Below are 113815 nucleotides of genomic sequence, written 5' to 3'. Positions count from 1 at the left end.
CCGTGGAGGAGAAGCTCGACGGCATCAGGGTGCAGGTGCACCGCGACGGGCCGGACGTACGCGTCTACACCCGCACCCTGGACGACGTCACCGACCGGCTGCCCGAGGTCACCGCGCTCGCCCGGGACCTGCCGCACGCCCGCTTCGTCCTGGACGGCGAGGTGATCGCCCTGGACGCCGGCGGCCGGCCGGTGCCCTTCCAGCGCGTCGCCGGCCGCTTCGGCTCGCGGGTGGACGTCACCGCCGCCCGGGCCGCCCTGCCGCTGTCCCCGGTCTTCTTCGATGTGCTGTCCCTCGACGACCGCGAGCTGCTCGACCTGCCCGGCGAAGAGCGGCACGCGGAGCTGGCCAAGCTGGTGCCCGAGCCGGTGCGGGTGCGCCGCTTCGTGGTCCGCGACCCGGCCGCCGCCGATGCCCGCGCCGCCGCCGAGGACTTCTGGACCGCCACCCTGCGCCGGGGCCACGAAGGTGTCGTGGTCAAGGCCCTGGACGCGCCGTACAGCGCGGGCCGCCGGGGCGCTTCCTGGCTGAAGGTGAAGCCGGTGCACACCCTCGACCTGGTGGTGCTGGCCGCGGAGTGGGGTCACGGCCGGCGCACCGGAAAGCTGTCCAACCTCCACCTCGGAGCGCGCGCGCCGGACGGCGGCTTCGTCATGCTGGGCAAGACCTTCAAGGGCATGACCGACGCCATGCTCACCTGGCAGACCGAGCGCCTGCGGGAGCTGGCCGTGGACGAGAGCGGCCATGTGGTGACCGTACGCCCGAACTCGTCGTCGAGATCGCCTACGACGGCCTCCAGACCTCCTCGCGCTACCCGGCCGGGGTGACCCTGCGCTTCGCCCGGGTGGTGCGCTACCGGGAGGACAAGACGGCGGCCGAGGCAGACACCGTGGAGACCGTGCTGGCCGCCCATGCCGACGCGGCGGGCCCGACGCCGCCTTGACGGCCTCCGGGGCGCGCCCCGGGCAGACTGGTGCCATGGCGGGAAAACGAAGCGCCGGGCTGCTGCTCTTCCGCCGCCGGGACGCCGGCGTCGAGGTGTTGCTGGCACACATGGGCGGGCCGTTGTGGGCACGGCGGGACGCGGGCGCGTGGTCCGTGCCCAAGGGGGAGTACCTCCCACCCGAAGAGCCGTGGTCGGCGGCGCGCCGGGAGTTCGAGGAGGAGCTCGGCCTGCCGCCCCCGGACGGGCGGTACGTCCCGCTGGGCGAGACCCGGCAGTCGGGCGGCAAGGTCGTCACGGTCTGGGCCGTCGAGAGCGATCTCGACCCGGAAACGGTCACCCCCGGCGTATTCGAGACGGAATGGCCGCGCGGATCCGGCGAGATCCGCACCTTCCCGGAAGTGGACCGGGTCGCCTGGTTCACCCCGGATGAGGCACGCGCCCGCATGGTGAGCGGCCAGCGCGTCTTCCTGGAGCGGCTGGCCACCGAACTGGAGGAGTGAGGACGCGACCCGCGTACGCCGGCGGTCCGACGCGCCGGTGTGGTGGAAAATGGCGCTTAGTCTGGACGGCATGAGCTCGGAGATGCGGTCGTTGGCGGTCACTGCCCTCGTGCAGGAGGAGGAGTGCGCCGTCCTGCGTGTCAGCGGCGAGCTGGACCTCCGCACCGAGCAGGCGTTTCTCGCCGAGGCCCGGGCGGTCGTCTCCGCCGGGCACCGCTTCCTCGTGCTGGACCTGACGGCCCTGCGCTTCTGCGACTCGCGGGGCCTGAGCTGCCTGCTCGCCCTGGAATGGCTGTGCCGCCGCCTGGAGGGCCGGCTGTTTCTCGCGTCGCTCGGCGTACGCATGCTGCGGCTGCTGATCGGCACTCAGTCGCTCGGTGTCTTCTCCTGCTACCCGACGGTCGGCCACGCCCTGGCCGCCGTCCCCGACGGCAGCCGGCCCGCCTGGCCGCCCGCGGCGGAGGACCCGCCCGTCTGACGGCACGGCAGGGCATGCCAGGGGTCACCGGGCGCGGCCCAGATCGCGGACGAGGGTGGGGGAGGGCCGCGGGATCTCGCCGAAGTCCTCGTCGTCGCTGTCCACCACCAGGCGGTTGATGACGCTCTCCAGGGCGGTCGGCAAGGTCGGCGCGAGCCCGCTGTGCCACTGCACGAGCAGATTGTGCCGGGCGGCGTCCGGCAGGAGCCGCTTGTCGTCGAACGCGGCCGGCGCCGGCCGTTCCTCGTCGGGCGCGTGCGCGGCCTGTTCGCGCCAGTACGCCGCGTCGCGGTATTCGCCGTTGCGGCGGTGCGAGAGGTACAGGCAGTAGGCGGCGGTCCGGCTGCCGGCGCCGGCGCCGAAGTGCCACCAGAAATGCGCCGCGTCACCACGTCCGGTGATGTGCAGCAGGCAGGCGAAGACCAGCGCGCCCTCGGGATCGATGCGGTGGTCGTCGACCAGCCGCTCCAAACTGGCCGCGGCCGCCGCGGCGTTGACAACCAGCGCGCAGGCCAGCTCCAGTTCGTGGGTGGCCTCGTCGCGGGCGGTGGGATAGGAGGTCGGGGCGCCCCGGTCGCCGGGCGCGGTCCGGTCGCCGGGCACGCTCCGGGCCGTGGGCGCGCCGGGGCCATCGAGACCGCCGAAGCCGGCGAGCCCCTCGAAACCGGCCAGACCGTCCAGGCCGGCGAGACCGTCGATCCCCGCCACCTCGGCCGCGGCGCCGAGCAAGGTCTCCACGGTCTCCCGGCGGCCGGCGCGATCGGTGTACGACATGGTCAGTTCCCCCTCGTGGTTCCCTGCTCGATCCCCAGCGCGGCCGCCAGCTTGCGTTTGCCGCGGCTCGCGTAGGACCGGACGGTGACTTCGTCGACGCCGAGCAACGCCGCGATCTGGTCGTCGGCGTACCCGATGACATGCCGCAGCACGATCACGTCGCACTGCCGCTCCGGCAGCCGCGCGATGGCCGCGTACAGCCCTAACTGGCTCTCCAGCAGGGCGAACTGCTGCTGGCACTCACGCAGCAGAGCCTGGGTGACGACCGCGAAGGCGGCTGTTTCGGTGAGCGCGGTGGGCTGTTGGTGGTCGTAGAGCCATTCCACGACGCGTTCCTTGAGCACCGACCAGGCGAACGCCTCCACCGACGCCTGGCGCAGCGCGTGCGACCACAGCCCGGCCAACTGCCGGTAGGCGGCCCGGGTCACCTCGCGGGCCGCCACCTCGTTGCCGGTGTGCAGATAGGCGTAGGTCAGCCATTTGCGGGCATGCGTGGCGTGGAACGCCTCGAAGGTGATCGACAGGTCGTGGCGCGAGGGGCCGGACCGCACCGGTGCCGCGGAGCCGGGCCGCCGGGGTGGCGCACCGGCCGCGCGGGACGCGCGGTAGGGGCTCATGTGCGCCCCTCGCCACCGCGCGGACCACGGACGCGGAGCGCGCGGCCGGCGGCGGGGCACCGGATGGCTATCGCGCGGCGCGCACGGGCGACCGGCTGTGGACGGCGGGGCGGTGCCATCTCCGCGGTGGGGGCGTGCGCCTGCGCACACACCGGCAGAAGTCGGTCCCGGTCTGTCCTCACGAGCCGTCCTCGATCCGTTCGCCGTGCACCGCCACCGAGGCACCCGGGGGGACCCGCGGCAGCGGGAGGACGGTTGCCCTCACCCTCCAATGAACCCGAAAGTACGCCCGTTTGTGGCACCCCTGGCAAAGAAATCTTCCCCTGCGTATTCATATGACTACGCGTGACGCGGGCATGGTCGCGCGTCATACCCGGACATCCCGTGCCGCCCCGGGTGCGCGAGCAGGAGATATGCGCCCCGTATGCGCCGGGACACGCCGTACCGGGCGTGTGAACGCCTCGGGCACCAGCCGGCTTGCGCCGGGGCGCACACTGTGCGCCCCGCATGATCCAGGGCGCGGTGGGCAATGCTCCAGCAGCCGGGGTGAGCGGCGGTGTCCGGAACGCCGCGGCACCCGGCGGCAGCAGCGTCACCGGCCGCGAGGCGCGCCGGGCAGCGGGGAGGCGACCGAACGATGAGCGACCACGACGAGCCCGTGGTGGATCTCCGACTGGACCGGGCCCATTCCTCCCGTGTCTACGACTACTTCCTGGGCGGCAAGACCAACTTCCTGGCCGACCGGATGGCCGCCGGCCAGGTCCTCGGCGTCTTCCCCGCCGCCCTCGTCGCCGCCCGCGTCAACCGCGAGTTCATGCACCGCGCCACGCGCTTCCTCGCCGCCTCCGGCATGCGGCAGTTCCTCGACATCGGCACCGGCATCCCCACCCCGCCCAACCTCCACGACATCGCCCAGGGCCTGGCACCCGAGGCGCGTGTGGTCTACACCGACAACGATCCGATCGTCCTCGCGCACGCCGCCGCGCTCCTGCTCAGCACCCCCGAGGGCCGCACCGCCTACGTACAGGCCGATGTCACCGACCCCGCCGGCATCCTCACCGCACCACGGCTCCTGGAGACGCTCGACCTGAACCGGCCCGTCGCGCTCAGCCTGAACGCCCTGATGCACTTCGTCACCGACGACGGCCGGGACCGCGCCCACACCATCGTCGAAACCCTCAAGGACGCCCTGCCCAGCGGCAGCACCCTGGCCATGACCCACGCCACGGCCGACCTGGCCCCCGAGGCCATGCGGAAGATCGCCAAGATCTACGGTGACGCGGGCACCGCCCTGCAGTTCCGCTCCCGCGAACGGTTCCGCCGCTTCTTCGACGGCTGGGACCTGCTGGAGCCCGGCGTCACCCTCTCCCACCAGTGGCGCCCCGACCACCCCGAGGACGCCACCCACGTCACGGACGCCGAGGCGGCCTGCTACGCCGCGATCGCCCGCAAGCCGTGACCGGTCCCCGGCCACCGCGCGAGCACGGCACGGCCCCGGCGGAGACCTCGCGCCGGGGCCGTGGCCGCCTCACTGCTTGCGGTAGCCGTACGCCTCCTCGGCCGCCGCCGCGACGGCCGCCAGGTCCGCGCCCGTCGAGGCCGTGACGACCGCGGCCACCGCGCCCTCCACGAACGGCGCGTCCACCAGCCGCGCGCCCTCGGGCAGTTCGTCCCCCTCGGCGATCAGCGCCTTGACGGTCAGGACGGCGCTCCCGAGGTCGACCAGGAGGGCCACGCCCGCGCCCCGGTCCACCTCCCGCGCGGCCGCGGCGATCAGCTCCGCGCTCGTCCCGAGCCCGCCGTCCGGAGTGCCGCCCGCCGCCGCGACCGGCGCCTGCGTACCCCCGCCGGCAAGCCCGACGGCCAGCGCCGCCACGGACTCGGCCACCGACGCGCTGTGCGACACCAGGACGATCCCGACCGGCGCATCCGCCGCACCGGCCCCACTGTGCTCCGCGCCACCCGTCGTCGCGTCGCTCACTTCGCCACCTCCGCGAGCGTCGCGAACAGCAGCGCCGAGGAGGTCGCGCCCGGATCCTGGTGCCCGATGCTGCGCTCGCCCAGGTAGCTCGCCCGGCCCTTCCTGGCCTGCAGCGGTACGGTCGCCAGCGCGCCCTCCTCGGCGGCGCCGGCCGCCGCGTCGAAGGAGGTCGCCAGCGCCTCGACGCCCGGCAGCAGGGCGTCCAGCATCGTCTTGTCGCCCGCGGCGGCGCCGCCCAGTTGGGCCACCGCCTCCACCCCGGCGCCGAGGCCGGCCCGCAACTCCTGGGCGCTCACCCGACCGGCGTCGCCGAGGGCCTTGCCGGCGCGGCGCAGCAGCGTGCCGTACAGCGGACCGGACGCGCCGCCCACGGACGAGATCAACTGCCGTCCCGCGGCCATCAGTACCGCCCCGGGCGTCGCCGGCGGCTCCGCCTCCAGAGCCGTGACGACGGCGGCGAAACCGCGCTGGAGATTACTGCCGTGGTCGGCGTCCCCGATCGCCGAGTCCAGCTCGGTGAGCCGGCCGGCCTCCTGGTCGACTCGGGCGGCGGCCGCGGTCATCCAGCGGATGAAGAACGCGGCGTCCAAGGCGGTTTCTGACACGGACTGCTCCTAAGGATTCGTGCGGGGGTGGGACGGGCGGTGCGGCGCGGTTGGTGCGTGGTCGCGGGTGGGGTGGGTGTGGTGGGTGTGGCGTGTTTCGAGGCCGGGACCGGGGCCGGGACCTGGGGCCGGGGTCAGGGGAGAGGGCCGGTGCGCGGGGTGCGCATCCGGCGGCAAGCGGGGCCTACCGGTCCGGCGCGGGATCACCGCCCCCAGCGCAGCCCCGGCGTCTGGACCGGCGCGTCCCACCACCGCAGCAGCTCCCCGTCGACCTGACACAGCGTCACCGAGCAGCCGGCCATGTCCAGCGACGTCACGTAGTTGCCCACCAGCGTCCGGGCCACCGTCACCTCCCGCTCGGCGAGCACCCGCTGCACCTCCGCGTTGAAGCCGTACAGCTCCAGCAGCGGCGTCGCACCCATCCCGTTGACCAGTACCAGTACCGGCAGCCTCGGCCGGAGGTCCTCCAAAATGGCGTGCACCGCGAAATCCGCGATCTCCCCGGAGGTCATCATCGGACGGCGCTCGCGCCCCGGCTCGCCATGGATGCCGACGCCCAACTCCAGCTCGCCCGGCGGCAGATCGAAGGTGGGGCTGCCCTTCGCCGGCGTCGTGCAGGGGGCGAGCGCGACACCGAAACTGCGGGAGCCCTGCACGACCTGCCGGGCCACCGCCTCCACCCGCTCCAGCGGCGCTCCCTCCTCGGCGGCGGCGCCCGCGATCTTCTCGACGAAGAGGGTGGCGCCGGTGCCGCGCCGACCGGCCGTGAAGGTCGAGTCGGTCACCGCCACATCGTCGTCGACGAGCACGCTGGCGACCTGCACCCCCTCGTCCTCGGCGAGCTCGGCCGCCATCTGGAAGTTGAGGACGTCGCCGGTGTAGTTCTTGACGAGGAACAGCACGCCGCTGCCGCTGTCCACGGCCGCCGCCGCCCGCACCATCTGATCGGGCACGGGCGAGGTGAAGACCTCGCCGGGACAGGCGGCGTCCAGCATGCCCGGCCCGACGAATCCGCCGTGCAGCGGCTCGTGCCCGCTGCCGCCGCCGGAGATCAGCGCCACCTTGCCGGCGACCGGCGCGTCCCGCCGCACGATCACCCGGTTCGGCACGTCCACCACCAGCTCGGGGTGCGCGGCCGCCATGCCCCGCAGCGCGTCCGCCACGACCGTCTCGGCGACATTGATCAACATCTTCATCCGCATCTCCTGGTGGGGTGGGCGGCTGGGCCGCACGACGTTGCTGATGGGCTGTCAGTCATCTGGTGGGGTGCGATGTGCGACCCCGACTCAGTATCAAGCCCATGAGGCCCCCGGTCACGTACTGCGCGCGGACACCGCCCGGGCGACCGCCCGCACCCCGCCCCTGGCACGCGGACGGCGTAAAACGGCCCGCCGGCGGGGGCCGACGGGCCGTGGGCGTGGAACTGGCAAGCAGAGCGAGGGCGAGGGAGCCGGCCCGGCAGGGCCTAGTAGCGGTTGTCCTCGACGTCGACGACGGGAGCGCCGGGAGCGGGGGGCTGGGTGCGCCGCCGCTTGAGGATGCTCACGTAGGCGGCGAGTCCGATGATGCCGACGATCATCATGATGACGCCCACCAGGTCGACGTTGACTCCGGCCATGTGCCAGTCCACCGCGAAGGTGAGAATGGCGCCCACCGCGATCAGACCGATACACCCGCCGATTCCCATGGCGTCCGCCTCCATAACTGTCTGGACAAAGAAGCCTGTTGGACTTCGCGTACCCGAAGGCAGCGGCCTCATGTCCTGAGGTACGGCACGCGGTACGGCGCGCGGCGGGCCCTAACCCGCGCGGCGCCCCTTGCCGGCGGACTTCTTCGCGGCGGCCGTCTGCTTGCCCGTCGCCTTCTTGGCCGTGGTCTTCTTCGCGGTGCTGGTGGACTTCTTGCCGCCGGCCGCCTTCGGCGTGCGGCCCGCGGCCTTCTTCGCCGTTGAACCGGTGGCCGCCTTGCCACCCCCGGCTCCCGCACCGGCCTCGTCCTCCTCGCCACGCGACCGCTTGGCGGCCCGGACGCTGTCCTGAAGGGCGGCCATCAGGTCCATCACCTCCGGGGCGGGCCGTTCCTCACCCTCCTCGAAGGACGGCTCCCGGTTGGCCAGCTTCGCCGCCACGATCTCCTCCAGCGCCTCGCGGTAGTGATCGTGCACGTCTTCCTCCGACAGCTCGCCGAAGGTGTCCATGAGCGTTTCGGCCGCCTCCACCTCGTCCTCGGCGACATCCACCTCCCGCTCGGGCAGCACGCCCTCCATCGGGCGGATCTGGTGCGGCCACAGCAGGACCTGCATCACGAGCGTGCCCTCGACCGGGCGGATCACCGCCAGCGTCTCGCGGCCGTGCAGCGCGATCTTGCCGAGCCCGACCCGCTGGTGGCGTTCCATCGCGTCGCGCAGGAGCACGTACGGCTTGGCCGCGGCCGCGCCGTCGGCGCCCAGGTAGTAGCCCTTGCCCATCTGAAGGGGATCGATGTCGCCGCCGGGCACGAACGCCAGGATCGTCAGCGTCTTCGCGGTCGGCAGCGGCAGCGCCTCCAGATCCTCGTCGCTCAGCGGGACGACCGTGTCGCCGTCGGGCTTGTAGCCGCGGCCGATCTCGTCCGGCGAGATCTCGACGCCTTCGAGCGAGCAGACCGGCTGGTTGCGCACCCGGCCGCCGTCCTCGGTGTGGATGCGGACGAACGAGACCGAGGCCGAGTCGTCCGTGGCGTTGTAGGCCGCCACGGGGATCGTGACCAGGCCGAAGCTGATGGAGAACTTCGCCGTGGGGCGCATGCGGTCCATGCTAGGCGGGACGGCCCCCGCGCACATCCCGGACCTCCTCCCCCGCGCCCGCGCGTTCCGCGGCCGGCAGGCACTTGCCGTTGCCGCGTGCGGGGATCACAGTGGAGGAGGGTGTTTTGAGGTGTTTCATTCGAGATCGGAGCACACCGTGATCGTTCTCGGGATCATTCTCCTCATCATCGGATTCGTCGCGGACGTCGCCGTCCTGTGGACCATCGGAATCATCCTGGTAGCCGTCGGGGCCATCCTGTGGCTGCTCGGCTCGCTGGGACACGCGGTCTTCGGGCGACGGCACTACTGGTGAAACGGCCGGTCCCAGGCCGGCAGGGGTTTTACGAAGTCTCGGCTGTGGAGTGGTGCGTGGCCGAGGTCTCCGCAGCGTGCGGAGACCTCGGCCATCGCCGTTCCCGCGCCGGAGCGCCTCAGGTGGTCGGGGGCGCGTCGGTGTGTGGCGGGGGGACCGGATCGGGTGCGGGGCCGGGTTCGGGCCCCGGAGTGGGGGGCGTCGGACGCGGCGGGACCGGGTCCGGTTCGGGCCGGGGCGGCGGGGGCGGCACCGGGTCGGGCCCGGGAGCGGGCACCGGGCCGGGGCCCGGCCCCGGTGTCGGTCCGGGCGGGCCGGGCCCCGGGCCCGGAGTGGGCGGAACGGGGTCCGGACGGGTGGGCCCGGGCGGGCCGGGGGGCTGTGGCACGGTCATGTCGTTCTCCTCTCGCCGGTACGGACAGGGAGGCGGAAACGCGTCCGTGGCGCGGTCACCCGGTTGCCGGGCGTTCCCCGCCCCTCGACCCCTTCGGATTCCCGTGCGGCACGTCTCCATGCCTCCAGGCGGACGAGCCCGAGGCGGACGGACCTGAGGCGTCCGGGCCCGGTGGGCGCGGCGGGGCGGCGCACGGGCCGGGGTGTCCCGCGTACTCCTTCACTCACTCTGCGACGGCCCGGGCCACCGCGCGACGCGGGCGGCCGTCCCGGACGTGTCGGCGGCCGGCCGCGGAGAGTACGGCCCCGGCGAGCGGGTACCCCCGACCGCATGAGGGACACCGAAACAGACCGGGAGGCGGACACGAGGACCGGCCGGGAGGCGGACGCGAGGACCGGCCGGGAGGCGGACACGAGGACCGGCCGGGAGGCGGACACCGAAAGGGTGCGCGCGGGCCGCCGCACCCTGGAAATCCACCGGCCCGGCAAGGTGCTCTTCCCCGACGACGAGCTGACCAAGGCCGATCTCGTGGACTACTACCGGCAGGTGGCCGGCGCCGCGCTCCCGCACCTGCGCGGGCGGCCCCTGATGCTGGAGCGGCTGCCCGGGGGCCTGGACGGGCCGCACTTCATGCAGAAGGACACGCCCGAGCACTACCCCGACTGGATCCGCCGCGCGTCCCTCGCCAAGGAGGGCGGCACCGTCACCCACACCGTCTGCGACGACACGGCGACCCTGCTCTTCCTCGCCGACCAGGCGTGTGTGACCCTCCACCGCTGGCTCTCGCGCGCCGACCGGCCCGACCACCCCGACCGCCTGGTGTTCGACCTGGACCCGCCGGGCCGCGACTTCGACGCGGTACGTCGAGCCGCCCGGTGGCTGTGCGAGCTGCTCGACGCGCTCCGGCTGCCCGCGATGCTGATGACCACCGGGTCGAAGGGCCTGCACGTCACCGTGCCGCTGGACGGCAAGAGCGATTTCGACGCCTCCCGCGCCTTCGCCCGGGAGGTGGCGGAGCTGCTCGCCGAGCGGCACCCGGACCGTCTCACGACGGCCGTACGCAAGGACGCCCGCGCCGGCCGGCTCTACCTCGACGTACAGCGCAACGCCTACGCGCAGACGGCCGTCGTCCCCTGGTCGGTCCGCGCCGCGCCGGGCGCTTCCGTCGCCGCGCCGATCAGCCGGCGGCAGTTGGACGACCCCGAACTCACCGCTCGGAGCTGGTCGTTGCACGACGTCGCGGGCATCCTGCGCCAGGCCCGGTCGGACCCCTGGGCCGAGGTGCCCGGCCGCGGCCGTTCCCTGAACGCCGCGCGCCGACGGCTCGATCGACTGCGGTGACACTCGATCAACCGCGGGAAGAGCCGTCGGCGGGCGTGCCTTCCGCGGACGCGTCTTCTGCCGTCGTGTCTTCGGTGGCGGCCGCCACCGTCCGGTCGAGCCGCAGCCGCTCCCGCCGGGCCCGCGCCCGGTCCCCGTCCGAGGCGTCCGTGATGTCGAGGAAGATCTGATCGGCGACCGGCCACCGCTCCCGGAGCTGCTTCTTCACCCGCACCAGGACGTCCTCGACCTCCTCGCTGTCGAGCCCGCCGACGAGATCGATCCGGGCCGCGACCAGCGTCGAGTCGGTGCCCAGCCGCATCGACAGCAGCACGGTCACGGTGTCGATCTCGGGCTGCTCGTCGAGGAACTCCCGCATCGCCTTGCGCAGCGCGGGGTCGGCGGCCTCCCCGATGAGCTGCCCGCGCGACTCCTTGGCCAGTTGGTACGCCACGTACACCAGCAGGGCGCCGATGAGCAGCGAGGCCCACGCCTCGTACCGCACCTCGCCGGTGGCCATGTGCAGTGCCATTCCGGCCATGGCGACCAGCACCCCGAAACAGGCGGTGGAATCCTCGGCCAGCACCGTTCGCAGCGCCGGGTCCTCGCCCGCCCGGATCGCGGTGAGCAGGGAGCGGCCGCTCCGCCGCGCCTGGCCGCGGACCTGCACCAGCGCCCGGACGAGCGAGGATCCCTCGGCGACCAGGGCGACGCCGAGCACGAGGAGGCCCGCGAGGTAGCCGGCGGGCGTTTCGGAGCGGCCCGAGCGCAGCGCCTCGAAGCCCTGGAAGAAGGAGAAGCAGCCGCCCATGACGAAGATGCCGACGGCGGCCAGCAGGGACCAGAAGTAGCGCTCCTTGCCGTAGCCGAACGGATGCCGGGTATCGGCGGCGCGGCCGCTCCGTTTGAGCGAGGCGAGCAGGAAGACCTCGTTGAGGGAGTCGGCGACGGAGTGAGCGGCTTCGGAGAGCAGCGCCGGGGACCCGGCGAGGACACCGCCGACCGCCTTGGCGAGCGCGATGACGAGATTGGCGCCGAGCGCGACGACCACGGTGACCGCGGTCCTGGCGTCCTCGCCCCCGGCGTCCCGCGCCGGTCGTTCACCCTGGCGCCGCGCGGCCTCGACCTGCCGTGACAAGAGTCGTCCCTCCCGTGATCGGTTCTCATGTCCGGTCCACGAGCGGCCGGACAGCCGACGCGAACGTATTCCCCCGGACCGGCCGCACACACCCGCACCGCACACACCCGCATCGCACACGCCCCGAGGCGCCCGCGCCGAGAAGGCGACGTCTGTTTCCGTCTCCCCGGACCGGGGACCCTGGGGAAGGGGCGGAGAACGGAGAACGGCGGACGGGCGAGCCGGAAGGGAAGGTTCACCATGGTCGGAACGTCTACCGGCAGGCAGTCCGGCAGGCAGAAGGACGTCGCCCGGGCGCTGCTGGACAAGCACGGCCGGACGTATTGCGCCGAAGCCGGTATCCGGCTGCGGGACACTCCGCAGCCGCTGTACCAGGCGTTGCTCCTGTCCGTGCTGCTCAGTGCCCGCATTCGCGCCTCGGTCGCGGTCGCGGCGGCCCGGGCCCTGTTCGACGTGGGCCTGCGCACCCCGCGCCGGATGGCGGACGCGACCTGGCAGCAGCGCGTCGACGCCCTGGGCGAGGGCGGCTACCGGCGCTACGACGAGCGCACCGCGACCCAGCTCGGCGACGGCGCCGAACTGATCCAGGACAAGTACGGCGGTGACCTGCGGCGCCTGCGGGACGCGGCGGGCGGGGACGTGGGGGCGCTGCGCGAGGCCCTCCAGGAGGTGCCCGGCCTCGGTCCCGCCGGCGCGGACATCTTCCTCAGGGAGGTGCAGGAGGTCTGGCCCGGCCTCGCCCCCCGCATCGACGCCAAGGCCCTCCAGGGCGCGCAGCGGCTGGGCCTGCCGGACGACAGCGGCAAGCTGGCCCGGCTGGTCGGGAAGGGCGAGGCGGCGGCCTTCGCCTCGGCGCTCGTCCGGGCGGCCCTGGACAAGTCGGTCGTCGAGGACGTGCTGGCGGACAAGTAACTCCGTCCGCCGTCCGGAGGGCCGGACAGCCGGTCGGCCGGTCGGCCGATCCCGCCCGGCGTGGCAGGCCCGTGGACGGCCCGCCGTGCCGCCCCGCCTCACCCGACCAGGGCCGCCAGCAGGGTGATGCCCGCCAGGAACCAGGCGATGTAGTCGCCCACATGGCCGGAGTGCAGGCGGCGCAGCGGAACGGTCCACCGGGCGGGCTCGTGGCGTGGCGGGCGGTGCACGGCCAGCAGGGCCACGCCCGCGGCCAGGGCGGTGGCCAGCAGACCCCACAGGACGCCGGCCGCCGACCAGTGCGGCGGGGGAGTGGGCGGCGGCGGTGCGGTGGCGCCGCGCAGTACGGCGGTGGCGTATCCGGTGTGGTCGGCGAAGGCGTCGGCGGCCTCGCCGACGGCACGCCGCAGACCGGGCACCAGCCCCACCGCGAGCGCCCCGGCGAGCAGCACCGCCGGCACGGTGAGCATGGTGTCCGGGATGCGGGAGAGCAGCCCGCCGCGGGTCTCCGGCTCCTCCCGCCGGCCGGTCGTCTCCCCGGGCGCGCCGGCCGGACGGGGGCCCAGCCCCAGGAACACCCGCGCCGCGACGCGCAGGACCGCGCCGCCGGTGGCCGCCGACACTAGGACGAACAGCGCCACCGTCCAGCCGCCGGCCGCCTCTTCGGTGACGGCCTTGCCCAGCGCGGTGCCGAACGGCGGCAGCCCGGCGAGGGCCAGCCCGCCGAGGGTGAACAGCGCGCCCACCGCCGTCAGTCCGCGCCCCCGGCCGTGGAGCTGATGCTCGTCCACGCTGCCGAACCGGTCCAGGAGGATGCCCACGCAGGCGAACAGCGCCGCCTTCACGCCCGCGTGGGCCAGGACGTAGAGGAGGACGCCACCCACGCCCTGCGGCGTGAGCGCCGCGAGCCCCACGAGGAACAGTCCGGTGTGCGCGACGGTGGAATAGGCCAGCAGCCGTTTGAGGTGACGCTGCAACAGGCACATCACCGCGCCCAGCACGGCGGTCAGCGCGCCCAGTGCCAGCAGCGCGCGGTGCGCGTCGGGCGCCGGGACGCCGCCGGAACCGGCGAACACCGTCCAGTAGACCCGGGCCGCGCCGTACAGGCCCAGCTCCACCATCACCCCCGACATCAGCATGCACACCGGCGTCGGGGCCACCGCGTGCGCGTCGGCGAGCCAGAAATGGAAGGGCACCGCCGCGGCCTTGACCAGCAGGCCGGTCAGCACGAGGACGAAGGCGGCGGTCACCAGGGCGTCCGGGCCGCCCGGGCGGGCATCGAGGCGTACGCCGATCTGGGCGAGGCCGAGTTCGCCGGTCCGGGCGTACAGCAGGCCGACGCCCAGCAGCATGGCGTACCCGCCGACCGAGTTGACCAGACCGAAGACCAGGCCGCCCTGCACCGCGCGGGCCGCCTCGACGCGGTAGCCGGTCAGCGCGTACGCGACGACGCTCATCAGCTCGAAGAAGACGAACGCGTTGAACAGGTCGCCGGTCAGCGCGAATCCGCACATGCCGCCCTGGAAGAGCAGCACCAGCGCCGGGAAGGAACCCGCGTGACCGGCCGGTGGCTCGTCGAAATACCGCCAGGCGTAGGCGAGGGCGGCCAGCACCAGCAGGGAGGCCAGCGCGGCGGTACCCAGCCCGACGCGGTCGCCGACGAGCACGATGCCCACGCCCGCCCCGCCGTGCGGCCGCCAGCCGCCCAGCCACTCGGCGGGCCGCCCGCCGCCCGCCGGCGACCCGGCGAGCGCGAGCAGGGCCGCCGCCGCACCGGCTCCGGAGAACAGGCACCCCAGCACCTCGGCCGCGTACCGCGGCAGCCGCCGGCCCGCGCCGACCAGCACCGCCGCCCCCAGCAGCGGCCCGGCCACGATGAGCGGCAGCGTCCGTTCGACGTTCACCCCCGCAGCTCCGACAGCTCGTCGGGGTCCACGGTCCGGTGCCGTTTGGCGATCTGGATGACCAGCGAGAGCAGCAGCGCGGTGACGGTCGCCCCGATCACGACATCGGTGAGGACCAGGGCCTGCACGACCGGGTCGACGACGGCCCGGGTGCCGGGCCGGAGGTCGGAGAAGACGGGGGCGGTGGCGCCCGCGCGGTAGCCGACCGCGAGCAGCAGCACGTACGTCGAGGACTGGCACACCGCCAGACAGCCCACGGCGTGGATGAGGTTGCGGCTGGTGGCCAGGCCGTAGCAGCCGGCCAGGAACAGCCAGCCCGCCACCAGGAACGGCAGCACGCTCACGGCACGGCCCCCTCTTCCGCGTCCGCCTCGTCGTCGCCGCTCACGATCTCGACGGCCTGGTCCAGGAAGCGGGCCAGCAGCACGACGACCCCGGACGCCACCTCGACACCGATGGCGGCGTTGAGCAGCGGCACGGTGCCGCCGGAGGAGAGGGTGTCGAAGGTGCCGTGAGGCAGCCGGTTGGCGAGGAAGGCGGAGCCGGCCACCAGCGCGCCGGCGCCCACCAGGAGGTAGGCCGCCTCGCCGGCCGCGTCGGCGACCTCGTAGGCGCCGATCGGCCGGATCCGTTCCAGGGCGCGGTAGTCCACGGCGATGTAGAGCAGATGCAGCGCCGTCGCGACCACCACCCCGCCCTGGAAGCCGCCGCCGGGGCTGAGCTGGCCGTGCGCGACGATGTACAGGCCGATCAGCAGCGTGACGGGCAGGGCGAGCAGCGCGTAGCGGCGCACCGGCCGGGCGACCCGGGCGGGCCGGGGCGGCAGCCGGTCCTCGTCGCGGGTCTGCCGCAGCAGGACGACGGTGCCCAGCACGGCGCCGAACAGGATCGTCTCCTCGCCGAGCGTGTCGAACGCCCGCTGGTCGAAGTTGACGGAGGCGACGGCGTTGGCGGTCCGCCGGTCCAGCGCGGCCCGTACGGCCCGGTCGCCGTAGGGGTGCCAGGACCCGCCGAAGCGGGGCAGGGCGAAGCAGGCGGTGGCGAACAGAACGGCCGTCCCCAGCCCGCCGAGGGCCAGCACCCAGCGCCGCAGCGTCATGTTCACCGGTCCTCCCCGCGGCGCCTCTCGCGTGCCCTGCGGCGCACCTTGCGCACGGACAGCAGCATCATCAGCGGGGTCAGCGCGGAGCCGACCGCCAGTTGGGACAGCGCCACATCGGGCGCCTGGAGCAGCAGGAACAACAGGGCGAGGGACAGGCCGAGGAGGGACAGCGTGAAGGACTGGCGCACCGGATCGCGCACCAGCACCGCCGTGGTCCCCGCCACGGCCACCAGGACGAGGGCGGCGAGCAGCGGCGGGTCAGTCATCGCGTGTCCCGTCCGCGGCCGCGTCCGGGGCGTGCTCCGCGGCGCCCGCGGCGGTGACACCCCGCGCGGCGACCCGGCTGCCCAGCACCAGCAGCACCCCGATGACGAGCAGCTTCATCGACGCGCGGCCGGCGCCGGTGACCACGCACAGGGGCAGCACGACCAGCGGCACCGCGGCGTAGCACACCAGCGTCAGCGCGCGTACGAGGCGGGCCCGCGGCGGGGCGGCGGCCAACTCGTCGGCGAGCAGCCGCACATAGAGCAACGTGCCGGCGGGTCCGAGCACCGCGAGCATCAGGGCCGCGTCGGCGTAGGAGGGCCGGTCGAAGCCCTGGGCCAGCAGCAGGAAGACCAGGGCGAGCAGCGTCGTCACGGCGTTCTGCGCGGGGATCCGGCGCCACACCGGGCCGCCGGCCGCACCCCACCCGGCGGGGGCGGCACCGCACACCAGCAGCGCCGTGCCCGCCGCGGTCCAGCCGTTCACCGGTCGCCGACCGCGCGCCTCGCCCCGCGGGCCGCGCAGGCGGCGAGGAGAGCGCAGGCGACGCCGACCGGCCACTCCAGTGTGCCGACGTCGCTGATCAGTACGAGCCACAGGCCCGTCAACACCGCCCACCAGCCGACGAGTTCGGCGCCCGCCGCGATCCACTGACGCATCTGGCCACCTCCTGACCGCCCGGGTACCCCGGCCTCAGGCTCACATGCGGGGCCGGGGCGGCCCGGTCACCGCGCCGCGCGTTACTCCGACGGGCGGCAGCGGCGGCCCCTACCGCCCCGCCGGCGACGTCATCCGGTCCACGTCCAGTCGGCGACCTCGGGCAGGTCGGTGCCGTGCTCGCGGATCCAGGCGTGGTGGCGGGTACGGACGTCCGCCATCGCCTGGCGCAGCGCCACGGCGCGCACCCCGAGGCCCGGAACCCGGTCGATGACGTCCATCACCAGGCGGTACCGGTCGAGATCGTTGCGGACGACCATGTCGAAGGGCGTGGTGGTGGTGCCCTCCTCCTTGTAGCCGCGCACATGCAGATGGGGGTGCCCGGCGCGGCGGTAGCCGAGCCGGTGGATCAGCCAGGGATAGCCGTGGTAGGCGAAGACGACCGGCTTGTCCCGGGTGAACAGCGCGTCGTACTCCGCGTCCGGCATGCCGTGCGGATGCTCCCCCGACGGCAGCAGCCGCGCCATGTCGACGACGTTGACCACCCGCACCGCCAGCTCCGGCAGATGACGGCGCAGCAGGTCCGCGGCGGCCATCGTCTCCAGGGTGGGCACGTCCCCGGCGCAGGCCAGCACCACATCGGGGTCGCGGCTGCCGTCCTCGGTGCCCGCCCACTCCCAGACGCCGGCCCCGCGCGCGCAGTGGGCGCGGGCCTGGTCGAGCGTCAGCCAGTCGAAGCCCGGCTGCTTGCCGGCCACGATCACATTGACGTAGTCGCGGCTGCGCAGCGCGTGATCGGCCACCGACAGCAGGGTGTTGGCGTCCGGCGGGAGGTAGACCCGCACCACCTCGGGGCTCTTGTTGAGGACGTGGTCGACGAAGCCGGGGTCCTGGTGGGAGAAGCCGTTGTGGTCCTGGCGCCAGACGTGCGAGGTGAGCAGGTAGTTCAGCGAGGCGATGGGCCGCCGCCAGGGCAACCGCCGGGAGGTCCGCAGCCATTTGATGTGCTGGTTGACCATCGAGTCGACGATATGGGCGAACGCCTCGTAACTGGAGAACAGCCCGTGGCGCCCGGTGAGCAGATAGCCCTCCAGCCAGCCCTGGCACAGATGCTCGGAGAGCACCTCCATCACCCGGCCGTCCCGCGCGAGGTGCTCGTCGGTGCCGAGGGTTTCCGCCTGCCACGCCTTGCCGGTCGCCTCGTAGAGGTCCTGGAGGCGGTTGGAGGCGGTCTCGTCGGGGCCGACGACGCGGAAGTCGCGGCGCTCGGCGGTGGCTTCCATGACGGCTTCCAGCAGGCCGCCGAGGACCCGGGTCGGTTCGTGCGTCAGGGTGCCGGGCTTGTCGACCTCCACCGCGTGCCGCTCCAGCGGCGGCATCGGCAGATCCCGCAGCAGCAGACCGCCGTTGGCGTGCGGCGAGGCGCCCAGCCGCCGCGCCCCCTCGGGCACCCGGGCCAGCACCTGGGGGCGCGGCCGGCCCGCCGCGTCGAACAGCTCCTCCGGCCGGTAGGAGCGCAGCCACGCCTCCAGTTGCCGAAGGTGAGCGGGATTCTCGCGCACCTCGGACAACGGGACCTGGTGCGCGCGCCAGGTGCCCTCCACGGGCTGCCCGTCGACCTCGTGCGGACCGGTCCACCCCTTGGGCGTACGCAGCACGATCATCGGCCAGCGCGGCCGCTCGGTGGAGCCCCGCTCGCGGGCCCGGGACCGGAGGTCGGCGATCCGGTCCAGGCAGGTGTCCATGGCGGCGGCCAGGGCCTGGTGGACGGCCGCCGGGTCGTCGCCGCCGACGAAGACCGGGTCGTGGCCGTAGCCGCGCAGCAGCGCGGCCAGCTCCTCCTCGGGGATACGGGCCAGCACGGTCGGGTTGGCGATCTTGTAGCCGTTGAGATGCAGGATCGGCAGGACGGCGCCGTCGTGCACCGGATCCAGGAACTTGGTGGCGTGCCAGGAGGCGGCGAGCGGGCCCGTCTCCGCCTCGCCGTCACCGACGACGCAGGCGACGAGCAGGTCCGGATTGTCGAACGCCGCCCCGTAGGCGTGGGTGAGGGAGTAGCCCAGCTCGCCGCCCTCGTGGATCGAGCCGGGCGTCTCCGGTGCGACGTGGCTGGGAATGCCGCCGGGGAAGGAGAACTGCCGGAACAGCCGCTCCATGCCCGCCCGGTCCCGGCTGACGTCCGGATACGTCTCGGAGTAGGTGCCCTCCAGCCAGGAGTTGGCGACGACGGCGGGACCGCCGTGGCCGGGACCCCAGACGCACAGGGCGTCCAGGTCGCGGGCCGCGATGACGCGGTTGAGGTGGGTGTGGACGAGGTTGAGGCCGGGCGAGGTGCCCCAGTGGCCCAGCAGACGCGGCTTGATGTGCTCGGGGCGCAGCGGCTCTGCCAGCAGCGGGTTGGCCATCAGATAGATCTGGCCGACCGAGAGGTAGTTGGCGGCGCGCCAGTGGGCGTCGAGCTCCTCCAGCTCCGCCGCGTCCAGGGGGTTCGCCGCCGCTGTTCCGGCGTCGCGCATGCTCATCTCCTCACAGATCGCGCAGCGTGGGCAGCAGTTTGTTCTCCGCCCAGTCCAGGAACGGCTGCTGGTGGCCGCCGCCGACCTGGACAAGGGCGATCTCGGTGAACCCCGCGTCGACGTAGGGGCGTACCGCCTCGACGAAACGGCCGACATCGTCGCCGCAGGGGATGGCCTCGGCGACGTCCTCCCGCCGCACGGTCTCGGTGGCCTGGGCGAACCCGGCCGGCCCCGGCAGCTCCGCGTTGACCCGCCAGCCGCCGAGTGCCCAGCGGAACTGGTCGTGGGCCCGCTCGACGGCGGCCTCGCGGTCGGGGTCGTAGCAGACGGGAAGCTGGCCGATACGCGGCTTGCCCGCGCCGCCGTGCCGGTCGAAGGAGGCCAGCAGTCCGCTCTTGGGCTCGGTGGCGATCACCGCGTCCGCGAGCCGGCCGGCGATCTCGCAGGACCGCTCACCCGAGACGGCCACGCCGATCGGCGGCGGATCGTCGGGCAGGTCCCACAGCTTGGCGTGCTCCACGTCGAAGTGGGTGCCGCGAAAGCTCACCGAGTCCCCGCCGAACAGGGCACGGATGATCTCCAGGGCCTCTTCCAGCATCTCCAGCCGCACCGGCGCGGCGGGCCAGCCGCGGCCCACCACATGCTCGTTGAGGTTCTCGCCCGAGCCGAGGCCGAGCCGGAAGCGCCCTTCGGAGAGCGACTGCATGGTCGCGGCCTTCTGGGCGACCACCGCGGGGTGGTACCGCGTCGTCGGGCACGTCACGTACGTCATCAAGGGGATGCGGGACGTCGCTTGCGCGGCGGCGCCCAGCACGCTCCAGGCGTAGGGGGAATGGCCCTGGGAGGCGAGCCAGGGAAAGTAGTGGTCGGAGGTGACCGAGAAGTCGAAGCCGGCGCGCTCGGCGCCGACCACGTGGCTCACCAGCTCACGGGGGCCGGCCTGCTCGGTCATCATCGTGTAGCCGAATTGCACCATTGAATACCCCTAGCCGTTCGTCCTCCTGCGAAACCCGCGGACCGAGAAGCGCGGACCGCGAAACGCCGCCCCGCGAAACCCGCGGCGCGGCGGTCCGGGCACCACGGCGCGCGGGAGCCGGCGGGACGGGTGGCCGCTGCGCGGTCAGCGTTCGGTCTTCCGGGCGGCCATGTCGCGGGGCCGCGAGACGTTCCGGGACGAGCCGAGGTAGCTCTCCGCCGCGATGATCGCCTCACGGGCGGTGCGGCGGCCCATCAGCACGCACAGGGTGTACGCGACGTCCTCCAGCCGGCGCCGCCGCTCGGCGTCGTGCGGCTTGGCCAGCACCAGGCGTTCCCAGGCGCGGTAGCGGCGTAGCAGCGAGGCGAGCACCCTCTTGTCCGGCAGCAGCATGCGGTCCTCTCCCGACGTCAGCCCGGATGACCGGGACGGCAGTACCGGCGTGCGGTGGGCGCGGCCGAACCGGGGCGCTTGCGGCGGACGTGGCGGGACGAGGCGACCGGCAAGCCGATCGCGCGCCGTCCGCGGCGCCGTCATCACTCACCCCGCAGGCCGGGCGGCACGGGCGCGCCGTCCGGCGGGCCCTGCCCGCACTGTTAGGCCGGGCGGCATACCCACCTTGCGCCGGGCACGCCCCGCGTGCAACCGGACGCGGGCCGCGCCGCGCGGCCGTCAGCCGTGCAGGTCAGTCCGGCGGTTCGGGGGCGGGATGGTCGCCCGGTACGGCGCCGGGCGGCTCCTGGGGAGCCTGGTCGGGCTCCTCCCGTTCCGGCTCGGGCTGGTGCGGGTCGCGCGGTAGGGGCTTCGGCTCGTTCGGTTCGGGTTCGGGTGCGTCGGGTCCGGGTCGCGTCGTCATGTGCTGCCGCCTTTCGGTCCTCGTGTTCGTGCCGGCTTCGGTCCTCGTGTCCGTGCCGGCCGCATGTGTGCCGTGTCCGACCGGTGCGTCCGGTACGCGACGTCCGGCCTCCTGGCCGCCTGCCCCGGGCTCGCCCCCGTAAAAGAGGCAAGATCACATTCCTGCCCGCCCGCGTCACGCGGCCGGGCCGGCGCCCTCCTCGACCTCGGTCAGCGGCACCGCCGGATCGGCCAGTCGGTCCGGGTCGACCCGGCGCCCGCCCGTCACCAGGTCCCGGATCGGGTCGGTGACATCCCAGACGTTGACGTTCATCCCGGCCAGCACCCGGCCGTCGGAGAGCCAGAAGGCGATGAACTCGCGGGCGCCGGTGTCACCGCGGAAGACCACCCGGTCGTAGCCGCCCGGTGCGGCGTACCCGGTGTACTCCATGCCCAGGTCGTACTGGTCGGTGAAGAAGTACGGCAGCCGGTCGTAGCGCACGTCCTGGCCCAGCATCGCCTTGGCCGCGGTCCGCGGCTGGTGGAGGGCGTTGGCCCAGTGCTCGACGCGCACGTGCGTCTCCAGCAGCGGATGGTAGGCGTTGGCCACGTCGCCGGCGGCGTGGATGTCGGGATGCGAGGAACACAGCCGCGCGTCGACACGGACGCCGTTGTCCACCTCCAGACCCGCCGCGGCCGCCGGTCCGACGCGGGGTGCGACGCCCACGCCGACGATCACGGCGTCCGCCCCGACGCGCTCCCCGCCGGCCAGGAGCACCCCGTCCGCCCGCCCGGCGGCGCCGGTGATCCGCGCGATCCGGGCGCCGCAGCGGACATCGACACCGTGGGCGGTGTGCAGGTCGGCGAAGACCTGCGCGGCCTCCCGGCCGAGCACGGCCAGCAGCGGCAGCTCGGCCGCCTCCAGCAGCGTCACCTCGACGCCCGCGGCGCGCGCCGCGGCCGTGGTCTCCAGCCCGATCCAGCCGCCGCCGACCACCACGACGCGGGTGGCGGACCGGAACGTCTCCTTCAGGACGTCGCTGTCCGCCAGATCCCGCAGATAGTGGACGCCCTCCAGCTCCGCGCCCGGCACCTGGAGCGGGCGCGGGGCGGCGCCGGTGGCCAGCAGCAGCTTGGCGTAGGGCAGCTCGCCGCCGTCGGCGAGGGTCAGCCGGTGCGCGGCGGGGTCGATCGCGGTGACCTCGCTGTTCCGGCGCAGCTCGACGTCGTGCTCGTCGTACCAGTGGGGCGGGTGGACGTAGACCTTCTCCAGCTCGGTCGTGCCCATCAGATAGCCCTTGGACAGGGGCGGGCGCTCGTAGGGACGCTCGCGCTCGGCGCCCAGCAGGACGACCGGCCCGTCGAAGCCCTCCGCGCGCAGCGTCTCCGCCGCCTTCGCGCCGGCCAGGCCCGCCCCGGCGATGACGAATGGTGCGTTCCGTTCCATGTCCCGCTCAGCTCCTTCGTTCCCCCGCGTCGAGGCCCCCGGCCGCGCGGTCGCACCGGACCCGCGCGCGTGCAGACCATCAAGTACCCGCTGGGCGGCCGGGCGGGTACCGCCAATGGGGTTGCCGCCCCCCCGGCCCGCGCCTGTCCGGCCACCGGACACTTCGGCGGGGCGCCGCACCGCGGACGCTACGATGCGAACGGACTGCGCGGCCTGTACCTGGGCGGATGCGTACGGTCGGACCTCCGTCGACCACGGGGGTGTGCTTGTGGATGTCGTCCGCAGAGCTTGGACCTCTCCACCTGAAGCCCACCTTCGCCGGCCGCGCGCCGGCACCGTCCGGAAGTACCCATGAGCACCGACCACGCCCCCTCGCAGACCACCGCCCGCAGGCCCCGGACGTCCGCCCGCCGCCTGCCCGCGCCCCGGCCGCTCGCCGGGCGCGCGCCCGCGCCGCCCTCGCCGGCGGCGGCGCTGCACATCTTCAGCGCGGCGACGGCGGTGCTGCTCGGCCTGGTCGCGATCGGCGCGCTGATCCACGAGGCGGTGCTGATACCGCCGCTGGCCGCGAGCGCCGCGCTGGTGCACAGCGCCCCGGCGCTGCCCCTGTCCCAGCCGCGCAGCGTGATCGGCGGGCATCTGCTCTGCGCCCTGATCGGCTACGGCGTCCTGGCCGCCTTCGGACACTCCCCGTGGGCCGCCGCCGTCGCCGGCAGCCTCGCGCTGGCCACCACGATGCTCGCCCGCACCCCGCATTCCCCCGCCTGCGCCACCGCCGTCATCGTCGTCCTCCAGGGACCCGAGCCGCTGCGCTTCCTCAGCACGCTGCTCGGCGCGTCCTTCCTGCTGGTGATGGCCGGCTACGCCGCCTCCCGGGCCCGGCGCGCCGCCGTGCCCTACCCCTCGTACTGGTGGTGAGCGCGCCCCGCAGCCGAGCCGGCGGGGCGGGCATGGTCAGGCGTCGTCCCCGGGCGCGCCGAGGAAGTGGAAGCCCGGGCGCGGGTGCATCAGGAAGTCGTGGTGCGAGATGTTCCAGGCGTACGCCCCGGCCATCGAGAACACCACCCGGTCGCCGGCCCGCAGCCCGTGGGCCGGCACACCGCGCGCCAGGACGTCCTTGGGGGTGCAGAGCTGGCCGGTGACGGTGACCCGCTCGCCCCGCGCCTCCGGGCGCGGCCAGGCGTGCGGCCACGGCTCGTCCGAGCGCAGCAGCTCGCAGGGCTGGTCGTGGCCCTTGGTCGCGGGGGTGCGCAGATGGTGGGTACCGCCGCGGACCACGGCGAACTCCTCGCCGTGACTGTGCTTCACATCCAGCACCTCGGTGGCGTACCAGCCGCAGTACGCGGTCAGCGCCCGGCCCGGCTCGATGCGCAGCGTGAGCGAGGGATGCGCCGCGGTGAGCCGCTCCAGACCGGCGCCGAACGCCGCCCAGTCGAAGCGGGCGTGCGGATCGGCGTAGTCGACGGCCATGCCGCCGCCGACGGTCACCTCCGGCAGGGCGACGCGGTGCCGCTCGGCGAGCCGCACCGCCCAGGCCACGATGGAGGCGGACACCGCGAGCTGCTCGGGCGCCGCCAGGCCGCTCGCCAGGTGCGCGTGGACGCCCCGCAGTTCGAGGTGGGGGTAGCGGCCGTCGGTGAGCAGCGCCACGACCTCACCGGCCTGGTCGGGGTCCAGCCCGAAGGGTGTGGGACGGCCGCCCATCGCCAGCGCGCTGCCGTCCAGCGCACCGCCGTCGACGGGCAGGTTGAAGCGGGCCAGCACCGCGATCCGGCGCCCGGGGGCGAGCCGGTCGGCCAGGCTCGCGAGCAGGTGGATGTCCTGCACGCTCTCGACGTGGAAGCGCTCCACGCCGCACTCCAGCGCCTGGGCGATCTCCGCGGGGGTCTTGCCCGGCCCGCCGAACGCCAGCGGCGAGCCCGGTACGGCCTTGCCGACGTGGGCCAGTTCGCCGCCCGAGGAGACCTCGTAGCCGTCGACGTACGGGCGCAGCGCGGTGAGGATCTCCGGCTCCGGATTGGCCTTCGCCGCGTAGTACAGCTCCACGCGGGCCGGCAGCGCGGCCCGCACCGCGGCCAGGTGCTCGCCGAGCGCGGTCAGGTCGTAGAGGTACGCCGGGAGTTCCTCGGGGCCCAGCGCGAGGGCGCGGGTGCGGACCGCGGGGGTCAGGGTGGTCATCGTGCGCTCCAGGGGGTGGTGTCGTCGGTGCGCCCGGCGCCCGACAGGACGGCCTCGGCCAGCGGCGAGGGCAGCAGGACGTAGCCCGCCTCACGGTCGGCCTTGCGCTCCCAGCGGGTGAGCAGATTGGCCTTGGCGGGCAGCGGGACGCCGGCCAGCAGGGCGGCCAGCCGCGGCGGGCGGCCGTAGCGGTCGGCGTGCGCTTCGAGGGTGCGCCGCACCTGCGCCCACAAAGCGGCCTCGGTGCCCGGATGCAGGTCGGCGAGCGCCGCGAGCAGCTCGGCGACGTGGTTGACCAGCAGGCAGTACACGACCCGGTCCCAGCCGCGCCGCGCGTCGTACGTCATCGGCGCCGCGACCGCCTCGGGCAGCGAGGCCAGCAGGGCGGCATGGTGCTCGGGGACGAGCTTGGTGCCCTCCAGGTCGCGGAAGAGGACCTGGGCGGGCATGCCGTCACCGTCCACGCAGACCAGGACGTTCTGCAGGTGCGGCTCCAGGACGACGCCGTGGTCGAAGTAGGCGGCGAGCACCGGCGGAAGCAGCAGGTCGAGGTAGGCCGCCCACCACGCCAGGGCGTCGCCGGGCCCCGCGCCGTCCAGGAGCCGGGAGATGTGGGCGTCGCTGTTGGGGTACTCGTCGGCGACGGCCGCCGCCAGCAGCGGGGTGGTGCCGGGCAGCAGCCGCTGCGCCAGCCCCTCGCGGACGATGACGCCGAACCCTTCGAGCAGCTCGGTGTCCGGCTCCCCGCCCGGCCCGGGCAGGGCGAGGCTGCGGTAGGCCGGCTCGCGCAGCACCGCGCTGCCGGGGAAGCGGGCCGCGAGGTCGGCGAGCACCGGCTCCAGCAGCCGGGTCAGCGCCACGGCGCCCGACAGCTCGTAACTGGAGTTCTTGCGCAGGCAGTTGGTGATCCGCACGTTCAGGCTGAACTTGAGGAACGCCTCGCCGTCGTAGAGCGTGCGCACCGACGCGGTCGCCGCGAACGGGCGCCGGCTGGTGCCCAGGACACGGATGTCGTCGCGGTCCAGCGCCGCCCGCAGGCCCGGGTGGTCGCTCAGCAGCTCGTACTGCCAGGGGTGGACGGGCAGCAGCCGGTAGCCGTCCGGGACGTCGGCCTCCAGCGCGTCCAGTGGGTCCGTGGCGCCGGGGGCGGCCGACTCCTCGGCGATCAGCTCCTCGCGCACCGCGAGCAGCAGCAGCGGGAAGGAGGCGCCGGTCTCGGGAGCGTAGGACTGCCAGGACGCGGGGTCGCCGGTACGGGCCTTGGGGGTCGGGTGGAAGCGGTGGCCGAGGATCAGGGACTGCTCGGACGCCAGGTAGGCGGCGAGCTGGTCGGTGTTGGTGTTGGCGTCGGCGTCGGCGGAACCGGCCGGGCCCGCCGCGTCACGGGCGACGAGCGCGGCGGCGACGGCCTGGTGGCTGGAGGCGATCTGCTCCAGGAACTCCTCGTTGCGCACACCGGTGCGCAGGGACAGTTCGGCGTGCGCGTACTCGGCCAGCCGGCGCCAGCCGACCTCGGCCCAGCCGCCGTCCGCGCACTCCTCGGTCACCGGGCCGGTGAAGCGGTGCGCGCCCAGCAGGGACGTGCGGCGCAGCGGGACGCGCAGCAGCACGCCCCGGCGCGGCAGCCTGATCAGCAGATGGCCCAGGTCCACGGCGGTCTGGTGCTCGGGTCCGGAGACCTCGCGCAGCAGGCAGTTGAGCAGGGTGTGCGCCACGGCCTGGTCGGCGGTGGGCGGGCCGGCGGGGGCGGTAGGGGCCGGGACGGTGCCGGGGGAATTGGTCAGCGGGGGCATCGAGGGCTCCTGCGGGTGCGGGGGAGACGGGGGAGCAGAGCGGGGGCGGTGGTCGCGAGCACGGCGGCCACGGCTATCGCGGTGCCGGTCAGGACGGGTGCGGCCGGGCCGAACCAGTCGTTGCCGGCCGCGGCGGCCACGCCGGCGGCGACCGCGCCGGCCTTGGAGAAGAACTCGATCGAGCCGAACAGCCCGCCGGGGGCGCGGCCCTTGGCGCAGTCGGCGGCCAGCACGGACAGGCAGACCAGTCCGAGGGTGAGCCCGGCGCCGAGCACCAGGCGTACGGCGATGAAGGCGGTCAGCGAGTCGGCCACGCCGTGACCGGCCAGGCCGAGCGCGATCCCGGCGAAGCCGAGCGCGATCCCGAGCCGGGGGCGGGTGTGGAAGACGGCGTGCACCGCTATCGCGGCGACCAGGTAGCACATGTGCGGCAGGGCGAACAGGACACCGGACACCATCGGGCCGGTCCCCGGTATCCGCTCCTTGATCAGGGAGATCAGGTACGGGAAGGAGATGACGGTGGAGAAGACGAACGCGAACTCCAGCGCGTACAGGGCCCGCAGGGAGGCGGCCGGGGCGCGCTCCGCGCCTCCGGCGGACTCCGCCGTCGCGGCCCTGGCCACCTCCGAGGTTTCCGCGGCCTCGAACTCCGCGGCGGCCGGGTTCCGGCGCCCCGCGGCCTTCGGCGGCTCGGGCAGCGCCGCGAGCATCACGGCGGCGGTCAGCGGCAGCACGGCCAGCAGGGCGTACTGGCGGTGCGGCGACAGCCACGGCGTCAGTGCCCCCACGACGATCGGCGCGAAGACCAGCGCCGCCCGCGCGCTGCCCTGCATCAGCGTCAGCGCCCGCGACAGGGCCTGGCCTTCCAGGGCCGCGCCGAGGTAGCCGTTGGAGGCGGCGAAGGTGCCCCCGAGGATGCCCTGGAGCACCAGGGCGGTGGCGAACATGCCGAGCGAGTCGGCCCAGCCGGCCAGCAGGAACGCGAAGGCCAGGCCCAACTGGGCCCGCAGCAGCAGCCGTTTGCGGCCGAAGCGGTCGGCGAGCCGCCCCCACAGCGGGGCTCCGACGGCGCCGAAGATGGTGGGCACGATGTACATCAGACCGGCCCAGCGGGCGGCGCCGTCACCCAGCTCGGGCAGGATCTCCGTGAGATACGGCGGCAGCCCGAGGGCGGCGAACGACGCGACGAAGTAGCAGCCGGCCACGGCGTGCACCTGGCGGCGGGCGAGGCCGGGGCGGACCTTGGTCTCGACGGTGGCCGGCGCGACCGGGTGTGACGTGGCGGTTTTCATCGGATTACCTCGGCAGAAGGTAGTTGGGGCCGGTGGTGTAGTGCTTGTTGATGTCGGCCGCGCCCGAACGCTCCTTGGACAGCAGCGTGCCGGCGCTGACCATCGCCTTGACCGGCAGTCGCGAAGCGTCCAGGACATAGGCGCGCAGCACGGTCCCCGGGTCGCCCGGTCCGGTGCCCAGCCGGTCGAAGGACTCGGCGAGACGGTCGCGGACCAGGCCCAGGAGCCGGGCGAGCGGCGCGCGGCCGTGCCGGGCGAGCCCGAAGGCGTACGCGCCGGCGCACAGGTGGACGGTGATGGTGGTGAACAGGTCCAGGACCGGCCGGTCGCTGTCACCGAAGATCCGCGGGTCGGCGAAGGCCGCGGGGTCCGGAGCGTCGTCCCCCAGGCGGTCCCGCAGCCGGGCGGCGTTGATCCGCGGCCCGTCGTTGTCCTTGAACAGCAGTCGCAGCCGCGTGCCGTCCGCCGTCCGGTCCAGCACCAGCGAGATGTTCTGCTGGTGGGACTCCAGGGCGATGCCGTAGCCGAAGAGCGTGCTCTGCCAGTCGAAGAGCAGGGTCAGAGCGGCGTCCAGCAGGGCGAGCGGATCGCCGGCGTAGAAGCGGTCGGCGAGGTGGTCGATCACCAGCCGCCCACCGGGCGCCCGGCTCAGCAGGGCGGCCATCGGCACCACGGCGCTGCCGTCCAGACCGGCCGGGTAGCGGCGGCACAGCACGGCCAGCAGCTCGTGTCCGGCGTGCGCGTAAGCGGTCTCGTCGGCGAGCAGGACCGATGCGCCGAAGCGCGGCTCGCGGGCGATCACGGTCTGGAGCAGCCGCTGGCCCTCGGCGCCGTCGACGAGCGTCGGGGGCTTGATGGTGCGCCGGTTGCGCAGGCCCAGCGTCGCGGTGGCCAGCGGCAGCTTCAGGTGCAGGCGCGGGTCGGCGTCGAGCGCGACGGTACGCATCGACAGCGTCGGCACCGCGGCGAGCAGGGGCCGCTCGGACAGCACCGCCTCGCCCTCCAGGCCGCTCTCGCGCAGGGCGCGCCGCAGCGGGTCGCCGAGGGTCAACGGATGGACCGGCAGCGCGAGATGGCCACCGTCGAGGTGGGGCAGGCCCAGATCGGCCGGCGTCGGCCAGCAGGCGGGCAGCGCCGCCTCACCGCCGGCCACGGTGACCGCCGCGCGCGGCACGGCGAGCCAGCGCAGCGCGAAGTCCGGGTGGAACTCGGGTGCGTAGGAGCGCAGTTGCGCTTCGCTCAGGCCGGAGCGGCCGCGGGCCGTCGGGTAGACGGGGTGGTCGAGCCGGGCGGCGAGCGTGTCGAACCCCAGACCGCCGTCCAGGCCCGACCAGGTGCTCGGGTCCGGGCCGTGTCGGTCGGTCAGTACGGATTCGGCCTCGTCCCGCGTCCGGGCGTGCAGCCGCATCGTGGCGAGGGTCTGCCGGCACTCCTCGGCGAAGGCGTCGAAGCCCTCCTGGTCGGCGGGGTCGGCGAGCGCGCGCAGCGCCGCGAGGACCTCGTCGGCCGTGGTCAGACGGGCGCCGTCGGACTCCCGGACCAGCAGCGGCGACCGGGCCGTGTACTCGCTCTGGTAGCCGTCCTCGCCGAGCGGCAGCAGCAGCGCTCCGGCGGCCTCGTCGGCGGGCAGCCGCAGCCAGGGGCCGTCCGGCCGCTCCAGCAGCGTGCTCCGGGTGCGCAGCCCGACGACGTCCTCGCGCAGCAGTGCGCCCAGGACGCGCAGCAGCAGTTCCGACTCCTCGGCCGCCCCGGCGAGATCACCGGCGGCCCGCTCCCGTGTGGTGCCGAGCGCGACGGTCACGACGATATCTCCCAGCGCTCGTCGGCGAGGAAGCCGTCGCACACCCGGTCCACGGCGCTCCGGTCGGTGCCGATGGCCCGCAGGACGCCGAGGTAGTCGCGGTTGGTGCCGTAGTGCGGGTGCTCGGTGCCGACCTCGCGCAGCGGCCGGTAGGTCAGCCGTACGCCGTCCACCGTCCGGTCCGTGGCGGCGGGCGCCGCGGTGAGCGTCCCGGCCCGGTCCGCGCAGGGATAGTCCACCCGGGCCGCGCCGTCGCGCCGCGCGCCGAGGTCCGCGGGCAGCGGCTCGCCCAGATGGACCCGCAGGATGTGCTCGAACAGCGGGATGTCGAGGACCTGCGCCAGCATCAGGTCGCACTGGTCGCCGATGACGCGGTAGTTCACCTCGATGAGCCGTGCGCGGCCCTCGTTCACGACGAACTCGGTGTGGCAGGCGCCGAAGCCGACGCCCAGGGCGTCGAGTTGGGCCAGCACCTGCGCGACGATGGGCTCGGGGTGGGCGTCGAGGAGGTCGAGCCGCTCCTCGACGAAGGCCGGCGGCGGGGAGACGGTGGTGTGGAAGCCGCCCAGGACATGCCGTACGCGGCCGTCGCCGAGGGTCTCCAGGGTGTACAGCTCGCCGGCCAGGAACTCCTCGGCGAGCAGCGCCGCTCCCGGGCGCCGCGCCTGGATCTCCTTGGCGCGCGTCACCAGCTCCTCGGCGTCCGCGGCCAGGATCACGTCCTCGCTCGCCACGCCCTCACGGGGCTTGATGACGCACGGGTAGGGCAGGCCGGCGGCGGCGAGCGCGGACGGGTCCTGGCCGGCGGCGAGCTCCGCGGAGCGGACGGTGTCCAGACCCGTCGCGGCGAGGTGGCGGCGCGTCTCGGCCTTGTTCTTGGCGCGCAGCGCGGCCCGCCAGTCCTTGCCCGGCAGCCCGAAGTACTCGGCGGCCAGGGCCGCCTGGGTCTGGAGGTGGTCGCTGTTGGTGAAGACCGCGTCGGCCGGATGGTGGGTGGCTATCCGGGAGATGACGGCGCGGAAGTCGTGGACGTCGCACTCCAGGACTTCGGCCTGCGGGGCGGCGTGCCGGTGCGCCGCGGGCTGGTCGGTCAGGATCGTGACCGTCAGGCCCAGGCGGGCGGCGGCGGGCAGGAAGCCGTCGGTGACCGAGTCGGTGGGGTTGAGGGCGAGCAGGTACATCCGCATGAGCGGGGCCCCTTCAGGTTCGAGGGAGTGCGGGGGTGGTGCTGGGTGGTGCGGGTGGTGCGGGAGCGGGCCGTGGGGACGACGGCCCGCTCCCGGTGGATCAGCTCTTCGGGAGCTGAACGCCGGTGGCCTTGGCCACGTCGGCGAGCATGTGCTCGGCGGCCTGGAGGCCGATGCCGGACATCCACGTCTCGTCCGGCACGTCGAAGACCTTGTCCTTCTTGACGGCGGGCAGCGACTTCCAGACCGGGTTGGACGTGACGTCCTTCTGCTCGGTCTTGTCCGGGCTGTCGGCGAGGGTCACGAACACCAGGTCGGCGTCGGCCTTGTCGATCTCCTCCGCGCTGACGTCGAGCATCGTCATGGCCGGGTCGGTGGAGCTCTGCGACTTCGGGCGGGCCAGGCCGATGTCGTTCAGCACGACGCCGCTGTAGGAGGACTTCTGGTACAGGCGGGTCGGGCCGGCGACGAAGCGGACGACCGAGGCGGACGGCATCTTGCCGTCGTACTTCTTGCCGATGGCCGCGCCCAGGGCCTTGGCGCGCGTCTCGTATTCCTTCAGCTTCCGCGCGGCCTGCTTCTCCAGACCCAGCGCCTGGGCGTGGACCTTGAGGTTGGCCTTCCAGGGGCCGCCGGTGGTCTCGGTGAAGACGGTCGGGGCGATGGCCTTGAGCTTGTCGTAGATCTTCTCGTGCCGGACCTTGGAGGACAGGATCAGGTCGGGCTTGAGTGAGGCGATCTTCTCCAGGTTCGGCTCCAGGAGCGGGCCGACGTCCGTGACGCCCTGGACCTTGTCCTTGAGGTAGGCCGGGAAGCCGCCCTCGGTCTTCATGTGCGGGGAGACCGCGCCGACCGGCTTGATGCCGAGCATGGTGACGTCATCGAGCTCGCCGGTGTCCAGGACGACGACCCGCTGGGGCTTGGCCGGGATCTTCGCGCCGCCCATGGCGTCCTTGACGGTGCGGGGGAAGGCACCGGCGTCGGCGCCGCCCTTCTTCTTGTCGTCGCCGCCGTCGGACGTGCCGCCACCGCAGGCGGCGAGGGCCGCGGTGCCCAGGACGACGGCGAGCAGCGCGGCGAGGAGCCGGCTGATGCCGCGGAAGGTGAGTCTGCTGAACATGAGGGTTCGACTTCCTTAAAGTGAGCGGGGACTGACGCTCCTGTGGAGCGCGTAGCGGTGTGCTCCTGGGGGAGAGCGGCGGATCAGGCGGAGACGGCGCCTTGCCGTACCGCCCGGCCCTTGGGGATGACCAGCGGCGTGCCGGTCTCCGGGTCCGGGATCACCCGGCAGTCCACCTCGAACACGGACCTGACCAGCTCCGCGTCGAGGATGTCGGCCGGGGCCCCGGCCGCGGCCAGCCGCCCGTCCTTGAGGACCACCAGGTGGTCCGCGTAACGGGCGGCCTGCCCGAGGTCGTGCAGCACCATCACCACGGTGCGGCCCGCCTCGGCGTGCAGGGCGGCGACCAGATCGAGTACGTCGAGCTGGTGCCGCAGGTCCAGGAAGGTGGTGGGCTCGTCGAGCAGCAGCAGGTCGGTGTCCTGGGCCAGCGCGAGCGCGATCCAGGCGCGCTGCCGCTGGCCGCCGGAGAGCCGGTCCACCGGCTGGTCGCGCAGCGCGCTGGTGCCGGTGCGCGCCAGCGCCTCGTCCACCGCCCGCTGGTCGGCCGCCGACCAGGGGCTCAGCAGCCGCTGGTGGGGATAGCGGCCGAGCCGCACGAGCGCCTCGACGGTGATCGCCTCGGGGGTGACGGGCTGCTGGGGCAGCAGGCCCATCCGCAGCGCGAGCGCGCGGGCCGGCATCCGGTGGATGTCCGCGCCGTCCAGGGCGACGGTTCCGGCGGACGGAGCCAGCAGCCGCGTCAGACCGCGCAGCAGGGTGGACTTGCCGCAGGCGTTGGGCCCGACGACGGCGGTGACGGCACCGCCGGGCAGCACCAGGTCGAGTCCGCCGACGATGAGTTTGTCGCCGTAGCGAAGGTCGAGTCCCTGGGTGGAGAGCTGGTTGGCGGTCATCGGACACTCCTGTTGACGGAACTGCTCTGACGGATCATCAGCACCAGCAGCCAGGGCGCGCCCAGGGTGGCGGTGACCACCCCGACCGGCAGCCCGCCGACCGGCAGCAGATACTGCGCCACCAGGTCGGAGGTGAGCAGCAGCACGGCACCGGCGAGGCCGCAGAGCGCCAGCGTTCCGGCGGTCGGCGGGCCGGCGAGGAAGCGCACCATGTGCGGGACGGCGAGCGCGACGAAGGCGACCGGGCCGGTCAGCGCGGCGGCGAGGGACGCCAGGACGACGGCGGTCACCAGCACCTGGAGGCGGGCGGAGTGGGTGTGCAGCCCCAGCGCGCCGGCCGAGTCGTCGCCCAGGTCCAGCACGGCCAGCCGGCGGTGCAGGAGGAACGCGACGGCGAGCGCCACGGCCACCGCCCCGGCGGCGGCCCCCACCTCGGTCCAGGTCCGCCCGTAGACCGAACCGGTCGTCCACTGAAGGGCCGAGCCGGCCAGCTCGGTGGGGAAGCGCACCACCATGAAGTTCACGGCGGCGGCCAGCCCCGCCTGCACGGCGAGCCCCACCAGCACCAACCGGGTGACGTTGACGCCCGAGCGCCAGGCGAACGCGCCGAGCAGGACCGCGGCGAGCAGCCCGCCGCCGAGCGCGGCCAGCGGAATCAGGGCCTGCGCGGCGCCGGCGGCCAGCATCACCACCGCGCCGAACGACGCGCCGCCGGTCACGCCCATGACGTCGGGCGAGGCGAGCGGATTGCGGAACAGCCGCTGGAGCAGCGCACCGGCCACGGCCAGACCCGCACCCGCGATGACCGCGGCGGCCATGCGCGGGGCGCGGAACTCCTGGACGACGAGCACCGTGCCCGGATCGCCCAGCCCCAGCAGGCCCTTGAGCGCGTCGGCCGGGGCGAGCGGGATCTCGCCGTTGGCCACGGACACCGTGACGAGGACCAGCAGCACCGCGGTGGCGCCCAGTGTGAGCAGGGGAGTTCGCCGCCCCGCGGCGCGGTGCCCGGCCCGCCCGGTGACGGGACCGGCCGGTGTGCCGGACGTGAGGATGTCGCTCATCGGGCCACCTTCCGGGCCAGCAGCGCCAGCAGCGGCGCGCCGAGGAACGCGCTGATGATGCCGACCTGGAGCTCGGACGGCCGGATGACGAGCCGTCCGAGGATGTCGGCGGTGAGCAGCAGCAGCGGTCCGGCGATCAGGCAGCCGGGCACCACGATCCGGTGGTCGGAGGTGCGCAGCAACTGCCGTACGAGGTGGGGTGCGGCCAGGCCGATGAAGGCCAGCGGACCGGCCACGGCCACCGCGGAGCCGGCGAGCAGGATCACGGCGAGCCCGCCGGCCGCCCGGATGCGGGACACCGGCACGCCCAGCGCCTGCGCGGAATCGTCGCCGAGCGCCAGCGTGTTGAGCGCGGGGGTGAGGACCAGGGCGATGCCCAGACCGATCACCAGCGTGGGCAGCACCGGGTAGAGCACCGACAGGGGACGCTCGGACAGCGAGCCGGCCAGCCAGAACCGGGCCTCGTCCAGCGACCGCTTGCTGGCCAGCATCACCGTCGACGTCCAGGACAGCAGGACGAGTTGGAGGACCGTGCCGCCCAGTGCCAGGCGCACCGGGTCGAGGTCGCCGGCCCGCCGGGCCATCGCCTGGGCGAACAGCGCCGCGCCCGCGGCACCGGCGAACGCGAACCAGAGGTATTCGGCCGGGCGGGTCAGATGGAGGGCGTAGATCGCGGTGACCACCGCGAAGCCGGCGCCGGCGTTGATGCCGAGCGTCGTGGGTGAGGCGAGCGGGTTGCGGGTGATGCCCTGGACGACGGCTCCGGCGACGCCGAGCGCGGCGCCGACCGCGAGGGCGACGGCGGTGCGCGGCAGCCGAAGCCCCGTCACCACCAGTGCGTCGCGCCCGTGGGCGGTTCCTGACAGGGCGTCGAGTACGGTCGACAGCGGTACGGATCGCGCGCCCAGAGCGAGGCTGAGGGCCGCACAGACCGCCAGCGCACCGAGCCCGACGGCGAACAGCGGTACCCGCCGCAGGCCCGTCGCGGCAGGCCGCGCGCCGGGCACGGGGGGTGCGGTGGCAGATGGTTTGGTCGTGGACACGCCTCGTTACATTAGGTTAGGCATACCTAAACCTGCAAGTGAGTCGGCGCTGAAGCGCTCAACTATCCGGTTTGTCCGCCGCGATGGGACGTCTCCCTCGACGCCGTGGGCGAATCACCCGGAAAGGAGGTGATTGCACCTTCTGGGCGGCTGTGCTCTTCTGGGGGAAGGCCGAGGTCACCCGCCGTACGCCGGCCGCGTCGCCCGCCTCCCGCCCGCGCCGGTGCCCGCCCTTCCCGCCCGCCGAGGAGCGCCATGCCCCCCACTCCGCCGCGCATCGCGGTCATCGGCGCCGGCCCCGGTGGACTGGTCTGCGCCCGGGTCCTCCAGCGGCACGGCACGGACGTCACCGTCTTCGAACGGGACGCCGCCGACGCCGCCCGCCGGCGGGGCGGCACCCTGGACCTGCGGCCCCGCTCCGGCCAGGCGGCCCTGCACGCGGCGGGCCTGTACGACGAGTTCACCGCTCTCGCCCGCCCGGAGGGCCAGGAGGAGCGGGTGCTGGACCACACCGCGGCCCTCCTGCGCCACCGCACCCCCGCCGCCGGCGAAGAGGCCGCACCCGGGATCGACCGCGGACAACTGCGCCGCCTGCTGCTCGACTCCCTCGCGCCCGGCACCGTGCGCTGGGGCAGCTATCTGCGCACCCTTCACCCGGGCGGCCACGGCGCCCACACAGCGGAGTTCGACGACGGCCGCACCGAGACCTTCGACCTGGTCATCGGCGCCGACGGCGCCTGGTCCCGGGTCCGCCCGATGCTCTCGGACGCGGTGCCCCACTACGCGGGCGCCACCTTCGTCGAGACCGGCTTCACGGACGCCGACACCCGGCACCCGGAGATCTCCCGCCTGGTCGGCGGCGGCAGGATGCGGGCGCTGTCCGGCGGCCGGGGCCTGTTCGCCCAGCGCGACAGCACCGGCCACATCCGCCTCTTCATCGCCTTCCGCGGCTCCCAGGACTGGGCATGGGAGCAGGGCGTGGACCTCCAGGACGCCGAGGCCGTCCGCGCCGCGCTGCTCGGCAGGTTCGCCGACTGGGACGACGAACTCCTGGCCCTGCTGCGGGAATGCGACGAGGGATTCGCCAACCGGCCGCTGTTCGCCCTGCCGGTGCCGCACACCTGGCCGCACACCCCCGGCCTCACGCTCCTGGGGGACGCGGCCCACCTGATGACGCCCTTCGCCGGCGAGGGCGCGAACCTCGCCATGCTCGACGGCTGCGAACTCGCCCGGTCCCTGACCCGCCACACCGACCGGGACGAAGCGCTGCGCGCCTACGAGGCGGCCATGCTGCCCCGCTCCGCCGAAGCGGCCCGAGCCGCCGCCCGCGCTCTGGACGAAGCGCTGCCCCCCGACGCCCCGCGGACCGGGCCCGCGCACCGCCCGCGCCGCCCTCACTGACGCCGCCCCGGCGCTCCGGCCCGGGTCGGGGGTCCGCCGCGAGCGGCGATCGCCCGCCGTCCGGGCGCACTTGCGCCGTCACACGATCGGTTCGTCACACGATCGGCTCCCTCGCCGTCGTTTCATCACTCCGCCGAGGCGAGGTGGGCGTAATGTCCACTCCGCGCCAATGGGTGGCATTTGCGCGTCAAGAACAGGAGACCCCTATGTCCACGACCGACATCCTCGTGGCCCGAGGCAGACGGCTCGCACCCGGTGCGGGCGCTCTGACCACCGCCGTCGCTCTCGGTGCGACACTGCTCGCCGCGGCGCCGGCCCAGGCCGCTCCGCCCACCAAGCCGTACGGCGTCGTCACGGCGACCATCGGCTTGAACGAGCGTCAGTTCCCCAGCACCGACTCCTCCGTGCGCGGCTTCCTCCGTCACGGCACCCAGGTCGGGCTGGTGTGCAAGGCCCGCGTCCAGAGCATCGGGGGCAACGCCGTCTGGTACCTGGTCCGCGACCGCCGTACGTGGGTGTCGGCGAAGTACGTGGTCAGCACCGGCGCCGTCAAATACTGCAAGGACGCCATGCCGGTCGCCGTCCTGCCCGGCGCCCCGTCGAAGCACGCCAAGGGCTGAGCCGCCGCCAGGCGCTTTCCCGGGAGATCCGGCCCTCCGGGTGCCGTCCGCACCCTTCCGTATTACTGGAACACGTTCTACTGTGCCCTTCGATCCGGCATCCGACGGCCCGTCAGAAATGGCGCCCTCGGGCCGGACGAAGGGACCGGATGAACTGGAGGGGCCGTGCACCTCGAATACACCCCCGAACAGCAGCGCCTGCGCGCCGAACTGCGGACGTACTTCGCCGGGCTGGTGCCGGACGACGCCTACGCCCGCAGCCGCGGTGCCGAAGGCACCGGCGCCGCCGCGAAGCGGTTCTACCGCGAGACCGTGCGCCGGCTCGGCGCCGACGGCTGGCTGGGCGTCGGCTGGCCCAAGGAGTTCGGCGGGCGCGGCCTGAGCCCGATGGAACAGTTCATCTTCTTCGACGAGGCCGCGCAGGCGGGCGTGCCGCTCCCCCTCATGGCGCTGAACACCGTCGGTCCCACGATCATGCGCTACGGCACGGACGAGCAGAAGTCCTACTTCCTGCCCCGCATCCTCTCCGGCGAGATCGACTTCGCCATCGGCTACAGCGAACCGGACGCCGGCACGGACCTGGCCGCCCTCAAGACCCGCGCCGTCCGCGAGGGCGACGAGGAGAGCGGCCACTACGTCGTCAACGGCCAGAAGATCTGGACGACCAACGGCGACACCGCCGACTGGGTATGGCTGGCGGTACGCACCGATCCCGGCGCCCCGCCCCACAAGGGCATCACCATGCTGCTGGTGCCGACCTCCGACCCCGGCTACTCCTGCACCCTGATCAACACCCTCGCCTCGCACGACACCACCGCCAGCTACTACGAGAACATCACCGTGCCCGCCTCCCGCCGCGTCGGCGAGGAGAACAAGGGCTGGCGCATCATCACCAACCAGCTCAACCACGAGCGGGTCACCCTCGCCGCACACGGCACCATGGCCATCCGCGCGCTGCACAACGTCCAGCGCTGGGCCGCCGACACCAAGCTCGCCGACGGCCGCCGGGTCATCGACCTGGGCTGGGTACGCGGCCGGCTGGCCCGTACCCACACCCGGCTCGACGCCATGAAACTGCTCAACTGGCAGATGGTCGCCGCCCTCCAGCACGGCACGCTCACCCCCCAGGACGCCTCCGCGGTCAAGGTCTACGGCTCCGAGGCCCGCCGGGACGCGTACGCCTGGCTGATGGAGATCGTCGGCAACGCCGCCCCGCTCAAGGACGGCTCGGCCGGCGCGGTCCTGCACGGCGAACTCGAACGCGGCTACCGCTCGGCCGTCATCTTCACCTTCGGCGGCGGCAACAACGAGATCCAGCGCGAGATCATCTCCTGGATCGGCCTGGGGATGCCCCGCGTGCGCCGGTGAAAGGGGCGCGAGGGGGGCGCGACGGGTCCCTCTTCGGGCCCGGGTGCCCGAGGCGCCACCGCGTTCCGAGGAGCTTTCCCGAAGGGTCTTCCAGCTAGCCGGGCCAAAGCTCCTGACCCGGTCGCAGGGACTGGAAGTGGTGATACCCGCTTGGCGCACCGTGGAGTGACTCCGACCGACACCCGCCCCGGCACCCTGCGAGCCGGGACGTTCCGCCGCCATACTGGGCAGGACTGGCAGGGGGAGCCGCGCGACGGGACGCGGGGACGGGGGCGGCGCTGCGCGATGGCGGAAGAGAGACTGATCCAAGGCCGGTACCAGTTGCTCGACACGATCGGGCGCGGCGCCATGGGGGAGGTGTGGCGCGCCCGCGACGAATCGCTGGGCCGCCAGGTCGCCGTCAAGTGCCTCAAACCGCTGGGGCCCGGCCACCAGCCCGCCTTCCTGCGGGTGTTGCGCGAACGGTTCCGCCGCGAGGCCCGGGTTGCGGCCGCGCTCCAGCACCGCGGCATCACCGTCGTCCACGACTTCGGCGAGGACGACGGCACCCTCTTCCTCGTCATGGAACTGCTCACCGGTCGCAATCTCAGCCAACTGCTGGACGACAACCGGCGCGCCCCGCTGCCCGTCGCGGACGTCATCGAGATCGCCGAACAGCTCACCGCCGCCCTCGCCTACACCCACGAACAAGCCATTGTGCACCGCGATCTGAAGCCGGCGAACATCGTGCGGATCACCGACGGCACGGTCAAGATCTGCGACTTCGGCATCGCCCGCCTCGGCCACGACATCGGCTTCACCGCCCGCCTGACCGGCACCGGCATCGCCATGGGCACCCCGCACTACATGTCACCCGAGCAGATCGCCGGCGGCACCGTCGACCACCGCAGCGACCTGTACTCCCTCGGCTGCGTCCTGTACGAGATCGCCACCGGCGCCCCGCCGTTCGACCTCGGTGACGCCTGGGCGGTGCTCGTCGGGCACCGCGACACCGCCCCCGAACCGCCGCGCACGCTGCGGCCCGACCTGCCCGCCGCCTACGAGCGGATCGTGCTCGACCTGCTGGCCAAGGACCCGGACGACCGGCCCGCGGACGCCGACGAGCTGGGCAAACGCCTCGCCGACGCCCGGCATCCGCACAGCGGCCCGCGTCCGGGACCGTCGCTCGGGCACCCGCCGGCGCCCGACGGGTCCCTGCCCTCGTGGGCCCACGGAATGACCACCGGCCCACCGGCGGGCGGGACCCGGCCCGGCCCGCCCGGCCGGGTCGGCGCCTTCGGCGAGGCGTGGACCGGTGGCTCCGGCCCGTGGCGCGTCGAGGCGTCCCCGTCCGGCCGCCCGCCCGGCCCGTTGCCGTCCGTCGGTGAACTCGCCGCCCTCACCGACCGGCTCGCGACGGTGGACCCGCTCGACGGGCTCGGCCGTCATGTCGAGGCCCACCAGGTGTGCGCCGAGGTGCTGGCCGGACGGGAACGAACGCTGGGCACCGACCACCCCGACACCCTCGGCTGCCGCCACCGCCTGGCGTTCCTCCTGGCGCGGCTCGGCCGTCTGGAGGACTGCTACGCCCTCGCCGTGGACGTCGCCCGGGCGCGGACCCGGGTACTCGGCGCCCGGCATCCCGACACCCTCCGCACCCGCTTCGAAACGGCCCTGGTGATGGGCCGGCTGGGCGCCTGGGCCGAGGCGCTGGAGACCTTCCGGGAGGTGGCGGCGGCGCGCGCCGAGACGCTCGGCCCCGGGCACCCCGACACCCTCGCGGCCCGTTACGAGACGGCCATCGGCCTCGGCAAGCTGGGTCGCGGCGCCGAGGCCCTGGCGCTCTACCGCGACCTGGTCGCGGCCCGTACCGACGCGCAGGGGAACCACCACCCCGAGACGCTGCGCGCCCGGCACGGCCTGGGCGTCAGCCTCGGCCGGCTGGGCCGCTGGGAGGAGGCGCTGGCCGAGGCCCGCGAGGTGGCGGCGGCGCGCGAGCGGGCGCTCGGCGCCGACCACCCCGACACCCTGGTCAGCCGTCGGGAGGCCGCCGTGGCGCTCGGCTGGCTCGGCCGGTGGGAGGAGGCGCTGAGCGTCAACCGCGAGGTCGCCGACGCCCGCGAACGGGTCCTGGGCGCCGCCCACCCCGACGCGCTGGCCAGCCGCACCGAGGAGGCGCAGGTCCTGACGCGCCTCGGCCGGCCCGCCGAGGCGGTCACCCTCCACCGCCGGGTCGCGGCGCTGCGCGCCCAGCGCGGGTGAGCGCCGGGCCCGGGTCCGTCAGCGGGCGGTGACCCGGTAGAGAACCGTGCCGTGCGCCGGCACGTCCTCGGCGACGACGTCCCCGTGGCTGTTCGAGGTGCGTCCGCTGACCAGGTCCCGCAGCCGGTAGGAGGCGGCGTCCGGCAGCCCGGCCTCGGCGGCGGTGGTGGACAGCGTGCGCGGCGTGTCGCCGGAGTTGAACAGGGCGATGGCCCGGTCGCCGTTGTGCAGCGGCTTGGACAGCACCACCGCGTCGCCCTCCTGCCGTACGATCCGCCCCTGGACGCCGAGCGGATCCTGGTCGACGGCGATGACGGCTTCGTTGCCGAGCACTTCCAGCGCCGCCGGGGGCAGCGCGGCCAGATTCGTACTGGAGATCAGCGGCGCGGCCATCATCGCCCACAGCGACATCTGGCTCTGCGTCTCGGCACGGGTCAGCCCCGGGTCGCCGGCGAGCAGGAAGTCGGGGTCGTTCCAGCGGCCGGGCCGCTGGAGGTGGGCCAGCTTCGCGTTGTAGCGGAAGTTGTAGAGGATCGAGTTCCATTTGGCGGACGCCGTGTGCTTGCGCAGCGCCACGTCCCGCCCGCCCCGCCACAGGTTGCCGACCTCGGCGGACCAGCCGATGACCCGGTGCCAGACGCTGTCCCCGTCGTACTGGAAGTAGGCGGGCGCGGACACCGAGAAGGTCATGGGGCGGCCGGTGGCCCGCAGCGCGCGGCTCAACTGCTCGTACACGTCGCGGTAGGTCTGCTCCTTGGTCCTACCCGGGGTCGTGGGCACATTGCAGCCGTCGGCCTTGACGTAGTCGACCTTCCAGCGCGCGAAGAGGTCGGCGTCCTTCTGGAAGTGGCCCAGACTGCCGGGGTACTTCTCGCAGGTGAGCGTGCCGACGTCCGCGTAGATGCCGAATTTCAGACCCATCTCGTGCAGTTGCCGTCCGAGCTGGGCCATCCCGTGCGGGAACTTCCGCCGGTCCGCGCGCAGCTCGCCGCCGGCGGTGCGCTGCCGGTCCATCCAGCAGTCGTCGACGGTCACGGTGTTGTAGCCCTTGCGCGCCAGCCCCGAGGAGACCAGCGCCCGGGCGTTGTCCAGGACGACCTTCTCGTCGATGTCGCACATGTAGTACGACCAGTTGTTCCAGCCCATCGGCGGCGTGGGGGCCAGATTCGGGTACGGCGCCGTGGTGCGCGGGGCGCCGGGCCCCCGGCCGGGGCCGGGGGCGGCCGAGGCCGGGCCGGTGGCCGCGAGCAGCCCCGCCGAGCAGGCGGCGACCGCGGTCAGCGCGGCGAGTGTGCGGCCGGGTCTGAATGCCGATGGGTGGGACACGGGACACCTCACGGGTGGGCGGGACGGCGTGCGGGGCGGGGCGCTCGGGGGCGCGCGGGGGGCGCCCCCGGGGGAGCGGGAGCACGGCCGGACGCTAGGAGGCGCCCGTGGCCCGGTCAAGAAGCCCCACCGACCGGGCCGGAGGTTTCCCTCTCCTGCGCCTGGCCACCGCCCTCGGCGCGTGCTACGAAGGGGCATGCCGGAACGGACTTCGTACGACGTGGTCATCGTCGGCGGCGGGCACAACGGTCTGGTCGCCGCCGCCTACCTCGCACGCGCCGGGCGCAGTGTGCTCGTGGTGGAACGGCTGGACCACACCGGTGGCGCCGCCGTGTCGGCCCGGGCGTTCCCCGGCGTCGACGCCCGGCTCTCCCGCTACTCCTACCTCGTCAGCCTGCTGCCGGCCAAGATCGTGCGGGACCTCGGCCTGCGCTTCGCGGTCCGCAAACGCGCCATCTCCTCCTACACCCCCGCCGTGCGCGACGGCCGGCCCACCGGCCTCCTGGTGGGCGGCGGGGAGCGGCGCACCCGTGAGGCGTTCGCCGAACTCACCGGGTCGGAGCGGGAGTTCGGCGCCTGGCAGGACTTCTACGGCGGCCTGCGAAGGCTCGCCGAGCGGGTCTTTCCCACCCTCACCGAGCCGCTGCCCAGCCGCGCCGCGCTGCGCGCCAGGATCGATGACGACGCCCTGTGGCAGGCGCTGTTCGAGCGTCCCCTGGGCGAGGCGGTGGAGGCCGCCTTGCGCGACGACCTGGTGCGCGGAGTGGTGCTCACCGACGCGCTGATCGGCACCTTCACCACCGCGCACGACCCCTCGCTGCGGCAGAACCGCTGCTTCCTCTACCACGTCATCGGCGGCGGCACCGGCGACTGGGACGTACCGCTCGGCGGCATGGGCGCGCTCACCGACGCGCTGGCCGGCGCCGCCCGGCGGGCCGGGGTGGAGATCGTCACCGGCTGCGCGGTGAGCGCGGTCGCCACGGACGGCCGGACGGCGGAGGTGACCTGCGAACGGGGCACGGTCGGGGCCCGCCGGGTGCTGGTCAACGCCGCGCCCCGGGAGCTGGCCCGCCTGCTCGGCGCGCCGGCGCCGCCACCCGCGGAGGGCGCCCAGCTCAAGGTCAACATGCTGCTCACCCGGCTGCCGCGGCTCAGGGACACCCGGACCGATCCCCGCGAGGCGTTCTCCGGAACCTTCCATGTCGCCGAGGGCTACGCGCAGTTGGAGACCGCCTACCGGCAGGCCGCGGCCGGCGCGCCGCCCGCCGCGCCGCCCTCGGAGCTGTACTGCCACTCCCTGACCGACCCCTCCATCCTCAGCCCCGAACTGGTCCGCCAGGGCTACCAGACGCTCACCCTCTTCGGCCTGCACGCCCCCGCCCGGCTGTTCACCGCCGACCACGACGCCACCCGCGAGCGGCTGCTCGCCGCCACCCTCGCCGAGCTGGACGCCCATCTCGCCGAGCCGCTCGCCGACTGCCTGGCCCGGGACGCCGACGGCCGGCCGTGCCTGGAAGCCCGCAGCCCGCTGGATCTGGAACGCGAGCTGGGGCTGCCCGGCGGCAACATCTTCCACCGCGAGCTGGCGTTTCCCTTCGCGGAAGACACCGCGGAGACGGGCGCGACCGCCGCGGCCCGCTGGGGCGTGGCGACCGGGCACGCCAATGTGCTGCTCTGCGGGGCCGGAGCGGTACGCGGCGGGGGAGTGAGCGGCATTCCCGGACACAACGCGGCGATGGCGGTGCTGGAGGAGGGCTGAGGAGACCGGCCCGGACCGCTCGCCGGGCGGTCCGGCACCCGCAATTATCTGACGCCGCATCAGAAAATCTCTTCCCTCGTACGGCCCGCTGCGGCATCCTGCGCCCATGCAGACGGAGTTGAGCAACGCACTGGGAGTCGAGCACGCCGTCTTCGGGTTCACCCCCTTCCCCGCGGTCGCCGCGGCCATCACCCGCGCCGGCGGATTCGGGGTGCTCGGCGCGGTCCGCTACACCGCGCCCGGCGACCTCGCCCGCGACCTGGACTGGATGCAGGACCACACCGAAGGGCTGCCCTACGGACTCGACGTGGTGATGCCCGCCAAGAAGGTCGAGGGCGTCACCGAGGCCGAGGTCGAGGCGATGATCCCCGAGGGCCACCGCCGGTTCGTCGCGGACCTCCTCGACCGGCACCAGGTCCCGCACCTCGCCGACGGCGAGGCGTCCGGCTGGCGCATCACCGGCTGGATGGAACAGGTCGCCCGCGACCAGCTCGACGTGGCCTTCGGCTACCCCGTCAAACTGCTCGCCAACGCCCTCGGCTCGCCGCCCCCCGACGTCATCCGGCGCGCCCACGACCACGGCATCCTCGTCGCCGCACTGGCCGGCAGCCCCCGCCACGCGCTCCACCACAAGGACGCCGGCATCGACATCGTCGTCGCCCAGGGCTACGAGGCGGGCGGGCACACCGGCGAGATCGCGACGATGGTCCTCACCCCGGAAGTCGTCGCGGCCGTCGACCCGCTGCCGGTACTCGCCGCGGGCGGCATCGGCACCGGCGAACAGATCGCCGCCGGACTCGCCCTCGGCGCCCAGGGCGTCTGGCTCGGGTCGGTCTGGCTGACCACCCGGGAGGCGGACCTGCACTCGCCGCGGCTGACCGCCAAACTGCTCGCCGCCGGGCCCGGCGACACCGTCCGCTCCCGCGCCCTGACCGGCAAACCCGCCCGCCAGCTACGCACCGAATGGACCGACGCCTGGGACGACCCGAGCGGCCCCGGCGCCCTGCCCATGCCGTTGCAGGGACTGCTGGTCGCCGAGGCCAACTCCCGTATCCAAAAACACGAGGTCGAGCCGCTGCTGGGCACCCCGGTCGGTCAGATCGTCGGCCGGATGAACAGCGAACGCAGCGTCCAGGCCGTCTTCGGCGACCTCACCCGCGGCTTCGAGCGGGCCATCGACCGCGTCAACCGCATCGCCGGACGCGCCTGATCCCGAGGAGGCAAGCGCAATGACCCACGACCCCGCACCGCCCAACGGCTTCTGGGCGCAAGCCACCGCCGACCCCGACCGTACGGTCCTGATCGCGCCGGACGGCGCGGAGTGGACCGCGGGCCGGCTGCACGCGGCGAGCAATCGGCTGGTCCACGGGCTGCGCGCGGCGGGCCTGGAGCGCGGCGACGCCTTCGCCGTCGTCCTCCCCAACGGCGCCGAGTTCCTCACCGCCTACCTCGCCGCCGCCCAGGCCGGCCTCTACCTCGTCCCCGTCAACCACCACCTCACCGGCCCGGAGATCGCCTGGATCACCGCCGACTCCGGCGCGAAGGTCCTGATCGCCCACGAGCGGTTCGCCGACGCCGCCCGGCACGCCGCCGACGAGGCGCGACTGCCCGCCGGCCACCGCTACGCCGTCGGCGCCGTGCCCGGCTTCCGCCCGTACGCCGAACTCCTCGACGGCCACAGCCCCTCCGCGCCCGAGGACCGCACCCTGGGCTGGGTCATGAACTACACCTCCGGCACCACCGGCCGCCCGCGCGGCATCCGCCGCCCGCTGCCCGGCAAGCCCCCGGAGGAGACCCACCTCGGCGGCTTCCTCGGCATCTTCGGCATCCGGCCGTTCGACGGCAACATCCACCTGGTCTGCTCGCCGCTCTACCACACCGCCGTCCTGCAGTTCGCCGGCGCCTCCCTGCACATCGGGCACCCTCTCGTCGTGATGGACAAGTGGACGCCGCAGCACATGCTGGAGCTGATCGACCGGCACCGCTGCACCCACACCCACATGGTGCCGACCCAGTTCCACCGGCTCCTCGCCCTCCCGGAGGAGACGCGGGCGGCGTACGACGTGTCCTCCATGCGGCACGCCCTGCACGGCGCCGCGCCCTGCCCCGACCACGTCAAGCGCGCGATGATCGACTGGTGGGGGAGGTGTGTCGAGGAGTACTACGCGGCGAGCGAGGGCGGCGGCGCGTTCGCCACCGCCGAGGACTGGCTCAAGAAGCCCGGGACCGTCGGACGGGCCTGGCCGATCAGCGAGCTGGCCGTCTTCGACGACGACGGCAACCGGCTGCCGCCGGGCGAACTCGGCACCGTCTACATGAAGATGACCACCGGCGGCTTCCGCTACCACAAGGACGAGGGAAAGACCCGCAAGAACCGGATCGGTGACTTCTTCACCGTCGGCGACCTCGGCTTTCTCGACGAGGACGGCTATCTCTTCCTCCGCGACCGCAAGATCGACATGATCATCTCCGGCGGCGTCAACATCTATCCCGCCGAGATCGAATCCGCGCTGCTCAGCCACCCCGCCGTCGCCGACGCGGCCGCCTTCGGCATCCCGCACGACGACTGGGGCGAGGAGGTCAAGGCGGTCGTGCAACCCGCCGACGGCCACCGTGCCGGCCCCGAACTCGCCGCCGCCGTCCTCGCGCACTGCGCCGACCGCCTCGCCGGCTACAAACGCCCAAGGACCGTCGACTTCCTGCCGTCCCTGCCCCGCGACCCCAACGGCAAGCTCTACAAGCGGCGGCTGCGCGACCCGTACTGGGAGGGCCGCGAGCGCGCCGTCTAGAGGAGTGAGTCCGAAGTCCCTCCCCCAGCCTTCGGCCGGGAGGTGCCCCCAGCCCCGCGGGGCTGCCGCGCACCTACGCCTCGGCGGTCGGCCGGTAGGTGCAGACGTGCACGCCCGTGCCACTGGTGACGCTGGAGACCAGCTCCAGCGGGCGCATCGAACCGTCGTGCGGGAAGAGTGATTTGCCGCCGCCGAGGAGCACCGGCTCGATCATGAGCCGGAGTTCGTCGACCATGCCCTCGCGCAGCAGGGTGCGCACGAGCGAGGCGCTCCCCATCACCAACAGGTCGCCGCCCGCCTTCCCCCGCAGCTCCCGGATCCGGGCGACGGCCCGCTCGCCCGGGATGCGCGTGGTGTTCTCCCACGTCAGCTCGGTGTCGCCCAGGGTCCGGGACACGACGTACTTGGGGATGGCGTTCATCCGGTCGGCGAACGGGTCGCCGGCCCGCCCGGGCCACGCCGCGGCCATCGTCTGCCACGTCCGGCGCCCGAACAGCAGCGCCTCGGCCTTGTCCATCGCGTCGGCGTAGGCCCCGCCCATCGCCTCCGGGTCGAAGTACCGGTGCGACCAGCCGCCGTGGGCGAAACCGCCGTCGGTGTCCTCATCGGGACCGCCCGGCGCCTGCGCGACACCGTCCAGGCTCATGAACTCGATGATGACGATGCGCATGGGACCCACTCCTCTTCTTCGCCCGGTTGCTCCGGTCGGCTCCGGGTGTACGCGACGAGACTGTCGCGCCGCCGGGAAATCACCGGTTCACCCCGGGGCGTGTCTCGCGGATCGACACCTGTGCGGGATGCCGTACGTGCCAGGGGGCCGGTTGGGCGGCCGTTCGGCGTGCGACGGAGGGCGGCTGTCAGTGCCCCCTGCCATGCTGACGAGGTGGGGGGAGAAGGCCCATGACCCCGCGCACGCCCGGCCCGGCGCCGGACGGCCGGACGACCGGAACAACGGAGGACCGCCCATGCTGACGACCGATTACGTCCCCGGCACGCCGAACTGGCTCGACCTCGGCACCCCGGATGTCGACGCCGCCGTCGCTTTCTACTCCGCCGTGTTCGGCTGGAGCTTCACGTCCGCCGGCGCGGAAGCCGGCGGCTACGGCTTCTTCCAGCTCGACGGCAAGACCGTCTCGGCCGTCGGCCCGCTGACGGAGCCGGGCGCCCGTTCGGCCTGGAACGTCTACTTCCAGGCGGCCGACGCGGACGCCTGCGCCAAGGCCGTCGAGCAGGCCGGCGGCGCGGTCCGCGTCCCGCCGATGGACATCTTCACCGCCGGGCGGATGGCCGCCTTCACCGATCCCACGGGCGCGGAGTTCGCCGTCTGGCAATCGGGTGACAACAAAGGGCTGGAGAGGGTCATGGAGGCGGACACGCTCTGCTGGACGGAGCTGTACACCACCGACGCGGCCCGCGCGAAGGACTTCTACCGCTCCGTCTTCTCCTGGGAATACCAGGACATGCCGATGGGCGACGACCTCGTCTACTCCGTCGTCTCCTCGCCCGGCGGCGGCAAGGGCGGCGACTCCGGGCAGGGCGGCGTGATGCAGCTTCCCAAGGCCAACCTGGAGGCCGGCTCCACCTCGGAGTGGCATCCGTACTTCGGCGTGACCGACTGCGACGCCACCTTCGCCGCGGCCACCGGGCACGGCGCCTCGGTCCTGATCCCGCCGAGTGACGCGCCGGGCGTCGGCCGGCTGGCCATGCTCAAGGACCCCGCGGGCGCCCCGTTCGCGCTGATCAAGGGCGACCCGACGACGAGCTGACGCCGGCCGGGGCCGGGACCGGCGCGGCGCTCCCCGTCATCCCCGGTCCCGCGGCCGGGTGTCCACAATCCGCTTGATCTTGCCGACCGACCGCTCCAGCGTCTCCGGCGCCACGATCTCCACCTCGACCGACACCCCGATGCCCTCCTTCACGTCCCGCGCGATCCGTCCGACGGCCGCCGCCCGCTGGTCGGGCGTCGCCCCCCGCCGCGCTTCGGCGCGCACGGTCAACTGGTCCAGTCGGCCCTCGCGGCTCAGCCGTAGCTGGAAATGCGGGGCCACACCGGGCGTACGCAGCACGATCTCCTCGACCTGCGCGGGGAAGAGGTTGACCCCGCGCAGGATGATCATGTCGTCGCTGCGCCCGGTGATCTTCTCCATACGGCGGAAGGCGGGCCGCGCCGTGCCGGGCAACAGCCGGGTCAGATCGCGGGTGCGGTAGCGGATGACGGGCATCGCCTCCTTGGTGAGGGAGGTGAACACCAGCTCGCCGTGCTCCCCGTTCGGCAGCACCTCGCCGGTGATCGGGTCGACCACCTCCGGATAGAAGTGGTCCTCCCAGATGTGCGGGCCGTCCTTCGTCTCCAGGCACTCCTGCGCGACACCCGGCCCCATCACCTCCGACAGGCCGTAGATGTCCACCGCGTCGATCGCGAACCGCTCCTCGATCTCCCGGCGCATCTCGCCCGTCCACGGCTCGGCGCCGAAGATGCCCACCTTGAGGGAGGTCGCACGCGGATCGATCCCCTGCCGCTCGAACTCGTCCAGGAGGGTGAGCATGTACGACGGCGTCACCATGATGACCTCGGGGCGGAAGTCCTGGATGATCCGCACCTGACGGCCGGTCATGCCGCCGGAGGCCGGCACGACGGTGCAGCCGAGCCGCTCCGCGCCGTAGTGCGCGCCCAGTCCGCCGGTGAACAGGCCGTAGCCGTACGCGATGTGCACGGTGTGGCCGGGGCGCCCGCCGGCCGCGTGGATCGAGCGCGCCACCACGTCCGCCCAGGTCGTCAGGTCCCGCTCGGTGTAGCCGACGACGGTGGGGCTGCCCGTCGTGCCGCTGGAGGCGTGCAGGCGGCGCACCTGGCCACGGGGGACGGCGAACATGCCGAAGGGGTAGTGGGCGCGCAGATCGTCCTTGACGGTGAACGGGAACCGGGCGAGGTCGCCGAGCGAGCGGCAGTCCTCCGGCCGCACTCCGGCCTTGTCGAAGGACTCGCGGTAGAAGGGGACGCGGTCGTAGGCGTGCCGCAACGAGGCGCGCAGCCGCGTCAGTTGCCGCGCGCGCAAGGCGTCCGGGGAGAGCCGCTCCGCCTCGTCGTACGTCTCGCCGCCGATAGCCGCCTCCGCCATGCAGTGTCACCCGCTTCGTCGCCCTACCGATCATTCGGTAGCTGAATGCGGCTCCAAGTAATCAGCGCGCGGCGAACACGTCAAGGGGCGTGGCGCGACCGGCCCGCGGGTAGCGTCCCGCGCATGAGTGAGGTCCAGAAAATCCGGGTCGGTGAGGTCGAGCTGGCATATCGGGTGTGGGGTGAGGAGTCCGCGCCCCCGGCCGTGCTGCTGCACTGTCTGGGGGAGGACGGTGAGGACTGGCGCGGAGTGGTCGGCCGGCTCACCGCCACCCACCGCGTCTACGCGTTGGATCTGCGCGGCCACGGCCGCAGCGACTGGCCGGGTGAGTACGGCGTCGAACGGTGGCGCGACGACGCCCTGGGCTTCCTGCGGGCGCTGGGCCTGGAACGGGTGACCCTGATCGGGCACTCGCTCGGCGCGGAGGCCGCGCTGCGGGTGGCCGCGGCCCGGCCGGAGGCCGTGGACCGGCTGATCATCGAGGAAGCCGCGCCGCCGCTGGCCGCCGATCCACCGCAGGAGGTGCCCCAGGCGCCCGGCGGTCCGCAGGCGTTCGACCGGCGCGCCGTGGAAGCGGTGGCCGCCGAGCGCGACGCGCCCGACCCGCTGTGGTGGGACGAGCTGGCGAAGATCACCGCCCCCACCCTCGTCATCGGCGGCGGCGCGACCAGCCACGTCCCGCAGGAGCGGCTCACCGCCATGGTCGAACGGATCCCCGACGCCCGCCTGGTGACGATCGAGGGCGCCGGCCACCTCGTCCACGAGGAGCGCCCGGGTGAATTCCTCGCCGAGGTCAACGCGTTCCTGGGCGGGCGGGGATAGCGCACCTGGGCGGGCGGGGACGGCGCCCAAGCCCTAGGCTCACGGCCATACGACTCCCTCGCCCCCCAGGTTGACCGACCGCGCGAGAAAGGCCGACTGTGCAGCTCACCACCCCGATGCGCCGCGTGCTGATTGCCGGCGCCGCAGCCACCGTCCTGTTCACCGGTGCGGAGGGAGCCGTCGCGGTCCCGGCCCGCGCACCGTCCGAGGCCGCCGCACCCTCCCCGTACCACCGGCTCCGGCCGCTCGCCGAGCTGTCCGCCGAGCGGCTGGCCCTCGCCGACCTGGTGGCCGCCGCCAAGTGGGGGACCGGCCGCCCGGTCGACGACCCGGCCCGCGAGCGGGCGGTCCTGGACGCGGTCGGGGCGCAGGCCCGTCGGATGGGCGGCGACGTGGAGGCGACCGTACGGATCTTCCGCGACCAGATCGAGGCGGGCAAGGTCGTCCAGCACGGGCTGCACCGCCGGTGGACGGCGGACGCGACGAAGGCGCCGACCGGGCGCCGCCCCGACCTCGCCGAGGTCCGCGAGCGGATCGACCGCGTCAACGGCGCGCTGGTGCGCGCCATCGTGGCCTCCCCGACCGCCCGCTCCGCCCACTACTGCACCCCGCTGCTGACCGCCGCCGCCCGGCGGGAAGTGGCCGGGCGGCGGCTGGACGTGCTGCACACGCTGGGGCTCGGCCGCTCCCTGCGGTCGGTCTGCGGCCCCGTCTGAACCGGGAGGGAGCGGGCCTGAGGGGACGGCTCACCCCGCCCCGCCGCCCGCGGCCACCGCCTTCGCCCAGCGGTAGTCCGCCTTGCCGCTGGGCGACCGCCGGATGCGGTCGGTGAGGACGACCGCGCGCGGGATCTTGTAGCCGGCCAGCCGGGAGCGGCAGTGGGCCTGCACGCCTTCCAGGTCCAGCGGCGGCGCCCCCTCCCGCAGTTGCACCACGGCCGCGACCCGGTGGCCCCACCGGTCGTCCGGCACGCCGGCCACCAGCGCGTCGTACACGTCCGGATGGGACTTCAGCGCCTGCTCGACCTCCTCCGGATACACCTTCTCGCCACCGGAGTTGATGCACTGGGAGCCGCGTCCCAGGACGGTGACGATGCCGTCGGCGTCCACGGTCGCCATGTCGCCCAGCAGCACCCACCGCTCCCCGCCCGCCTCGAAGAACGTCTCGGCGGTCTTCGCCGGGTCGTTGTGGTAGCCCAGCGGGACGTGGCCGCGCAGTGCGATCCGGCCCACCTCGCCGTCCGCCACCGGCTCGCGCGTCGCCGGATCGACCACCGCCGTACGGGAGTTGACGCGCAGCCGGAACCCCCTGCCGGGCCCCGAGTCGTCGGTGGCGGTGCCGTTGAAACCCGATTCGGAGGAGCCGAAGTTGTTCAGCAGCAGGGCGTTCGGCACCAGCGCGCCGAACTGGGCGCGCACCGTCTCCGACAGGATCGCGCCGGAGCTGCTGACGCTGAACAGCGACGAGCAGTCGGTGCCCGCCAGCGGCCCGTCCAGCGCGTCGACGAGCGGGCGCAGCATCGCGTCGCCGACGAGGGAGACGCTGGTGACCCGCTCGCGCGCGATGGTCCGCAGCACCTCCTCGGGCACGTACTTGCGGTGCAGGACCACCTTCTGGCCGAAGTGGAAGGCGATGAACGCGGTCAGGGTGGAGGTGCCGTGCATCAGCGGGGGCGTGGGGAAGAAGACGAGACCGGCGCCTCCCGCACCGCCGGCCGCGACCCGTTCGGCCAGCTCCTCCGGCCGCTTCACGGGCTCGCCGGTCGGCGCCCCGCCGCCCATCCCGGAGAAGAAGAGGTCCTCGTGGCGCCACACCACTCCCTTGGGCATGCCCGTGGTGCCGCCGGTGTAGATGACGATCCGGTCGTCGGCGGAGCGCGGGCCGAAGCCGCGCCCGGGTGATCCCTCGGCCTCGGCGTCCGCGAACGCGACGGGGGCGAGGCGCGGCTCGGGGGCGCCCGCGGGCGGGGTGCCGACGCGCAGGAGGTGCCGCAGCGTGGGCGCGTGCGGCAGCGCCGCGGCCACCCGCTCGGTGAACTCCGCGTCGAAGACCAGGGCCACCAGGTCGGCGTCCCGGTAGAGGTAGGCCAACTCCTCCTCGACGTAGCGGTAGTTGACGTTGACCGGGACGGCCCGGATCTTCAGGCACGCGTAGGCGGCCTGGAGGTACTCCACGCCGTTGTAGAGGTGCAGACCGACGTGATCGCCCAGCCCCACGCCGTGATCGGCGAGGTGGTGGGCGAGGCGGTTGGCGGCGCGGTCGAGCTGCGCGTAGGTCAGCCGGCGCTCGGCTCCCGAGCCGGGATGGTCGACGTACACCAGTGCCTCGCGGTCGGGAACGGTGTCCACGATCGACTCGAACAGGTCGGCAAGGTTGTACTCCACGTCTCCTCCAGACCCGGGCGGGTGCGCTTGGCGGTCATTAGAGCGTCGCGGGGAGGAGCAGGGAAGGGCCCCGGCGAAGAAATCTGACTGTCTGTCAGAAAACTCTTGAAGTCGGTGTGCGGCTACTGCAACCTGTTCTACGTCGTGAGACCAGGAGGACGGAAATGGGCGGAACAGAACATCTCACCATGGAGCGCGTCGGCGCCACACTGGTGCTCACCCTCAACCGGCCGGAGGCGAAGAACGCCCTGTCACTGCCGATGCTGGTGGGCCTGTACGACGGCTGGCTGGCCGCCGACGAGGACGACGAGGTCCGCTCGATCGTCCTCACCGGCGCCGGGGGCTGCTTCTGCGCCGGCATGGACCTCAAGGCGCTCGCGGGTGGCGCGATGGCCGGCGAGAGGTACCGCGACCGGCTGCGCGAGGACCCCGACCTGCACTGGAAGGCGATGCTGCGGCACCACCGCCCGCGCAAACCGGTGATCGCCGCCGTCGAGGGCCACTGCGTCGCCGGCGGCACGGAGATCCTCCAGGGCACCGACATCCGCGTCGCCGGCGAGAGCGCCACCTTCGGACTCTTCGAGGTCCGGCGCGGCCTGTTCCCCATCGGCGGCTCCACCGTCCGCCTGCCCCGCCAGATCCCCCGCACCCACGCCCTAGAAATGCTGCTCACCGGACGGCCCTACCCCGCCCGCGAAGCCGCCCGGATCGGCCTGATCGGCCACGTCGTCCCCGACGGCACCGCCCGCGACAAGGCCCTGGAGATCGCCGAACAGATCAACGCCTGCGGCCCGCTCGCCGTCGAAGCCGTCAAGGCGTCCGTCCACGAGACCGCCGAGATGACCGAGACCGACGGCCTGGCGGCCGAACTCGCCCGTGGCTGGCCGGTCTTCGACACCGCCGACGCCAAGGAGGGCTCCCGGGCCTTCGCGGAGAAGCGACCGCCCGTCTACCGGCGCGCCTGACCCAAGGAGGCTCCAGTGCCGTCCCCTACGCCGCCCCCCGTGCCCACCGCTCCGCCCGCCCGCCCCCCGGAGATCCTCAGCGCGCCCCTCGTCGTGGAATTCCCCTTCACCCGCTCGCTCGGCCCCGTCCAGAGCGCCTTCCTCACCGGACTGCGCGAACGCGTCGTCCTCGGCGTCCGGGCGGGCGACGGCCGGGTGGTCGTCCCGCCCACCGAATACGACCCGGTCACCGCCGAGGAGGTCCGCGACCTGGTCGAGGTCGCCCCGACCGGCACGGTCACCACCTGGGCCTGGAACCCCGCCCCGCGCCGCGGCCAGCCGCTGACCACCCCCTTCGCCTGGGTCCTGGTCCGCCTCGACGGCGCCGACACCGCGCTGCTGCACGCCCTCGACGCACCCGGCCCCGAGGCCGTACGCACCGGACTGCGGGTCCGCGTCCGCTGGGCCCCGCGACGCACCGGCGCGATCACCGACATCGCCTGCTTCGAGGCATGCGACGCGGCGCCGGAAGGCCGCGAACCCTCCGCCCACAGCGGAGAGTTCGCCGACCCCGTCACCGGCATCACCACCCCCGCCCGGCTCGACTACACCTACGCACCCGGCCGAGCCCAGTCCCGCTACATCCAGTCGCTCGCCGCACGCAAGACCATCGGCGAACGGTGCCCCTCCTGCCGCAAGGTCTACGTCCCGCCCCGCGGCGCCTGCCCCACCTGCGGGATCGCCACCGACACCCAGGTCGAGGTCGGTCCCCGCGGCACCGTGACCACCTACTGCATCGTCAACATCACGTCCCGCCATGCGGCGAACCCCGACATCCAGGTGCCGTACGTCTACGCCCACATCGCCCTCGACGGCGCCGACCTGGCCCTGCACGCCCGCATCGGCGGCATCCCCTACGACCAGGTCAGGATGGGCCTGCGCGTCGAACCCGTATGGACCGACGACGGCCGCTACCCCGACCACTACCGCCCCACCGGCGAGCCGGACGCCGACTACGACAGCTACAAGGAGCTGATCTGATGCCCCGTCCGACGCGCGAGGTCGCCATCGTCGCCTTCGGGCAGAGCACCCACGTCCGCGACAGCGCCGACACCTCCGAAGTCGAGATGCTGATGCCGGTCCTGCACGACGTACGGGAACAGACCGGCCTGAAAGCCCGGGACATCGACTTCACCTGCTCCGGCTCCTCCGACTACCTCGCCGGCCGCGCCTTCTCCTTCACCATGGCCCTCGACGGCGTCGGCGCCTGGCCGCCGATCTCCGAATCGCATGTCGAGATGGACGGGGCGTGGGCGCTGTACGAAGCCTGGGTCAAGATCCTCACCGGAGAGGCCGAGACCGCGCTGGTCTACGCGTACGGCAAATCCTCGCCCGGCGACGTCCGCGAGGTCCTCACCCGCCAGCTCGACCCCTACTACCTCGCCCCCCTGTGGCCCGACTCCGTCGCACTCGCCGCCCTCCAGGCGCAGGCGCTGATCGACGCGGGAGCCACCGACGCACGCGAGCTGGCCGGCATCGCCGCCCGCAGTCGGGCCGCCGCCGCGGACAACCCCCACGCCCAGCTCCGCGGCGACCTGCCCCTGGGCGAACACGTCGTCGCGCCGCTGCGCACCGGCGACTGCCCGCCCGTCGGGGACGGCGCGGCCGCCGTCATCCTCGCCGCCGGCGACACCGCCCGCCGGCTGACCGACCGCCCCGCCTGGATCCGCGGCCTGGACCACCGCATCGAGGCACACGCACTCGGCGTCCGCGACCTCACCGACTCCCCGTCCACCCGGCTCGCCGCCCAACACGCCGGAGCCTTCGAACGGCCCGTCGACACCGCCGAACTGCACGCCCCCTTCACCTCGCAAGAGGTCGTCCTGCGCCGCGCCCTGTCGCTCGACGACACCGTGCGCGTGAACCCCTCGGGCGGCGCGCTCGCCGCCAACCCCGTCATGGCCACCGGCCTGATCCGCCTCGGCGAGGCCGCCGCCCGCATCCACCGCGGCGCGTCCGACCGCGCCCTCGCGCACGCCACGTCGGGGCCCTGCCTGCAACAGAACCTGGTCGCCGTACTGGAGGGGGAGCGATGAGCAAGGAGCCCGTGGCCGTGGTCGGTATCGGCCAGACCGTCCATGTCGCCGCCCGCCGCGACGTCTCCCTCGCCGGACTCGTCCGCGAGGCCGCCCAACGCGCCTTGGAAGACGCCCAGTTGTCCTGGGCGGACATCGACGCCGTGGTGATCGGCAAGGCCCCCGACTTCTTCGAGGGCCTGATGATGCCCGAGCTGTACCTCGCCGACGCCCTCGGCGCCGTCGGCAAGCCGATACTCCGGGTGCACACCGCCGGATCCGTCGGCGGCTCCACCGCCCTGGTCGCCGCCAACCTCGTCGCCGCCCGCGTCCACGGCACCGTCCTCACCCTGGCCTTCGAAAAGCAGTCCGAGTCCAACGCCATGTGGGCCCTGTCCCTGCCGATCCCCTTCCAGCAGCCGCTGCTGGCCGGCGCCGGCGGCTTCTTCGCCCCGCACGTCCGCGCGTACATGCGGCGCACCGGCGCCCCCGACACCATCGGCTCCCTGGTCGCCTACAAGGACCGCCGCAACGCCCTCAAAAACCCCTACGCCCACCTGCACGAGAAGGACCTCACCCTGGAGAAGGTCCAAGCCTCGCCGATGCTCTGGGACCCCATCCGCTACTCCGAGACCTGCCCCTCCTCCGACGGCGCCTGCGCCATGATCCTCACCGACCGGGCCGGCGCCGCCCGCTCCCCGCACCCGCCCGCCTGGGTGCACGGTGGCGCGATGCGCAGCGAGCCGACGCTCTTCGCGGGCAAGGACTTCGTCTCCCCGCAGGCCGGCAAGGACTGCGCGGCCGACGTCTACCGGCAGGCCGGCATCACCGACCCGCGCCGGGAGATCGACGCCGTCGAGATGTACGTGCCCTTCAGTTGGTACGAGCCGATGTGGCTGGAGAACCTCGGCTTCGCGGCGGAGGGCGAGGGCTGGAAACTCACCGAGTCGGGCGTCACCGAACTGGACGGAGACCTCCCCGTCAACCCCTCCGGCGGCGTGCTGTCCACCAACCCCATCGGCGCCTCCGGCATGATCCGCTTCGCGGAGGCCGCCCTCCAGGTCCGCGGCCAAGCGGGCGCCCACCAAGTCGACGGCGCCCGGCGGGCGTTGGGGCACGCCTACGGCGGCGGCGCCCAGTTCTTCTCGATGTGGCTGGTCGGCGCGGACGCTCCGGCGGGCTGAAGCGGGCGCCGGGTCCTACGTCAGCACCACGCACCCCCGCTCCCGCAGCGCGCGGACCGGCACCGACCCGTCCGCCACGGCGTTCCAGCGCAGGTCCAGCTTCTCCAGCGACGGCAACCCGGCGATCCAGGAGGGGAGTTCGGTGATCCGGTTGCCCCGCAGGTCGACCCGGCTGAGGCGCGGCAGCGTGCGCAGCGCTTCCGGGACGTGGGGCAGGGCGTTTTCCCGCAGCTCCAGCACCCGCAGGGCGCGCAGGTGGCCGGCGCTCGCGGGCAGGCCGGTCAGCGCGTTGCCGCCCAGCCACAGCTCCCGCAGCCGCGCGAGCCTGCCGACGCCGGCCGGCAGCTCCTTCAACACCGCCCGCTGCGCCCGCAGTTCGACCAGCCCGGCCATCCGGCCCAGGTCCGCCGGCAGGCTGCCGAGGGGGTTCTCGCCGACGTTGAGGTAGGCGAGCCGGTCGAGTGCGCACAGGGCGTCCGGCAGGGCGGTGAGCCGGTTGTCGTGGAGGTAGAGGTAGCGGGTCAGACCGACCAGTCGGCCGATCTCCGCGGGCACCCCGGTCAGGGCGTTGTGCCCGAGATCGAGGGTGTGCAGGGCGCGGAGCCGGCCGAGCGCGGCGGGGACCTCGGTGAGCGCGTTGTCGGCGAGGATGAGCACCTCCCAGTCGTCGCGCCGCCAGACCTCCGGCGGCACCGCTCCCAGGCCCGCCTTCCAGAGATTCAGGGTGCGGGCGGGGGACGGCGTGCGCGGCGCGGGGCGGGTCATGGGGCGCGTTCCCTTCGGGGGCGGACCGGGAGGCCGCGCGGCGGTCTTCGTCCCTCGGCCCTGCCGGCTCTCCCGCACCGATGGAGGCCGGCGACTGGATGCCGGTGACTGGATGCCGGCGACGCTACCAAGCGCCGCGGGACCGCCGGGCGGCCGCACCGGATCACGCCGTAGCCTGGAAGGTATGACCGGTGAGCGGGATCTCCAGCGGCTGCTGAGCGGTATGCGGCCCGAGCTGAACGAGGGACGCTACGTCTTCACGACCGTGGACGGCGCGGTCCCCGAGGGGCTGACGCCGGTGGTCACCGTCGCCGAGGAGGAGGGCCTGACCCTCGTCGTCCGGCAGGAAGAAGCCGACCGGGCGGGCCTGGCGTATGACTATGTCGCGGCGTGGATCACCCTGCGGGTCCACTCCTCCCTCGACGCCGTCGGCCTGACCGCCGCCGTCGCCACCGAACTCACCGCCGCGAGCCTGAGCTGCAACGTCGTCGCCGGCTTCCACCACGACCACCTCTTCGTCCCGTACGCCGTGGCCGACGAGGCGCTGCGCCACCTGATCTCCCTCGCCGCGCGGGCGTGAGCGCCAGGCGGACGGGGGAAGGCCGGGCGGGGCCGTGACCGGACGCCGGCGTCCGGCGCTGCGAGCCCGGCCGGGCCACGTACGATGGCGGCATGTCCTTCCTCCGCCGCCGCAGCGCAGCCACGCCCGCCGGGCCTGACTTCGACGTCCTCGCCATGGACCCCGGGGACTGGCCGGGCAACCTCGGAGCCGGGCTGCTGCCCGCCCCCGACGGCACCTGCCAGGGCGTCTTCCTCCGCTACGACCTCTTCGGCGGCCGCGGTCCCGCGATGATCATCGGCAATCTGCCGGAGGGCTCGCCCGCTCGCGAGCTCGACGACGACGAGGTGCCCTTCGAGGTGGCGCAGCTCCTCGCGGCGCTGGGCAACGACGAGCCCGTGGTGGTCGTCGACACCGAGGACACCCCCGTGATGCACGACGACAACCTGCTGATCGTCAAGCGCGTCAAGTGCTCCGAGAGCCGCATCTCCTGCGCCCAGTTCGACCGCAGCGACGGCGTGCTCGTCACCATCGCAAGCTGGGACCGGCCGATCACCGACGACCTCTACGCCCTGCTCAAGCCGCTGCCCGCGGAGCTCTTCCAGCAGAGCTGACCCGCACGCACGGCCCGGTGGACACCCTCGCGCCCGGTGAACGGCACTCGCCGTTCACCGGGCGCGTGGTTTTCACCCGGCCGGCCGTACGCCCGGCGGCCCCGGCCCGGCCGTACGGCTACGAATCCGAGGGCCGCACCTCGACGTCGGCGGCCCGGACGTAGCCGACCCGGTGCCCGAGCTGGATCTCGTAGTAGACGTCCTCGCCGCGCACGATCACCTGCTTGCTGACGTCGTACTCCGGCGCGTAGAAGTAGGCGCTCCGCACCCGCTCGCCGACCGCGTACCGCTGGCCGGCGGCCAGTTTGTAGGGCAGCGGGGAGACCGCCTGGACCGGCACCCCGGCCGGATAGGCGCTCTTCTCCGGGTACGCCCGGCCGTAGACCGGGATCTCCTTCGCGTCCGCCTTCGGCGTGGCCACCAGGCCGCGCGCGTGTACCGCCGTCGGCCGCCCGGGCGGGTTGTGGAACCAGGCTTTCTGGCCCAGGTACCAGATCGCCGTCCAGTCGCCGGAGCGGTCCGCCACCGCGAACCGCTGGCCCGTCGTGGCGCGGGCGCCGGTGTCGTTGACGCCGGTCGTGGAGTCCGCGCCGTCCGGGCGCAACCCGATGTCCTTCACCAGCGGCGCGCTCTCCTGCGGCGCGGTGTGCAGCCGGACCGCGGTCGAGCCGTGCGCGGCGCACGGCCGGCCGGCCTTCTCGCAGTCGGTGTAGAGCGGCTGGTTGCGGTCGTAGTCGGGCCGGATGGTCACCATCCCGCCGTGCGGGCCGGCGGTGGGCCGGAACGGCTTGCCCAGCAGCGTGAAGTAGTGCGCCCAGTCCCAGTAGGGGCCCGGGTCGGTGTGCATGCCCTTGATCGTGGCGGTCGTCGTACCCGGCACGTTGTCGTGCCCCAGGATGTGCTGCCGGTCCAGCGGCACGTCGTACTTACGGCTCAGATACCGCACCAAACGGGCCGACGTACGGTACATCGCCTCGGTGTACCAGGCGTCCGGGGCGGCGAGGAAACCTTCATGCTCGATGCCGACGGAGTGCGAGTTGAGGTACCAGTTGCCCCCGTGCCAGGCGACGTCCTTGGTCGGCACGTGCTGGGCGATCAGACCGTCCGAGGAGCGGATCGTGTAATGCCAGGACACATAGGCCGGGTCCTTGATCAGCCTGAGCGTGGTCTCCCAGGAGCCCTCGGTGTCGTGGATGACGATCGCGTCCACGCGCTGGTCGCGGGGCCGGTCCGCCTTGTCGTGATTGCCGTAGTCGTCGTCGCCGAACTCCTCGTACGGCGCCGGCACCGACTCGCACGCCACGCTCGCCGGGCACTCCGGCGACCGGCCCGCGTCCTGCGCCGGTGCCCGCAGCGCGTCCGCGCCCGAGGGTGTGGCGATACGTTTCCTCTGGGCCGGATCGGCGGCCAACGAGGGCGACGGGGCCAGGGTGACCCGCTGCCCCGCGTCGGTGGTCCGGCTCTGGCCGCGGCGCATCATGGCGTACACCTCGTCGGCGAACGCCTTGCCGGCCCGCGCGTCGTCCTGGCCGCCGTAGCGCGCCACCGCCGCGTACCACCGGGCGGGATCCGAGCCGCCGGCCGCCCCCAGCTTGCGCTGCTCCGCGGCGAGCAGCGCCGCGCCACCGAGCACGTTCGCGACGGGGTCGGTGCGCAGTTGCTCCGCCGGCAGCCCGGTGAGCCGCGCGGCCGCCACCAACGTCCGCAGCCGGGCAGGGAGTTCGGCGGGCAGCGGCGCCCGCCGCACCGCGCGCGCGGACGCCGTCCTACGGGCGCGCGCGCCGTCGCCGCGGGCGTCCTCGTCGTCGCTGAACTCCGGGACCCGCGCGAGCGCCGCCCGGGCGTCGGTCAGATGCATCGGGCCGTAGCCGCCCGAGACGCTGGGCGCGCCGCTGTGGCTGTCCCAGCGGGACTCCAGATACGAGACGGCCAGCAGCACGGCGCGGGGCACCTGGAACCGGGCGGCCGCCTCGGTGAAAGCCTGCTGCAACGCGTCCCGGCCGGGCTCGCGGGCGCCCGCGGACGGTGCTGCCGAGATCAGCGGCAGCAGCAGCGCCGCCGCGGCGGCGACGGCGGTGGCGGACCTGCGCAGGGCGGGGCGGGGCGTTCTCTTCCGGTCAGGTGCGGCGGATCCTCGCAAAACGGCCTCCTCTAGCCGGCCCGGGACGGGACGGTGTGACGGTGGGTGCGCAGACGGCCGTGCGGGGCGGGACCCGGCACAAGACCCCGCGAGCCCGGCCTGATCCGAAAGGCACGTCTTAGGGGTATCGGTTTGCCGACGATCCGTCAATCATCCCGCCGACACGGGATTTCGCATGTCAGGACGGGCCCGCGGGAGCTTTCCCGCCACGGCTTCCGGGCCTGCGCGGCGTCAGTGGAATGGACCAATGCGCGGCCCGCAACCGGCACCGTGACCTGGGCGCCGGCCGCGAATGGGTGAGCGGCGCGCCCGCATTCGGGCGCGCCGCTCAACGTTTCCCCCAGACGGTCAGCGCGTGCCGACCGCCGCCCGCACCGCACGCCGCGCCATCTGGCAGTCGTCGTGCAGCCGGCGCAGGAGCAGCCGCTGCTCCTCGCCCGCCGCGGGCGCCCCGGGCTGTCCCGGCCCCGGGGTCCCGGTCGGCGCGGGCTCGCGCATGGTGCGCTGGACCGCGGTCTCGTAACTCCTGATCTCACGCGTCAGCACCAGCATCAGATTCACCAGGAAGGCGTCCCGCGACGCCGGTCCGGCGGCCTGGGCGAGCTGGCTGATCTGGCGGCGGGCCACCGGCGCGTCGCCCAGCACCGACCAGAGCGTCGCCAGGTCGTAGCCCGGCAGGTACCAGCCCGCGTTGTCCCAGTCCAGCAGCACGGGGCCGGCCGGGGACAGCAGGACGTTGTTCAGCAGGGCGTCGCCGTGGCAGAACTGGCCCTGGGTGTGCGACAGGCCGTGCAGCAGCTTCTGCAGATCCCCCAGGTCACGGTCGGTCAGCAGCCCCAGGTCGTGATACCGGCCGATCCGGCCCGCGTAGTCCAGCGGGGCGTCGAACAGCCCGGCCGGCGGGCGCCAGAGATTGATCCGGCAGATCGCGCCGAGCGCGGCGCGTACGTCTGCGCGGGGAGGCGCCTCGGCCGGATGCCGCGACGTCGCCGCGACCCGGCCCGGCATGCGCTCGACGACCAGCGTGCAGTTGTCGGGATCGGCCGCCACCAGCCGCGGCACCCGTACCGGCGGACGATGCCGGACGAACGCGCGGTAAGCAGCTATTTCCTGCCGGAACCGCTCCGACCACGCGGGGGAGTGGTCCAGTAAACACTTGGCGACCGCGGTCATACGGCCGGTCGTGCCCACCAGGAGGACCGATTTGCCGCTGCGGCGCAGCACCTGGACCGGGTTGAACTCCGGACAGATGCGGTGCACAGAGGCGACGGCGGCGCGAAGTTGGGCGCCCTGGGGGCCGGACAAGTCGAGTCTCCCGCTGAGCGGTTGGGTGCCCGTCCCCTGTGTCCGCCGGTTACGGCCGCCGAGGCCGGTGACCACCCCCCCGGAAGGGGAGGGGTCGAGATACGGCCCGCTGCCGGAAGGGTGCGGGCGGTACGGCCGGGCGGGGGCGGTCACGGCGGACGATGCTGCATACATGGGTGAGACAGATCCCTTCGTGCGCCGACGAGTTGCGTGCGCTCCCCGGCCCGGTGGTGAGAACCCGGTGAACGGGCCTCGTGCAGCAGGCCGATCCAGGGTCCCTGTGAAGGGCGCGCACCCTGGGGAATGCGGTCCCGCCACCGGGCCGGGGGCTGCACACCTACAGAACACGCGGGCGCGGGTGGCAGACCATCTGGCGGACCCTGGCGAACCCTGGCGAATGGTCGCAGCCCATGTCACCGGCGGTTACTGTCAACTCAGTCGAGGAACCTGGGGGCTTGACGTGGACAGGGAGCCGAACACCCGTCTCGCGGACCTTTTCGGCCTGGCGGGCTGGTCCAAGGGAGAACTGGCGAGACTGGTCAACCGGCAGGCGGCGGCCATGGGCCATCCGCAGTTGGCGACCGACACCTCGCGAGTGCGGCGCTGGATCGATATGGGGGAGACCCCCCGGGATCCGGTGCCGAAAGTCCTGGCGTCCCTCTTCACCGAGCGACTCGGCCGTGTCGTAACCATCGAGGACCTCGGGTTCGCAAGAACCGGTCGCTCGGGGAAACGGCAGGCCATGGACGGTCTGCCGTGGGCACCCGAGCGGACCGCCGCGGTCCTCACGGAATTCACGGGAATGGACCTCATGCTCAACCGACGCGGCTTGGTGGGTGCGGGCGCGGCGCTCGCCGCGGGCTCCGCACTCACCGGCGCCATGCACGACTGGCTGCACACCGAACCGGCCCTGGCGGCCGACGCCCCACGCCACGACGATCCGTTCACCGCCGACCCCTTCGACGAATTCGACCAGATCGGCCTCGACCGCTACGAAGCGGCCCCCGTGGGGTCGCAGGAGATCGACGCGCTGGAGCACTCGGTGGAGGTGTTCCGCGCCTGGGACGCGGCGCGCGGCGGCGGACTGCAGCGCAAGGCCGTGGTCGGCCAGCTCAACGAGGTCGGCGGCATGCTCGCCTACCGTCACCCCGACCACCTCCAGCGCCGGCTGTGGGGGGTCGCCGCCAATCTGGCGGTGCTGGCCGGCTGGATGTCCCACGACGTGGGCCTGGAGCCCACCGCCCAGAAGTACTTCGTCATCGCGGCCCACGCCGCGCGCGAGGGCGGCGACCGGCCGCGCGCCGGGGAGGCCCTGTCCCGCGCCGCGCGTCAGATGGTCCACCTCGGCCGTCCGGACGACGCGCTGGACCTGATGCAGTTGGCCAAGTCCGGTTCCGGCGAGGAGACCCTGCCGCGTACCCGCGCGATGCTGCACACCATCGAGGCATGGGCCCAGGCTTCCAAGGGCCAGGGGCAGGCGATGCGCCGGACCCTGGGCGAGGCCGAGGAGCTGTTCGTCTCGGACAAGGGCGATGTGCCACCGCCGAGCTGGATGCAGATGTTCGACGAGGCCGATCTGCACGGCATGCAGGCGCTGGCCTTCCGGACGCTGGCCGACCACGACCCCTCGGCCGCCCGGCTGGCCCAGAACCACGCCCGGCAGGCGCTCCGCCTGCGCGCGCAGGGGCACCAGCGGTCGCAGATCTTCGACTACATCTCGATGGCCTCCGCCTGCTTCATCGGCGACGACCCCGAACAGGCCGACCGCTACGCCCGGTTGGCCCTGGTCTCCATCGGTGAGAACTCCTCCCACCGCACCTGGGACCGGTTGCGGGAGATGTTCCGGCTCACCGGGCAGTACGCCAACTACGCCAAGATCCAGGACCTGCGCGAGGAGATCCAGCAGGTCCTGCCGAAGGCGCGGAGCAAGCCCAAGGGCAGGAGCGCCGTGCTGGCCCCGGGGTCGGATCTGGGAAGGAAGTTCTCGGTCTGACCGCGTGCCTGACACCGTGTCCGACGACTCCGGCGCCAACCGCACCGGCGGACCGCCGGCGCCGACCGCCGCCCTCTGACGACGACCCGTTACCCCTCATCGGATCCGCTGCCGTCGGCGCGGCCGGCTGAGAACCGGACGAGGTCCGTTCGTTCTCACCCGCCGCGCCGACCCCTCTTCTCTTCACGTCGCGCCCTCACCCGGCGCTGTCCTCACCGCACCACCGCATCCGGCGCTGTCCTCACCGCGCCGCGCCTCAGTCGCCGACCCTGGCGACCAGCACGCACGCGTCGTCCTCGCGCTCGCTGCTGCCGAACTCCTCGACGATGACGCGCACGCTGTCCTGCGCACTGCGGGCCGCGGCGAACCTCGGTGCCAGCGCGAGCAGCCGCTCGGCACCCTCACGATCGGCGTCCGCACTGTGCCGGCGGCGCGGTACGAGCCCGTCGGTGCGCAGCACCAGCAGATCGCCCGGCTGGAGCTGCTCGGTGCGCTGGGCGTACGTCGCGCCCGTGGTCGCTCCGAGCAGCATGCCCTCGGGCGGGTCCAGCGCGCGCCCCGTGCCGCCGCGGAAGAGCAGGGGCGCGGGGTGACCGGCCCGGGCCCACTCCAATACGCGGGTCGCCGGGTCGAAGCGGGCGCACACCGCACTGCCCAGGGCGGGTTGGGCGGTGGTGTCCAGCAGGTGGTTGAGGCATCCCAGCAGCGGGCCCGGCTGCTGGCCCGTGACGGCCATCCCGCGCAGCGCGCCGAGCACCATCGCCATGCCGGAGGTGGCGGTGACGCCGTGGCCGGTGAGCTCGCCGACGCTCAACAGCGTCTTGCCGTCGGGGAGTTGGAGTGCGTCGTACCAGTCGCCGCCGATCAGCGCGCGGGTGCCGGCCGGGAGGTAGCGGCCGGCGAGATCGAGGGCGAGCGGGCCGCTGTCCGGGGAGCACAGGGTCTCGCCCCAGGGTGGCAGCACCGACTCCTGGAGCTCGACCGCGAGCCGGTGTTCGGTCTGCGCGATCTGCCGCTCGCGGCGCAGCGAGTCGCGGGTCTCGCGCACCGCCCGCTGGCTGCGCCGCAGCTCGCTGACGTCCCGCAGCACGGCCCACATGCAGGCGGTGCCGCCGTCGGCGTCGAGGACCGGTTCGCCGGTCATGTGCACCGTGCGGACCGTGGCGTCGGGACGCACGATGCGGAATTCGCCGTCGATCGGCCGGCCGTCGACCAGGCAGTCGGTGACCATCGTGGCCAGCCCCTCCTGGTCCTCGGCGAAGACCAGGGACGGCAGCTCGTCGAGCGTCAGCGGACCGTCGGACGGTGGCCTGCCGAAGATCGCGAACAGCTCGTCGGACCAGGTCACCTCGTCGGTCAGCAGATTCCACTCGGCGCTGCCCACCCGGCGCAGCAGCGCGCCGCGCTCATGCGGCTCGGGCTCGGGCTCGGGCGGTGCCAGGGGGAGCCCGGCATATGCCGCGTCGTCCTCCTCGCCATCCGCCGGCAGGCCCTCTCTGAGCTGGTCGAGGTGGCCGCCGAGGTCGTCGAGGTGGTGCACGGCGAGATCGCACAGCGCCCGCTGCCAGCGCAGCCGCGGGTCGGTGGCGACGTCGGTGTCCACGGAGGACTCCCGGCGCACCGCGTCGAGGCCACCGCGCAGACGGCGGGCCTGCGTGATCAGGGCCTCGACCGTGTCGCGCTCGGGAGGCCGGTCGGCTGGATGGTCCGCGAAGAGAGGGGACGGCATGACGTACTCCGTGATGAGGCGGCGCCAGGTCTGACAAAGGACCGGTAACGACTGTTGCACAGGCTGCGACGGTCCGTAAGGGATTTGGCATTACCCGATACGGTGGTGCATCTGGCATATGCCCCCGGCCTCCCTGCGAGGACCCGGGGCCGAATCGGCGGAATGACGGCTTCCAGGCTAGGCTGCGCCCGCCGTACAGCAGTCATGCCTGCCGATCCATGGTGGGAACGACGCATACGGCCCGCGGTCACCGGCAAGAATGCCGGTCGGCGGAAATCCCGTTGCCAGCCAGTCCCCCGCACCGGATGCTGACCTCATGTTCGATCCAGACATAGCGCCCAGTGGCACCCTCCTCGGCCTCCTTCAGCGAGGCCGCGGCGACGGGACCCTGCATGCCCTCGCGGCGCCGCGGGCCGAGGCGCTCGCGGCACTCAACGACAGCGTGCTGCGTGACCCCCGCCGCGACTGGCAGGTGGAGAACCGCTCGCTCTACTACGCGCGCCTCTACATGCAGCTCGACGGCGGGCTCGAAGAGATCGAACGCCACCTCTTCCACGCCGACGACCGCGTCGACACCGCGGAGGAGCGCACCGGCCTCGCCCTCTCCGTCCTGGGCCACCTCGCCTCCTACGGCCGCGACGCCGCCCGCCTCCTGCTGCGCAGCTACGCCGCGGCCGGCAGCAACTGGCGGTGGGCCCTGGACGAGCTCGCGCTGCGTGACGACGACGCGGGCCTGATGACGCTCGCTCCCGCTGTGCTCGCCCGGTTCCCCCGGACGGAGGAGGGCGAGGCGGAACTGGCCGCCGCCGTCCGGGACGCCTTCGAGCCCCGGCCCTGGCGGCTGTGGGCCGAGGACCCCCGCTACCACGCCCGCCTGACCGCCGCCGGCGAACAGGGCTCCTTCGACCGCTGGCAGCGCCAGCTACGCCCCCGCGGCCCGCGCCCCGGCTGGAGCGTCACCGAGGTCCTGCGCTGGGCCCAGCAGGGGCTCGACCAGCATCCCGAGGAGCAGCGGCACCTCGCCGCCGCCCGCTGCCTGGCCGCCGTGGCGGGCCCCGAGGACCGCCCCGAGCTGCTGCGCGCCGCCCGCGGCGGACCGGACGCGGCCCGCGCCGCCGCCCTGCACCACCTCGCCGAACGCGGCGATCCCGACGTCCTCGACCTGATCGAGGCGGCGGCCGCCGACCCCCTCTCCGCCGAGCCGCTGGCCGCCGCCGCGCTCGCCTCCTTCGCACGGATGCGCAGCGTCGCCGCCGTAGGCCGGGCCCGCCTGTGGGCCCGGCGCCCGGACCGTCTGGGCGCCTCGGCCGCCGCCGTGCTCGCCCGCCGCGGCGCGCGGCGGGACGCCGGGCTGGTGCTCGCCGCGCTGCGCCGGACCGTACGGGAAGAAGGCCCGGACGCGGCCGGCCTGTGGGAGCTGGTCGACGGCGTCGGCCGCCTCGGCGTCGCCTGCGCGGCCCCCGTGCTGCGCCACATCTACCGTGAGACCTCCTCCTCCCACCTCCGCGGCCGGGCCGCCGCCGCGCTGGCCGCCACCGACCCCGGATTCGCGGCCGGCTTCGCCGTCGAGTGCCTGTGGGACTGCGAGGAGACCACCCGCGAGCTGGCCGCGCGCCATGCCGCGACCGGTGATGACCGGGTCGTGGAGCAGTTGCGCCGCCTCGCCGCCGATCCGGCCGAGGAGGCCGAGGTGCAGACGGCCGTCCGCGCCAGATTCGGACCGGACGCCACGGCCGTGTGAGGACCCGCGGCCCCTCGGGCGCACCGAGCCCCCGGACCGCACCGGCCCCGCCCCGCCCGTAGGCCACCCGGCCCCGCACGCCGCACCCGGCCCCGCGCCGCCCTGTCGGGTGAGCGGGCCGCTGCGACAATGGGCGGATGACAGGACGCTGGGAGTTCTGGATCGACCGCGGTGGGACGTTCACGGACATCGTGGGCAGGCGGCCGGACGGGCGGCTGGTGACCGGCAAGCTGCTCTCGCACCACCCCGAGCGCTACCGGGACGCCGCGGTGGCCGGCATCCGGATGATGCTGGGACTGCGCCCCGACGAGCCGGTGCCCGCCGACCGCGTCGCCGTCGTCAAGATGGGGACGACCGTCGCCACGAACGCGCTGCTGGAGCGCACCGGCGAGCCGACCGTGCTGCTGATCACCGAAGGGTTCCGGGACGCGCTGCGGATCGCCTACCAGAACCGGCCGCGCATCTTCGACCGCCGGATCACCCTGCCGCGGGCGCTGTACGACCGGGTGATCGAGGTGCCCGAGCGAGTGGGCGCGCACGGCGAGCCGGTCCGGCCGCTGGATTCCGGCCGGGTCGGCCGGGCGCTGGCCGAGGCCCGCGCGGACGGGCTGCGCAGCGCGGCCGTCGTCCTGCTGCACGGCTACCGCTATGCCGACCACGAGAAGGCCGTCGCCGAGCTGGCCAGGCGGGCCGGTTTCACCCAGGTGAGCTGCTCGCACGAGGTCAGCCCGCTGATGAAGCTGGTGCCCCGCGGCGACACCACGGTCGTGGACGCCTACCTCTCCCCGATCCTGGGCCGCTACGTCGACGAGATCGCCGCGCAACTGCCCGGCATCCGCCTGATGTTCATGCAGTCCAACGGCGGACTGCGCCAGGCCGCGCACTTCCGCGGCAAGGACGCGGTGCTGTCCGGCCCGGCCGGCGGGGTCGTCGGCATGGTCCGCGCGGCCGTCGACGCGGGCCCCGGCCACGACCGGGTGATCGGCTTCGACATGGGCGGTACCTCCACCGATGTCTCGCACTACGCGGGCGAGTTCGAGCGGGTCTTCGGCAGCGAGGTCGCCGGTGTGCGGATGCGCGCCCCGATGATGAACATCCACACCGTCGCGGCCGGCGGCGGCTCCGTGCTCCACTTCGACGGGCGCCGCTACCGGGTCGGTCCCGACTCGGCCGGTGCGGTGCCCGGCCCGGCCTGCTACCGCCGGGGCGGCCCGCTGACCGTCACGGACGCCAACGTGATGCTCGGACGCGTCCAACCGGAGCATTTCCCGGCGGTGTTCGGGCCGGCGGGCGACCAGCCGCTGGACGCCGGCGTCGTACGCGAGCGGTTCGCGGAGCTGGCCGGGCGGGCCGCCGAGGCCACCGGCGACGACCGGGGCCCGGAGGAGGTCGCCGCCGGCTTCCTGGACATCGCCGTCCTCAACATGGCCAACGCCGTCAAGAAGATCTCCGTCCAGCGGGGCCACGACATCACCCGCTACACGCTCACCAGCTTCGGCGGCGCCGGCGGCCAGCACGCCTGTGCGGTCGCCGACGCGCTGGGCATCGACACCGTCCTCGTCCCGCCGCTCGCCGGGGTCCTGTCCGCGTACGGCATCGGTGTCGCCGACGCCACCGCCATGCGCGAACAGGCCGTCGAGGCGCGGTTCGCCGACGCCGGGGCGATGGCCCGCGTCCAGGAGGTGTGCGACACGCTCGCCGGGCAGACCCGGCGTGAACTCCTCGCCGACGGTGTCGCCGAGGACAGCATCGCGACCCGGTCGCGGGTACTGGTCCGCTACGACGGCACGGACTCCACCATCGGCGTGCCGCTGGCCGATCCCGAAGCGATGGCCGCGGAGTTCGTCCGCGCCCACCGCGCCCGCTACGCCTTCACCATGGACAAGCCGCTGGTGGCCGAGGCGGTGTCGGTCGAGGCCCGCGGCGCGGCCGGCGGCGCCACCGGCCACGAGGTGCCCCCGGCGAGCCGGGAAGGGGAGCTGACGCCCGCGGCGACGGTCCGGATGTACGCGGGGGGCCGCTGGCGGGACACCGACCTCTACCGGCGCGCCGACCTGCGCCCCGGCAACACCCTCACCGGACCGGCCATCCTCGCCGAGGAGGACGCGACCACGGTCCTCGACCCGGGCTGGCAGGCGCGCGCCGGCGACCGCGGACACCTGCTGCTGACCCGGGCACGGCCGCGCCCGGCCCGGGTCGCGGTCGGCACCGAGGCCGACCCGGTGATGCTGGAGGTCTTCAACAGCCTCTTCATGGCCATCGCCGAGCAGATGGGCGTCCGCCTGGAGAACACCGCCCACTCCGTCAACATCAAGGAGCGCCTGGACTTCTCCTGCGCGCTGTTCGACGCCGACGGCAACCTCATCGCCAACGCCCCGCACATCCCCGTCCATCTGGGGTCGATGGGGGAGTCCATCAAAGAGGTGCTCCGGCGGCGCGGCGGACAGATGCGGCCGGGCGACGTGTACGCCATCAACGACCCGTACCACGGGGGCACGCACCTGCCCGACGTCACCGTCGTCACCCCCGTCTTCGACACGGCCGACCCCGACGCGGGCCCCTCCGAGAGCCCGGGACCGCTCTTCCTGGTCGCCTCGCGCGGCCACCACGCGGAGATCGGCGGGATCACCCCCGGCTCGATGCCGGCCTTCAGCCGCACCATCCAGGAAGAGGGCATCCTCTTCGACAACTGGCTGCTGGTGCGCGACGGCGAGCTGCGCGAGCGCGAGACCCGGCGACTGCTCACCTCCGGCCCGTACCCCTCGCGGGCGCCGGACGCCAACCTCGCCGACCTGCGCGCCCAGATCGCCGCCAACGAGAAGGGCATCGCGGAACTGCGGCGGATGACCGGGCAGTTCGGCACGGACGTCGTCCGCGCCTATATGCGGCACGTCCAGGACAACGCCGAGGAGTCGGTGCGGCGGATCATCGCGCGGCTGTCGGGCGGCTGCTGCCGCTACGAGACCGACAGCGGGGCCGAGATCCGGGTGGCGCTGACCGTCGACCGGGCGGCGCGCGCCGCGGTGATCGACTTCGCGGGTACCTCACCGCAGCAGCCGGGCAACGCCAACGCCCCCACCTCGGTGGTGATGGCGGCGGTCCTCTACGTCTTCCGCACCCTGGTCGCGGAGGACATCCCCCTCAACAGCGGCTGCCTCACCCCGCTCACGGTCCGCGTCCCGCGCGGTTCGATGCTCGCTCCCGTCTTCCCCGCGGCCACGGTCGCCGGCAACGTCGAGACCTCCCAGGCGGTCACCGGAGCGCTGTACGCGGCACTGGGCGTCCAGGCAGAGGGCTCGGGCACCATGAACAACGTCACCTTCGGCAACGACCGGGTGCAGTACTACGAGACCGTGGCCAGCGGCTCGGGCGCGGGCGACGACTTCGACGGCGCGGACGCCGTGCAGACCCATATGACCAACTCCCGGCTGACCGACCCCGAGGTCCTGGAGTGGCGCTACCCCGTGCGCGTCGACAGCTTCGCCATCCGGGCGGGGAGCGGCGGCACCGGACGCCGGCGCGGCGGCTGCGGCGCCGAACGCCGTCTGCGCTTCCTGGAGCCGATGACCGTCGCGCTGCTGAGCAACCACCGCCGCGTCCCGCCCTACGGCATGGCGGGCGGCGGTCCCGGCGCTCTGGGCGAGAACGTCCTGGAACGGGCGGACGGTTCGCGGCGGCGGCTGGCGGGCTGCGACGTGGCGGAGGCCGGCGTGGACGACGTGCTGGTGGTCCGCACCCCGGGCGGCGGCGGGTACGGCAGAGCGTGACGGCCTACGCGGCGAGCCGCCGCGGGCGCAGCGGCACGAACCGGACCGGGGTGCCGGGGACGGCCTGGGCGGCGGGCGGCAGGCAGCGCTCGGGGACGACGCCGATGACGGGATAGCCGCCGGTGGTGGGGTGGTCGTGGAGGAAGAGCACCGGGAGGCCGTCGGGCGGGACCTGGAGCGCGCCCAGCACCATGCCCTCACTGGGGAGTTCGCCGGGCCGGGCGCGCTCCAGGGGCGGGCCCTCGGTGCGCAGGCCGATGCGGTTGCCGGCGGCCGAGACGCGGAACCGGCCGGTGACCAGGGTGCGCAGGCCCCGGTCGGTGAACCAGGTGGCGCGGGGGCCGGGGAGGAAGGGCAGGACGAGTTCGGTGACCGGGCCGGGGTGGGGCACGGCGTCGGCGCCGGCCGGCGGGCGGGCCGGCGCACCGAGGGGGAGTACCGCGCCGTCGGTGAGCGGGGCAGGGCCGAGGCCGGAGAGCAGGTCGGCGGCGCGGCTGCCGAGGACCGGCTCGGAAGTGATGCCGCCGGCGAACGCCAGGTACGAGCGCAGGCCGTGGGTGGCGGGACCGGCGTCCAGGACGGCGCCCGCCGGGACGCGGACCGGTGCCCCCCAGGGGGCGGGCCGGCCGTCGACGGTCACCGGGCAGGGGGCGCCCGCGACCGCGACGGTGGTGGCCGACCGGACGCGGACGGCGCAGCCCGTCAGCGTGGTTTCGAGTGCGGCGGCCGCTTCGGGGTTGCCGACCAGGCGGTTGGCCAGGCGGTGCGCGGGCTCGTCGAGCGCGCCGGAGCGCGGCACACCCAGGTGCGCGTGGCCGGGGCGGCCCAGGTCCTGGACGGTGGTGAGCGCGCCGGCCCGGACCACCGAGAAGGCGCGGTCCGTCACGGCGCGTCCTGGGGGACGAAGCGGACGCGGGTGCCGGGAGCCAGCAGTGCCGCCGGTTCGCGCCGCGGGTCCCACAGCACGGTGTCGGTGGTGCCGATGAGCTGCCAGCCGCCGGGGGAGGAGCGGGGGTAGACGCCGGTGTACGGGCCGGCGAGGGCGACCGAGCCCACGGGGACGCGGGTACGCGGAGTGGCCCGGCGCGGGACGTGCAGCGCCTGGGGCAGGCCGGTCAGATAGCCGAAGCCGGGGGCGAAGCCGCAGAACGCGACCCGGAAGGAGGTGGTGGAGTGCAGCCGCGCCACTTCCGCGGGGGCGACGTCCCACAGGGCGGCGACCTCGGCGAGGTCGGGGCCGTCGTAGCGGACCGGGATCTCGACGGCGGGGCGGTCGCCCGCGGCGAGGTGGGGAATCTCCCAGCCGGCCAGTTCGGCGGCGAAGCCGTAGGGGTCGGCGAGCCCGTCGAGGAGCACCGTGCGGGCGGCGGGCACGATCTCGCGCACCGAGGGCAGGGTGCCGGCGGCGGCCCGGCGCAGCAGTTCGGCGTGCAGCGCCTCGACGTCGCCGGCGCTGTCCAGTTCGATGAGCAGCCCGTGTTCGCCGACGGGCAGCGGCCTCACACGAAGCTCCGTACGCGCACCCCGGCGGCGGCCAGTTCGGACCGTACCCGGCGGGCGAGCGCGGCGGCGCCCGGGGTGTCGCCGTGCAGGCACAGCGACCGGGCGCTGACCGGGACCGGCCGGCCGTCGAGAGAGGTGGCGGTGTGGTCGCGGGCCATGCCCAGGGCGCGCTTGACGACCTCGTCCGGGTCGTGGATCACCGCTCCGGCCTCGCGGCGCGGGACGAGGGTGCCCTCGGCGGTGTAGGCGCGGTCGGCGAACGCCTCGCCGACGACGGGCAGCCCGGCCCGCCGCGCCGCCTCGTGGAGCCGGGAGCCCGCCAGGCCCAGGACCGGCAGGGCGCCGCCCGCGGTGCGGACACCGTCGATGACGGCGCCGGCCTGCTCCTCGTCGCGCACGCAGCGGTTGTAGAGCGCGCCGTGCGGTTTGACGTAGCCGACGCGGGCCCCGGCGGCGCGCGCGAAGACCTCCAACGCGCCGATCTGGTAGGCGACTTCGGCGGCCAGCTCGTCGGGCGGCAGGTCCATCGCGCGGCGGCCGAACCCGGCCAGGTCGCGGTAGGAGACCTGGGCGCCGATGACCACGCCGCGCTCGGCGGCCAGCTCGCACACCCGCCGCATCGTGGCGGGATCGCCGGCGTGGAAGCCGCAGGCGACGTTCGCGCTGGTCACGACGGACAGCAGCGCCTCGTCGTCGGTGAGCTGCCAGCGGCCGAAGCCCTCGCCGAGGTCGGCGTTGAGGTCGATGACGGCGTCGGCGGGGTCACCGGCGCCCTCGGCGTCGGCGCTCGTCACAGCGGGGGCCACCGCGTCGCTCATGTGGGTCCGTTCCAGAGGTGCTCGGTTCGTGGCCGGCCGGCCCGTATCCGTAGTGACTCTCCTCCGAGGGCACTCGGGCCGACCGGCGTTGCGGCCCAACGTAAGGGATCGTTGAACGATCCGACAAGAGGTGTGTTGTTTCGTGCTGTCTTCTGGGATTGACTTCGGGTGAAACGGCGCCAGAGGCGACAGCGGGGAGCGGCATGGCCGGCGGAGTGGCGAAGAACGATCAGCGGCGGCTCGCGGAGGTCTCGGGACTGGAGACCGACCGCCCCCTGCTCGGGCGCTCCAGCACGGCCGAACGGGTCGCCGACATCCTGCGCGACCGGATCGCCGAGGGCTACTTCCCGCCCGGCGCGCGGCTGTCGGAGGAGAGCATCGGCGGCGCGCTGGGCGTCTCGCGCAACACCCTGCGCGAGGCGTTCCGGCTGCTGACGCACGAGCGGCTGCTGGTGCACGAACTCAACCGCGGGGTGTTCGTGCGGGTGGTGACCGTCGAGGACCTGGACGACATCTACCGGGTGCGCGCCCTGGTGGAGTGCGCGGCCGTCCGCGGGCTGGGGCAGGGGCCGTACGACGCCGCGACGGACCGCGCCGTGGCGGCGATCGAGGCGGCCGTACGGGCGGGCGAGCGGGCCTCCCGGGAGCGGGCCTGGCAGGACCTCTCGACCGCGAACATCCGCTTCCACCAGGCGGTCGTGGCGCTGGCCGGCAGTCCGCGCACGGACGAGCTGATGCGCGGGGTGCTGGCCGAACTCCGGCTGGTCTTCCACGTCATGGACGACCCGCGGCGCTTCCACGCGCCGTACCTGACCCGCAACCGCCAGATCGTGGAGGCGCTCCAGGCGGGTGACGCGGCCGAGGCCGAGCGGCTGCTGGCGTCCTATCTGGAGGACTCGCGGGGCCAGTTGTCGGGCGCGTACGCCCAACGCATCGCCCAGGGCTGAGAATCGCGCGGGGTCGAGGAGCGCGCGGGGCCGAGGTCCGTCCGCCCGCACCCCTTGTCGGATCGTTGAACAATCGCCTAGCCTCCGCAGCAACCTTTACCCCTCTCCTCACGAACCCGTGGGGCCCCGTACGCGGAAGGCGGACCCATGATCGTGCTCCTCGGCGTACTCGTGGTCGTGATCGGCTTCGCCACGAAACGCAACCCCCTCCTGGTCGTGGGGGTGGCGGGCATCGCCACCGGCCTCCTGGGCGGTCTGAGCCCCGGCAAGGTGCTCGCCGCCTTCGGCGAAGGCTTCGCCGGCAGCCGGGCGGTGACCATCTTCGCCGTCACCCTCCCGGTGATCGGCCTGCTGGAGCGCTACGGCCTGCGGGAGCAGGCCCGCAACCTCATCGCCCGGTTCGGCAGGCTCACCACCGGACGCTTCCTCGCCCTCTACCTGGGGCTGCGGCAGATCGGCGCCGCGGTCGGCCTGACCAACGTCTTCGGCCACGCCCAGACCGTCCGCCCGCTCGCCGTCCCGATGGCCGAGGGCGCCGCCGAGCGCCGCTTCGGCCCACTTCCGGAGCGGACCCGGGAGAAGGTCCGGTCGTTCTCCGCCAGCGCCGACAACGTCGGCCTGTTCTTCGGCGAGGACGTCTTCCTGGCCGTCGGCTCGATCCTGCTGATCACCGGCTTCGTCAACACCACCTACGGCACCCACCTCGAACCGCTGCACCTCGCGCTGTGGGCGATCCCCACCGCCGTGTGCGCGTTCCTCGTCCACGGCGGGCGACTGCTGCGCCTGGACCGCCGCCTGGAGCGCGAACTGCTCGTCGCCAACGCCGAAACCGCCGCCGTGGAGGCCGCCCAGTGATCAAGGCAGAGTGGTTCTACTGGCTGGTCGGCCTCAGCTTCCTGGTGATGGCCGCCCAGATGCTCACCGACCGCAGCAACCCCAAGCGCCTGGGCACCGGCGCCTTCTGGGGACTGATCGGCGCCGGCTTCATCTACAGCGGCTGGGTCGTCACCAAACAGGCGCCCGCCGAGCCGCTCGGCGCCGCCGTCCTCCTGATGGCCGTCCTCGCCGGCTTCGGCTTCACCGGCCGCGGCGTCCCGCGCACCACCACCGACCGGCAGCGCACCGCCAGCGCCGCCGCCCTCGGCAACAAGCTGTTCGTGCCCGCCCTGACCATCCCGGCCGTCGCCATGGCCTGCGCCGTCGGCGTCAAACACCTGACCATCGCGGGCGAACCGGTCCTCCAGGAGGGCAGCGAGACCATCCTGGGCCTGGGCATCGGCGCCGTCGCCGCGCTGGCCGTCGCCATGATCATGCTGCGGGAGAAGCGGATCTCGGTGCCCGTGGAGTCCGGCCGGTCCATGCTGGAGGCGATGGGCTGGGCGATGCTGCTGCCCCAGATGCTGGCCACCCTCGGCGCCATCTTCCAGGTCTCCGGCGTCGGCGACCAGGTCGGCAGGCTCACCGCCTCCGTGCTGCCCAAGGACTCGCTCTACGTCGCGGTCGTCGTCTACTGCGTGGGCATGTTCCTGTTCACCGTCATCATGGGCAACGCCTTCGCCGCCTTCCCCGTGATGACCGCCGCCGTCGGCTGGCCCGTCCTGATCGGCCACTTCGACGGAGATCCCGCCGCCGTCCTGGCCATCGGCATGCTCGCCGGATTCTGCGGCACGCTCGTCACCCCGATGGCCGCCAACTTCAACATCGTGCCGGCCGCGCTGCTGGAACTGAAGGACCAGTACGGACCGATCAAGGCGCAGTTGCCCACCGCCGGCGTCCTCCTCGGCTGCAATATCGTGATCATGGCCCTGTTCGCCTTCTGACCGGCCACCGGCCCCTGGCCACCTACCCCGCTCCCGCCCCGTCCGCCACCGCGACCCGCCGAGGACCCCGTATGACCCGGGTACTGCTCACCGGATTCGAGCCCTTCGACGGCGAATCCCTCAACCCCTCCTGGCTGGCGGTACGCGCCGCCGCGGCGCACCCGCCCGCCGGAATCGACCTGGCCACCGCCGAGCTGCCCTGCGTCTACGGCGCTGTGCGCGGGGCCTTGCGCGCCGCGATCGACTCGGCCCGCCCCGAGATCGTGATCTGCGTCGGCCAGGCCGGCGGCCGTCCCGACATCACCGTCGAGCGGGTCGCCGTCAACGTCGACGACGCCCGCATCCCCGACGCCGCCGGCGCCCGGCCCGTCGACGAACCGATCGTGCCCGGCGGGCCCGCCGCCTACTTCTCCACCCTGCCCGTCAAGGCGTGTGTGGCGGCGGTCCGCGCCGCCGGCCTGCCGGCCTCCGTCTCCAACACCGCGGGCACCTTCGTCTGCAACCACGTCTTCTACGCCCTCGCCCACCTCATCGCCACCGAACTGCCCGGCCTGCGCGGCGGTTTCGTGCACGTCCCGTTCGCACCCGAACAGGTCCTGGACGGCGGCCGCCCCTCGCTGCCCGTCTCCGACGTCGCCCGCGCGCTCGGCGAGATCGCCGCCACGGCCGCCCGTACGCGCACCGACCTCCGCGTCGCCGAAGGGGCCACCCACTGATCGGCGACGGGGGCGCCGGGGCGGCGGGCGCGGCCGACGCCGTAGACTGACGCGTCGGCCGGCGTGCGGGTCCGACCATGAGGCGATCCGCGCCGTTTCGTCCGTTGTCAGTGCGACCGCCTACTCTGTGCGACGTGACTTTTCCCGCCCCCGGGGCCGCCGCGCCCCAGCTCAACGGGCCGCACCGGCCCGCGCCGGGCCCGGCCGCCGACGAGGGCCTGGCCCGCCGGCTGCGCGCCCTGGCCTGCACCGCGCCGCTGCACGACCTCGACGTGCGCAAGGCCAACCTCGCGGGCGAGTACGGCGTCTACGCCATGGCCGAGGTGGCTCTCGCCGTCATCGACCTCGTCACGCTCAACATGGACTTCGACACCGGCGCCGACCACGAGGAAATAGTGGCCAAGGTGCTCCCGCGCGTCGCCGCGCAGACCCCCGGCCGCCCCGCGGCCGAACACGAGCGGGTCGCCCGCTGGGTCCTGGAGAACCTGATCAACGTCGGCAGCGTGGACCGCGGCTTCCGCGCCGTCTACGGCACCTTCGGCCCCGACGGCGCCTACGTCCGCCGCGACTACGACTTCAAACTCATCGAAGAGGTCCCCGGGCCCGGCGGCAGCGTCTATCTGCGAGCCACCGACGAAGCGGTCAACGTCCTGGTCGGCGCCCTCGACACGGACGTCACCAGCGCCCAGATCGCCGCCGAGGTCAAGCTGGAGGTGCTGATCAACCGCGGCCGGCTGGCCGACGCCCAGCTCGCCGCCGAACAGGCCCGCTACCGCACGGTGCAGTACGCCGAGGCCCTGCGCAGGACCCTGGACGCCACCCGGCGCGACGTCCGCGCCGTCGACTGGCTCCAGACCGTCCCCGACATGATCGCCGAGGCCCTGGACCACGTCGCGGACCGCTACCGCCACGAGAACGCCATCCTGACCAATATCCGGAAGGCCCGCGACGAAGCCGAGGCCGTCGACGAGAAGACCAGCGAGCACAAGCGGCGCGCCGCCGAGCTGGTCGACATCGTCAAGGACTGCATCCGCCGCCACACCCAGCTCCAGTCCCGGCTGCTGGAGGCGGGCCCGCTCTTCCGCGCCGAACAGGACCGGCAGGCGTTCGCCACCCCCGCCGCCCGCGCCGGCCTCGACCTCTACGGCCAGCTCCTCGCCCCGCTGCTGCCGCTGCCCGCCGAGCGGGCCATCCGCGTCACCGACGCCTTCTTCGCCCGCGGCACGGGCCTGCGCACCCCCTCCGCCGTCCGCGTCGGCGACCTCGTCGACGTCCTGCTGACCCCGCCCACGGAACGCGAGCACCTCGGCGCCGCGATGCCCGAACCGGACCTGGTGGCGACCCCCGACGACAGCCGGTTCAGCGAGGAGCAGCTCGACGCCGCGATGGAACTGCTCGACCTGCCGCCCGAGGCGCCCCGCAGGCTCTCCGGGCTCCTCGCCGACGCCCGCCGCACCGATCCCGACCTCCCCTACCTCGTCGCCCTGCTGGCGGTGCACGCCGCCAGCCCGCCGGTCGGCACGGCCTACCGCCAGGGCGAGCGGCAACTGCTGTTCGCCGTCGACGACGGCACCGAGCTGGCCGACCCGGAATTCGGCGGCGCCGACCTCATCGTCGGCACCGCCCTGCTGGACGCGGCCGGGATGGCCGCGGACCGTTCGGAGGTGGCCTGATGCCCAGCCGCCCCGCCCGGCACCCGGCGCCCGCGCCGCACGCACGGCTCTTCCCGTTCCCCCCGCCCGTTCCCCGCAAGGAGCCGCACCCGTGACCCAGTACGACGCCGACGAGGCGCCGCAGCCGGACGAGGCGTCCCCGGCCGGCGAGCGGGCCCCGGCCGCACCCGCCGAGCCGGCCGCGGCGGGAGCCGCGCCCCTGAGCCCGGCCGACGCCGCCGACGCCGCCCGCCTGGTCTCCTTCGGGCTCCAGCCCAAGCTGCTGCCCGCCCGCGACGCCGAATACGCCGAGCTGCTGCGCCGCTACCGCGAGGACCCCGCCTTCGCCCGCCTCGCCGACGCCGTGGCCACCGGCCTCGGGCTGATCGTCCTGGAGGTCTCCCCGCGCGCCGGCATGGCCGTCACCGCCGCCGAGGACTCCGTCTTCGCCGTCCGGATGGGCGACTACGCCCGCCGCGCCTCCGCCGACTCCGCCGACCGCTTCCTGCACGGCCTGGCCCACCTCGCCGTCGCCGCGCTGGCCTTCCCCCGCCCCGAGGACCTCGCCGACGACGGCTACATCGGCCGGATCACCGTCAACGGCGTCGACGCCTTCGTCCGCCAGGCCTGCCGCCGCCTGGAGGAGCGCGCCGAACGGGACGGCGAGAACACCGACCCGGCCACCGACGCCCCCGGCCTGGAATCGGCCTGGCGCGTCTACGCCCGGCGCAGCGCGACCGGCGCCACGAAGGACGCCCGGCGGCTGGCCGGCTCGACCACCGGCATCATCGCCAAGGCCGTCACCTTCCTCGTCGACTCCGGCTTCCTCCAGCGCACCGGTGACGACGCCGGCGGCACCTACCGCACCACCGCCCGCTACCAGCTCCAGGTCCGCGACATGGCCGGCAGCGCCGCCATGGCCGAGCTGCTGGAGCTGGGCGTCGTCGCCGTCGCCGACGGCAGCGCCTCCCTGCTGCCCGGCGAGGACGCCGACGACCTCGATCTCGTCGCCGACGCCGGACTGCCCTTCCACTCCCGCTGACCACGCCCGCCGCCCCGCCCGACCACCGCCCCACACGAACAACGAGAGTCCGCCATGTACGAGCTGTCCCGGGTCCGCCTCTACTCCATCGGGCCCGCCGGTGCGCGGTACGCCGACACCGTGCTGGACCTGCGCGGAGTCGGCGCGCCGGTGCCCCGCCCGGCCCCGGCCCAGGCGGACTTCTTCGAGGACGAACCGGCCGGCCCGCCGCGCCGCCCCGCCCCCGCGGGCGTCCTCTTCCTGGAGAACGGCGGCGGCAAATCGGTCCTGCTCAAGCTGATCTTCTCGGTCATGCTGCCCGGACACCGCAACACCCTCGGCGGCGCCAGCTCCGGCGTCCTGCGCAAGTTCCTCCTCGCCGACGACTGCGGCCACGTCGCCCTGGAGTGGCAGCACGTCCTCACCGGCGAGAGCGTCGTCGTCGGCAAGGTCAGCGAATGGCGCGGCCGGCAGGTCTCCAACGACCCCCGCAAGTTCGCCGAGGCCTGGTACAGCTTCCGGCCCGGGCCGGGCATGAGCCTGGACTCCCTGCCCGTCGCCGAGGCCACCCTCGTCCGGCCCCGCCAGGAGGGCGGCGACGGCGCCTGGGGAGCCCAGGGCCGCCGCCGCACGATGAAGGGCTTCCGCGACGTCCTGACCGAGGCCGGGAAGAACTACCCCAACCTCGACGTGGTCTGGGAAGAGATCCACGAACGCTGGAACGAACACCTCGGCGCCCTCGGCCTGGACCCCGAACTCTTCCGCTACCAGCGCGAGATGAACGCCGACGAGGGCGAGGCCGCCGGCCTGTTCGCCGTCAAGAACGACTCCGACTTCACCGACCTGCTGCTGCGCGCCGTCACCGACACCCGCGACACCGACGGCCTCGCCGACCTCGTGCACGGCTTCGCCCACAAACTGGGCCGCCGCGCCGAACTCACCGCCGAACGCGACTTCACCGCCGGCTCCCTCGACCTGCTGTCCCGGATCGCCGAGGCCGCCGAGCACCGCGAGACCGCCCGCGAGGTGCACGCCGGCGCCGAGCGCCGCACCCGCGCCCTCGCCCAGCGGCTGCACGCCCGCGGCACCGAGGAGCGCGGCCGGGCCGCCGAACTCGCCGAAGAGGTCGCCGCCGCCGCGCACCGCGTCACCGACGCCGAGCGCACCCGCGAACGCCGCGCGCTGGTCGCCGCCGAACTCGCCTACCGCCACGCCTCCTTGGCGCTGGCCGCCGCCGAGAAGGGCGCCGCCGCCCAGCGCCGCGAGCTGAACGACGCCCGCACCCTGCACAGCGCCTGGCAGGCCGCCGAGATCGCGCTGCGCCACCGCGCCGCCGCCGACCGCTCCGCCCGCGTCGCCGCCGCCATCCGCGAGGCCGAGCGGGACGCCGCCCCCGCGCTCGCCGCCCGCGCCACCGCCGCCACCGACCTCGTCCGCGCCCTGCACACCGCCGCCGAAGCCGGCGAGCGCGTCGCCAACGAGGAGGAGGAGCGCTCCGCGGCCCTCCAGGAAGCCGGCGAATCGGCGCACCGCGACGCGACCGCCGCCGCCACCCACGCCCAGCGCGCCCGCAGCGAGGCCGACCACCTCAAGCAGCGCCTCGCCGAGGTCGCCCAGGAGACCACCGAGGCCGTCGAGGCCGGCTGGCTGGACGACACCGCTCCGGACGCCGACCCGGCCCGCGCCGCGCTCGCCGCCTCGGACGCCGAGAAGAGCGCCGTCGAAGCCTGGGACACCGCCCGCGAGGCCGCCCGGCAGTCCGCCGACCGGGCCCGGGAGGCCACCGCCCGGCACGCCGCCGCCGAACTGGCCGCGGCCCGCGCCGAGGACGCCGCGCAGGCCGCCGAGCGCGCGTACGACGCCGAGCGCGGCGCCGCCGAGGCGATCGGCGCCGAGCAGCGGCTCGCCGACCTCCTCGGCCTCCCGCAGTCCGCCGCCCGCTCCCTCGCGCTGCCCGGCCCCCGTACGTCCTCCGCCGTGGACGACAGCGCCCCGCGCCGCCCGGCCGAGGCCCCGCTCACCGCCGAAGAGCTGGACCGCAACGCCGACGACCTGCGCGCACTCCTGGAGGAGGGCGTCACCGCCGCCGAGCGGCAGCTCTTCGACCTGCGCACGGCCGCCGCGGACGACGCCCGCATCCTCGGCGCGCTCGGCGACGGCGGACTGCTGCCGCCCGGGCCCGACGTCCTGGCCACCGTCGAGTATCTCGGCGAGCACGGCGTCCCGGCTCTGCCCGGCTGGCGCTATCTGGCCCAGTCCGTCGACCCCGCCGACCACGCCCGGGTGCTCTCCGCCCGCCCCGAGCTGGTCGACGGCGTGATCATCACCGACCCCGAGACGCACGCCCGGGCCCGCGAGGTGCTCGCCCAGGCCGCGCTGCTGCCCCGCTCCGCCGTCGCCGTCGGCACCGCCGCGGCCCTGCTCGCCCCCACCCCGGCCCCCGACGAGCGGGACACGGCCGTCCACAGCGTCTTCCTCGTCACGCCGAACCCGGCCATGCACGACGAATCCGCCGCGGACGAGGAGCGGCAGGCCCTGCGCGCCCGCGCCATAGAGCGCGACGAGGAGATCCGCCGGCTCGCCGCGCGGCTCGCCGGGGACCGCGCGCTGGCCGCCCGCCTCGGCTCGTGGCGCACCGGCTGCCCGGCCGGCCGGCTCGCCGAACTGGCCGCCGCCGCCGAGCGGACCAAGGCCGCCGCGCGGGACGCCGCGGCCGAGCTGGCCGAGGCCCGGACGCTGCGCGCCGAGGCCGACGAGGTCGCGGCGGAGGCCGCCCGGGTCCGCGACGAGCGCCAGGAGGCCGCGCAGCGCGCCCGCCGTGTCGCCGACGTCCTGGCCGGGCTCGCCCACCGGCTGCGCGAGCGCGCCGCCTGGCAGTCCCGCCTGCGCGAACTGGCCGACGAGGCGGCCGAGTTCGAGGCGCGCGCCGAGGAGTGCGTGGACCGCGCACGGGCCGCCGACGAGGACCGCAGGGCCGCGCAGCGCGCCGCCGACGACGCCCGCCGTACCGCCCGCGCGCTGCGCGCCGAGCGGTCCGAGATCGCCGGTGTCCCCGACGACCTGGGCGCCGCCCCCGAGAGCGCCGCCGCCTCCCTCCCGGCGCTGCGCGAGGCCTACCGTGCCGCCTCCCAGCTCTACGAAAAGGTGGGCGTCGGCGCCGACCTGCGCGCCGAACAGGCCCGCGCCGAGGGCGACGAGTCCGCGGCCCTGGCCGAGCTCAACCGCCTCACCAACAAGGTCCGCACCCGCGCCGAACAGCTCCTGCAGAGCCCCGACGCCGCCGACGGCCCGTCCCGGCAGGCCGCCGCGGCCCGCGCCGAATCGCTCGTCCAGATGCTGGAGACCCGCGCCTCGGCCGCCAGTGAGCAGCTAGGCCGGCTGCGCGGTGAGGCGGAGCGGCTGGCGCCGACCGACGGCGACGCGCACACCGAGCTCCCCGAGGAGCTGGTGCCCGCCGACGCCGACCGCGCCAAGGAGCTGCTGCGCACCGCGACCGGCGAACTGGCCACCGCCACGGACGCGTTGGCCGGTGCCCGGACGCGTCATGAGGAGCTGCTGCGCGGCCATCGCGCCGCCGAGGACGCGGCCGGCGGCTTCGACGAGACCGCGGCCCTGCTGCGCGATCTGCTGCGCGACCACCACGACGGCGAGGAGACGGCGGGTGAGGGGCCCGAGCCGTACGCCGGCCGGTTGGAGGACGCCCGGCAGGCCGCCGCCGAGTCCCGACGCTCCCTGCGGGGCTGCGCCGCCGACCTCTCCGCCGCCGAGGCCGCGGTGCGCGAGGCGAGCGACATCCTCGTACGGCACGCCAACTCCACCCGCTACGAGCAGGTCCGCACCCCCGCCCGGCAGCAGATCCGCGAGCTGCCCGCCGCCGCGCTGCCGGACCACGCCGCCAAGTGGGCGACGGCCTTCGCGCCCCGGCTGCGGGTGCTCACCGACGAGTTGGAGCAACTGGAGCGCAACCGCGACAGCATCGTCGACCGGCTCCGCGGTCTGGTGGAGTCCTCGCTGACGACGCTGCGTTCGGCGCAGCGGCTGTCCCGGCTCCCCGAAGGGCTGGGGGAGTGGTCGGGGCAGGAGTTCCTGCGGATCCGCTTCGACGATCCGGACCAGGCCACGCTCACCGAGCGGTTGGGCGAGGTCATCGACGAGGCGACCCGCAGCGCCGTCCGGAAGAACAGCGATCTGCGGCGGGACGGCATGTCCTTGCTGCTGCGCGGGGTCGGCGCGGCCCTCCAGCCGCGCGGGGTGTCCGTCGAGATCCTCAAGCCGGACGCGGTGCTGCGCGCCGAACGGGTGCCGGTGGGGCAGATGGGCGACGTCTTCTCCGGCGGCCAACTGCTGACCGCCGCCATCGCCCTGTACTGCACGATGGCGGCCCTGCGCAGCAACGACCGGGGCCGCGACAAGCTGCGGCACGCCGGCACGCTGTTCCTCGACAACCCCATCGGCCGCGCCAACGCCACCTACCTGCTGGAGCTCCAGCGCGCCGTCGCCGACGCGCTGGGCGTCCAGTTGCTCTACACCACCGGCTTGTTCGACACCACGGCGCTCGCCGAGTTCCCGCTGGTCATCCGGCTGCGCAACGACGCGGACCTGCGGGCCGGGCTGAAGTACATCAGCGTCGAGGAGCACCTGCGTCCGGGTCTGCCGCAGCAGGACCCGGCCGGCGAGGTGGTGCACGGCCAGATCACGGCGACGCGGATGTACCGCCGCCCGGACGAGCCGCCGCGGGTGCCCGCCCAGCAGGAGTCCGGGCCGGACGAGGGCGGCAGGTGACCACCGGCCGGGCGGCGCCCGCGCGCCCGGTCAGAGCACCACGACCGACCGCAGCACCTGACCGCGCCGCATCTTGGCGAAGGCGTCTTCGAGGCCGTGGAGGGGGACGGTTTCGGTGACGAAGCGGTCGAGGTCGAGTTTGCCGCTCAGGTAGAGGTCGATCAGGACGGGGAAGTCGCGGCTGGGCAGGCAGTCGCCGTACCAGGAGGACTTCAGGGCGCCGCCCCGGGAGAACAGGTCGATCAGGGGCAGTTCGACGCGCATCGCGGGGTCGGGGACGCCGACCTGGACGAGGGTGCCGGCCAGGTCGCGCATGGAGAAGCCCTGGAGGTAGGTCTCGGGGCGGCCCACGGCGTCGATGACGACATCGGCGCCGTGGCCGCCGGTGAGGCGCCGGACCGCCTCCACGGGGTCCGTGCCCCGGGAGTTGACGGTGTCGGTGGCGCCGAACCGCTCGGCGGCGTCCAGCTTCTTGTCGTCGATGTCGACGGCGATGATCCGGCGGGCGCCCGCCAGCGAGGCGCCGGCGATGGCGGCGTTGCCGACGCCGCCGCAGCCGAGGACGGCGACGGTGTCGCCGCTGCCCACACCGCCGGTGTGCACGGCCGCGCCGTAGCCGGCCATCACCCCGCAGCCGATCAGGCCGGCCGCCTCGGGACGGGCGGACGCGTCGACCTTCACCGCCTGCCCGGCCGCGACCAGGGTCTTCTCCGCGAACGCGCCGATGCCCAGGGCGGCGGTCAGCGGTGTGCCGTCCAGCAGGGTCATGGGCTGGGCGGCGTTGCGGGAGGCGAAGCAGTACCAGGGGCGGCCGCGGCGGCAGGAACGGCAGTCACCGCACGGTGCCCGCCACGCCAGCACCACATAGTCACCGGGCTTCAGGTCCCCGCAGTCCGGGCCGGTGGCCTCGATGATCCCGGCCGCCTCGTGCCCCAGCAGATAGGGGAAGTCCTCGCCGATCGCGCCCTCGCGGTAGTGCAGATCGGTATGGCAGACCCCGCAGGCCTGCACGGCCACGAGCACCTCCCCGGGGCCGGGATCCGGCACGAGGACGGTCAGTGTCTCGACCGGCGCGCCCTTTTTCACGGCGACGGAGGCGCGGGCTTCGTGCGGCATGTCTCTCACTCCTAAACGGCGCCTGCGTCATGGCAGGGGCGGATGCGCAGGGAGTTGGCACGGATGCCTGTGAGGGGTGGGGTGGTGCGCTGCGCCGACACGGGCGACGACGGCGGCCGGAAATCCGCCTACGTGGCCCGGGTGTTGCCTATGGCGCGCCCTGATGCGCCATAGGAGACATGCTGGAAGTCCGCCGACGATCCGTCAAGGGGCCGTTTTCCGCTGCCGGTCCGCCGCCCGCTCAGCCCGCGTACCCCATCCGGCGGGAGAGTTCGGCGGCCGCCTTCGCCGACCGCTCCGCGAGCCCGGTGAGCAGCGCGCGTTCCATGCGGTACGCGGGCCCGGAGACACCGATCGCCCCGATCACCGCGCCGTCGTGCGCCCGTACCGGCGCCGCCACGGCGTTCAGCCCGATCTCCAGCTCCTCGGCCGTGCGGGCGTAGCCGTTCTCGATCACTCCGGTCAGCTCCTCGCGCAGAGCGGCCGCGGTCAGGGTGTTCTCGGTGAACCGGGGCAGCTTCCGGGCCACCAGCGCCTCCCGGCGCTCCGCCGGCAGATGCGCCAGCAGGACCTTGCCGCTGGCGGTGGCGTGCAGCGGCGTGCGGCGGCCGAGCCAGTTGTAGGCGGTCACCGCGGCGGCGCCCCTGGCCTGCATGATGTTGACGGCCGCGTCCCCGTCCAGCACCGCGATGTTGGCGGTCTCGCCGGTGTCGTCGGCGAGCGCCCGGCACACCGGCTGCCCCTCCTGGGAGATGTCCAGCCGGATCGCCGCGGCGCCGGCCAGCCGCAGCACCCCCGCGCCCAGGAAGTACTTGCCGCGGTCCCTCTCCTGCTCGACCAGCCCCCGGTTCTCCAGGACCCCCAGGATCCGGAAGGCGGTGGATTTGTGGACCCCGAGCTCCTCGGAGATCTCGGTCACCCCGGCCTCGCCCAGGCGGGCGAGGATCTCCAGGACGCTCACCGCGCGGTCGACGGACTGGACGGATCCGGCGCCCGCGCGGCGCTCCTCGGCGCGGTCCTCTGGTGTATCGGTCGTGTTCGGCATGGGTCTTCGCGTCACCACCCGGTCGCCCCTTGGCGGGGCGCGTCTGAGGCCATCTGCCGGCACGCCCCTGACGGCCCGCTGCCCGGCTCGGAGTCTGTTGCGCATCACGCGCTGCGATGCGTTATTCAGAACGCCATGATACCGATGAGCGCGAGGGGGACCAGATACTCGCCGCCAGGTAGAAGGCCGCCTCGTCGAATGCCCGCCGCACGCGGCCCTGTTCGGGCTCCGCGTCCCACCCCGTACGCGGACCTCAGGCCGCCGCGCCGTCCACGCGGGACGGCCCCTCCCGGGACTCCCGCCCCTCCTGGCGGCGCGCCCGCCGCCGCTCGCGGCGCAGCTCACGGGCGGTACTGCTCGGCTGCGACCACACCCCGTTGCGCTGCACCCACACCTGGCGGGTCACCCACACGTCCAGCACCGCCCACGTCGCCACGATCGTGCTGACCACCGTGCTGATCACCGCCGGGAAGGCCAGCCACGAACCCGCCAGCGTGCACAGGAACGCCACCATGGCCTGGGTCAGGGTGAGCGCCACGATGATGACGGCCCGCACCGCGGCCGTGCGTACCGGATCCGGCATCCGCCGCCGGGTCGCCGGCTCCTCCTGCCACAAGGGACGCCTGCCGGTGTCCATGAACGTGTCACACTCCCCGCGCTTCCCCGCCTGTCCGACTTCTCGGTGGCTGCCCGGTTTTCCCCGGCACATGCCCGCCGTTTCGGGCCCGGTCCCCTCATGGTCACGCACCGGGCCGGGCCGCGCGCGCCCGGGGAGCGGAAAACCGGCCAACCGGACCACCGCCCCCGCGCACGACCGGACCGCGCCGAGGTCGGCCCGGAGGTGATCGGCGGGTGTGTTGTCCGGGAATCGACGGACAACTCGTGACGATCCCGCCCCGCCCCCTTTCCACAAGGCTTGGACAGCCCTTCGGGTTCGTCACCCGACAGTAGTAGGCTCGCGCCGTTTGTTGACGGAACACCACCCCCGTGCGCCGGGGTTGACGTAGGGGAGGCCATGCGCTTTCGCGGGAAGTCGATCCGCCGGAAGATCGTGGCGCTGCTGCTCGTGCCGCTGGTGTCCCTGACGGCCATGTGGGCGTTCGCGACCTATCTCACCGGGCGTGAGGCCAACCAGCTACTCGATGTCGGCAACGTCATCCGCAATGTGGGGTATCCCGCCGAGGACCTCGTCCAGGCTCTCCAGAGCGAACGCCGGCAGAGCCTGCTCTATCTCGCCGACCGCCGCGGCGCCGACGCGCTGACCGAACTGCGCCGGCGCACCCACGCCACCGACGCACGCGTCGCCCGGCTCCGCGCCAACGCGGTGGACCCCGACGTACGGCGGGACCTGGCGGGCGACGCCGGCGACCGGATGGACAGCGTCGTCAAGGGGCTGGCCGGCCTCGGGTCCCTGCGCCGCCAGGTCGAGAACAACACCGTCACCCGCGACGAGGCCATGGAGGCCTACAACGCCCTCGTCGACCCCCACTACGACTTCCTCGCCGCCCTCCACGCCCTGGAGAACGTCGAGATGGACAAACAGGGCCGCGCGCTGGTCAACATCACCCGCGCTCGGGAGGCGTTCTCCCGCGAGGACGCCCTGATGTCCGCCGCACTGGCCTCCGGCAGCATGAGCGCGCGCGACCTGCGTGCCGTCTCCGACCGGGTCGCGGAGCGCCGGGTCCTGTACGGCACCAGCCTGCCCATCATGCCCGTCAAGGAGCGGGGCCTCTACGAGGACTACTGGCGCACCGCCAACGCCCGCGAGATCACCTCCTACGAGGACCGCGCCATCGCCGCCGGCGCGCGTGACGCCCCGCGCGCCGTCAACCCCGGCCGCTGGCACACCTCCGCGCAGAAGGTCCTCGACGACCTCGAACGGATGGGCAAGGACGCCGGCGACCGCTACCAGGAACGCGTGGAACCGGTCGCCACCGCCGTCGTCCTGAAGGCCGGCATCGCCGGCGTCCTCGGCTTCATCGCCCTCCTGGTCTCCGTCATCGTCTCGTTCCGGATCGGCCGCCGGCTCGTCAAGGACCTGACGCGGCTGCGCAAGGCCGCCCACGAGGTCTCCGGCGTCCGGCTGCCCAGCGTCATGCGCCGGCTGGCCGCCGGCGAACAGGTCGACGTGGAGACCGAAGCCCCCCGGCTCGAATTCGGCTCCGACGAGATGGGGCAGGTGGGCCAGGCGCTCAACACCCTCCAGCGGGCCGCCGTCGAGGCCGCCGTCAAACAGGCGGACATGCGCCGCGGCGTCTCGGAGGTGTTCGTCAACCTCGCCCGCCGCAGCCAGGTCCTCCTGCACCGCCAGCTCACCCTCCTGGACGCCATGGAACGGCGCACCGAGGACACCGACGAACTCGCCGACCTCTTCCGCCTCGACCACATGACCACCCGCATGCGCCGCCACGCCGAGGGCCTGGTCATCCTCTCCGGCGCGGCCCCCTCCCGGCAGTGGCGCAAGCCGATCCAGTTGATGGACGTGGTGCGCGCGGCCGTCGCCGAGGTCGAGGACTACGAGCGGATCGAGGTACGTCGGCTGCCGCGCCTGGCGGTGGACGGCCCCGCCGTCTCCGACCTCACGCACCTGATCGCCGAACTCCTGGAGAACGCCACCGTCTTCTCCCCGCCGCACACCGCCGTCCAGGTGCTCGGCGAGCGGGTCGCCAACGGCTTCACCCTGGAGATCCACGACCGCGGCCTGGGCATGGCCCCCGACCTGCTGCTGGACGCCAACCTCCGGCTCGCCGAAACCCCCGAGTTCGAACTGTCCGACACCGACCGGCTGGGCCTGTTCGTCGTCAGCCGGCTCGCCCAGCGGCAGGGCGTACGGGTCTCGCTCCAGCCCTCCCCGTACGGCGGCACCACCGCCGTCGTCTTCATCCCCGGCACCATCCTCACCGCGACCACGGAAGGCGGGCGCGAGGACGGGGCGGCGGACACCACCGGCCTCGCGGACGGCCGGGCCGACAACGAACTGGAGCACGCGGCGGGCAAGCTGGCCGCGCTGGCCCAGGTGCCGATACCGCTGCCGGAGCGCGAGCGCCACAACCCCGCCCTCATCGACGGTCCCGTCGAACTGGAGGCCCCGCTCGGGCCGGAGGAGCTCGGTCCGCTCGACGGCGAGGACACCGTCTTCCGCGGCCGGTCCCGCGGCGCCGGCCGCGACCGGCGCCGGCCGTCCGCCCCTTCCGGCCGCCCCGCGCGCTCCGGCATCGGCCCCGTGCCGTCCGTGCCGTCCGGTGAGCAGCACCAGCAGACCCGCGACCAGGCGCCCGGCGGGCCGACCCCGCTGCCGCGCCGCCCCCGGCCGCCGGTCCTGATCTCCGACCACGGCCGAACGGTCGAGGACGGCGACGCCCGCCGCGAGACGGCCACCGGGCGCTCCGGCGCCGAGCGGGACGAACACCGCCCGCAGGCCCCGGCGGACACCTCCGAGCCGCCCCAGGACCCGCCCGCCGCGCCGCCGACCACGCCGGGCGGGCTGCCCCGCCGGGTGCGGCAGGCCAGCCTCGCGCCGCAGCTCAAGGCCGACGCGGCCCGGGCGGCCGGGACGGAGCGGCAGGCCGCCGAGGCCACGCCCGACGACCGCGACGCCGAGGCGGTCCGTGCCCGGATGGCCTCGCTCCAGCGAGGCTGGCTGCGCGGCCGCCGCGACAACGGCGAGCCGCCGCACGGGGCCGCCGCGGACACCGGCCCCGGGGACGCGGCCCGGGCCGGCACCGCCGAAGGCGCCACCCCCGACGACGCCACGGCGTCCGGGCCCGCCACCCGCCGCGACGCCCCGCGCGCCGCCGCGGCGACCCACCACCACGACGACGACCACCGCACCGAAGCCGCCCGAGACACCGCCGCCCACGGCCCCGCCGCGCGCGACGACGAAGACGGCGGCACCACAGCACCAGGAACCACATCGGGAGGGGACGGTCCATGACCGCACCGAAGGCAGCAGCTTCCACCGCACCGGCCGCGTCGAAGGGCTCGGGGGAGCTGAACTGGCTCCTGGACGAGCTGGTCGACCGGGTCGGCAGCATCCGTAAGGCCCTCGTCCTCTCCAGCGACGGGCTGGCCACCGGGGCGTCCAAGGACCTGACCCGCGAGGACGGCGAGCACCTGGCCGCGGTCGCCTCCGGCTTCCACAGCCTCGCCAAGGGCGTCGGCCGCCACTTCGACGCCGGCCGGGTCCGCCAGACCATGGTCGAGCTGGACGACGCGTTCCTCTTTGTCAGCGCCGCCGGTGACGGCAGTTGCCTGGCGGTCCTGGCCGACGCGGACTCCGACGTCGGGCTGATCGCCTACGAGATGACGCTGCTCGTCAAGCGCGTGGGCACGCACCTGGGCACCGCGCCCCGGTCCGGGCTGCCCACCGGCGGGTGACGCGGTGACGCCATGAGGGACCAGGGTGGCCGGGCCGTGCCGGAACGGGGCGCGGCCCGTTGGTTTGATGACGAGGCCGGGCCCGTCGTCCGCCCGTACGCGATGACGCGCGGGCGCACGCGGACGGCCGCCGAAGGGCGCCTGGACCTGATCGCGCTGGTGATCGCCGAGTCCCGGGCGCAGGAGACCCCCGACGACCACTCGCTCTCGCCCGAGCACCTCGACATCGTCGAGTGGTGCCGCCATGCCCCGTTGTCGGTCGCCGAGCTGGCGGCCGAACTCGACCTGCCGGTCGGGGTGGTGCGGGTGCTCATCGGTGATCTGCTGGACGCCGAACTCGTCCACGTCAGCAGGCCCGTCCCCCCGGCCGAGCTGCCGGACGAGAAGGTGCTGCGCGAGGTGATCGACGGTCTGCGCGCCCTGTGACGCGCGGTCCGCTGTACGGTGCTTGTCGATCAACCGTCACCATCCGAGGAGACCGCCGCCATGTCCACCGACGCGCGACCGACCCCCTTCGAACGCCTGGAGATCACGGTCGGACCGTACGTCCACGACGCCCTGGCGGCCGGACCGGTCGACGGCGATCTCGTCCTCCTGCTGCACGGCTGGCCCGAATTCGCGGACTCCTGGAGCGAGGTCCTCCCGGCCCTGGGCGCGGCCGGCTACCGTGCCGTCGCCGTCGACCAGCGCGGCTACTCCCCGCGCGCCCGCCCGCCCCGGATCGCCGACTACGCCGTGCCCGAACTCGTCGCCGACGCCCTCGCCTTCGCCGACTCCCAGGGCGCGGGCCGCTTCCACCTCGTCTCCCACGACTGGGGCGGCCTGGTCGCCTGGGCGCTGGCCGGCGCCCACCCCGAGCGGCTGAAGTCGCTCAGCGTGCTGGCCACCCCGCACCCGGAGGCGCTGGGCCGCGCCGCCGCCGAGGACCCGACGCAGTACCACCAGCTCGACTACGTCCGCCTGTTCCGCCGGGCGGGCGACGTCGCGGAGACCACCCTGCTCGCCGACGGCGCGCGGCGGCTGCGCGCCGCCTACCGCGACAAGGTCCCCGCCGCGCTGGTGGAGCGCAACATCGCCCGGCTCGCCGAGCCGGGCGCGCTGACCGCGACCCTCAACTGGTACCGGGCCCCCGAGGACGTCATCGCGGTGCCCGCCGGCCGCGTCACCGTGCCCACCCTGTTCCTGTGGGGCAGCGAGGACAGCGCGCTGGGCCGCGGCGCGGCGGAGTCGACCGGGGAATGGGTGGACGGCCCGTACCACTTCGAGGCCCTCCAGGGCGCCAGCCACTGGCTCCCCGAGGAAGTCCCCCACGTGGTCACCCCCAAGATCCTCGACCACCTGGGCCGCCACCACTGACCCACCGCCCTCGGGTGAAGCCCCGCACCGGCACGTTGTACCGTGCCTGTGCAGCCGCCCGGGCCTTCGCCGACCTCTTGGGGGACAGGCGTCGAGTTCCCGTGCACACACGGCAATTCAGGAGAAGAATCCCATGTCCTTCGGGCGCTCCGAGCGTCGCCGCCGGACCGCCGCCGCGGACCCGGTGACTCTCAAAATCCTGGTCGCGGGCGGTTTCGGGGTGGGCAAGACCACCCTGGTGGGTGCCGTCAGTGAGATCAAACCGCTGCGCACCGAGGAGCACCTGACCGAAGCGGGCCGGCCGGTCGACGACCTGCACGGCGTGGAGGCCAAGACCACCACGACCGTCGCGATGGACTTCGGCCGGATCACCGTCAACGACGAGCTGGTGCTCTATCTCTTCGGCACGCCCGGCCAGGACCGCTTCTGGTTCCTGTGGGACGAGCTGGCGCTCGGCGCGCTCGGCGCGGTGGTCCTCGCCGACACCCGGCGGCTGGCCGACTCCTTCGCCGCCATCGACTACTTCGAACGGCGCGGCCTGCCCTTCACCGTCGCCGTCAACTGCTTCGACGGCGCCGAGCGGTACCCGGTGGAAAGCGTCCAGGAGGCCCTGGACCTGGGCCCCGAGGTGCCGGTGACGCTGTGCGACGCGCGGGACCGGGACTCCGCCCGCCAGGTGCTGATCGCCGTGGTCGAGCACGCCATGCGCCTGGCGCCCCGGCGACGCGAACCCGCCCTGCCCTGAGCATCCCTACGGGCAGGCCGCCCGGACACGCCGGGCATACACACAGCCGCACGCCGTCCACCCGGCCGTGCGGCCCGCACCCCGCCGTCCGGGACGCGGACCGTACACCCGACCGGGCGGACGCCTACGCCTTCGGACCGCCGTGCTCGGACAGCCAGCCGAAGCTCCGCTCCACCGCCTTGTGCCAGTTGGCGTACTCCTCCTCCCGGGCCGCCTCCGTCATCCGCGGCGTCCACTCCGCGTCACGTTTCCAGTACGCCTTCAGCTCGTCCAGGTCCTGCCACACGCCGGTGGCCAGCCCGGCCGCGTAGGCCGCGCCCAGGCACGTCGTCTCCGGGATGACCGGACGGATCACCGGCACGCCCAGGACGTCCGCCTGGTGCTGCATCAGCAGATTGTTGGCCGTCATGCCGCCGTCGACCTTGAGCTGGGTGAGCCGTACGCCCGAGTCCTGGTACATGGCGTCCACGACCTCGCGGGTCTGCCAGCTCGTCGCCTCCAGCACGGCGCGCGCCAGATGCCCCTTGTTGACGAAACCGGTCAGCCCGGTGATCACGCCCCGGGCGTCGGAACGCCAGTACGGCGCGAACAGGCCGGAGAAGGCGGGCACGATGTACGCCCCGCCGTTGTCCGGGACGCTCGCCGCCAGCGACTCGATCTCGGCGGCCGAGGAGATCAGGCCGAGCTGGTCGCGGAACCACTGCACCAGCGCGCCGGTGATGGCGATCGCGCCCTCCAGGCAGTACACCGGCGCCTCACCGCCGAGCTGGTAGCCCATCGTCGTCAGCAACCCGCTCTTCGACGCCACCGGCCGGTTTCCGGTGTTCAGCAGCAGGAACGAGCCGGTGCCGTAGGTGTTCTTGGCCTCACCGACGCCGAAGCAGGTCTGCCCGAAGACGGCCGCCTGCTGGTCGCCGAGCGCCGAGGCCACCGGAACGCCGTGCAGTTGCCCGACGGCCGTGCCGTACACCTCGGCCGACGACCTGATCTCCGGCAGGATCGCCTCCGGCACCCCCATCGCCGACAGGATCGCCGGATCCCACTGGAGGGTGGAGAGGTTCATCAGCATCGTCCGGCCGGCGTTGGTGACGTCGGTGACGTGCACACCGCCGTCCGTACCGCCCGTCAGGTTCCAGATCAGCCAGGAGTCGATGGTGCCGAAGGCGATCTCACCGCGCTCGGCACGGGCCCGCAGGCCGGGCACCGTCTCCAGCAGCCAGGCGGCCTTGGGACCGGAGAAATAGCTGGCCAGCGGCAGCCCGGTGGCCTCGCGGAAGCGGTCCTGGCCTTCCGCGCCGCCCAGTTCCCCGCACAGTTGTGCGGTGCGGGTGTCCTGCCAGACGATCGCGTTGTGCACCGGACGGCCGGTGGCCCGGTCCCACAGGACGGTGGTCTCCCGCTGGTTGGTGATGCCCAGCGCGCTGAGTTGGTCCGCGCGCAGCCCCGCCTTGGCGAGCGCGCCCGCGACCACGGCCTGCACCTTCGACCAGATCTCGGTCGCGTCGTGCTCCACCCAGCCCGGCTGGGGAAAGATCTGCCGGTGCTCCCGCTGGTCGACGGCCACCTGCGCACCGTCGTGGTCGAAGATGATGCAGCGGCTCGACGTCGTGCCCTGGTCGATGGCCGCCACATATCTCTCGGCTTTCCCGTCTTTCCTGTTCTTCTTGTGTGCGCTCTCCTCGCTCTTGTCGGCCTGGCCGGCCTTCCCGGTCTGCTCCGTCATGACGTCACCTCTCCTGGGGTCTGCTGAGGCAGGGCATGGCCCGTCGGGTCAGAACACCATCCGGAAGACCAGACCGGACAGCACCGCGCCGATCAGGGGCCCGGCCACCGGAATCCAGGCGTAACCCCAGTCGGAGGAGCCCTTGCGCGGGATCGGCAGCAGGGCGTGCACCAGGCGCGGCCCCAGGTCACGGGCCGGGTTGATGGCGTAGCCGGTGGGTCCGCCCAGGGAGAGCCCGATGCCGACGACGAGCAGCGCGACGAGCAGCACGTTGATGCCGGAGCCGTAGACGCCCGCGTCCTCGCCCGGGACCTGCCCGATGCCGATGCCCTTGTTCTGTCCGAAGAACAGCAGCGGCAGGACCAGCCCGATCGTGGCGATGATCTCCGTCACGAGGTTGGCGGCCGGGTTGCGGATCTCCGGCGCGGTGGCGAAGACGCCCAGCGTGGGCTGGGAGGCCGCGCCACCGGGCCGCCCGTCGTTGGCCGCGAACTGCGCGTAGTACAGCGCCCAGGCCAGTACGGCGCCGAGCACCGCGCCGACGAGCTGCGCCCCGACGTAGAGCGGCACCTTCGACCACTCGGTGCCGCCCGCGACCGCCGAGCCGACCGTCACGGCGGGGTTGAGGTGCCCGCCGGACAGGGGCGCCGCGGTGTAGGCCCCGGCGAGTACGCCCAGGCCCCAGCCGAAGGCGATGGCCACCCAGCCGGCGGCCTTCGCCTTGGAGTGGTGCAGGGTGACGGCGGCGCACACGCCGGCGCCGAAGAGGATGAGAATCGCGGTGCCGATCACTTCACCGACGAGAATGTCCGCAGCGGAATACATGGCGGCTCCTTTTGCCCTCGCCCGGGGGACGGCCCCCGGTCCTCCGTGCAGGGTGCGTGCCACCCGTGCCGCGGAGCCGGCGACGGCGGGGTCGAACCCGCGTCACGCGCCCCGCCCGGCACGGGCGCCGAGCGTGCCATCGCGTCGGAAAACCGCCGGTGGCCGGCAGCGCGGCGCACGGCGGTCGCCACGCTGCCGGGGTGCCCGGACGCGGCGTGCCGACTGACACCCGGAAGTGTTCACCCGAGGTGAGGGGGCGTCAAGGTCACGTGTCCAAAGGCAAGTTGATCGACGTCGCGGCGCGCGGCAGCCACCCCGCCGCCCGGCCGGCGCCGGTCACCCGCCCGCCCGCACCCCGTCCTGACCGGCCGGGCTGCCGTACGGCGGGCCGACCGGTCCGGGGGCCCGGGCCGGCCTTCCCCGGCGCAGTTCGGTGCGTTCCGACCCCGCCAGGCCCACCACCCAGCTCGCACCCGAGGCGGCCTTCGCGGCCTTCTTCAGCGGCGCGAGCGCGGCCGCGGCCTGCCGGTGGCCGGTGACGCCACCGGGCGGGCAGACCACCGTCGCCAGCGACAGCGTGACCGGCAGTCCGCCCGCCGACCAGGGCGCGTCCAGCACCGCCGCCACGAACGGATCGAGGCCCGCGGGCTCGGTCAGCACCAGGAAGTCGTCACCGCCGATATGGCCCACCCGGGCGGCCGGCTCGCGCGCCGCCACCTCGGCCAGCACCCGCCCCACCGCGCGGATCAGCTCATCGCCCGCCGCGAACCCGGCACCGTCGTTGACCTGCTTGAACCCGTCCACGTCCAGCCAGCTCAGCGCGAACGCCCGGCCCTCGGCGATCCGCCGGTCCACCTCGCCGTTGACCGCGTCGGACCCGGGCAGCCGGGTCAGCGGATTGAGCCGCGCCGCCTCCTCCACCCGGCTCTCCGCCAACGCCCGCAAAATGTCCGCGAGATGCACCACGCCCATGCACCGGCCGCGTTCGTCCACCACCGCCACATCGTCGCCGGTACGGTCCCGGTCGCCGTCGGCGATCACATCGAGCACCTCCCACGCCGTGGCGTCCGCCGGAACCGTCCGCGGCCGGTCCGCGAGCCGCAGCGCCGGCCGGTCGGCGTACAGCGCGTGCCCGTAGCGCCCGGAGAGCGACAGCAGGAACCGGTCCCGGTCGATCGCCCGGACCGGCACCCCGTCGCCGTCCACCAGCAGTACGCCCGACACCGCGGGAAAGCCGGTCAGATGGCTGCGCACCGCGCCCGCCGACGCGGACATCGGCAACAGCGCGGCCGGTTGCAGGAACTGGGTGACGGGCGGCCCGGCGGGCGGAGGGCAGGGCGCGGCGGGGCCGTCACCGGTGGGCGTTCGGGCGGCCGGGAGGTAGATGTCGGTGGTCGGCCGGCGCGTCGGTGGCGCGAACAGATGGCCCTGCGCCAACTGCGCCCCGGCCTCCCGCACCGCCGCGTACTGCCGCTCGGTCTCCACCCCCTCGATGCCCAGCAGCCCGCCGACCTGCTCGCACAGCCGGCGCATCGCGGCCACCGCGGCCCGCCGCCCCCGGTCGGCGTCCAGGCCCGCGCACAGCGACCGGTCGAGCTTGACCAGGTCCGGGGCGAGATCCCCGAGCAGCCGCAGCGGCAGGTCGCCGTCGCCGACTCCGTCCGCGCAGATGCGGTAGCCCTCGTCCCGCAGCCCCGCCACGCTCTCCAGAAGCGCCCGGCGCGGCACATGGGTGAACGGCCCGCCGAGGTCCAGGGTGATCTCCCACGGCCGTCGGCCCACCTCGCGCACGGCCCTGCCCAGCGCCGTCAGCCCCGGGAGTTCGGAGACCGTCCGGGCGAAGACGTTGAGGTGCAGCGGCAGCAGCGTCTCCTGGCGGGCCGCCGACCGCACGGCGAGCGCGGCGAGTTCGGCGTCCAGGTCGGGGGAGCGGTGCGCGGACGACAGGAGACCGGCGGCGCCGTCCTCGGGCCGGGCGAGTATCTCCAGCGCGGCGACCGAGCCGGTCGCGAGGTTCACGACGGGTTGGAAGGCGAATCGGAGCTGGTCCGTCCAGGCAGGCACAGCAGCAGCATGCCCCCGCGCGCACCCCGGGGGCGCGCGGTTCACGCACTGTTCACGCGCCATTCCGGAGCGTAGGGGACCTCACCGTACGGCGACCACCGCCGAGCCGTGCCCGAACAACCCCTGATTGGCCGTCATGCCCACCTGAGCTCCCGGCACTTGACGCGCTCCCGCCCGCCCCCTCAGTTGCCACGTCAGCTCGCAGACCTGCGCGATGGCCTGGGCCGGCACCGCCTCACCGAACGAGGCGAGCCCGCCGCTGGGGTTCACCGGCAGCCGCCCGCCGAGCGCCGTGGCGCCGTCCCGCAGCAGCTTCGCCGCCTCCCCGGTGCCGCACAGGCCCAGATCCTCGTACCACTGGAGCTCCAGGGCGGTGGACAGGTCGTAGACCTCGGCCAGCGACAGGTCCCCGGGACCGATGCCCGCTTCCTCGTAGGCGGCCTGCGCGAGCGCGGTGCGAAAGCCGGTCGCCGGCTCCGGGACGGCGGCGGCGGAATCGGTGGCGATGTCGGGCAGGTCCAACACGGTGCGCGGATAGCGCGGGGTGGCCGTGGAGACCGCCCGGATCCGCACCGGGTCCGCGGCGCCGTGCCGCCGGGCGAAGTCCATGCTGCTGAGCACCAGCGCCGCGGCGCCGTCGGAGGTGGCGCAGATGTCCAGCAGCCGCAGCGGATCGGCGACCACCGGCGAGGCCGCGACCTGGGCGGCGGTCACCGGCTCGCGATAGCGGGCGTACGGATTGGCCGCCCCCGCCGCCGCGTTCTTCACCTTCACCCGCGCGAAATCCTCCACCGTGTCGCCGTACAGCGCCATCCTGCGACGCGCGTACAGCCCGAAGTACGCCGGGTTGGTGGCGCCCAGCACCCGGAACCGCAGCCAGTCCGGATCGTCGGGGCGGTCGCCGCCCGCCGGTGCGAAGAACCCCTTCGGCGCGGCGTCGGCGCCCACCACCAGCGCCACGTCCGCCATGCCGGCCAGGATCTGCGCCCGCGCCGTGTCGATGGCCTGCGCGCCGGACGCGCAGGCCGCGTAGACGCTGGTGACCCGGGCACCCTGCCAGCCCAGCGCCTTGGCGAAGGTGGCGCCCGCGACGTAGCCGGGGTAGCCGCCGCGCACCGTGTTCGCGCCCACCACGCTCTGGATCGCGTCCCAGCCGAGGCCGGCGTCGGCGAGCGCGTCCCGGGCCGCCTTCGTGCCGTACGCGACGAAGCCGCGGCCCCACTTCCCCCACGGGTGCATCCCCGCGCCCAGCACCGCCACGTCGCCCGTCATGCCGCTCCCTCCGCGTCCCGGGGGACCGGCTTCCAGTGCCAGGTCGTCCAGGTGTGCGTGCCGTCCTCGCTCAGGACCCCGGGCACCAGCTCCGCCTCCGCGCCCACCGTCAGGTCCCGGGCGGTGACGCCGGGCGCGGCCTGCCCGAGGACGACCATGCGCTCCGCCGCCAGTTCGACGGCGATGAGGAGGTGCGGCTGCCATGCGGTGTGGGGGTCGGACACGTAGGGCGCGGGCGGGCGGTAACGGCCGTCGGTGTAGGACCAGATGGTGCCGCGACGGGACAGCGGGACCCGGTCCAACTCGGTGCCGTCGCAGGCGGGATTGCGGCAGAAGGAGTTCTCGGGCGGGAAGAACACCGCGCCGCAGTCCCGGCACCGCGTGCCCAGCAGCCGGAAATCCGCGGCGTCCTGGTCGAACCAACCCGGCACCACGGGCTTGCGTATGCGCGCCACGACCCCTCCTCCGTAAGTGAACTGACGAAGCGTCAGGAACCTTGTGTCTGGAGTCTGGCACGGCGCCCCCCGGCAGGGAAGTCCGGTCGCCAGGGCGCCTCCGGGCATCCGGTCGGCCGGGCGCCTGGACGTGCGCCGTCACCCGGTGCTACATTGTTCTCGTTCCGAGAAAGACTCAAACTGAGAATGACAGGACCAGGGGGCGACCGTGGACGCGGACGACGCACACAGCGGGAAAGACACCGCGGCGGGCGACGGCGACGGCGCGTTCCTCGCCGCCTACGACCCCCGCGACTTCCCGGCCATCGCCGTGAGCGTCGACATCGTCGCGCTGACCCTGCGCGAAGGCGCCCTGCACGTCCTGCTCGTGGAGCGCGGCGGCCGGCCCTTCCGGGGCGACTGGGCCCTGCCCGGCGGCTTCGTCCGGGCCGGCCGGGAATCGCTCGACGAGGCCGCGGCCCGAGAACTGGCCGAGGAAACCGGGCTGGAGGCCACCGACCTGGAGCGCGTCCACCTCGAACAGCTCGGCTCCTACGGCGACCCCGGCCGCGACCCCCGGATGCCCGTCGTCACCATCGCCTACCTCGCCTTCGCCCCCGACCTCCCCGAAGCGCGGGGCGGCGGCGACGCGTCCGCCGCGGCCTGGATCCCGGTCGCCGCCCTCGCGCTCGGCGACGACCGCGCCCCGGGTGGGGGGCGCGCGGCCGGCCCCGATATTGCGCGCGCCGACGACGAACCGGACGCGGCCCGCCCGCGTCCCCCAGAGCAGGGCCCGGGGCACGGGATCCACGGGGGTGGTTCCGTGCCCCGGCCCGCCGACGACGCCGTGCCCGGCCCGGCCGCCTCCCTTCCGCTGGCCTTCGACCACGCCCGGATCGTCGCCGACGGCCTGGACCGCGCCCGCGCCAAGATCGAGTACACCCCGCTGGCCACGGCCTTCCTCGGCGAGGAATTCACCATCGCCGAACTCCGCCACGTCTACGAAGCCGTCTGGGGCAGCGCACTGCACGCCGGCAACTTCCACCGCAAGGTGCTCTCCGTCCCCGGCTTCGTCGACTCCACCGGCACCACCGCCACCCGTGGCGGAACGCGCGGCGGCCCCCGCGCCCGCCTCTACCGCGCGGGCGACGCCCGCCTGCTGCACCCGGCGCTGCTGCGCCCCGACCGTGAGGACGACGTCCGGTGACCGCCACCACGGCCGCCGGCGCCCTCCGCGACCGCGCCGCGGCCCGCACCGCGCTGGCCGCCGCCCACCGCCCCGCCGACCTCTTCCCCGCCGACGACACCGAAGCCGCCCGTGCCTACCGCGCACTCGCCCGCCTGCTGCACCCCGACACCGCCCCCGCCACCGAACACGACCGCGCCGTCGCCGAGTTCACCCGGCTCAACGCCCTGTGGCGAGGCCGCACCGAGGCCACCCGCCCGACCCTGACCACCCGCCGCCGCACCTACACCCTCGGCCCGACCCGGGCCACCGGCGACCTCGCGGTACTGCGCGAAGCCACGTACGACCACGAGGGCACCCGGCACACCGTCCTGCTGAAGATCCCGCGCGCCGCCGCCGACAACGACCTGATGGAACGCGAGGCCCGAGCCCTGTCCCACCTGGCCCGGCACGGCGCGCCCCGCCACCGCGCGTACGCGCCCCGCCTGCTGGAATCCTTCCGGCACCGCGACCCCGCCACCGCCGCCGAACGCCGCGTCAACGTCGTCGTCCCGCTGACCGGCTTCCGCACGCTGGCCGAGGTCCACGACGCGTATCCGGACGGGCTCGACCCGCGCGACGCCGCCTGGATGTGGCGCCGCCTCCTGGTGGCCCTCGGCTGGGCGCACCGCGCGGGCCGCGTCCACGGCGCCGTCGTCCCCGAGAACGTGATGATCCACCCCGGGCACCACGGCCTCGTCCTCATCGACTGGTGCTACAGCACCACCCCCGGCGAGCCGCTCCCCGCGCTCGTCACCCGCCACCGCGACAGCTATCCGCCCGAGGCCACCGCGCGCCGCCCGGCGACCGAGGCCACCGATATCCATCTCGCCTCCCGCACGCTCGGCGCCCTCATGGGCGAGCGCGCCCCCCGACCGATGCGCGCCTTCCTGCGCGGCTGCACCCTGCCCGCCGAAGCCCGCCGCCCGCACGACGCCTGGCGCCTGCTGGCCGAACTGGACGCGCTCCTCGACGGCCTCCACGGGCCGCGCGTCTTCCGCCCGTTCACGATGCCCGAACCGGCCCGGCACCCGTAACCGCACGCGCCTCCGGCACGACGCACACCACCGACACCCGACCGCTCACCACCTCAGGGGGATTCACCATGGGCAGCGGAACCTGGTCCACCGACGTCTACGGCGCCGCCGCGCACTACCGCGCCGCCGCCGGCACCAGCGCCTTCGACTACAGCGACCGCGTCACCACCTCGGCCCCACGGCACACCTGGACGGCCCATCCCACCCTCGACCCCAAGGGCCTGAGCACCCGCGAGAGCCGCGACTCCGACGAACACCCCACCTCACTGGCCGTGTCCGTGATCTTCGACGTGACCGGCTCGATGCGGTCCGTACCGCGCGTCCTGCAGACCAAACTGCCGGAGCTGTTCGGCCTGCTGCTGCGCAAGGGATATGTCGAGCATCCGCAGATCCTCTTCGGGGCCGTCGGCGACGCCACCTGCGACCGCGTCCCGCTCCAGATCGGCCAGTTCGAGTCCGACAACCGCATGGACGACGACCTCGGCAACATCCTCCTGGAGGGCGGCGGAGGCGGCCAGATGACCGAGTCATACGAACTCGCCCTCTACGCCATGGCACGCCACACCAGCCTCGACTGCCACGAGAAGCGCGGCCGCCGCGGCTACCTCTTCCTCATCGGCGACGAAATGCCCTACGGCAAGGTCAAAGCCCGCGAGATCCGCGCCGTCTTCGGCGACCACGTCACCGAAGACGTCCCCCTCACCACCATCCTGGCGGAGGTACGGCGGAAATTCGAGGTCTACTTCATCGTCCCGGCGGGCGCCACCCACGTCGGAAACACCGCCGTGCTGCGCACCTGGCGCAAACTGCTCGGTCAGAACGTCATCGAACTCGACGACCTCGACGCCGTCTGCGAAACCCTCGCCCTGACCATCGGGCTCGGCGAGGAAGCCATCGACCTCGCCGCCGGCCTCGACGACCTCGCCGACATCGGCTCCGCCGCCGGCGAGAGCGTCGGCAGGGCACTGGCCCCCCTCGACCGCGGCCGCGACACCCTCGCCCGCTCCAGCGCACCCCTGCTCGACGCGCCGGCCGAAGCGGGCCCGGGCACCACCCGCCTGTAACCACGCCGCTCGTCCACGGGCCGCCCCGGCAACGGCCCCTTCCGGTAAGGACCCCTCGTGCACACCCTCGTGGTCGACCTCGGCTACGGCGACGCCGGCAAGGGCACCGTCGTCGACCGGCTCTGCGCCCCGCGAGCGGGCGCGGCGCCGGTCACGGCCGTGATCCGCTTCAACGGCGGCGCCCAGGCCGCCCACAACGTGACCACCATCGACGGCCGCCACCACACCTTCGCCCAGTTCGGTTCGGGCACCTTCCACGCCGTCCCCACCTTCCTCTCCCACCTGATGCTGGTGGACCCCCTCGCGCTCGCCGCCGAGGCCCGCCACCTCGCCTCCCTCCGCGTCCCCGACCCGCTCGGCCTGCTCACCATCGACCGGCGCGCCCGCCTCACCACCCCCTACCACGCCGCCGCCAACCGCGCCCGCGAGCGCGCCCGCGGCGCCGCCCGGCACGGCTCCTGCGGCATGGGCATCGGCGAAACCGCCGCCTACGCCCTCGACCACCCCACCGACGCCCCCACCGCCGGCGACTGCGCCGCACCCGCGGTGCTGCGCCGCAAACTCACCCTGCTGCGCGACCGCCTCACCGCGGCCCTCGGCCCCCTCGAAGCCCCGCCCCCCGACGCCTGCCTGGCCGCCTTCACCGCCTTCGCCGACCACGTCACCCTCGTCGACGACACCCACCTGCCCCGGCTGCTGCGCCGCGGACCGGTCGTCTTCGAAGGCGCCCAGGGCGTCCTCCTGGACGAATGGCACGGCTTCCACCCGTACACCACCTGGTCCACCACCACCTTCGACGGCGCCGAAACCCTCCTCGCCGAAGCCGGTCGGGCCCGGGACGCGCTGCGCCTGGGCGTCGTACGCACCTACACCACCCGGCACGGCCCCGGTCCGCTCGTCACCGAGGACCCGGACCTCGCCGCCGCCCTCCCCGAGTGCCACAACGGCCACGGCCGCTGGCAAGGAGCCTTCCGCACCGGCCACTTCGACGCGCCCGCGCACAGCTACGCCGTCGCGGTCTGCGGGGGAGTGGACGCCCTCGCCGTCACCCACCTCGACGCCCCGGCCCGCCACGGCGCCCTGCGCATCGCCACCGCCTACCGCACCCCCGACGGCCCGCTGCACCGCATCCCGGCCGCGCCGCCCGGCGACCTGCCACGCCGGCAGCGGCTCACCGAACGGCTGCTGACCGCCCGGCCGGATCGGTGGCGCACACCGGGCAGCGACCCGGGAGCCTGGACCGACGCGCTCTCCGAGACCCTCGCCGCACCCGTCGTCCTGGAGTCCTACGGGCCGACCGCCGCCGACAAGTCCGGGCCGCTCACCGGCCGCGCAGCGACCGGCGGGCGACGGGGAAGTCGAAGTAGGTGTCCGGAAACGTCTCCGGCGTGAAGGTGTAGTGCCACCACTCGTTCGGGTAGTTGACGAATCCGGCCCGCTCCAGACCTTCCTTGAGCAGCAGACGGTTGGCCCGCTGTTCGCCCGTGATCCGCGGATCGAGGGTGTGCGCCAGTGTGTCGAAGCAGTCGAAACCGGTGCCCATGTCCAGCGAGTTGTCCGGGAAGCGGGTCGCCGCCGGCCCGTAGCACGCGGAGAGCGGCTCACCGGGTACGTACGGCCGGGTGGGCGCCGCCGGCAGCCGCACCAGCGTCAGATCGAGCGTACTGCCCCTGCTGTGCCCCGACTTCTCCGCGATATAGCCGTCCCGGAACAGCACCGACTTCGCCACCCGGGGATAGAACTCCGCCTTCATCCGCTCGTCGTCCAGATCCTTCGCCCACGCCACGAAGTGGTTCACCGCGCGCTGCGGGCGGTAGCAGTCGTAGACCTTGAGGGAGTAGCCGCGCCGCAGGAACGCGCGCTGCGCCCGGTGCAGCGCCCGCGCCGCGTCCCGGGTCAGCAGACACATCGGCGCCCGGTAGCCGGTCACCGGCACGCCCAGGAAGTTGTGCGACGTGAAGTAGCGCATGTCCTGGAGGATCGTCGGATCGACCCGGCGCAGCGCGACGAACTCCTCAGGCGCCACCGGGTCCTTGGGCACACTGTGCCCCGCGAACGCGCCGGGGGCGTGCGCGGGCGGGGCGGCGCCGCCCGCGACGGCGGCGGAGGGCGGGGCGGTGACGGCCAACAGAGCGGCGGCGACGGCGAGGCCGCGCAACGCGGCGGGAAGTCTCGACATGGCCCCCGTCTACCAGCACCGCCGCGCCGAGGGAAGGCCCCCAACTCCTGAGCACGCCCAGGCATGTTCGGGCGACAGGCCCGCCGACCCGCCCCGCCCGCTACCGCTCCGCCTCCGCCGCGACCCCCCGCACCCGCACCGGATACCCCGCCGCGCTCCCGTCCTTCCGCTCCACGACCACCCGCCCGTCCTCCCAGCGCGACACGAAGCGCTCCACCCCCGGGCGCCGCCAGCCGTCCCCCGCGTCCGGCACCACCAGCCCGCCGCCGCGCCGCCCCGCCGCCGGCGCCCACACCTCCAGCTCCGTCCCCCCATCGGCCCCGGCCACCGGAATCACCGCCCCGGCCCGCGCCAGCACCGGTATCCGCGCCAGCGGTGCCTCCACCAGCACCTGCCCCGGCCCCTCATAGGCGCGCCCGGTCGCCGTGTCGTACCACCGCCCGCGCGGCAACCGCACCGACCGCCGCACCGCACCCGCCTCCAGCACCGGAGCCACCAGCAGCGCGTCCCCCAGCAAGAACGCGTCGTCGCAGTCCCGCAGCGCCCGGTCGCGCGGCGAGTTCCACCACACCGGCCTCACGTACGGCGCGCCCGTCAGCCGCGCCCACTGGCCCAGCGTGTCGAGATACGGCAGCAGCCGCGCCCGCTCCCGCAACGCCGCACGGGCATGCTCCAGCACCCGGGGCCCGTACTCCCACGGCTCCCGCCGCCCCGCCCGGAGCCCCGAACGGGTCCGGAACAACGGCAGATACGCGCCCAGTTGGAACCACCGCAGATACAACTCCGGCGACGGCGCCCCGGAGGATCCGCCGACATCCGGACCGCTGTACGGCACCCCGCACAGCCCCAGCCCCAGCACCAGCGACAGCGAAGCCGCCAGGCCCGGCCAGCCCCTCGCCACCTCCCCCGACCCGCTCCCCCCGTACCGCTGCGAACCCGCCCAGCCCGACCGCGAGAACACGAACGGCCGCTCGTGCGGACGCAGCGCGCACAGCCCCTCGTAGCCGGCCCGGGCCATCGCCAGCCCGTAGACGTTGTGCGCCTCCCGGTGGTCACCGCCCCGCCCCTCCAGCGCGTGCCGAGCCGACCGCGGCAGCGTCCGCTCACCGAACGCGGTGAACGAGACCGGCTCGTTCATGTCGTGCCAGAAACCCGAGAACCCCAGCGCCAGCCGCTCCTCGTACCACGCACCCCACCACGCCCGCACCCGCGCGTCGGTGAAATCCGGGAACACCGACTCGCCCGCCCACCCCACGCCCCGCACCTCGCGCCCGCGCGCGTCCCGCACGAAGGCACCGGCCGCCGCCCCGCCCTCGTACACCGCACCACCCGGCTCCGCCTTCACCGCCGGATCCACGACCGACACCAGCCGCACACCCCCCGCCCGCAACTCCCGTGCCAGAGCCGGCAGATCCGGATACCCCTCCCGGTCGACGGTGAAGGCCCGGTGCCCGTCGTGATGGTCGCCGTCCAGATGGACGGCGGACAGCGGCAGAGCACGCTCCCGGTATCCGGCGACCACCCGGCGCACCTCCGCCCCGCCACCCGAACCCCCGTGCGCGTGCTGATAACCCAGCGCCCAGCGGGGCGGCAGCGCGGGCGCACCGGTCAGCGCCGTCCAGCCCAGCAGGACCCGGGCCGGACTCCCCGCCAGCACCCAGTAGCGCAGCGGCCCGCCGTCCATCCGCACCTCGCACGTGCCGGGACGGTCGTGCCCGGAACCAGCCCCCTCCGCGCCCTCACGCAGAGCCACCCGCCCGTCCCAGGAATTGTCGTGAAAGACCAGATGCGTCCCGGCGTCCGCCACCACCATCTGCACCGGCATGGTCAGCGACAGCGGATCGTCACCCGGCTCGAAGGCGCCGCCCGGATCGGTGTTCCACAGCCGGTACACCCCGTCCCGCAGCCGCGGCCCGTGCGCCCGGCCGCCCAGCCCGAAGAACCGCGCGTCGGCCGCCACCTGCGAGCGCTGCACCCACCGCGACTCGCCGCACCCCGCCGGAGCGTCCTCCCCGCCGGTCCCGTCCGCCGACGGCGCCGTACGGTCCCACCACCGCGGCGGCAGCTCCCGCCGCAGCACCACACCCCCGGGCGTACGCACCTCCACCGCGCCGTACCGCGACACCGCGACCATCACCCGCTGGGAGACGACCCGCCAACCCCCCTCCCGGTCCGGCTCCAGCACCGCCCGCGCGTCCACCCCCGGACAGCCGCCGGCCAGCGCGTACGACGGCTCCGGCTGCGCACCGTCCCAGCCGCAGAACACCGCGCCGCCCGCCGCCACCCGCACCCGCAGGGACGACCGCGCGAAGTGGATCAGCCCGCCGCCCGGCTGCGGCTCGGCGCCGAGCGCGGCGCCCGGCACCCGCGCCCGCTCCGCCCCGCGCCCCGGCAACGCCAGCGCGTCCGCTCTGCGCCGCCGCCACGCCATCCGCACCGACCGCAGCCCCCGCACCGTCCCGACCATCCGTACCGACCGCACCAGATCCCGCCCGTTCATGCCGGTCAGCCTGCCATCACCGCCCCCGCTCGGCGGCCTCGTTCAACTGCCGTTCACCTGGGGGACGGCCACCCGGCCACCTCCCCGACGCCCACACCGCCGCACCCTGGCCGAAACCCCCCACCCGCGACCGGGCACCCCACCCACCCCTCATCCCCGAATGCGGGGCCCGCTCTGGTGCACGAGTCGATCACATGGCATCGTCCTGACAAGCCGTGTCACGCGCACTCGCCCACCCGCTGGGCCGGGAGACCCCCGCCGCCGTGCGCGCCCGACGCCCACGACGCGTACCGCCCGGGAGCCGCCACATGACCACCGCACCGCAGTCCGCCCACCAGCCGGAACCCCTCTGGCAGCCCGGCCCGGACCGTATCGCCGGCGCACAGGTCACCCGCTTCCACACCTGGGCCGCCGCCCACCACCAGGCGCCCGCCCCCACCCCCGGCGACCCCGCCGCGAGCTACGCCGCCCTGCACCGCTGGTCCGTCGACGAACTGCCCCGCTTCTGGCAGGCCACCGCCGAATGGTTCGACGTCCGCTTCACCACCCCCTACGAAACGGTCCTCGCCGACCGCGCCATGCCCGGCGCCCGCTGGTTCCCCGGCGCCACCCTCAACTACGCCGAGCACGCCCTGCGCGCCGCCGAGGACCCGGCCCGCGCCGACACCCCCGCCCTGCTCCACGTAGACGAGACCCACGAACCCACCCCCGTCACCTGGCGGACGCTCCGCGCGCAGGTCGGGTCGCTGGCCGCCGCACTCCGCCGCCTCGGCGTCCGCCCCGGCGACCGCGTCAGCGGCTACGTCCCCAACATCCCGCAGGCCGTCGTCGCCCTCCTGGCCACCGCCGCGGTCGGCGGCGTATGGACCTCCTGCGCCCCCGACTTCGGCGCCCGCAGCGTGCTGGACCGCTTCCAGCAGGTCGAACCGGTCGTCCTGTTCACCGTCGACGGCTACCGCTACGGCGGCAAGGAACACGACCGCCGCGACACCGTCGCCGAACTCCGCGCCGAACTGCCCACCCTCCGCGCCGTCGTCCACATCCCCCTGCTCGGCACCCCCGCCCCCGAAGGCGCCCTGAACTGGTCGGACCTGACCACCGGCGACACCGAACCGGTCTTCGAACAGGTCCCCTTCGACCACCCCCTCTGGGTCCTGTACTCCTCCGGCACCACCGGCCTGCCCAAGGCCCTCGTCCAGTCCCAGGGCGGCATCCTCCTCGAACACCTCAAACAGACCGGCCTGCACTGCGACCTCGGCCCCGACGACCGCTTCTTCTGGTACACCTCCACCGGCTGGATGATGTGGAACTTCCTCGTCGCCGGCCTCCTGGTGGGCGCCACGATCGTCCTCTACGACGGCAGCCCCGGCCACCCCGACATCTCCGCCCAATGGCGGGTCGCCGAACGCACCCGCACCACCGTCTTCGGGACCTCCGCCGCCTACGTCATGGCCTGCCGCAAAGCCGGCATCCACCCCGCCCGCGACCTCGACCTCTCCACCGTCACCTGCGTCGCGACCACCGGCTCCCCGCTCCCGCCCGACGGCTTCCGCTGGCTGCACGACAGCTTCGCCGAGAGCGGCGCCGACCTGTGGACGGCCTCCGTCAGCGGCGGCACCGACGTCTGTAGCTGCTTCGCCGGCGCCGTCCCCACCCTCCCCGTCCACATCGGCGAACTCCAGGCCCCGTGCCTGGGCACCGACCTCCAGGCATGGGACCCCCAGGGCAAGCCCGTCACCGACGAGGTCGGCGAACTCGTCGTCACCAACCCCATGCCGTCCATGCCCCTCCACTTCTGGAACGACCCCGACGGCAGCCGCTACCACGACAGCTACTTCGACATGTACCCCGGAGTCTGGCGGCACGGCGACTGGATCACCCTCACCTCCCGGGGCAGCGTCATCATCCACGGCCGCTCCGACTCCACCCTCAACCGCCAAGGCGTGCGCATGGGCTCCGCCGACATCTACGAAGCCGTCGAACGGCTCCCCGAGATCCGCGAATCCCTCGTCATCGGCCTCGAACTCCCCGACGGCGGCTACTGGATGCCCCTCTTCGTCCACCTCGCCCCCGGCGCCACCCTCGACGACGCCCTGCGCACCCGCATCAAACGCACCATCCGCGAACAGCTCTCCCCCCGCCACGTCCCCGACGACATCATCGAAGCCCCCGGCGTACCGCACACCCTCACCGGCAAGCGCATCGAAGTCCCCGTCAAACGCCTCCTCCAGGGCACCCCCCTCGAAAAGGCCGTCAACCCCGGCTCCGTGGACAACCTCGAACTGCTCCGCTTCTACGAGCGCATCGCCCACGACCGCGCGAACTGAAGCCCCTCCGGCGGCCCCCCAGGCCCTCACCCGCCGCCGGGACCGCCATTGTCAGACCCCCCGATTACTCTCGGTGACGGGTGATGCGCGCTGCGCGCATCCCACCGAGGGGGAGTCATGACAGCCACATCCCGGCCCACCGACCACACCGGCGCCCACCACCCGCTGCGCCGCGAAGTCCCCAGCACCGCCGCCGTCCTGGCGGACGAACGGGACTTCGCGGCCATGCGCCGCTACCGCACCTTCCCGTTCGACGACCACCGCACCTACCTCCACCACATGGAGACGCTGCTGCGCACCCTCGCCACCCAGGGCGTGCACACCACCCTCAGCCTCTTCGACCCGGCCGCCTACGAACAGTTCTGCACCGACCTCGCCCTCGACCCCGACGACCCCACCAGCCGCACCCGCTACACCGCCGAACTCGCCTGCACCGGCCCGACCCTGCCCTACGCCGGCGAGCCGCTGACCCACCTGCTTCCCTTACTCGTCGAAGAGGCCGACCGCCGGGCGACCTGGGACCACGCCTCCACCCTCCTCGCCCGCGCAGGCGACTGCGAGGAATGCGGCGAAAACCTCGCCCGCGCCGCCTTCACCCGCGCCACCGACGCCGTCCGCCAACTCCTCCAAGCCCTCGGCGCCGGCACCCACCACCTCGTGTGCAGCATCCCGGCGGGCGAACCGTCCCTCCTGGCCGTCCTGCACGCCACCGCCCCCGACGGCGGCCCGCTCCAACTCTCCGAAACCCAGGCCCTCGTCTTCTGCACGGTCCTCGCCGCCGGCCTCGCCCTGCACACCCCCGGCGGCCTCGTCTCCCGCACCACCGACAACACCACCGGCACCCCACACGACGCACCCCGCGACACCGTCCGCGGCTGGTCCCTGCGCGACGCCTGGCCCCACGCCCTCACCGCCGCCCAGGTCTTCACCGCCTACTGCACCGACGCCGACACCGGCGAACCGATCCCACCCGAGCACGGCGTCGACTACGCCCCCGGCCTCCCCCTCACACCCCCACCCGACCCCCACCGCCACCGCTGACGACGAACGGCCGCCCCGCCACAAGGGCGGGACGGCCATCAAGCCTCCTACGGCGCACCGCGCCGCACAGGATCACTCCCCGGAGAGCACCGCCTGCGCGGCCGCCCGCGCGTCCTCGGCGGTGTCCGTGGCACGCGCCGCGGCCGCCGCCCGCTCACACTGCGCCAGCGTGTGCTTCGACAGCGTCGACCGCACATACGGAATCGACGCCGCACCCATGGAAAGGCTGGTGACACCCAGACCCGTCAGCACACACGCCAACAGCGGATCGGAGGCCGCCTCACCACACACACCACAGCTCTTGCCCTCGGCCTTCGCCGCCTCGGCCGAGAGGGCCACCAGATCCAGCAGCGCCGGCTGCCACGGATCCTGCAGACGCGACACAGCGCCCACCTGACGGTCCGCCGCGAAGGTGTACTGCGCCAGGTCGTTGGTGCCCAGCGACAGGAACTCCACCTCCTGGAGGATCGAACGCGCCCGCAGCGCGGCCGACGGAATCTCCACCATCGCGCCGAACTTCGCCCGCAGCCCGGCCTCCCGGCACGCGTCCGCGAACGCCTTCGCGTCGGTCCGGTCCGCCACCATCGGGGCCATGACCTCAAGGTAGACCGGCAGCCCCTCGGCCGCCTTGGCGAGCGCCGTGAGCTGCGTACGCAGCACATCGGGGTGGTCCAGCAGCGTCCGCAGCCCCCGCACACCCAGCGCCGGATTCGGCTCGTCGGCCGGCGTCAGGAAGTCCAGCGGCTTGTCGGCCCCGGCATCCAGCACCCGCACCACGACCCGGCCCTCGGGGAAGGCCTCCAGCACCTTGCGGTACGCCTCGACCTGCTTGTCCTCGGACGGCGCCTTGGAGCTGTCGTCCAGGAAGAGGAACTCGGTCCGGAACAGCCCGACACCCTCCGCCCCGGCCTCGACCGCGGCCGGCACATCCGCCGGACCGCCGACGTTCGCCAGCAGCGGCACCTTGTGCCCGTCGGAGGTGGCCCCCGGACCGGACGACGACGCCAGCGCCGCCCTCCGCTCCGCCGCGGCCCGCTCCAGCGACGCCCGCTTCTCCGCACTCGGGTCGACGAAGACCTCACCGGTACTGCCGTCGACGGCGATGACCGTGCCCTCGGCCAGCTCACCCGCACCCGGCAGCGCCACCACGGCCGGCACCCCCAGCGCCCGCGCGAGAATCGCGCTGTGGCTGGTCGGCCCGCCCTCCTCCGTCACGAACCCGAGCACCAGCGCCGGGTCCAGCAGCGCCGTGTCGGCCGGCGCCAGATCCCGCGCGATCAGCACATAGGGCTCGTCACTGTCGGGCACACCCGGCATCGGCACGCCCAGCAGCCGGGCGACGATACGGTTCCGCACGTCATCGAGGTCGGCGACCCGGCCGGCGAGGTACTCCCCGGCCCCGGCGAGCAGCGCCCGATAGGCGGCGAACGCGTCGTAGACCCCACGTTCGGCGGTGCTGCCGACGGCGATCCGCCGATCGACATCCGCCATCAGCTCCGGGTCCTGAGCCATCATCGCCTGGGCTTCCAGGACGGCCTGCGCCTCGCCGCCCGCGAGGTTGCCCCGCGCGATCAGGTCGGCGGCCACGGCTTCCACGGCCTGGCGGGCACGCCCCTGTTCGCGCTCCGCCTCGTCCGCCGGAACCTGCTTGGCCGGCGGTTCGAGAACCGCCGTGCCCATGTGCCGCACCTCGCCGATGGCCACACCGTGGCTCACGCCGACGCCTCGCAGCGTTGTCTCCATTTCACCCGTCTCCGGTTGATGCGGCGGCCGGTGCCGCCGCGGTGGATGTCGTACCTGCCGTCCGCCCGGACGGCGCCCGGCTACTGCCAGGTGAAGAGCGTGTCGCCCGACTTGATGTCGCCGTCCTCGCGGACCTCGCCGAGGGAGTCGGCGGTCGCCTCCAGCGCGACGACGGGGCACACCGGCGACTTGCCGGCCTCCTCGACGGCGGCCGGGTTCCAGCGCACGACGGCCTGGCCGCGCTGCACCGTGTCGCCCTTGTTGACGAGCAATTCGAAGCCCTCGCCGTTGAGCTGGACGGTGTCGATACCGAGGTGCGTCAGCACACCGTGACCGGAGGCGTCGACGACGACGAACGCGTGCGGGTGGAGAGAAACAACGACGCCGTCCACGGGCGCGTATGCCTCGGACGGCTCACGAACCGGATCGATGGCGGTACCGGGGCCCACCATCGCTCCGGAGAACACCGGATCGGGCACAGCCTCGAGTCCGATGGCGCGTCCGGCGAGCGGGGACGTCACGGTGGTCATGGGAAGCCTCCCAGGGGTGGAGATTCATCAGGCCGCCGTCACTACCTGTCCTGGACGGCGCACCGTTCAGAAGCGTAAGTCATAAGAATCGACGGTTCCGCATGAGCGACACCGGGCGAGAGCCCCCCGCCCGCGCCGAATCGATTTGCCTCGCCCGCCGCGGTGGTTGTACTGTCTGAGACCTGCCCCGGACAGCCAGGACGCAAGCAACTTGCGGCCAGGAGACAGCGGGCGGCACTCCTCAGAATCCCGATCGAGATTCTCGAATCGTGCGTTTCCGTATGCCTACGGAAAAGCGGTGGTTCGAAAGCCCGAAACGGCCTGATAGAGTGTGGAACACAGAAGGGAAGCGCCCGGAGGAAACCCGAGAGGGAATCCAAAGGAAGCGTCCGTTCCTTGAGAACTCAACAGCGTGCCAAAAGTCAACGCCAGATATGTTGATACCCCGTCCACCTCGGTGGATGAGGTTCCTTT

96 protein-coding genes and 1 pseudogene (1 of these 97 cut by a window edge) are annotated in these 113815 nt (G+C 74.0%); 45 read left to right on the top strand and 52 right to left on the bottom strand.

The window, feature by feature from the left end:
* The 3 genes and pseudogenes from ACZ45Z_RS15135 to ACZ45Z_RS15125 form a co-directional block, all read left to right on the top strand.
* Nucleotides 1-943 (top strand): annotated as a pseudogene (locus ACZ45Z_RS15135) (ATP-dependent DNA ligase) (it extends 616 nt beyond the left edge of the window).
* 35 nt (nt 944-978) lie between these two features.
* Nucleotides 979-1446, top strand: a complete 468-nt coding sequence (locus tag ACZ45Z_RS15130) for an NUDIX hydrolase (protein WP_468361940.1) — start codon at nt 979-981, stop codon at nt 1444-1446.
* Between the two features lie 70 nt (nt 1447-1516).
* The gene (locus ACZ45Z_RS15125) at nt 1517-1924 is read left to right on the top strand and encodes an STAS domain-containing protein (protein ID WP_468361937.1); all 408 of its coding nucleotides are present in this window, start codon (nt 1517-1519) and stop codon (nt 1922-1924) included.
* A gap of 24 nt (nt 1925-1948) precedes the next feature.
* Here ACZ45Z_RS15125 and ACZ45Z_RS15120 read toward each other — a convergent pair whose 3' ends face one another.
* Together ACZ45Z_RS15120 and ACZ45Z_RS15115 are read right to left on the bottom strand one after the other, a co-directional pair.
* Nucleotides 1949-2704, bottom strand: a complete 756-nt coding sequence (locus ACZ45Z_RS15120; protein WP_468362361.1) for a hypothetical protein — start codon at nt 2702-2704, stop codon at nt 1949-1951.
* Nucleotides 2701-3315: an RNA polymerase sigma factor gene (locus ACZ45Z_RS15115; RefSeq protein ID WP_468361934.1), complete on the bottom strand. Its 615-nt coding sequence runs from the start codon at nt 3313-3315 to the stop codon at nt 2701-2703. Before ACZ45Z_RS15115 ends, ACZ45Z_RS15120 begins: the two co-directional genes overlap by 4 nt.
* Nucleotides 3316-3952: 637 nt before the next feature.
* On the opposite strand from ACZ45Z_RS15115, the gene ACZ45Z_RS15110 reads away from it, so the two are divergent.
* Complete coding sequence (locus tag ACZ45Z_RS15110; RefSeq protein WP_468361932.1) at nt 3953-4774, top strand: SAM-dependent methyltransferase; 822 nt, start codon at nt 3953-3955, stop codon at nt 4772-4774.
* 69 nt (nt 4775-4843) lie between these two features.
* On the opposite strand, the gene ACZ45Z_RS15105 is transcribed toward ACZ45Z_RS15110, so the two are convergent.
* From ACZ45Z_RS15105 to ku, 5 genes are all read right to left on the bottom strand, one after another.
* Nucleotides 4844-5296, bottom strand: coding sequence for a PTS-dependent dihydroxyacetone kinase phosphotransferase subunit DhaM (locus tag ACZ45Z_RS15105; RefSeq protein ID WP_468361929.1), 453 nt, complete (start codon nt 5294-5296; stop codon nt 4844-4846).
* Nucleotides 5293-5901 carry a dihydroxyacetone kinase subunit DhaL gene (dhaL, locus tag ACZ45Z_RS15100; RefSeq protein ID WP_468361926.1) on the bottom strand — a complete coding sequence of 203 codons (609 nt, stop codon included), beginning with the start codon at nt 5899-5901 and terminating at the stop codon, nt 5293-5295. The genes ACZ45Z_RS15105 and dhaL overlap by 4 nt, the downstream gene beginning before the upstream one ends.
* A 203-nt stretch (nt 5902-6104) precedes the next feature.
* The gene (gene dhaK / locus ACZ45Z_RS15095) at nt 6105-7097 is read right to left on the bottom strand and encodes a dihydroxyacetone kinase subunit DhaK (protein WP_468361923.1); all 993 of its coding nucleotides are present in this window, start codon (nt 7095-7097) and stop codon (nt 6105-6107) included.
* A 269-nt stretch (nt 7098-7366) separates the two neighbouring features.
* Nucleotides 7367-7588, bottom strand: a complete 222-nt coding sequence (locus ACZ45Z_RS15090) for a DUF6458 family protein (RefSeq protein WP_468361920.1) — start codon at nt 7586-7588, stop codon at nt 7367-7369.
* Between the two features lie 111 nt (nt 7589-7699).
* A complete protein-coding gene (gene ku / locus ACZ45Z_RS15085) occupies nt 7700-8686 on the bottom strand; it encodes a non-homologous end joining protein Ku (RefSeq protein WP_468361918.1) in 987 nt (328 codons plus the stop codon).
* A 157-nt stretch (nt 8687-8843) separates the two neighbouring features.
* Between ku and ACZ45Z_RS15080 the strand changes: the two genes are divergently transcribed.
* Nucleotides 8844-8999: a DUF6131 family protein gene (locus ACZ45Z_RS15080; protein WP_468362359.1), complete on the top strand. Its 156-nt coding sequence runs from the start codon at nt 8844-8846 to the stop codon at nt 8997-8999.
* A gap of 724 nt (nt 9000-9723) precedes the next feature.
* Nucleotides 9724-10734 carry a non-homologous end-joining DNA ligase gene (ligD, locus tag ACZ45Z_RS15075; protein WP_468361915.1) on the top strand — a complete coding sequence of 337 codons (1011 nt, stop codon included), beginning with the start codon at nt 9724-9726 and terminating at the stop codon, nt 10732-10734.
* Nucleotides 10735-10741: 7 nt separating this feature from the next.
* On the opposite strand, the gene ACZ45Z_RS15070 is transcribed toward ligD, so the two are convergent.
* On the bottom strand, nt 10742-11851 hold the full coding sequence (locus tag ACZ45Z_RS15070; protein WP_468361912.1) for a cation diffusion facilitator family transporter: 1110 nt from the start codon (nt 11849-11851) through the stop codon (nt 10742-10744).
* Between the two features lie 240 nt (nt 11852-12091).
* Here ACZ45Z_RS15070 and ACZ45Z_RS15065 point away from each other — a divergent pair, with 240 nt between their 5' ends.
* Nucleotides 12092-12763: an endonuclease gene (locus tag ACZ45Z_RS15065; RefSeq protein ID WP_468361909.1), complete on the top strand. Its 672-nt coding sequence runs from the start codon at nt 12092-12094 to the stop codon at nt 12761-12763.
* 98 nt (nt 12764-12861) lie between these two features.
* On the opposite strand, the gene ACZ45Z_RS15060 is transcribed toward ACZ45Z_RS15065, so the two are convergent.
* From ACZ45Z_RS15060 to ACZ45Z_RS15010, 11 genes are all read right to left on the bottom strand, one after another.
* Entirely contained in the window at nt 12862-14667 is a 1806-nt protein-coding gene (locus ACZ45Z_RS15060; protein WP_468361906.1) for a complex I subunit 5 family protein, read from the bottom strand.
* The gene (locus ACZ45Z_RS15055) at nt 14664-15011 is read right to left on the bottom strand and encodes a sodium:proton antiporter (RefSeq protein WP_468361904.1); all 348 of its coding nucleotides are present in this window, start codon (nt 15009-15011) and stop codon (nt 14664-14666) included. The genes ACZ45Z_RS15060 and ACZ45Z_RS15055 overlap by 4 nt, the downstream gene beginning before the upstream one ends.
* On the bottom strand, nt 15008-15766 hold the full coding sequence (locus ACZ45Z_RS15050; protein ID WP_468362357.1) for an MnhB domain-containing protein: 759 nt from the start codon (nt 15764-15766) through the stop codon (nt 15008-15010). Before ACZ45Z_RS15050 ends, ACZ45Z_RS15055 begins: the two co-directional genes overlap by 4 nt.
* A gap of 2 nt (nt 15767-15768) precedes the next feature.
* Nucleotides 15769-16035, bottom strand: a complete 267-nt coding sequence (locus ACZ45Z_RS15045) for a hydrogenase subunit MbhD domain-containing protein (RefSeq protein ID WP_468361901.1) — start codon at nt 16033-16035, stop codon at nt 15769-15771.
* On the bottom strand, nt 16028-16519 hold the full coding sequence (locus ACZ45Z_RS15040; RefSeq protein WP_468361898.1) for a monovalent cation/H+ antiporter complex subunit F: 492 nt from the start codon (nt 16517-16519) through the stop codon (nt 16028-16030). Before ACZ45Z_RS15040 ends, ACZ45Z_RS15045 begins: the two co-directional genes overlap by 8 nt.
* Nucleotides 16516-16692 carry a hypothetical protein gene (locus ACZ45Z_RS15035; RefSeq protein ID WP_468361895.1) on the bottom strand — a complete coding sequence of 59 codons (177 nt, stop codon included), beginning with the start codon at nt 16690-16692 and terminating at the stop codon, nt 16516-16518. The genes ACZ45Z_RS15040 and ACZ45Z_RS15035 overlap by 4 nt, the downstream gene beginning before the upstream one ends.
* Before the next feature lie 129 nt (nt 16693-16821).
* Entirely contained in the window at nt 16822-19206 is a 2385-nt protein-coding gene (locus tag ACZ45Z_RS15030) for a phosphoketolase family protein (protein ID WP_468361892.1), read from the bottom strand.
* Nucleotides 19207-19216: 10 nt separating this feature from the next.
* Nucleotides 19217-20182, bottom strand: a complete 966-nt coding sequence (locus ACZ45Z_RS15025) for an LLM class F420-dependent oxidoreductase (protein WP_468361889.1) — start codon at nt 20180-20182, stop codon at nt 19217-19219.
* Between the two features lie 144 nt (nt 20183-20326).
* On the bottom strand, nt 20327-20575 hold the full coding sequence (locus ACZ45Z_RS15020) for a DUF5133 domain-containing protein (protein WP_468361886.1): 249 nt from the start codon (nt 20573-20575) through the stop codon (nt 20327-20329).
* Nucleotides 20576-20867: 292 nt separating this feature from the next.
* Nucleotides 20868-21038, bottom strand: coding sequence for a hypothetical protein (locus tag ACZ45Z_RS15015; protein ID WP_468361883.1), 171 nt, complete (start codon nt 21036-21038; stop codon nt 20868-20870).
* Between the two features lie 174 nt (nt 21039-21212).
* A complete protein-coding gene (locus ACZ45Z_RS15010; RefSeq protein ID WP_468361880.1) occupies nt 21213-22463 on the bottom strand; it encodes an NAD(P)/FAD-dependent oxidoreductase in 1251 nt (416 codons plus the stop codon).
* 351 nt (nt 22464-22814) lie between these two features.
* On the opposite strand from ACZ45Z_RS15010, the gene ACZ45Z_RS15005 reads away from it, so the two are divergent.
* Complete coding sequence (locus tag ACZ45Z_RS15005; RefSeq protein ID WP_468361877.1) at nt 22815-23381, top strand: HPP family protein; 567 nt, start codon at nt 22815-22817, stop codon at nt 23379-23381.
* Nucleotides 23382-23417: 36 nt separating this feature from the next.
* On the opposite strand, the gene ACZ45Z_RS15000 is transcribed toward ACZ45Z_RS15005, so the two are convergent.
* The 9 genes from ACZ45Z_RS15000 to ACZ45Z_RS14960 all read right to left on the bottom strand — a co-directional run bounded on the left by ACZ45Z_RS15000 (nt 23418) and on the right by ACZ45Z_RS14960 (nt 34798).
* Nucleotides 23418-24641 (bottom strand): type III PLP-dependent enzyme, encoded by a 1224-nt coding sequence (locus tag ACZ45Z_RS15000; RefSeq protein WP_468361874.1) that lies wholly within the window; start codon nt 24639-24641, stop codon nt 23418-23420.
* Nucleotides 24638-26434, bottom strand: a complete 1797-nt coding sequence (locus tag ACZ45Z_RS14995) for an IucA/IucC family protein (RefSeq protein WP_468361871.1) — start codon at nt 26432-26434, stop codon at nt 24638-24640. Before ACZ45Z_RS14995 ends, ACZ45Z_RS15000 begins: the two co-directional genes overlap by 4 nt.
* Nucleotides 26422-27726 (bottom strand): MFS transporter, encoded by a 1305-nt coding sequence (locus ACZ45Z_RS14990; protein WP_468361868.1) that lies wholly within the window; start codon nt 27724-27726, stop codon nt 26422-26424. Before ACZ45Z_RS14990 ends, ACZ45Z_RS14995 begins: the two co-directional genes overlap by 13 nt.
* Nucleotides 27727-27730: 4 nt before the next feature.
* Entirely contained in the window at nt 27731-29527 is a 1797-nt protein-coding gene (locus tag ACZ45Z_RS14985; protein ID WP_468361865.1) for an IucA/IucC family protein, read from the bottom strand.
* Nucleotides 29524-30714, bottom strand: a complete 1191-nt coding sequence (locus tag ACZ45Z_RS14980; protein WP_468361862.1) for an ATP-grasp domain-containing protein — start codon at nt 30712-30714, stop codon at nt 29524-29526. Before ACZ45Z_RS14980 ends, ACZ45Z_RS14985 begins: the two co-directional genes overlap by 4 nt.
* A 100-nt stretch (nt 30715-30814) precedes the next feature.
* The gene (locus ACZ45Z_RS14975; protein WP_468361859.1) at nt 30815-31834 is read right to left on the bottom strand and encodes an ABC transporter substrate-binding protein; all 1020 of its coding nucleotides are present in this window, start codon (nt 31832-31834) and stop codon (nt 30815-30817) included.
* Between the two features lie 83 nt (nt 31835-31917).
* A complete protein-coding gene (locus ACZ45Z_RS14970) occupies nt 31918-32730 on the bottom strand; it encodes an ABC transporter ATP-binding protein (protein ID WP_468361856.1) in 813 nt (270 codons plus the stop codon).
* Nucleotides 32727-33791: a FecCD family ABC transporter permease gene (locus ACZ45Z_RS14965; RefSeq protein ID WP_468361853.1), complete on the bottom strand. Its 1065-nt coding sequence runs from the start codon at nt 33789-33791 to the stop codon at nt 32727-32729. Before ACZ45Z_RS14965 ends, ACZ45Z_RS14970 begins: the two co-directional genes overlap by 4 nt.
* Nucleotides 33788-34798, bottom strand: a complete 1011-nt coding sequence (locus ACZ45Z_RS14960; protein ID WP_468362355.1) for a FecCD family ABC transporter permease — start codon at nt 34796-34798, stop codon at nt 33788-33790. The genes ACZ45Z_RS14965 and ACZ45Z_RS14960 overlap by 4 nt, the downstream gene beginning before the upstream one ends.
* 291 nt (nt 34799-35089) lie before the next feature.
* Here ACZ45Z_RS14960 and ACZ45Z_RS14955 point away from each other — a divergent pair, with 291 nt between their 5' ends.
* The 4 genes from ACZ45Z_RS14955 to ACZ45Z_RS14940 all read left to right on the top strand — a co-directional run bounded on the left by ACZ45Z_RS14955 (nt 35090) and on the right by ACZ45Z_RS14940 (nt 40464).
* Nucleotides 35090-36235 (top strand): FAD-dependent oxidoreductase, encoded by a 1146-nt coding sequence (locus ACZ45Z_RS14955; RefSeq protein WP_468361850.1) that lies wholly within the window; start codon nt 35090-35092, stop codon nt 36233-36235.
* A 206-nt stretch (nt 36236-36441) separates the two neighbouring features.
* The gene (locus tag ACZ45Z_RS14950) at nt 36442-36855 is read left to right on the top strand and encodes an SH3 domain-containing protein (protein ID WP_468361847.1); all 414 of its coding nucleotides are present in this window, start codon (nt 36442-36444) and stop codon (nt 36853-36855) included.
* 165 nt (nt 36856-37020) lie between these two features.
* Nucleotides 37021-38223 carry an acyl-CoA dehydrogenase family protein gene (locus ACZ45Z_RS14945; RefSeq protein ID WP_468361844.1) on the top strand — a complete coding sequence of 401 codons (1203 nt, stop codon included), beginning with the start codon at nt 37021-37023 and terminating at the stop codon, nt 38221-38223.
* Nucleotides 38224-38508: 285 nt separating this feature from the next.
* Nucleotides 38509-40464, top strand: coding sequence for a protein kinase domain-containing protein (locus ACZ45Z_RS14940; RefSeq protein ID WP_468361841.1), 1956 nt, complete (start codon nt 38509-38511; stop codon nt 40462-40464).
* Between the two features lie 18 nt (nt 40465-40482).
* Here ACZ45Z_RS14940 and ACZ45Z_RS14935 read toward each other — a convergent pair whose 3' ends face one another.
* Nucleotides 40483-41790: a glycoside hydrolase family 27 protein gene (locus ACZ45Z_RS14935; RefSeq protein ID WP_468361838.1), complete on the bottom strand. Its 1308-nt coding sequence runs from the start codon at nt 41788-41790 to the stop codon at nt 40483-40485.
* A 196-nt stretch (nt 41791-41986) separates the two neighbouring features.
* Between ACZ45Z_RS14935 and ACZ45Z_RS14930 the strand changes: the two genes are divergently transcribed.
* The 3 genes from ACZ45Z_RS14930 (at nt 41987) to ACZ45Z_RS14920 (ending at nt 46338) form a co-directional block, all read left to right on the top strand.
* Complete coding sequence (locus tag ACZ45Z_RS14930) at nt 41987-43549, top strand: phytoene desaturase family protein (protein WP_468361835.1); 1563 nt, start codon at nt 41987-41989, stop codon at nt 43547-43549.
* Nucleotides 43550-43655: 106 nt separating this feature from the next.
* Complete coding sequence (locus ACZ45Z_RS14925) at nt 43656-44759, top strand: NAD(P)H-dependent flavin oxidoreductase (RefSeq protein WP_468361832.1); 1104 nt, start codon at nt 43656-43658, stop codon at nt 44757-44759.
* Nucleotides 44760-44778: 19 nt separating this feature from the next.
* Nucleotides 44779-46338: an acyl-CoA synthetase gene (locus tag ACZ45Z_RS14920; RefSeq protein WP_468361829.1), complete on the top strand. Its 1560-nt coding sequence runs from the start codon at nt 44779-44781 to the stop codon at nt 46336-46338.
* A gap of 73 nt (nt 46339-46411) precedes the next feature.
* On the opposite strand, the gene ACZ45Z_RS14915 is transcribed toward ACZ45Z_RS14920, so the two are convergent.
* Nucleotides 46412-47008: a dihydrofolate reductase family protein gene (locus ACZ45Z_RS14915; protein WP_468361826.1), complete on the bottom strand. Its 597-nt coding sequence runs from the start codon at nt 47006-47008 to the stop codon at nt 46412-46414.
* A 295-nt stretch (nt 47009-47303) separates the two neighbouring features.
* Between ACZ45Z_RS14915 and ACZ45Z_RS14910 the strand changes: the two genes are divergently transcribed.
* On the top strand, nt 47304-48104 hold the full coding sequence (locus ACZ45Z_RS14910) for a VOC family protein (RefSeq protein ID WP_468361823.1): 801 nt from the start codon (nt 47304-47306) through the stop codon (nt 48102-48104).
* A gap of 36 nt (nt 48105-48140) precedes the next feature.
* On the opposite strand, the gene paaK is transcribed toward ACZ45Z_RS14910, so the two are convergent.
* Nucleotides 48141-49457: a phenylacetate--CoA ligase PaaK gene (gene paaK / locus ACZ45Z_RS14905; RefSeq protein WP_468361820.1), complete on the bottom strand. Its 1317-nt coding sequence runs from the start codon at nt 49455-49457 to the stop codon at nt 48141-48143.
* A 123-nt stretch (nt 49458-49580) separates the two neighbouring features.
* On the opposite strand from paaK, the gene ACZ45Z_RS14900 reads away from it, so the two are divergent.
* Both ACZ45Z_RS14900 and aroQ read left to right on the top strand, forming a co-directional pair.
* On the top strand, nt 49581-50279 hold the full coding sequence (locus ACZ45Z_RS14900; RefSeq protein ID WP_468361817.1) for an alpha/beta fold hydrolase: 699 nt from the start codon (nt 49581-49583) through the stop codon (nt 50277-50279).
* Nucleotides 50280-50377: 98 nt separating this feature from the next.
* Nucleotides 50378-50995, top strand: coding sequence for a gamma subclass chorismate mutase AroQ (aroQ, locus tag ACZ45Z_RS14895; RefSeq protein ID WP_468361814.1), 618 nt, complete (start codon nt 50378-50380; stop codon nt 50993-50995).
* 30 nt (nt 50996-51025) lie between these two features.
* Here the strand turns inward: aroQ and ACZ45Z_RS14890 are convergent, their stop codons facing one another.
* Nucleotides 51026-52663, bottom strand: a complete 1638-nt coding sequence (locus tag ACZ45Z_RS14890) for an acyl-CoA synthetase (RefSeq protein ID WP_468361811.1) — start codon at nt 52661-52663, stop codon at nt 51026-51028.
* A gap of 164 nt (nt 52664-52827) precedes the next feature.
* Between ACZ45Z_RS14890 and ACZ45Z_RS14885 the strand changes: the two genes are divergently transcribed.
* From ACZ45Z_RS14885 to ACZ45Z_RS14870, 4 genes are read left to right on the top strand one after another with little or no spacing between them, the layout of a single operon-like run.
* A complete protein-coding gene (locus tag ACZ45Z_RS14885) occupies nt 52828-53628 on the top strand; it encodes a crotonase/enoyl-CoA hydratase family protein (protein ID WP_468361809.1) in 801 nt (266 codons plus the stop codon).
* Between the two features lie 39 nt (nt 53629-53667).
* Entirely contained in the window at nt 53668-54648 is a 981-nt protein-coding gene (locus ACZ45Z_RS14880) for a Zn-ribbon domain-containing OB-fold protein (RefSeq protein ID WP_468361806.1), read from the top strand.
* Entirely contained in the window at nt 54648-55703 is a 1056-nt protein-coding gene (locus ACZ45Z_RS14875; RefSeq protein WP_468361803.1) for a thiolase domain-containing protein, read from the top strand. The genes ACZ45Z_RS14880 and ACZ45Z_RS14875 overlap by 1 nt, the downstream gene beginning before the upstream one ends.
* Complete coding sequence (locus ACZ45Z_RS14870; protein ID WP_468361800.1) at nt 55700-56866, top strand: thiolase domain-containing protein; 1167 nt, start codon at nt 55700-55702, stop codon at nt 56864-56866. Before ACZ45Z_RS14875 ends, ACZ45Z_RS14870 begins: the two co-directional genes overlap by 4 nt.
* A gap of 15 nt (nt 56867-56881) precedes the next feature.
* On the opposite strand, the gene ACZ45Z_RS14865 is transcribed toward ACZ45Z_RS14870, so the two are convergent.
* Nucleotides 56882-57631: a leucine-rich repeat domain-containing protein gene (locus ACZ45Z_RS14865; protein WP_468361797.1), complete on the bottom strand. Its 750-nt coding sequence runs from the start codon at nt 57629-57631 to the stop codon at nt 56882-56884.
* 184 nt (nt 57632-57815) lie between these two features.
* Here ACZ45Z_RS14865 and ACZ45Z_RS14860 point away from each other — a divergent pair, with 184 nt between their 5' ends.
* Nucleotides 57816-58211, top strand: a complete 396-nt coding sequence (locus ACZ45Z_RS14860; RefSeq protein WP_468361794.1) for an ACT domain-containing protein — start codon at nt 57816-57818, stop codon at nt 58209-58211.
* A 92-nt stretch (nt 58212-58303) separates the two neighbouring features.
* A complete protein-coding gene (locus tag ACZ45Z_RS14855) occupies nt 58304-58804 on the top strand; it encodes a hypothetical protein (RefSeq protein ID WP_468361791.1) in 501 nt (166 codons plus the stop codon).
* 118 nt (nt 58805-58922) lie between these two features.
* Here ACZ45Z_RS14855 and ACZ45Z_RS14850 read toward each other — a convergent pair whose 3' ends face one another.
* Nucleotides 58923-60944, bottom strand: coding sequence for an N-acetylmuramoyl-L-alanine amidase (locus ACZ45Z_RS14850; RefSeq protein WP_468361788.1), 2022 nt, complete (start codon nt 60942-60944; stop codon nt 58923-58925).
* A gap of 348 nt (nt 60945-61292) precedes the next feature.
* The gene (locus tag ACZ45Z_RS14845; RefSeq protein WP_468361785.1) at nt 61293-62423 is read right to left on the bottom strand and encodes an aminoglycoside phosphotransferase family protein; all 1131 of its coding nucleotides are present in this window, start codon (nt 62421-62423) and stop codon (nt 61293-61295) included.
* A 286-nt stretch (nt 62424-62709) separates the two neighbouring features.
* Between ACZ45Z_RS14845 and ACZ45Z_RS14840 the strand changes: the two genes are divergently transcribed.
* Nucleotides 62710-64242 carry a DNA-binding protein NsdB gene (locus tag ACZ45Z_RS14840; RefSeq protein ID WP_468361782.1) on the top strand — a complete coding sequence of 511 codons (1533 nt, stop codon included), beginning with the start codon at nt 62710-62712 and terminating at the stop codon, nt 64240-64242.
* A gap of 256 nt (nt 64243-64498) precedes the next feature.
* Here the strand turns inward: ACZ45Z_RS14840 and ACZ45Z_RS14835 are convergent, their stop codons facing one another.
* Nucleotides 64499-65971, bottom strand: coding sequence for a PP2C family protein-serine/threonine phosphatase (locus tag ACZ45Z_RS14835; RefSeq protein WP_468361779.1), 1473 nt, complete (start codon nt 65969-65971; stop codon nt 64499-64501).
* A gap of 316 nt (nt 65972-66287) precedes the next feature.
* Here ACZ45Z_RS14835 and ACZ45Z_RS14830 point away from each other — a divergent pair, with 316 nt between their 5' ends.
* Complete coding sequence (locus ACZ45Z_RS14830) at nt 66288-67712, top strand: HEAT repeat domain-containing protein (RefSeq protein WP_468361776.1); 1425 nt, start codon at nt 66288-66290, stop codon at nt 67710-67712.
* A gap of 137 nt (nt 67713-67849) precedes the next feature.
* Entirely contained in the window at nt 67850-71479 is a 3630-nt protein-coding gene (locus ACZ45Z_RS14825) for a hydantoinase B/oxoprolinase family protein (protein WP_468361773.1), read from the top strand.
* 4 nt (nt 71480-71483) lie between these two features.
* Here the strand turns inward: ACZ45Z_RS14825 and ACZ45Z_RS14820 are convergent, their stop codons facing one another.
* The 3 genes from ACZ45Z_RS14820 to ACZ45Z_RS14810 are packed head-to-tail and all read right to left on the bottom strand — an operon-like array spanning nt 71484 to nt 73800.
* Entirely contained in the window at nt 71484-72365 is an 882-nt protein-coding gene (locus tag ACZ45Z_RS14820; protein ID WP_468361770.1) for a 5-oxoprolinase subunit C family protein, read from the bottom strand.
* Nucleotides 72362-72982: a 5-oxoprolinase subunit PxpB gene (pxpB, locus tag ACZ45Z_RS14815; RefSeq protein WP_468361767.1), complete on the bottom strand. Its 621-nt coding sequence runs from the start codon at nt 72980-72982 to the stop codon at nt 72362-72364. The genes ACZ45Z_RS14820 and pxpB overlap by 4 nt, the downstream gene beginning before the upstream one ends.
* On the bottom strand, nt 72979-73800 hold the full coding sequence (locus ACZ45Z_RS14810; RefSeq protein WP_468361764.1) for a LamB/YcsF family protein: 822 nt from the start codon (nt 73798-73800) through the stop codon (nt 72979-72981). Before ACZ45Z_RS14810 ends, pxpB begins: the two co-directional genes overlap by 4 nt.
* Nucleotides 73801-74003: 203 nt before the next feature.
* Between ACZ45Z_RS14810 and ACZ45Z_RS14805 the strand changes: the two genes are divergently transcribed.
* From ACZ45Z_RS14805 to ACZ45Z_RS14775, 7 genes are all read left to right on the top strand, one after another.
* Nucleotides 74004-74747 (top strand): GntR family transcriptional regulator, encoded by a 744-nt coding sequence (locus ACZ45Z_RS14805; protein WP_468361761.1) that lies wholly within the window; start codon nt 74004-74006, stop codon nt 74745-74747.
* A gap of 147 nt (nt 74748-74894) precedes the next feature.
* On the top strand, nt 74895-75602 hold the full coding sequence (locus ACZ45Z_RS14800; protein WP_468361758.1) for a DUF969 domain-containing protein: 708 nt from the start codon (nt 74895-74897) through the stop codon (nt 75600-75602).
* A complete protein-coding gene (locus ACZ45Z_RS14795) occupies nt 75599-76567 on the top strand; it encodes a DUF979 domain-containing protein (protein WP_468361755.1) in 969 nt (322 codons plus the stop codon). Before ACZ45Z_RS14800 ends, ACZ45Z_RS14795 begins: the two co-directional genes overlap by 4 nt.
* 71 nt (nt 76568-76638) lie before the next feature.
* The gene (gene pcp, locus ACZ45Z_RS14790) at nt 76639-77283 is read left to right on the top strand and encodes a pyroglutamyl-peptidase I (RefSeq protein ID WP_468361752.1); all 645 of its coding nucleotides are present in this window, start codon (nt 76639-76641) and stop codon (nt 77281-77283) included.
* Nucleotides 77284-77417: 134 nt separating this feature from the next.
* A complete protein-coding gene (locus ACZ45Z_RS14785; RefSeq protein ID WP_468361749.1) occupies nt 77418-78956 on the top strand; it encodes a hypothetical protein in 1539 nt (512 codons plus the stop codon).
* Between the two features lie 91 nt (nt 78957-79047).
* Complete coding sequence (locus ACZ45Z_RS14780; protein ID WP_468361746.1) at nt 79048-79977, top strand: hypothetical protein; 930 nt, start codon at nt 79048-79050, stop codon at nt 79975-79977.
* A gap of 54 nt (nt 79978-80031) precedes the next feature.
* Nucleotides 80032-84738, top strand: coding sequence for a coiled-coil domain-containing protein (locus ACZ45Z_RS14775; RefSeq protein ID WP_468361743.1), 4707 nt, complete (start codon nt 80032-80034; stop codon nt 84736-84738).
* 30 nt (nt 84739-84768) lie between these two features.
* Here ACZ45Z_RS14775 and ACZ45Z_RS14770 read toward each other — a convergent pair whose 3' ends face one another.
* The 3 genes from ACZ45Z_RS14770 to ACZ45Z_RS14760 form a co-directional block, all read right to left on the bottom strand.
* Nucleotides 84769-85854, bottom strand: coding sequence for an S-(hydroxymethyl)mycothiol dehydrogenase (locus ACZ45Z_RS14770; protein ID WP_468361740.1), 1086 nt, complete (start codon nt 85852-85854; stop codon nt 84769-84771).
* A gap of 241 nt (nt 85855-86095) precedes the next feature.
* The gene (locus ACZ45Z_RS14765) at nt 86096-86899 is read right to left on the bottom strand and encodes an IclR family transcriptional regulator (RefSeq protein ID WP_468361737.1); all 804 of its coding nucleotides are present in this window, start codon (nt 86897-86899) and stop codon (nt 86096-86098) included.
* A gap of 253 nt (nt 86900-87152) precedes the next feature.
* Nucleotides 87153-87608 carry a hypothetical protein gene (locus ACZ45Z_RS14760; RefSeq protein ID WP_468361735.1) on the bottom strand — a complete coding sequence of 152 codons (456 nt, stop codon included), beginning with the start codon at nt 87606-87608 and terminating at the stop codon, nt 87153-87155.
* Between the two features lie 306 nt (nt 87609-87914).
* Here ACZ45Z_RS14760 and ACZ45Z_RS14755 point away from each other — a divergent pair, with 306 nt between their 5' ends.
* From ACZ45Z_RS14755 to ACZ45Z_RS14735, 5 genes are all read left to right on the top strand, one after another.
* Nucleotides 87915-90833, top strand: coding sequence for a sensor histidine kinase (locus ACZ45Z_RS14755; protein WP_468361732.1), 2919 nt, complete (start codon nt 87915-87917; stop codon nt 90831-90833).
* Nucleotides 90830-91276: a roadblock/LC7 domain-containing protein gene (locus ACZ45Z_RS14750; RefSeq protein ID WP_468361729.1), complete on the top strand. Its 447-nt coding sequence runs from the start codon at nt 90830-90832 to the stop codon at nt 91274-91276. The genes ACZ45Z_RS14755 and ACZ45Z_RS14750 overlap by 4 nt, the downstream gene beginning before the upstream one ends.
* A gap of 12 nt (nt 91277-91288) precedes the next feature.
* The gene (locus ACZ45Z_RS14745) at nt 91289-91702 is read left to right on the top strand and encodes a DUF742 domain-containing protein (protein ID WP_468361726.1); all 414 of its coding nucleotides are present in this window, start codon (nt 91289-91291) and stop codon (nt 91700-91702) included.
* A 60-nt stretch (nt 91703-91762) separates the two neighbouring features.
* A complete protein-coding gene (locus ACZ45Z_RS14740; protein WP_468361723.1) occupies nt 91763-92632 on the top strand; it encodes an alpha/beta fold hydrolase in 870 nt (289 codons plus the stop codon).
* Nucleotides 92633-92765: 133 nt separating this feature from the next.
* A complete protein-coding gene (locus ACZ45Z_RS14735; RefSeq protein WP_468361720.1) occupies nt 92766-93377 on the top strand; it encodes a GTP-binding protein in 612 nt (203 codons plus the stop codon).
* A gap of 124 nt (nt 93378-93501) precedes the next feature.
* Here the strand turns inward: ACZ45Z_RS14735 and glpK are convergent, their stop codons facing one another.
* The 5 genes from glpK to ACZ45Z_RS14710 form a co-directional block, all read right to left on the bottom strand.
* Nucleotides 93502-95100 (bottom strand): glycerol kinase GlpK, encoded by a 1599-nt coding sequence (glpK, locus tag ACZ45Z_RS14730; protein WP_468361716.1) that lies wholly within the window; start codon nt 95098-95100, stop codon nt 93502-93504.
* Nucleotides 95101-95148: 48 nt separating this feature from the next.
* The gene (locus ACZ45Z_RS14725; protein ID WP_468361713.1) at nt 95149-95925 is read right to left on the bottom strand and encodes an MIP/aquaporin family protein; all 777 of its coding nucleotides are present in this window, start codon (nt 95923-95925) and stop codon (nt 95149-95151) included.
* A gap of 336 nt (nt 95926-96261) precedes the next feature.
* Nucleotides 96262-97989: a bifunctional diguanylate cyclase/phosphodiesterase gene (locus ACZ45Z_RS14720; protein WP_468361710.1), complete on the bottom strand. Its 1728-nt coding sequence runs from the start codon at nt 97987-97989 to the stop codon at nt 96262-96264.
* A gap of 81 nt (nt 97990-98070) precedes the next feature.
* Nucleotides 98071-99261, bottom strand: coding sequence for a lipid-transfer protein (locus ACZ45Z_RS14715; protein WP_468361707.1), 1191 nt, complete (start codon nt 99259-99261; stop codon nt 98071-98073).
* Complete coding sequence (locus tag ACZ45Z_RS14710) at nt 99258-99716, bottom strand: Zn-ribbon domain-containing OB-fold protein (RefSeq protein ID WP_468361704.1); 459 nt, start codon at nt 99714-99716, stop codon at nt 99258-99260. The genes ACZ45Z_RS14715 and ACZ45Z_RS14710 overlap by 4 nt, the downstream gene beginning before the upstream one ends.
* A 208-nt stretch (nt 99717-99924) precedes the next feature.
* On the opposite strand from ACZ45Z_RS14710, the gene ACZ45Z_RS14705 reads away from it, so the two are divergent.
* The 4 genes from ACZ45Z_RS14705 (at nt 99925) to ACZ45Z_RS14690 (ending at nt 104413) form a co-directional block, all read left to right on the top strand.
* Entirely contained in the window at nt 99925-100902 is a 978-nt protein-coding gene (locus tag ACZ45Z_RS14705; RefSeq protein WP_468361701.1) for an NUDIX hydrolase, read from the top strand.
* A complete protein-coding gene (locus tag ACZ45Z_RS14700; RefSeq protein WP_468361698.1) occupies nt 100899-101957 on the top strand; it encodes a protein kinase family protein in 1059 nt (352 codons plus the stop codon). Before ACZ45Z_RS14705 ends, ACZ45Z_RS14700 begins: the two co-directional genes overlap by 4 nt.
* Nucleotides 101958-102025: 68 nt before the next feature.
* Entirely contained in the window at nt 102026-103021 is a 996-nt protein-coding gene (locus ACZ45Z_RS14695) for a hypothetical protein (RefSeq protein ID WP_468361695.1), read from the top strand.
* A 57-nt stretch (nt 103022-103078) separates the two neighbouring features.
* A complete protein-coding gene (locus ACZ45Z_RS14690; RefSeq protein WP_468361693.1) occupies nt 103079-104413 on the top strand; it encodes an adenylosuccinate synthetase in 1335 nt (444 codons plus the stop codon).
* On the opposite strand, the gene ACZ45Z_RS14685 is transcribed toward ACZ45Z_RS14690, so the two are convergent.
* Both ACZ45Z_RS14685 and ACZ45Z_RS14680 read right to left on the bottom strand, forming a co-directional pair.
* Entirely contained in the window at nt 104343-105200 is an 858-nt protein-coding gene (locus tag ACZ45Z_RS14685; protein ID WP_468361691.1) for a M15 family metallopeptidase, read from the bottom strand. The genes ACZ45Z_RS14690 and ACZ45Z_RS14685 overlap by 71 nt on opposite strands.
* A 100-nt stretch (nt 105201-105300) precedes the next feature.
* Entirely contained in the window at nt 105301-107700 is a 2400-nt protein-coding gene (locus ACZ45Z_RS14680; RefSeq protein WP_468361688.1) for a glycoside hydrolase family 31 protein, read from the bottom strand.
* A gap of 308 nt (nt 107701-108008) precedes the next feature.
* Here ACZ45Z_RS14680 and ACZ45Z_RS14675 point away from each other — a divergent pair, with 308 nt between their 5' ends.
* Together ACZ45Z_RS14675 and ACZ45Z_RS14670 are read left to right on the top strand one after the other, a co-directional pair.
* Nucleotides 108009-110027: an acetoacetate--CoA ligase gene (locus ACZ45Z_RS14675; RefSeq protein ID WP_468361685.1), complete on the top strand. Its 2019-nt coding sequence runs from the start codon at nt 108009-108011 to the stop codon at nt 110025-110027.
* Nucleotides 110028-110144: 117 nt separating this feature from the next.
* Nucleotides 110145-111068 (top strand): hypothetical protein, encoded by a 924-nt coding sequence (locus ACZ45Z_RS14670; protein WP_468361682.1) that lies wholly within the window; start codon nt 110145-110147, stop codon nt 111066-111068.
* A gap of 72 nt (nt 111069-111140) precedes the next feature.
* Here the strand turns inward: ACZ45Z_RS14670 and ptsP are convergent, their stop codons facing one another.
* The 3 genes from ptsP to ACZ45Z_RS14655 form a co-directional block, all read right to left on the bottom strand.
* Nucleotides 111141-112811: a phosphoenolpyruvate--protein phosphotransferase gene (gene ptsP, locus ACZ45Z_RS14665; protein ID WP_468361679.1), complete on the bottom strand. Its 1671-nt coding sequence runs from the start codon at nt 112809-112811 to the stop codon at nt 111141-111143.
* A gap of 80 nt (nt 112812-112891) precedes the next feature.
* On the bottom strand, nt 112892-113341 hold the full coding sequence (locus tag ACZ45Z_RS14660; RefSeq protein WP_468361676.1) for a PTS sugar transporter subunit IIA: 450 nt from the start codon (nt 113339-113341) through the stop codon (nt 112892-112894).
* A 285-nt stretch (nt 113342-113626) separates the two neighbouring features.
* A partial coding sequence (locus tag ACZ45Z_RS14655; protein WP_468361673.1) for a hypothetical protein occupies nt 113627-113815 on the bottom strand: 189 nt, incomplete at its 5' end.

Source organism: Streptomyces sp. NPDC031210, assembly GCF_055570395.1.
Note: the sequence above shows the minus strand (reverse complement) of the source record. Positions and strands in the feature narration are given on the sequence as shown.

Excerpts from the sequence above, each read along its gene's own strand:
- ACZ45Z_RS15130 (WP_468361940.1), top strand. The coding sequence starts at position 979 with ATGGCGGGAAAACGAAGCGCCGGGCTGCTGCTCTTCCGCCGCCGGGAC.
- ACZ45Z_RS15125 (WP_468361937.1), top strand. The coding sequence starts at position 1,517 with ATGAGCTCGGAGATGCGGTCGTTGGCGGTCACTGCCCTCGTGCAGGAG.
- ACZ45Z_RS15115 (WP_468361934.1), bottom strand. The coding sequence starts at position 3,315 with ATGAGCCCCTACCGCGCGTCCCGCGCGGCCGGTGCGCCACCCCGGCGG.
- ACZ45Z_RS15110 (WP_468361932.1), top strand. The coding sequence starts at position 3,953 with ATGAGCGACCACGACGAGCCCGTGGTGGATCTCCGACTGGACCGGGCC.
- dhaK (WP_468361923.1), bottom strand. The coding sequence starts at position 7,097 with ATGAAGATGTTGATCAATGTCGCCGAGACGGTCGTGGCGGACGCGCTG.
- ACZ45Z_RS15090 (WP_468361920.1), bottom strand. The coding sequence starts at position 7,588 with ATGGGAATCGGCGGGTGTATCGGTCTGATCGCGGTGGGCGCCATTCTC.
- ku (WP_468361918.1), bottom strand. The coding sequence starts at position 8,686 with ATGCGCCCCACGGCGAAGTTCTCCATCAGCTTCGGCCTGGTCACGATC.
- ligD (WP_468361915.1), top strand. The coding sequence starts at position 9,724 with ATGAGGGACACCGAAACAGACCGGGAGGCGGACACGAGGACCGGCCGG.
- ACZ45Z_RS15065 (WP_468361909.1), top strand. The coding sequence starts at position 12,092 with ATGGTCGGAACGTCTACCGGCAGGCAGTCCGGCAGGCAGAAGGACGTC.
- ACZ45Z_RS15050 (WP_468362357.1), bottom strand. The coding sequence starts at position 15,766 with ATGACGCTGCGGCGCTGGGTGCTGGCCCTCGGCGGGCTGGGGACGGCC.
- ACZ45Z_RS15045 (WP_468361901.1), bottom strand. The coding sequence starts at position 16,035 with ATGACTGACCCGCCGCTGCTCGCCGCCCTCGTCCTGGTGGCCGTGGCG.
- ACZ45Z_RS15035 (WP_468361895.1), bottom strand. The coding sequence starts at position 16,692 with ATGCGTCAGTGGATCGCGGCGGGCGCCGAACTCGTCGGCTGGTGGGCG.
- ACZ45Z_RS15030 (WP_468361892.1), bottom strand. The coding sequence starts at position 19,206 with ATGCGCGACGCCGGAACAGCGGCGGCGAACCCCCTGGACGCGGCGGAG.
- ACZ45Z_RS15025 (WP_468361889.1), bottom strand. The coding sequence starts at position 20,182 with ATGGTGCAATTCGGCTACACGATGATGACCGAGCAGGCCGGCCCCCGT.
- ACZ45Z_RS15020 (WP_468361886.1), bottom strand. The coding sequence starts at position 20,575 with ATGCTGCTGCCGGACAAGAGGGTGCTCGCCTCGCTGCTACGCCGCTAC.
- ACZ45Z_RS15015 (WP_468361883.1), bottom strand. The coding sequence starts at position 21,038 with ATGACGACGCGACCCGGACCCGACGCACCCGAACCCGAACCGAACGAG.
- ACZ45Z_RS15010 (WP_468361880.1), bottom strand. The coding sequence starts at position 22,463 with ATGGAACGGAACGCACCATTCGTCATCGCCGGGGCGGGCCTGGCCGGC.
- ACZ45Z_RS15005 (WP_468361877.1), top strand. The coding sequence starts at position 22,815 with ATGAGCACCGACCACGCCCCCTCGCAGACCACCGCCCGCAGGCCCCGG.
- ACZ45Z_RS15000 (WP_468361874.1), bottom strand. The coding sequence starts at position 24,641 with ATGACCACCCTGACCCCCGCGGTCCGCACCCGCGCCCTCGCGCTGGGC.
- ACZ45Z_RS14995 (WP_468361871.1), bottom strand. The coding sequence starts at position 26,434 with ATGCCCCCGCTGACCAATTCCCCCGGCACCGTCCCGGCCCCTACCGCC.
- ACZ45Z_RS14990 (WP_468361868.1), bottom strand. The coding sequence starts at position 27,726 with ATGAAAACCGCCACGTCACACCCGGTCGCGCCGGCCACCGTCGAGACC.
- ACZ45Z_RS14980 (WP_468361862.1), bottom strand. The coding sequence starts at position 30,714 with ATGCGGATGTACCTGCTCGCCCTCAACCCCACCGACTCGGTCACCGAC.
- ACZ45Z_RS14975 (WP_468361859.1), bottom strand. The coding sequence starts at position 31,834 with ATGTTCAGCAGACTCACCTTCCGCGGCATCAGCCGGCTCCTCGCCGCG.
- ACZ45Z_RS14970 (WP_468361856.1), bottom strand. The coding sequence starts at position 32,730 with ATGACCGCCAACCAGCTCTCCACCCAGGGACTCGACCTTCGCTACGGC.
- ACZ45Z_RS14965 (WP_468361853.1), bottom strand. The coding sequence starts at position 33,791 with ATGAGCGACATCCTCACGTCCGGCACACCGGCCGGTCCCGTCACCGGG.
- ACZ45Z_RS14955 (WP_468361850.1), top strand. The coding sequence starts at position 35,090 with ATGCCCCCCACTCCGCCGCGCATCGCGGTCATCGGCGCCGGCCCCGGT.
- ACZ45Z_RS14950 (WP_468361847.1), top strand. The coding sequence starts at position 36,442 with ATGTCCACGACCGACATCCTCGTGGCCCGAGGCAGACGGCTCGCACCC.
- ACZ45Z_RS14940 (WP_468361841.1), top strand. The coding sequence starts at position 38,509 with ATGGCGGAAGAGAGACTGATCCAAGGCCGGTACCAGTTGCTCGACACG.
- ACZ45Z_RS14930 (WP_468361835.1), top strand. The coding sequence starts at position 41,987 with ATGCCGGAACGGACTTCGTACGACGTGGTCATCGTCGGCGGCGGGCAC.
- ACZ45Z_RS14925 (WP_468361832.1), top strand. The coding sequence starts at position 43,656 with ATGCAGACGGAGTTGAGCAACGCACTGGGAGTCGAGCACGCCGTCTTC.
- ACZ45Z_RS14920 (WP_468361829.1), top strand. The coding sequence starts at position 44,779 with ATGACCCACGACCCCGCACCGCCCAACGGCTTCTGGGCGCAAGCCACC.
- ACZ45Z_RS14915 (WP_468361826.1), bottom strand. The coding sequence starts at position 47,008 with ATGCGCATCGTCATCATCGAGTTCATGAGCCTGGACGGTGTCGCGCAG.
- ACZ45Z_RS14910 (WP_468361823.1), top strand. The coding sequence starts at position 47,304 with ATGCTGACGACCGATTACGTCCCCGGCACGCCGAACTGGCTCGACCTC.
- paaK (WP_468361820.1), bottom strand. The coding sequence starts at position 49,457 with ATGGCGGAGGCGGCTATCGGCGGCGAGACGTACGACGAGGCGGAGCGG.
- ACZ45Z_RS14900 (WP_468361817.1), top strand. The coding sequence starts at position 49,581 with ATGAGTGAGGTCCAGAAAATCCGGGTCGGTGAGGTCGAGCTGGCATAT.
- ACZ45Z_RS14885 (WP_468361809.1), top strand. The coding sequence starts at position 52,828 with ATGGGCGGAACAGAACATCTCACCATGGAGCGCGTCGGCGCCACACTG.
- ACZ45Z_RS14875 (WP_468361803.1), top strand. The coding sequence starts at position 54,648 with ATGCCCCGTCCGACGCGCGAGGTCGCCATCGTCGCCTTCGGGCAGAGC.
- ACZ45Z_RS14870 (WP_468361800.1), top strand. The coding sequence starts at position 55,700 with ATGAGCAAGGAGCCCGTGGCCGTGGTCGGTATCGGCCAGACCGTCCAT.
- ACZ45Z_RS14865 (WP_468361797.1), bottom strand. The coding sequence starts at position 57,631 with ATGACCCGCCCCGCGCCGCGCACGCCGTCCCCCGCCCGCACCCTGAAT.
- ACZ45Z_RS14860 (WP_468361794.1), top strand. The coding sequence starts at position 57,816 with ATGACCGGTGAGCGGGATCTCCAGCGGCTGCTGAGCGGTATGCGGCCC.
- ACZ45Z_RS14855 (WP_468361791.1), top strand. The coding sequence starts at position 58,304 with ATGTCCTTCCTCCGCCGCCGCAGCGCAGCCACGCCCGCCGGGCCTGAC.
- ACZ45Z_RS14845 (WP_468361785.1), bottom strand. The coding sequence starts at position 62,423 with ATGTATGCAGCATCGTCCGCCGTGACCGCCCCCGCCCGGCCGTACCGC.
- ACZ45Z_RS14835 (WP_468361779.1), bottom strand. The coding sequence starts at position 65,971 with ATGCCGTCCCCTCTCTTCGCGGACCATCCAGCCGACCGGCCTCCCGAG.
- ACZ45Z_RS14830 (WP_468361776.1), top strand. The coding sequence starts at position 66,288 with ATGTTCGATCCAGACATAGCGCCCAGTGGCACCCTCCTCGGCCTCCTT.
- ACZ45Z_RS14825 (WP_468361773.1), top strand. The coding sequence starts at position 67,850 with ATGACAGGACGCTGGGAGTTCTGGATCGACCGCGGTGGGACGTTCACG.
- ACZ45Z_RS14810 (WP_468361764.1), bottom strand. The coding sequence starts at position 73,800 with ATGAGCGACGCGGTGGCCCCCGCTGTGACGAGCGCCGACGCCGAGGGC.
- ACZ45Z_RS14805 (WP_468361761.1), top strand. The coding sequence starts at position 74,004 with ATGGCCGGCGGAGTGGCGAAGAACGATCAGCGGCGGCTCGCGGAGGTC.
- ACZ45Z_RS14800 (WP_468361758.1), top strand. The coding sequence starts at position 74,895 with ATGATCGTGCTCCTCGGCGTACTCGTGGTCGTGATCGGCTTCGCCACG.
- pcp (WP_468361752.1), top strand. The coding sequence starts at position 76,639 with ATGACCCGGGTACTGCTCACCGGATTCGAGCCCTTCGACGGCGAATCC.
- ACZ45Z_RS14775 (WP_468361743.1), top strand. The coding sequence starts at position 80,032 with ATGTACGAGCTGTCCCGGGTCCGCCTCTACTCCATCGGGCCCGCCGGT.
- ACZ45Z_RS14770 (WP_468361740.1), bottom strand. The coding sequence starts at position 85,854 with ATGCCGCACGAAGCCCGCGCCTCCGTCGCCGTGAAAAAGGGCGCGCCG.
- ACZ45Z_RS14765 (WP_468361737.1), bottom strand. The coding sequence starts at position 86,899 with ATGCCGAACACGACCGATACACCAGAGGACCGCGCCGAGGAGCGCCGC.
- ACZ45Z_RS14760 (WP_468361735.1), bottom strand. The coding sequence starts at position 87,608 with ATGTGCCGGGGAAAACCGGGCAGCCACCGAGAAGTCGGACAGGCGGGG.
- ACZ45Z_RS14755 (WP_468361732.1), top strand. The coding sequence starts at position 87,915 with ATGCGCTTTCGCGGGAAGTCGATCCGCCGGAAGATCGTGGCGCTGCTG.
- ACZ45Z_RS14750 (WP_468361729.1), top strand. The coding sequence starts at position 90,830 with ATGACCGCACCGAAGGCAGCAGCTTCCACCGCACCGGCCGCGTCGAAG.
- ACZ45Z_RS14745 (WP_468361726.1), top strand. The coding sequence starts at position 91,289 with ATGAGGGACCAGGGTGGCCGGGCCGTGCCGGAACGGGGCGCGGCCCGT.
- ACZ45Z_RS14740 (WP_468361723.1), top strand. The coding sequence starts at position 91,763 with ATGTCCACCGACGCGCGACCGACCCCCTTCGAACGCCTGGAGATCACG.
- ACZ45Z_RS14735 (WP_468361720.1), top strand. The coding sequence starts at position 92,766 with ATGTCCTTCGGGCGCTCCGAGCGTCGCCGCCGGACCGCCGCCGCGGAC.
- glpK (WP_468361716.1), bottom strand. The coding sequence starts at position 95,100 with ATGACGGAGCAGACCGGGAAGGCCGGCCAGGCCGACAAGAGCGAGGAG.
- ACZ45Z_RS14725 (WP_468361713.1), bottom strand. The coding sequence starts at position 95,925 with ATGTATTCCGCTGCGGACATTCTCGTCGGTGAAGTGATCGGCACCGCG.
- ACZ45Z_RS14715 (WP_468361707.1), bottom strand. The coding sequence starts at position 99,261 with ATGACGGGCGACGTGGCGGTGCTGGGCGCGGGGATGCACCCGTGGGGG.
- ACZ45Z_RS14695 (WP_468361695.1), top strand. The coding sequence starts at position 102,026 with ATGGGCAGCGGAACCTGGTCCACCGACGTCTACGGCGCCGCCGCGCAC.
- ACZ45Z_RS14685 (WP_468361691.1), bottom strand. The coding sequence starts at position 105,200 with ATGTCGAGACTTCCCGCCGCGTTGCGCGGCCTCGCCGTCGCCGCCGCT.
- ACZ45Z_RS14680 (WP_468361688.1), bottom strand. The coding sequence starts at position 107,700 with ATGAACGGGCGGGATCTGGTGCGGTCGGTACGGATGGTCGGGACGGTG.
- ACZ45Z_RS14675 (WP_468361685.1), top strand. The coding sequence starts at position 108,009 with ATGACCACCGCACCGCAGTCCGCCCACCAGCCGGAACCCCTCTGGCAG.
- ACZ45Z_RS14670 (WP_468361682.1), top strand. The coding sequence starts at position 110,145 with ATGACAGCCACATCCCGGCCCACCGACCACACCGGCGCCCACCACCCG.
- ptsP (WP_468361679.1), bottom strand. The coding sequence starts at position 112,811 with ATGGAGACAACGCTGCGAGGCGTCGGCGTGAGCCACGGTGTGGCCATC.
- ACZ45Z_RS14660 (WP_468361676.1), bottom strand. The coding sequence starts at position 113,341 with ATGACCACCGTGACGTCCCCGCTCGCCGGACGCGCCATCGGACTCGAG.